The following is a 113,117-nucleotide window of genomic DNA, read 5'->3' as shown; positions in this document are numbered from 1 at the left end:
CGTCCTGACCAAGAGCGTCGCCCTCACCGCCCAGTTCGGCAGGCTGGTCTTCTACGGCTCGGCCAGTGGCGACATCCAGCCCATCCACCCGCTGATGCTCAGCCGGATGAAGACGGTGGCCGGCTTCGCCCTGTACGCCATGCTCTACAACAAGCCCGAGGCCATCGCGGCGGGACAGCGCGATCTGCTCGACATGATCGCCACCGGCAAGGTGCGTCCGGTCGTGCACGAACGGCTCGGACTCGAAGACGCCGTCAAGGCGCACGAACTGATGGAGGCACGAGCACAGCTCGGCAAGGTCGTGCTCGTCCCCTGACGACGGGCCGACGGCCGCCTCCTGACCGACGTGGCCGGTCACGGTCCATCCCCCGTTCGTGACCGGCCACTTCCCGCACACGCGCTCCCGGAGAACGCTCCCGGAGAACACAGCGATCCAGGCAATCCCCTTACGGACACACCGAAGACGACGCCGGCCGACGGCCGGCGGGACGGGGATGGCACCCACTCCCGAAAGGCCATGCCACGTGCCCTCCCAGACCACAGGGGACAGCGGTCCGCTCACTGCCGCCGACCCCGCTCCGCAGCAACCGGAAACCCGGATCAAGCCCGTCATCGCCGCCTGCCTGCTGGCCGTCTTCCTGGCCATGCTGGACTCGCAGATCGTCGCCACCGCGCTGCCGCGCATCGTCGGTGACCTCGGCGGTCTCGACGTCTTCGCCTGGGTGACGACGTCGTACATCATCGCCAGCAGCGTCACCACGCCCGTCTACGGCAAGCTCAGCGACCTCTTCGGCCGGAAGAAGATCTTCATCGTCGCGGTCGTGCTGTTCCTGATCGGCTCCGCGCTCAGCGGCGCCGCCCAGTCGATGGACCAGCTGATCGTGTTCCGCACCGTGCAGGGCATCGGCGCGGGCGGCCTGTTCGTCTCCGTCCTCGCCATCATCGGAGAGCTGTTCAGCCCCCGGGAGGGGGCCAAGTACTTCAACCTCTTCGGCATCGTCTTCGCCCTCGCGGCGCTCGCCGGCCCCGCGGTCGGCGGTGTCCTCACCGACCTGCTGAGCTGGCACTGGGTCTTCCTGGTCAACCTGCCGGTGGGCATCGCGATCCTGGTGCTGGTCGCCACCTGCCTGCACCTGCCCGCGGGCAACCGGACCGCGCACATCGACTACACCGGCTTCGCACTGATCAGCGGCGCGATCGTCGCGCTCTCCCTGGCCGCGAGCTGGGGCGGCGTGAAGTACGACTGGCTCTCCCCGCAGATCCTCGGCCTCGCCGCCGGCGCGCTCCTGCTCGCCGTGCTGTTCGTCGCCGCCGAACGACGGGCCGCCGAACCGGTCATCCCGCTGCACCTCTTCCGCGACTCCACCTTCGCCGTGAGCGTGCTGGTGAGCGTCGCGGCGGGCATCGTGTTCCTCGGCACGGTCAACTTCCTCGCGCTCTACGTCCAGGTGGTGACCGGGGCCAGCCCGACCATGTCGGGTGTGGTGCTGCTGCCCATGATGTTCGGACTCGTCGCCTCCTCCGTGATCAGCGGCAAGGCGATCACGGAGACCGGCCGCTACAAGTGGTACCCGGTGCTCAGCATGGCCCTCGGCATCGTCGGCGCGCTGCTGCTGGCCACCATGGACACGGGCACGTCCCGCGCCGTGGTCATCGGCTACATGCTGGTCTTCGGTCTCGCGGCGGGCCTGAACATGCAGGTCCTCACGATGGCCGCGCAGAACACCGCACCCCGCGACGACATCGGCGCCGTCCACGCCACCGTCGCCTTCTCCCGGCAGCTCGGCAGCACCGTGGGCATCTCCCTGTTCGCCTCGATCTTCTACAACCGGCTCACCGCGGAGATCGCCGACCGGGTGCCCGCCGGCGCGCTGCACGGCATCGACGTCGACGCTCTGTCCTCGCACGAGACGCTGGGGCGGCTCACCGATTCGGTGCGCCACGCCGTCGAGCAGGCCTACGCCGCCGCGCTCACGCCCGTCTTCCTCACGGCGGTGCCGGTCCTCGCCGCGGGGCTGCTGGCCGCGCTGGCGATGAAGAACCTGCCGCTGCGCTCATGGGACGACCAGGGCGCGGACGCCGCCGCCGAGGACGGCGGCCCCCCGGCCCAGGAGCGGTAGCCGGACACCGCTTCCTCTCTTCGAGAGCCGTTCTCCCGTCGCGGGAGGACGGCTCCCGCGCGTGCGGCGGCACCGGCCGGTCGCCCTCATCCTCGCCGCCGTCCTGCACTTCGTCCCGGACGGTGACGACCCGCTCGCCCTTGTCGGGGAGTACACCGGAGGCCTCGTCCCCGGAAGCGCCCTGGTGATCTCGCACGCGGGAGCGGAGGAGGTCCCGCGGGCGGAGCCGGAGGCCGCCGAGCAGTACCGGGGTGCGGTGAGTCAGGTGACCGGGCGCAGCGACCGGGAACTGTCCGCGCTGTTCGAGGGCTTCGACCTGTTGTCGCCCGGCGTGGTCCGGGCCCCGCTGTGGCGGCCCGGGCCGGAGGAGGAACCCGACCCGGGACTCGCGATGCTCGCCGGGGTGGCACTCAAACCGGCCGGGTGACGTACGGCGCCCGTCTGCCGGGCCGGCGGCACGGCCCCGGCGGGGCAGCCCCTGCCCACTGCCCTCCGCGTTGCCGGTTTCCGGCAGCCTTGACTACCCTCACGTTGCCGGACACCGCGCACGGGGCGTGAACGGCAGGGGAGGCGCGGGGTGACGGACCGGCAGACGGACCAGCAGGCGGGCTGGCAGACGGACCAGCAGCCGAATCAGCAGACGGATCAATCGGAGACGTATCTGACCGGGTACGCCGAGATCCTGGCCGGGGCGGCCGGCACGGGGCGCAGGCTGACCCGCGACGAGTTGGAGGACCGGCGGCGCTTCGGCGAGCAGGCCGCGGAGGCGGGGCACAGTCTGCGCAGTCTCGTACGACTGCACCTGGACGCCACGCGCGCCTCCTGGCCCGGCGGCGGTACGGCGGTCGCCGGCTCGGGCGTCACGGACACCGTGCTCGCCGCCGTCGCCCAGGCCGTCGACGCCTTCGCCGAGGGCTACGAACGCGCCCAGCGTCTCGCCGTACGGCAGGAGGAGGCCGCGCGGCGGGAGTTCATCGACGACCTGCTTTACGGGCGCAGCGACCTGGGCCGGCTCGCCGAACGGGCCGAGCGGTTCGGCCTGGTCCTCTCCCACGCCCACGCCGTCGCGGTGGCCGAGGGGCCCGAGGCGTACGACGACACCGCACCGGTCACCCGGCTCGTGGAGACGGCGCTCATCGCCCGCTTCGGCGACCGGCGCATCCTGATCACCACCAAGAACGGGCAGTTGATCTGCATCGCGCCCGGTGACCAGGACGAGGTCCTCGCCTTCTTCGCCAAGCAGGCGTACGCGGCCACGGACGGCAGCCGGGTGGCCATCGGGCGCCCCCAGACCGGCGCGGGCGGCGTGGTGCACAGCTACGAGGAGGCGCTGAGCACCCTCGAACTCGCCGGCCGGCTGGAGCTCGACGAACCCGTGCTGCGCGCCGCCGACCTGCTCGTCTACCCGGTGCTCACCCGCGACCGGCAGGCCATGGCCGACCTCGTGCTGAGCGTGCTGGGTCCGCTGCGCACGGCTCGCGGCGGCGCGGAGCCGTTGCTGCGGACCCTGGAGGTGTACTTCGACGCCGGCTGCACCGCGGCCGAGGCCGCCCGGCGCCTCGCGCTCAGTGTGCGGGCCCTCACCTACCGGCTGGAGCGCATCCACCAGCTCACCGGGGCCAACCCCGCCGACCCGGTGCACCGTTACACCCTGCAGACCGCGGTCATCGGGGCCCGGCTGCTGAGCTGGCCCGCCCAGGAGATCTGAGCGGGCCGGCCCCGGCCGGTGGGGGCGGCCCTCAGCCCGTGATCTCCACCTTGCCGTTGCGCCGCGGGTCGGGCTCCTCCGGCTGCTCCGGCTGCTCCGACCGGCCCGGCCGGTCCGCCGTCTTCGCGTCCTGCCCGGTGAGGTTCTTCAACAGCGCGGGCAGATCGACGCCCGTGGTGGAGCCCAGCAGTTCCATGCCCTGCGCCACGTTGTCGGCGACGGTGCGCGACAGCCGGCTCGCGCCGTCCGTCGAGATGACCGTCATCTTGTCCACGGCCGCCAGCGGCTCCGCCGCCTTGGCCACCACCTGCGGCAGCACCTCGACCAGCATCTGGAGCACGGCGGCGTCGCCGTACCGGTCGAAGGCGTCGGCCTTCTTCTCCATCGCCTCGGCCTCGGCGGCGCCCTTGGCACCGAGCGCGGCGGCCTCCGCCTCGCCCTCCAGCCGGACGGCCTCGGCGATCGCCGCGCGCCGGGAACGCTCGGCCTCACCCTGCTTGAGGCCCTCGATGGCCTCCGCCTCGGCCAGCGCGCCACGCCGCTGCTTCTCGCCCTCACCGGTGAGCCTGGCCCGCTCGGCCTCGGCCTGGGCCGCGGCGATCTCCGCCTCCCGCTCGGCCTCCGCCTGCTTCACCCGCGCCACCCGGCGGGCCTCCGACTCCTGCTCGGCCGCGTACCGCTGGGCGTCGGCGGGCTTGCGCACCTCGGTGTCGAGCTGGCGGTCCTTCAGCGCGGCCTGCCGCTCGGCGACCTTCTCCTGCTCGGCGAGGATGTCCTGCTCCCGGGCCGCCTGCGCGAGGGGGCCCGCCGCGTTGGCACGGGCCGACGCCTGGTCGGTCTCGGCCTTGATCTCGGCCTGCTTCAGGTAGAGGGTCCGCTGCGCGACCGCGATCTCCTCCTCGGCCTTCAGCCGCGCCTGCTCGGCGGCCCGCCGGGCCACGGCCTCGGCGATGTCGGCCTCCTGCTTGGCCCGGGCCGCCTCGGGACGGCCGAGGTCCTCCAGGTAGGAACCCTCGGTGGTGATGTCCTGGATCTGGAAGGCGTCCAGCACCAGGCCCTGCCCGGACAGGCTCGCCTCCGCCTCCTCGGCGACCTGCCCGGCGAACGCGGCCCGGTCCCGGATGACGTCCTCCACGGACATCCGGCCGACGATGGCGCGCAGTGCGCCGGACAGCACCTCCTGGGTGAAGCCGACGATGCCGTCCTGCTGCATCAGGAACCGCTGCGCGGCGGCGCGGATGGCGTCCTCCGTGCCGCCGACCTTGACGATCGCGACGCCTTCCAGGTTGGCCTTCACGCCCCGCAGCGTCACCGCGCCGCGCACGGCGACCGGGATGTGCCGCGAGGAGAGGTCGAGCGTGAAGCGCTGCTGCACGAAGGGCACGACGAACACGCCGCCGCCGACCACGACCTTCTGGCCGCTGTTGTCGGTGAACACACGGCCCGTCTCCGGATCGGTGGACTTCTTGCCGCGCCGCCCGGTGACGATGAACGCCTCGCTCGGCCCGGCCACCTTGTAGCGGCTGACCACTACCAGCGCGAGCAGCACCAGGAGTACGACGACTCCCAGCACCGCGATGACGACAGGACTCATGGCAACGCCCCCGAATCACAGGAAAACACAGGAAAACAAGCAAAGGACAGAACAAGCAAAGGTCGGAACAGGCAGAGGTCGGAACAGGAGGACCGCGGGGAAGCTCAGCGCTCCACCGGGCGCACGACGACCGACGTCCCCGTCGGCACCGCCTCGACCCACACCTCGGCTCCCCGCGCCACCGGCCCCGCGCTGCGCGCCGCGCACTTCAGCGGCTGGCCCGCGAGCCGGAGCAGCACCTCGCCGAAGCCGTCCGCGGGGATGGCGGTCACGACCTTGCCGGACGTGCCCAGCAGGTCGTCCGTGCTCGGTGTGGCGTCGGTCTGATCGCGCATCAGCGCGCGGCTGAAGCGGTACGTCAGCCAGCCGGCCCCCACCCCGGCGACCGCGCCGACCCCGGCGGCGCCCGCGGGCCCGGTCGAGCCGGTGCCGAGGGCGATGGCGCCACCGAAGCCGGTCATCGCCGTGAACCCGGCGACGACCGGCAGCGACAGCCACCCCTCCAGGGCGCCGTCCAGCGCTCCCCCGAAGGCGCTTTCCAGCAGCCCGTCGAAGACCAGCGACAGGGCGAGCAGCACGACCCCCGTGATACCCAGCCCGAGAAACCAGGCCATCGTGCCGTCCCCCTCTCGCCCGTCGCTGAGCTTCGGTGATACGGATCGTCACACGTGGCGGAGGATCACGTCACTTCCGTGTTCCGGCAATCTTTACGCGTCTTTGATGCCGCTCTCCGTCTCTCCTCCGCCCCTCCTCCGTCTCTTCGCACGCACGTGGAACCGCACCCGCCACCGGTACTGTCTTTTCTCAAATGGGCACTCAAACGGGGAGCGTTCCGCATCAGGTTCCGCAAGGTGACGCGTACGCGCACATGGTGGTGTGCGGCGACGACGGTCTGGCGCACCGGCTGGCCGCCGAACTGCGCGGTGTGTACCGCGAACAGGTCACCCTCGTCGTCCCGCCCTCCGGGCGCCGGGTGCGTCAGCCGGTCGTCGGGCGGGCCCGCGCGGCCTCGGCCGCGCTGCTGGACATGGTCAACGCGGCCGTCAACCGCTCGGGCAACGTCGAACCGAACGGCGCCGGGCGCGAACTGGAGGCCGCCGAGCCGACCGACGAGGTGCTGGCGGAGGCGGGCGTGGACCGGGCGGCCGCGCTGGCCCTCGTGTACGACGACGACGAGACCAACATCCGCGCCGCGCTGACCGCCCGTCGGCTCAACCCCCGGCTGCGCCTGGTCCTGCGGCTGTACAACCGCCGCCTCGGCCGGCACATCGAGGACCTCCTCGACCAGAGCGCCGCGTTGGCGACCGGCGGCGATCCACGGGACGCCGGGCTCGACGGCGCCGGTACCTCGACGACCGTACTGTCCGACGCCGACACTGCCGCGCCCGCGCTGGCCGCGACCGCCCTCGTCGGCACCAGCAAGGTCGTCGAGACGGACGGGCTGCTGCTGCGCGCGGTGGAACGGCAGCCGCCCCGGCCCGGCGAGGTGGCCGACCCCGGGCTGTGCACCCTCGCGCTGCTCTCCGCGACGAGCACCGACCCGGCCGGCGCCGACGGTTCGGAGGGCAGCGGAGACCAGGGGCCGCAACTGCTGCCCGACGCGGCGGCGGTGGAGGCGGCCACCGGACGCGCCACCGTCGCCCTGGAGCAGGTGTCCTACGCCGGTCCGCCACTGCCCGCCGCACGCGCCGGCGTGCCCCCGTTCGGTGAGCTGTTCTCGCGGCGGCTGCGCTGGTCGCTGGCCGGTCTGGGCGCCTGCGTGGTCGCGCTCGCGGTGGCGCTGATGGTGGTCACCGGTGACCATCCGCTGCACGCCACGTACGTGACGCTGCTCGATCTGTTCGCCATCAACGAGCCCGCGCACAACGACGACGCGGGACGGCAGGTGCTGCAACTGCTGTCCGGATTCGTCGGGTTGCTGCTGCTGCCGGTGCTGCTGGCCGCCGTACTCGAAGCCCTCGGGACCTTCCGCAACGCCTCCACGGTACGGAAGCCGCCGCGCGGTCTCGGCGGGCATGTCGTCCTGCTCGGTCTCGGCAAGATCGGCACCCGTGTGCTGACCCGGCTGCGGGAGATGGACATCCCCGTGGTGTGCGTGGAGGCCGACCCCGAGGCGCGCGGCATGGCGACCGCACGGCGGCTGCGGGTGCCGGTGGTGCTCGGGGACGTCACCCAGGAGGGCGTCCTGGAGGCCGCCAAGATCCACCGCGCGCACTCGCTGCTCGCCCTGACCAGCGTGGACACGACCAACCTGGAGGCCGTGCTGTACGCCCGCTCCGTACGGTCCCGCCTGCGAGTGGTGCTGCGCCTGTACGACGACGACTTCGCGACCGCCGTGTACCGCACCCTGCGCGCCGCGCACCCGGGCGCGCTCACCCGGAGCCGCAGTGTGACCCACCTGTCCGCGCCCGCGTTCGCCGGGGCGATGATGGGCCGCCAGATCCTGGGGGCGATCCCCGTCGAGCGGCGGGTGCTGCTGTTCGCGGCGGTGAAGGTGGCCGGGCATCCGCAGCTGGAGGGGAAGACGGTCGGCGAGGCGTTTCGGGCGGGGGCGTGGCGGGTGCTGGCCCTGGAGGTCTCCGACGGGGAGGTCGCCGACGGGGAGCGGCCCGCCGGCGCGGGTGCCGACGGCGAGGCGGCTCGGGAGTCCAGGTTGGTGTGGGAGGTGCCCGACACGTATGTCCTGCGGAGCGAGGACCGGGTGGTGCTGGCGGCGACGCGGCGGGGGTTGGCCGAGCTGCTGGGGCGGCGGACGCGGCAGGGGACGGGGCTGTAGGGGCGAAGCCCCCCCCGCGACCCCGCCAAGGGCCCCGCCCCTGGTCCCCCGGCCTGCGCCCCGGCCAGGGCCTGTCGTTTGGATCAGGTCGGCTGAGAGAGACCGCGCCTTTCAGTCCACCCGAGCGGGGCGTGGTGCGTGCGGCCGCAAGGCGCAGGAGGGCGGCAGGGCGGAGCCCTGGCAACCGACGACAACGCCGCGGACGCGCGTGCTACGCCCCGCGTCACCAACCTCTCCGGACAGCACACCTAGCTGCGCGGCAGATACCGTTCCGCGAAGTCCAGTTCCAGCCGGACCTGCTTGATGCGCTCGTCCACGACCAGTGACCCGTGCCCCGCGTCGTAGCGGTACACCTCGTGGGCCGCGCCCCTCGCCTCCAGGCGCTCGACGTAGTTCTCGACCTGGCGGATCGGGCAGCGCGGGTCGTTGACGCCGGCGGAGATGTAGACCGGGGCCTTGACCTGGTCGACGTAGGTCAGTGGCGAGGACGCCTCGAAGCGGTCCGGGACCTCTTCGGGGGTGCCGCCGAGGAGGGTGCGGTCGAGGGCCTTCAGGCCCTCCATCTCGTCGTGGTACGCGGTGACGTAGTCGGCGACCGGGACGGCGGCGATGCCCAGCGTCCACGCCTCGGGCCGGGTGCCGATGCCGAGGAGGGTGAGGTACCCGCCCCAGGAGCCGCCGGTGAGGATCAGCCGCTCGGGGTCCGCGAGGCCGGAGGTGACCGCCCACTCGCGCACCGCCTCGATGTCCTCCAGCTCGATGAGACCGACCCGGTGCTTGAGGGCGTCGGTCCAGGCACGGCCGTACCCGGTGGAGCCGCGGTAGTTGACGCGGACCACCGCGTACCCGTGGTCGACCCAGGCGGCGGGGCCGGCGGCGAAGGCGTCGCTGTCGTGCCAGGTCGGGCCGCCGTGGATGTCGAAGACCGTCGGCAGTGGTCCGGTCGTGCCGGCCGGCTTCTGGACCAGGGCGTGGATGCGGCCGCCCGGGCCGTCCACCCACACGTCCTCCACCGGAACCGAGCCGGGCGACTTCATGCCGGGCGGGTCAAGGACGACCCGCCCGGTGGTGGAGCGCACCGCCGACGGCTCGGCGGCCGACGACCACAGGTACTCCACGCTGCCGTCCGGGCGGGCCGTCGCCCCGGAGACCGTGCCGGCCGGGGTCTCGATCTCGACCAGCTCGCGCTCGGCGAAGTCGTAGCGGAACAGTTCGCTGCGGGCCTCGAAGCCGTGCACGATCAGCAGGGCGCTGCCGTCCGGGTACCACTCGGCGCTGACGTCGCCGGGCAGCTCCAGGGCGAGGTCGGTCTGCTCGCCCGTCGCCACGTCCCACACCAGGGGCTCCCAGCGGCCCCGGCGCTGGTGGCCGATGAGCAGGCGGGTGTCGCCGTCGACCGGCGCGAAGCCGAGGACCTCCAGGCCCAGCTCCTCCTCGCCGCCCTCCGTGTCGTCCAGCTCGGCGACCGTCGAGCCGTCGGGGCGCAGGACGCGCAGCGCCGAGTGCATGGCGTCGCCGTGCTCGGTGTGCTCGATGGCGATCAGCGTGCCGTCGTGGGAGAGGTCGCCGACGCCCGCGGACTCGCGGTGCCGGTAGATCTCCGCCGGGGGTCCGCCCGCGTACGCGAGGTGGATCGTCGTACCGTCCTCGTCGGTCGAGCGGCCGATCACCGCCGTACGCCCGTCCCGGCCGAGGGCGAGGCCCGCCGGGTAGGAGGGGTCGAGTCCCGGCACCGCGAGTTCGTCCTCGCCGCCCGGGAAGGGCTGGCGGCGCCAGACGCCGAACTCGTCGCCGTCCTTGTCGTCGAACCACCAGATCCAGTCGCCGTCCGGCGAGAGCACTCCGTCCGTCGTGCCGTTGGGCCGGTCGGTGACCTGGCGCTGCTCGCCGGTCGACCGGTCCCAGGCGTACAGCTCGTACGTCCCCGTCGCGTTCGACACGAACAGGGAGCGGTCCGGTGCGTCCTCGGCCCAGTCGGGCAGCGACACCCGCGGCGCCCGGAACCGCTTCTCCCAGTCGGGCATCTCCGCGACCTGCCGGTCTTCCCCCGCGCTGCCCTGTCCCCGCCGCTGGTCCGGTGACACGGACCCGTTGCTCTCAGTCATGGCCCCATACTGCCCCGTCCCGGTGACAAAGCGCGGACCGGATCCCCAGCCTGTGGACAACTCCCCCCGGCCCGGCTCTGTCCGACGTTTATCCACAGCCCCGAGAACGGGCCGCGGGGGCGCGCACCGTACCGTGGAGGGCGTGTACCGGTTTCTGCTGACGCCCCGATGGTGGGGGATCAACGTCTTCGTCGTCCTGGCCATCCCCTTCTGCATTTTCATGGGTTCCTGGCAGCTCGGCCGGTTCGAGGACCGGGTGCAGGACCACGAGACCGCCACCACGCAGGACGAGTCGGCCCGCGGGGAGGCGGCCCGCCCGCTGGCGGAGCTGCTGCCCGTGGACAAGGCGACGGTCGGCGACCAGACCACCGTGCGCGGCCGGTACGACGACCAGCTGCTCGTCCCGGAGCGGGAGCTGGACGGCCGGGAGGGCTACTACGTCCTCACCCTGCTGCGCACCGACGCCGGCAAGGCTCTGCCCGTCGTACGCGGCTGGCTGCCCGGCGAGCCCGACCCGGCGAAGGCCCCGGCCCCGCCCACCGGCGAGGTCACCGTCACCGGCGCGCTCCAGGCGGCCGAGTCGGTCGGCGCCAACGGCGTCAGCGGCCGCACCGGATGGCCGGCCGGGCAGACCGGCGCGATCAGCGCGGCGACCCTGCTGAACCTCGTGCCGTACGACGTGTACGACGCGTGGGTCACGCTCAACGAGGGCGACTCCGGGATGCGCGCCGTACCCGTGAGCGCTCCGCAGAACACCGGGCTGGACCTCAAGGCGTTCCAGAACCTCGGCTACACCGCCGAGTGGTTCGCCTTCGTGGGATTCGTGATCTTCATGTGGTTCCGGCTGCTGCGCCGCGAGGTCGAACTCGCCCGTGACGCGGAGCTGGGCCTGGCTTCGGAGGACGAGCCGGAGCCGCACCCCGCCCCGTCCGGCGTCTGACGCCGGACGGTCGGCAGAGCCCGCGGGCGCCCGGGGCGCCCGCCGGCGAGGCTACGTTGTCGCCGCCAGCACACCCGTCCAGTACACCGTCCCCGCGCACGCGTCGGACACCGTGGCCGTCGCCGAACCGGCGCCGCCCTCCGGGGTGTACGTCACCGACACGCTCCCGTCGGCCGGGCCGTCCTCGGTGACCAGCTGGGGCGTGGCGCCGGCGTCGCCGCCGCCGCTCGTGGAGGCGCCGCCCTCGGCGGTCGTGTCCTCGGTGGGCGAGGGGTCCGGCGAGGGTCCGCCGGTGCCGCCCCCCGTGGTGCCGCCGGTGGTGGGGCAGGTCTCCGAGGGCACCCAGGCGAACCGCACCTCGTACGCGGAGCTGGGCGCCAGTGTCAGCGTGGCGGTCTCCAGGGACGGGTCGGGCAGTCCGGCCGCGGCGTCCCCGGCCACGTGCCGTGCCGTGCCGATCTTCGCGGCGTCCGCCGCGCCCTGCGGGGTGGTGACCACGCTGCCGGGGCCGACGACGGTGCAGCCGTCCGAGGAGACGTTGGTGACGCGGAAGGAACCGTAGACCACGCCCGTGGAGTCGGGGGCGGCGCTGCTCGCGACGGCCGGGCCGAGCTGCTTCGCCGTACACGCGGGGATGTCGGCGGTGGTACTGGCGGAGGGGTCGGCGCCCGGGGCCGAGCCCGTCGCGGCGCCGCTCTCCTCGTCCTTGTCGGGCGTCTCCTTCGGACCGGCCTTGTCCTTGCCCTCGTCCGTGCCCGCGGAGCCGGCGATGCCGCTCTGGCCGCCGGCCGGGTCCTTGCCCTGGGAGACACCGCCCTGGGCCTGCGAGGCGTGGCCCGCGACGGACGGGTCGGCCCCCCGGCCGGTGGCATCCGAGACGTGCACGAGGGCCGGGACCGCCGTGCCGAGGAAGAGGGCGGCGGCCGCCACACCGACGGCGGCCTGGCGCTTGCGGGCCCGCCGGGCGGGCACCGCGCGGCGCAGGTGGTCCAGGGTGCCGTCGCCCGGCTCCACGTCCTGGACGGCGCGGTGCAGCATCCTGCGCAGGGCCAGCTCGTCGGAGTCGAGCCCGTCGGGTCCCTGAGCGGGGGGCTCCTGAGCGTCGGGGCCCTGTTCGGCGGGGCCGTGGTTCACAGTTCCGTTCCCAGCGTGCGTGTGCTTCGGCTGCTCTTGCCCGATCAGCCCGGCCGGGCCGGTCGGCTCGGTCGGCGCGTCCCCCACCCGGGGGCGGTGCTCGTCGCGGGCGTCGCGCCGCGCGTCGTTGCCGTCGCTCATGCCGGTGCCTCCATGGCCACCCTGAGCGCCGCGATGCCGCGCGACCCGTACGCCTTGACCGAGCCGAGGGATATGCCGAGCGTCTCGGCGACCTGCGCCTCGGTCATGTCCGCGAAGTAGCGCAGGACCAGGACCTCGCGCTGGCGGCGCTGGAGTCCCTTCATCGCCTTGATCAGGGAGTCGCGCTCCAGCTGGTCGTAGGCGCCCTCCTCCGCGCTCGCCATGTCCGGCATCGGCTTGGAGAGCAGCTTGAGGCCGAGGATGCGGCGGCGCAGCGCCGAACGCGAGAGATTGACGACGGTCTGACGCAGGTACGCCAGGGTCTTCTCCGGGTCGCGGACGCGTTTGCGCGCCGAGTGGACACGGATGAAGGCCTCCTGGACGACGTCCTCGCAGGAGGCGGTGTCGTCGAGGAGGAGGGCGGCGAGGCCGAGCAGCGACCGGTAGTGCGCCCGGTACGTCTCGGTGAGGTGGTCGACGGTGGTACCCGCCGCCACCGCGTCCTCGTCCGCGCCGTCGCGCTGGTTCGATATGCGGGCCGGCCGCGCTGCGGGCATGGGCGCGATCACCGGCATGCCACCGGCCGGACCGGCCACACGGGGACGGACGGACCGGCTGGGCGGGCGCAGAGCCGCGCCCCGCGTTCCTGCGGTGAATTCGAGTACCTCTGCCACGCCAGTTGGACACGCTCACCCCCGTGAGGGTTGTACGTGCCGGGCGTCACGTTCTCGCGGCTGTCGGGCAGCCACCCGGCTGACGGTGCGTCATAGGCCCTCATCGTCCCGCTCTTCCCCTATGTCCCATGTGAACGAGCGTCCCCACGCCCGTCCTCGGCGTCCCCACGCCGACTCACGCGTCCCCGCGCCCTGAATGGGTGACCGCAAAGACGCTCCCCGCCCTTCGCACGGTTGCGGAGGGCGGGGAGGAAATCCTCTGATGCCACAGGTGCCGGGTACAAGTAGTCCGGACCAATTTCCGGATCACATCTCGTTCATGGCTCCTACGAACAAACCCCACAGAGGCCAGGGCTTTTATCCCTCTGATCCCTGTTCAGGCGAACTCGGCCGCCACCAGCTCCGCGATCTGCGCGGTGTTCAGGGCGGCCCCCTTGCGCAGGTTGTCCCCGCAGACGAAGAGTTCGAGCGCCGTCGGGTCGTCCAGGGCCCGCCGCACCCGGCCGACCCAGGTCGGGTCGGTGCCCACCACGTCGGCGGGGGTGGGGAACTCGCCCGCGGCCGGGTTGTCGAAGAGGACGACGCCGGGCGCGGTGGCCAGGATCTCCCGGGCCCTGTCGACGGTGACCTCGCCCTCGAAGCGGGCGTGCACGGTCAGCGAGTGCGTGGTGACCACGGGGACCCGTACGCACGTCACCGCCACCGGCAGCTGCGGCAGCCCGAGGATCTTGCGGGACTCGTCCCGCACCTTCATCTCCTCCGACGACCAGCCGTCGTCCTTCAGCGACCCGGCCCACGGTACGACGTTCAGCGCGACCGGCTCCGGGAACGGCCCGGTGTCGTCGCCGACGGCCCGCCGCACGTCGCCCGGGCTGGTCCCCAGCTCGGTCCCGGCCACCAGGGACAGCTGCCGGCGCAGCGTCTGAACGCCGTCCCGCCCGGCACCGCTCACCGCCTGGTACGAGGAGACGACCAGCTCGCGCAGCCCGAACTCGGCGTGCAGCGCGCCCAGCGCCACGATCATGGACAGCGTCGTGCAGTCGGGGTTGGCGACGATCCCGCGCGGGCGCATCCGCACGGCGTGCGGATTGACCTCGGGCACGACGAGCGGCACGTCCGGGTCCATCCGGAACGCGCCGGAGTTGTCGACCACCACCACACCCTTGGCGGCGGCGACCGGCGCCCACTGGGCGGAGACCTCGTCGGGTACGTCGAACATGGCGACGTCGACCCCGTCGAAGGCCTCCTCGGTGAGCGCCACCACCTCGACCTCCTCACCGCGCACGGCCAGCTTGCGGCCGACCGAGCGCGGCGAGGCGATCAGGCGGATTTCACCCCAGACGTCCGCGTGCTGGGACAGGATCTGGAGCATGACCGCACCGACGGCGCCGGTCGCTCCGACGACGGCCAGGGTCGGCCGCCCGGTGCGCCCGGCACCCGCGATGTCGACCATCAGCGCCCGGTGCCTCCGTAGACGACGGCCTCGTCGCTGTCGGAGTCCAGCCCGAAGGCGGTGTGCACGGCGCGGACGGCCTCGTTCACGTCGTCCTTGCGGGTGACGACCGAGATACGGATCTCGGAGGTCGAGATCAGCTCGATGTTCACCCCGGCGTCGGACAGCGCGGTGAAGAAGTCGGCGGTGACGCCCGGGTTGCTCTTCATCCCCGCGCCGACCAGGGAGATCTTGCCGATCTGGTCGTCATAGCGCAGCGAGTCGAAGCCGATGCCGGCCCGGCTCTTCTCCAGCGCGTCGATGGCCTTGCGGCCCTCGGTCTTCGGCAGGGTGAAGGAGATGTCCGTCAGGCCCGTGGAGGCGGCGGACACGTTCTGCACGACCATGTCGATGTTGACCTGGGCGTCGGCGATCGCGCGGAAGATCGCGGCCGCCTCGCCCGGCTTGTCCGGCACACCGACGACCGTGACCTTGGCCTCCGAGGTGTCGTGCGCGACACCGGAGATGAGGGCCTGCTCCACCTGCTTTTCCCCTTGCTTGATCGGCTCGCTGCTGACCCACGTACCCTGCAGTCCGCTGAAGCTGGACCGGACGTGGATCGGGATGTTGTACCGGCGGGCGTACTCCACACAGCGGTGGAGGAGCACCTTGGAACCGGAGGCCGCGAGCTCCAGCATGTCCTCGAAGGAGATCCAGTCGATCTTCTTCGCCTTCTTCACCACGCGCGGGTCGGCGGTGAACACGCCGTCGACGTCGGTGTAGATCTCACAGACGTCCGCGTCGAGCGCGGCGGCGAGAGCGACGGCCGTGGTGTCGGATCCGCCGCGCCCCAGCGTGGTGATGTCCTTGCTGTCCTGGCTGACGCCCTGGAAGCCGGCCACGATGGCGACGTTGCCCTCGTCCACCGAGGTCTTGATGCGACCCGGCGTCACGTCGATGATCCGGGCCTTGTTGTGGACCGAGTCGGTGATGACTCCGGCCTGGCTGCCGGTGAACGACTGGGCCTCGTGGCCCAGGTTTTTGATCGCCATGGCCAGCAGCGCCATGGAGATACGCTCTCCGGCGGTCAGCAGCATGTCGAGTTCGCGCCCGGCAGGGATCGGGGATACCTGCTCGGCGAGATCGATCAGCTCGTCCGTCGTGTCGCCCATCGCGGAAACGACGGCGACCACCTGGTTGCCGTTCTTCTTCGCTTCCACGATCCGCTTGGCGACGCGCTTGATGCCTTCGGCATCGGCTACGGAGGAGCCTCCGTACTTCTGCACGACAAGGCCCACGTGCGCTCCTCGCTCAATCCGTCTCTTTCCGCACGTACGTATATGTACTGCGGTCGGCTCATTTTACCGAGCGTCCAGGTTTCCCCCCTGCGGTATCGCATGGTGAGACCTGGGTACTCGCTCAGGCTGGCTCATGCCCAGGAGGGCGCGGGTCACTCGGGAAAGTGCCGTGAGTCACACGTTCACAAGGCCTCTCGCCTACAACCTCCGTGAATGACGGTGAGTCTGATCTTCCGCCGCGGCGCGTGGTGCGCCGCGCCCTGGGGAGGATCACCGCCTTGTCTCACGCACGTCCGGCGCGCCGACGGCTCGCCGTCACCGCCACCGCCGTCCTTGCCGCCACCATCGGCGCCACCGCTGTGGCCCTTCCGGCCGTGGCCGCCCCGCCGGTGCGGGGGGCGACACAGCAGGCGGTGTCGGCCGACGCGGCCACAGTCGCCTTCCCGGTCGGCCACAAGATCGTGGCAGTGACCGCGTCCGGCTACCTGACCTGGGACAACACCAAGAACGATCGAGCCTGGGTCCGGGCCTCGGACGGCGCGGTGACCGATCTGGTCGACAGTCTGCCCATGCAGGCCACCGGTTACGGCGACCTCGTGGCCGTACTGCCCCGCCGCGACACGGCGGAACTGCGGGACCTGGCCACCGGACGCAAGGTCTTCGACGTCTTCGCCCAGCCGGCCGCCGGGCTCGACTACGCCGGCGCGGCGGGCCAGGCCCTGTTCATCACGGACAAGAGCGCACCGGCGGGCGCCGACCTGCTCATGCACACCAGGGACGGCGGGCGGGCCCCGGTCACCGGCCTCCCGGCCGACGCGACTCTCCGCAGGGTCTCGGCCGGCACCTCCAAGCACGGCCTGGTCACGTACACCAGCGGCGACAAGAAGTACTGGGGTCTGATCGACCTGGCCACCGGCTCCGTGGCGGAGACCGGCCTGCGGGACGACCCGAGGGGCAACGGCGACATCGCCGTCTCGCCGGAGTACGTGGCGTGGGTCGAGTACGGCACGGAGCGGACCGGCATCGCCGTCCGCACCCGCGCCACGGGCGAGACGCGGCGCATCGCGCTGGCCAGTTCCTACTCCCGGGACGTCGAGGTCGGCCTCCAGGGCGACCTCCTGGTGTACGGCGACCCCGGCGGCCAGTCCTACGACTACGAGGCCACACTGTCCGCCCTGACCGCCCGCGACCTGAAGACCGGGGTGACCACCAAGCTGCTGGACCACCTCACGTCCGCCGCGACCTCCCCCGACGGCGTCCTCCACGTCCGCGGCGGCACCGTCGCCGACGGCGAGGGGCTGTACCGCATCGCCCCCGGCGCCGACGGCATCCCGGCCGCCACCCTGGTCGCGAGCACCGGCGAACCGACCGCGCTCGCCCTCGTCGGCCACAACGTCCCCGCGGTGATCGACCTCGACCGCGACGGCGGCCGGATCAAGCTGCGCTGGACTCTGTCGCGGAACAACGCGGAGCTGTGGGTGACACTGCGCCACAAGCGCACCGGGAAGATCGCGCAGGCCGTCTTCTACGGGCCCGAGCCGACGAACTTCACCTTCGAGTGGAGGGGCGACGTGGACCAGGTCACGGCCAGCGCGCCCAACGGCGACTACACCTGGGAGATCTCGGCCCGCCCGCGCAACGGCATCGGCCCGACCCTGACCTCGTCCGGGACCTTCGAGGTCGTCCGCGAGGCCGCTCCGCACGACTACACGGACAACGGCACCCCGGACCTCCTGGCCCGCGACCCGTCGGGCCGCCTGTGGCGCACCGACTCCCACTTCGACTCGTGGAACAAGAACTTCACCCGGGCACCGGAGCGGAAGCTCGTCGGCGGCGGCTGGAACACCTACGACCGGATCGAGGCGGCCGGCAACCTGGGCGGCGCCGCGCACGGAGACCTGGTCGCCCGCGACAAGGCGGGCGTCCTGTGGCTCTACCTGAGCAAGGGCGACGGCACCTTCGCCACCCGCAGCCGGATCGGCGGCGGCTGGGGCGTCTACGACAAGATCGCCGCGGGCAGTGACCTCACCAACGACGGCAGGGCCGACCTCCTGGCCACCGACAAGAGCGGCGTCCTGTGGCTCTACAAGGGCACCGGCGACTGGCGCGCGCCCTTCGGCAAGCGGACCAGGGTCGGCGGCGGCTGGGGCGTCTACAACGAGCTGACGGCCACGGGCGACATCGGCGGCGCCGCGACCGGCGACCTGGTCGCCCGCGACAAGGCCGGTGTCCTCTGGCTCTACCTCGGCAAGGGCGACGGCACCTTCGCCCCCCGCACGCGGATCGGCGGCGGCTGGAACGCCTACCAGTACACCGTCGGCGTCGGCGACGCCGACCGGGACGGCCGTCCCGACCTGTACGCCTACGGCGCGGACCACACGTACTACTACCCGGGCACCGGCAACTGGCGCGCGCCCTTCGGCGCCCGGAAGGCCGACACCGTCCTCGACACGTACCCGGACCACACGGCGGTCTCCTGACCGGCGGCGGGTTCCCGGCCCGGGGTGGGGGCACCCCGGGCCGGTCTCAGTCCGCCGGCTCCTCGAAATCCTCGACGGACATCTGTGGCCGGTGCTTGGTCCTGCGGGTCATGGCGTCCGCCTCCTGCACGATCGCAGCGGACATCGACTGCACCTCGCGGGCGTGCACTTCGACGCCGTAAGGATCGACGGCATCCGTGGGGAGCTGGTCGCCGAGTGGCTCGTCGAGGCGCCGGACGACGATGCGGGGCCGATCGTGTGCGAGGCGAGTACGTCGACGCGAGGGCGCTGCTCGGTGCCCTTACTTGACCGGGCGCAGGCCCAGTGGGCCCGCGATCTCCTCCACCATGACCCGGCCGGCCTCCGTCTCCAGGGTGTCGTCACCGAGGCCCTGGTCCGTGTCCAGGCCGTCCAGTTCCTCGAGGGGCTGGTTCAGCCTCACGTGCGCCACCACGGACTGCAGCGCCCGCAGCGCCGCCGAGGCCGTGGAGCCCCAGTTGGAGAAGTAGGAGAACTGCCACCACCACAGGGCCTCCGTGGTACGGCCGGCCTTGTAGTGGACCATGCCGTGGCGGAGGTCGGTGATGACATCGGTGAGGTCGTCGGAGATACGGGCCGGGACCGGGGCCTTGCGCGGCTCGTAGGGGTCGAAGACCTCGGAGTAGACGTCGATCGGGTCGAGGAGGCGGGCGAGGTTCTCGCGCAGCTCGTCCACGTCGAGTTCCGGGCCCGGGTCGGGTTCGTAGCGCTCGTCGGGGACGATGTCCTCGTGGGCGCCCAGGCGGCCACCGGCCAGCATGAGCTGGGAGACCTCCAGGAGGAGGAAGGGGACGGCGGAGTCCGGCTCGTCGCCCTTCGCCACCTCGGTGACGGCGACCAGGAAGCTCTCGATCTGGTCGGCGATCTGGACGGCGAAGTCGTCGGGGTTCTGGTTGGTCGCGTGCAGCGTGGCGTCAGACATCTAGGAGTCGTCTCCCCTCGAAGGCGCGGCCGAGGGTCACCTCGTCCGCGTATTCCAGGTCGCCGCCCACCGGGAGGCCGCTGGCCAGGCGGGTGACCTTGAGGCCCATGGGCTTGATCATGCGGGCGAGGTACGTGGCCGTGGCCTCGCCCTCCAGATTCGGGTCCGTGGCCAGGATCAGTTCCGTGACGGTGCCGTCCGCGAGGCGGGCGAGCAGTTCACGGATGCGGAGGTCGTCGGGGCCGACCCCGTCGATCGGGCTGATCGCGCCGCCGAGCACGTGGTAGCGCCCGCGGAACTCGCGGGTGCGCTCGATGGCCACGACGTCCTTCGGTTCCTCCACCACGCAGATGACGGAGGGGTCGCGCCGGGTGTCGCGGCAGATGTTGCACTGCTCCTCCTGCGCGACGTTCCCGCAGGTCGCGCAGAAGCGGACCTTGGCCTTCACTTCCATGAGGGCCTGGGCGAGCCGCCGTACGTCGGTCGGTTCCGCCTGGAGGATGTGGAAGGCGATCCGCTGCGCGCTCTTGGGACCGACGCCGGGCAGCCGCCCGAGTTCGTCGATGAGGTCCTGGACCACGCCTTCGTACAACGGACTGCCGTCCTTCCTGAGGTTCCTGCACTACGTACGGTAGAGGGCTTCGGCCGGTCTGAGAAAGGCGAACTCAGAAAGGCAGGCCGGGGATGCCGGTACCGCCGCCACCCATGCCCTGGGCGAGGGGGCCCAGCTTCTGCTGCTGGAGGGCCTGCGCGTTCTCGTTGGCCGCCTGGACCGCGGCCACGACCAGGTCGGCGAGGGTCTCTGTGTCCTCCGGGTCCACCGCCTTCGGGTCGATCACGAGGCCGCGCAGTTCGCCGGAGCCGGTGACCGTGGCCTTCACCAGGCCGCCGCCCGCCTGGCCGTCGACCTCGGTCCTCGCCAGTTCCTCCTGGGCCTGGGCGAGGTCCTGCTGCATCTTCTGGGCCTGCTGAAGCAGCTGCTGCATGTTGGGCTGGCCACCACCGGGGATCACGTTCAGCTCCTGTCGCCGCTGTCGCCGCGGGGTCGCCGCGGGTTTTTGCCGTTCGGCACGAGCCTACGTGGTCCGGGCGGCCCTCGCTCCAGCACTCTTTCGAGTGACGTCGAGGGAGCCCTATACCTGATCAACACCCACTTCCGGGCGGAAAAGCGGCGGAACCCAGGGCTTCGCCACCCATTGGGCGGTAGGAAGGTGCTGGCGCATGAGGTCTGCGGGTCTTCAGGTCTTCACAGATGGTGAGCAGTAGGGAGTGCCGGGTGGGACAGCCGGAGATGCAGCCCGAGGGGCCGCCGCACGACGGGCGGGGCGGTGAGGGGGCGGCCGGGCCGCGGCCGGGCGACCTCACCGGGCGGGCGTTTCCGCTCGGGGACTGGGCACTGCCCGCGGAGCGGCTGGACGAGCTGTACCGGTGGGTGGAGCGGGGCGCGCTGGACACGTCGGCCTGGTATCTGGCGGACCGGGTGTGGAAGCGGCGGGGCGCCATGATGCTGCGGGGCGGGGCCGCGGTGGGGGCGGTCGCGGGGGCGGCGCTGCCGCTGCTGGACATGTCCGGGGTGGTGGGCGGGGTCGCTCCGTGGGGGTATCTGGCGCTGCTGTTCGGGGTGGCGTGCGTGGCCGGGGACCGGTATTTCGGGGTCACGTCCGGGTGGATGCGGGACGTCGCCACGGCGCAGGCCGTGCAGCGGCGGCTCCAGGTGCTCCAGTTCGACTGGGCGTCGGAGAGCGTGCGGGAGGTGCTGGGGCCGGCGGACGGGACGGCGAGCGAGGCGGCCGAGCGGTGTCTGCTGGTGCTGCGGCGGTTCTCGGAGGACGTGACGGAGCTGGTGCGGACGGAGACGGCGGACTGGATGGTGGATTTCCGGACCGGGTCGGCGCCGCTGGGGTTGCAGGCGGTGTCCGCGGGCGGGGCGCGGCCGGAAGCGGGGGCGGTGGGAGTGCCGGGGCGGTTTTCGGCGCCGGCGAACGGGGCTCGGCCGAACATGCCTCGGCAGCGGCCGCCGGAGCCGCGGTGACCGGTCCGGCGTTTCGCCGCCGCGCTACTGGCGTCGGTACGTCAGCGTTTCGCCGGTGCTTGTGTTGGTGCGTTCCAGGGTGCCGTTCGGCAGGAGGGTGACCTGGGTGGGTTCGCCCGGGGCGCAGGTGGTGGCGGGGCCGACCGTGACCGTGGAGGGGCCGAGGTTCAGGGGGCCGTCGGAGCCCGGGGCATTGCTGAGGTCGGCCTCGAAGACGCAGTGGTAGGTGCCGTTGCCCGCGGGGCCGTCCGCGACGAGCGACATGACCGTGTCGCCCACGTCGCCCTGCTGGATGGTCAGCCGTCTGGGGTGGACGCCGGAGGCGTTGTCGATGGTCGTGGTCCACGTGCCCAGGTACGCCGTCGGGATCGTGCCGTTCTGAGGCTTCGACGACGTGGGCGTGGGCGTGGTCGGCTGGCCGGCCTCGGTCGTCGGAGCCGAGCCGTCCGTACTGGGGCCCGGGTTCTGGGGTGCGCCGGCCGTCGAGTTGTTCGTGTGGTCGTCGCCGACCCGGTTGTCGCCGTCGTCCCCGCTCATCAGGGCGTAGACCGAGCCTCCGGCGCCCAGCGCGACGACCAGGGCGACCACGATCAGCAGGGCGGTGGAGCGGCCTCTTCGGGGCGGTGCCTGCGGCGGGCCGTACGGCGGCGGGGGCCCGTAGGGCGGGGTCGGGCCGAGGCCCCCGCCGTACGGGTGGTACCCGGGGGGCGCGCCGTAGGCCGGGGCGTAGCCGTGAGCGGGGGGCTGGGGCTGTTGAGGGTGGCCGTGGGCGGGCGGGGGCGTCGGCGGGCTCTGGCCCGCGACCAGTGTGGGGAGGTGGTTCAGCGGGGCGCCGCCGCTGCCCGGCTCGCGCGGTGGCGGCGGGCCGTCCGGCGTCGCGGCGGCCGGTTCCCCCTCCGGGGACGGGGACGGGGACGGCGCGTCCGGATTCGGGGCGGTCACCGCGGCGGCCCCGGCCGCTCCCGGCGGCGCCTCCGGGTTCTCCGTGTCCAGCAGCCGTACCGCGTGCCGGCCGAGCTGCGCCACCAGCGCGCTGGGCAGCCAGGGGTCGCGGGAGCGGCCGTCGGCGACCGTGTCCTGCGCGCCCGTACGCTCCAGGACCTCGGCGAGGGCGGGGCGTGCGGCGGGGTCCTTCTTCAGGCAGTCGCGTACGAGGTCGGCGATGCTCTCGGGCACGCCGTCCAGGTCGGGTTCCTCCTGCGCGATGCGGAACATCAGCGCGTGCACGCCGCTGTTGACGGTGCCGAAGGGCAGCTCGCCGGTGGCGGCGTAGGCGACGACGGAACCGAGGCAGAAGACGTCGCAGGCGGGCGTGATGCGGTCGCCGCGCACCTGCTCGGGCGCCATGAAACCGGGCGAGCCGACCAGCGCGCCGGTGCGGGTGAGCCCGCCGTCGGTCATCGTCTGCAGGGCGCGCGCGATGCCGAAGTCGATGACGCGGGGGCCGTCGATGGTGACGAGGACGTTGGACGGCTTGAGGTCGCGGTGGATGATCCCGGCGGCGTGGATGTCCTGGAGCGCGTGGGCGAGACCGGCCGCCAGCGTGCGTACCGAGCGCTCGGGCAGGGCCCCGTGGTCGTGCCCCACGACCTGCTGAAGGCTGGGGCCCGCGACGTACCCGGTGGCGACCCACGGCACGGCGGCCTCGGTGTCGGCGTCCAGCACGGGCGCCGTCCAGTGGCCGCCGACCCGCCGCGCGGACTCCACCTCCTGCCGGAACCGCTCCCGGAACTCCTCCTGCGCGGCCAGTTCCTCGCGCACCACCTTGACGGCGACCGTGCGTCCGCGGTCCGAGCGGGCCAGGTAGACGTGGCCCATACCGCCCGCACCGAGCCGCCCCAGCAGCCGGTAATCGCCGATTCTCCCCCAGTGCTGAACGCCTGGGGGGACCCCCATCGGGTCCCCGCCCCCGAGCTTCTCCATGTCGCGCCGCCTTCCCCCGCACGTGAACCCACGTGAGCAACAGACCGAGGATAGTGCGGGGCGGCCGCGCGGTGAGCCGGTCCGGTTCTACGGTTCCGTAACAGGCGGGTCGTCCGCGTCCGCGACAGGCGGGTCGTCCGCGGTGGACGGTCCGCCGAGCCCGCCCAGCACCTTCGACAGTCGTTCGAGGGCCACCACCGCCTCCGCCAGCTCCGCCTCGGACCCGTACGCCTCCGCCAGCCGGTCGGCGAAGGCGGCGTGGCCGGGGCCGATGCGGGAGAGGGCCGCGAGGCCCGCGTCCGTCGGCGCGAGGAGCTTGGCGCGGCGGTGGGCCGGATTGGGCCGGTATTCGGCGAGGCCGCGCTCCACCAGCAGATCGGCGATGCGCTGCACGCTCTGCCGGGTGATGCCCATCGCCCGCGCGACGCCGGAGACGGGCAGCGGCTCGCGCAGCACCGCGCCGAGCACCTGCCACCGGGCGGCGGTGAGTCCGGCGGGGCGGGCCAGTTCCTCGGCGACCGCGAGGAACTGGCCGTTGAGCCGGAAGACGCCGAGCGCGGCGCCGCTGAGCAGGTCCTGCCGCTCCCGGCCGCTCACGCGGCGCCCGCCTTCTCCAGTACGGCGTACGCCTCCGGGTCGGAGTCGTGGAACAGCCGGTACCAGGCGTCCAGCACCTCGCCCTCGTACACCCCGAGCAGGCCGAGGACCTCGCGGGCGAAGGCGACCGGCTCGGTGGGGCCGGCGGTGATCAGGCCGCGGTCGGTGACCGCGTCGGCCTCCACGTACCGCTCGCCGCCCGCGTAGCCGGTCGCCGCCAGGTAGAAGGAGACGGCGCTGGTGTGCGCGCGGTCGTCGAGCAGTCCCTCGCGGGCCAGTCCGGCGGTGGCGCCGCAGATGGCGGCGACCGGCACGCCGGCGTCCAGGAAGGCGCGGGCGGTGCGGGCGAAGGGGGCCAGGTCGTCGCCCGTGTCCCAGAGGTCGGCGCCCGGGAGGACCAGCAGGGAGCTGTCCTCGGGGCGTACGTCGGCCAGGGCCAGGTCGGGCTGGATACGCAGGCCGCCGATGCTCGTGACGGGTGCGGGGGTGGGGCCGACAGTGCGGACCGGGTACCCGGCGCGGGCCAGGTGGGCCGTCGCGTGGCCGGTCTCCCAGTCGGCCAGAGTGTCGTACACGGCGAGGTGGACGGGCTTGCGGGTGCCGTTCTTGGTGCCGTTCATGACCCCTCCAGCGGTTGCACGGGAACCTTATGACAGAAGACTGTCATGATGACAGTATGCTGTCAATAGAGTTGGGCGCGCGCCGCGTCGACAACCTGTCGTGGAAAGCCCCCGACCGCAGACAGGACGCCGATTCCGTTTCCGCATCGCGGACATCTACCCTCGGCCGCATGACCCCTCAGCCCAATCCCCAGGCCGGCGCCGCCGTGAAGGCCGCGGACCGCGCGCACGTCTTCCACTCCTGGTCCGCGCAGGAGCTCATCGACCCGCTCGCCGTCGCCGGCGCCGAGGGGTCGTACTTCTGGGACTACGAAGGCAAGCGCTACCTCGACCTCGCCAGCGGGCTCGTCTACACCAACATCGGCTACCAGCACCCCAAGGTCGTCGCCGCGATCCAGGAGCAGGCGGCGCGGATGACGACCTTCGCGCCCGCGTTCGCCGTCGAGGCGCGCTCGGAGGCGGCGCGGCTGATCGCCGAGCGGACGCCCGGCGACCTGGACAAGATCTTCTTCACCAACGGCGGCGCGGACGCCGTGGAGCACGCCGTGCGCATGGCGCGGCTGCACACCGGGCGGCCGAAGGTGCTGTCGGCGTACCGCTCGTACCACGGCGGCACCCAGCAGGCGATCAACCTCACCGGCGACCCGCGCCGCTGGGCCTCGGACAGCGGCGCGGCCGGTGTCGTGCACTTCTGGGCACCCTTCCTCTACCGCTCGCGCTTCTACGCCGAGACCGAGGAGCAGGAGTGCGCGCGGGCGCTGGAGCACCTGGAGACGACGATCGCGTTCGAGGGTCCGGGGACCGTCGCCGCGATCATCCTGGAGACGATCCCGGGTACCGCGGGGATCATGATGCCGCCGGCCGGTTACCTGGCCGGGGTCCGCGAGATCTGCGACAAGTACGGGATCGTCTTCGTGCTCGACGAGGTCATGGCCGGGTTCGGGCGGACCGGTACGTGGTTCGCGGCGGACCTGTACGACGTCGTGCCCGACCTGATGACCTTCGCCAAGGGCGTGAACTCGGGCTACGTGCCGCTGGGCGGCGTCGCGATCTCCGCGAGGATCGCCGAGACCTTCGCCGAGCGGCCCTACCCCGGCGGGCTGACCTACTCAGGGCACCCGCTGGCCTGCGCCGCCGCCGTCGCCACGATCAACGTGATGGAGGAGGAGGGCATCGTCGAGCACGCGGCGCGGCTCGGTGCCGAGGTCGTCGAGCCCGCGCTGCGGGAGCTGGCCGAGCGCCACCCGAGCGTGGGCGACGTGCGCGGCGTCGGCATGTTCTGGGCCCTGGAGCTGGTGAGGAACCGGGAGACCCGGGAGCCGCTGGTGCCGTACAACGCGACCGGGCAGGCGGCCACGCCGATGTCCGCCTTCGCCGCCTCCGCCAAGGCCCACGGCGCGTGGCCGTTCGTGAACATGAACCGGACCCACGTCGTGCCGCCGTGCAACGTCTCCGAGACGGAGCTGAAGGAGGGCCTGACGGCCCTGGACACGGCACTGTCCGTGGCGGACGAGTACACCGAGTAAGCCCCGAGCGGGGCCCTGCCCGCATACGGGCAGGAAACGGATCCGAGCGCGTAAGGTGGCGTGCTCGTACACGGTAGACATGTGTACGAGTACGCCCCCTCCCCCGTACGCGACAAGGAGACCGCCCGACCATGCCCGGCCCCAGCGGCACCGGTGCCGTCACGCGCAGCACCCTGCGGCAGCAGATCGCCGACGCGCTCCGCGACGAGGTGCTGGCCGGGCGGCTCCAGCCGGGGCAGGAGTTCACGGTCAAGGAGATCGCCGAGCAGTACGGGGTCTCCGCGACGCCCGTGCGCGAGGCCCTGGTCGACCTGTCCGCGCAGGGGCTCCTCGACGCCGACCACCATCGCGGCTTCCGCGTGCACGAGTACTCGGTCGACGACTTCCGGGGCATGATCGAGGCCCGCAGCCTCGTCACCGACGGGATGTTCCTCGTCCTCGTCGACGACCGCCGGGGCGGCCCGGGCCCCCACGACCCGCGGATCGCCGCCGCCCTCGCCGGGGTCCGCCGACGCGGCGAGGAGGCACAGCGCGCCGCCGCGGCCGGTGACCTGACCATCCTCATCGGCTACGACCTGCGGTACTGGCGCGAACTGGCCGTCCTGTTCGGCAACCCCTACCTCTCCGACTTCCTGCACCGGCTGCGCGTGCAGAGCTGGGTGTGCACGGTGCAGCACCTGCGTCGGCTCAGCGACCTGCGCGGCGCGCTGTGGTCCGGGCACACCGAACTGGTCGACGCCCTCGCCCGCCGCGACGCACCGGGGGCGCGGTCGCTCGTCGAGGCGTACAACGCCCACTCGCTCGCCCTCATCGAGCGGCTCGCCCGGCGATGACCCGGGACGGCCGGGGAGGATGACCAACGTCCCGCGTGTCGTGGTCCGGCGCCAGATGGGTATGGGAACTGCACGCAACACGCACCGACTACGCTTCCTGACCACCGAGCCTGACCATCGTGCCCGACCATCGTGCTTGATCGCCGTGCTGTGTGAGGAGCCCTCTTTTGGCCTGTGACCTGTGGCTGGTACCGCTCGTCGACGTCTTGTGCCACACCCCGGACAACCCCTTCGCCGAGGAACTCGCGCAATACGACAAGGTGCTGGCCGAGGCGGGGCTGCCGCCGGTGCCGGTGTACCAGTACATGCCGGGACTGTCCGGCGAGGTCGCCCCGGTGGCCGGTTTCGACTACGACGCGCTGCACTTCCTGCGCCGGGCGCACCTGCTCCAGGTGTGCGGGCTGCCGGTGACGCCGGTGGACGAACTCGGCGGCGACTACGAGCAGTTGCTGGAGATGTTCGAGGCGACGGCCCAGCAGTCGCACCTGGTCTGGCACTACGACCACGCGGGCGCCTACGTCCCCGTCGACTTCCCGCACCCGCTCTCCAGCGACGAACTCCTCGCGGGTGGCGGCCCGTTGGGCTCCTCGCACACCCTCCTGCGGGAACTGGGGGCCGTCGCCCCGGCCCTGGGCATCGATCCGGCCAACCCCCCGGCGCCCCCGCAGCCGCCGCTCGCCCCGACGGAGCTGGAGGAGCCGGCCGTGCCCGCGCCGTACGACTCCAGCCCCTTCGCCCGCGAGCGCCATGTGTGGCTGGGCCTGCACGCGGCGGCCACGCGGAGCCTGGCGCAGGGGTCGATGATCGTCTTCAGTTGACCCGGTGCCGGTCAGTCGAGTTGGGAGAGTCCCTTCCCCAGGTCCTCGGCGTTCATGATCGGGCAGATGTCGACCTCGGCGTTCATCTTCATGAAGAACGGTTCACCGATCGGGGGCATCTCCGAGCTGTCCTGCATGTCGAAGAACAGCAGGGCCGTCCGCCGACCGCCGACGGTGCCGAAGTAGGCGGCCTCCGGCTTGATGTGGTCGAGGGTCTCCCTCATCACGTCCGCCATCTTGCCGCTGCGGATGAGTTCGTTCGACTTCTCCGTGTCCAGCGTGGCCTTGAGCAGCACGCGCATCGCACTCACCTTCTTCTGCCGACGCGGCGTGTACAGCCTCAGCCTATGCCCGAAATGACGAGATTGTTCAGCTGGTCCGGCTCCGCGATCACATCGATGCCGGTGATGAGACCGTCGTCCGCGAAGGTGAAGCGGAGCACCACGCGCAGCCGGCCGTGCTCGGCCATCGCCAGGCCCACCCGGCCGTCGACCAGGACGACACCGGCGTACCTGGCCCGGCCCATCGAGGCCAGCGCGCCCCTGGCCACCCGCTCCACGCCGGTGACGGCGACGGGCTCGGGCGTCGGAACGACCGCCGCGTCGGCGCGCAGGACGACGTCCGGGTGGAGCAGGGAGACCAGCGCGTCGAAGTCGCCGCCGCGCGTGGCCGCCAGATACGCGTCGACCGCGCGGCGCCTGCGGGGCAGGTCGGCATCGGGCGCGGGTACGCCCCTGACCCGGCGGCGGGCGCGGCTGGCCAGCTGGCGGGTGGCCGCGGACGTCTTGTCGAGCATCGCGGCGATGTCGTCGAAGGGCACGTCGAACATGTCGTGCAGGACGAACGTGAGCCGCTCGGCCGGGCCCAGGGTGTCCAGGACGATCAGCAGCGCGACGCCGACCTCGTCGGCGAGCAGCGCCTCCTCGGCCGGGTCGGCGGCGGGCCCGCCGGACAGCGGGGCGACGGCGGCCGGTCCGCGGTCCGTCCCGTCGTCCAAGGACTCTTCACGGCGCGTGTCCCGGGCGCGGAGCAGGTTGAGGCAGACCCGGGCCACGACCGTGGTGAGCCAGCCGGACGGGTTCTCCACCCCGGAGGTGTCCGCACGGTCGGCGCGCAGCCACGCGTCCTGGAGAGCGTCGTCGGCCTCGCCGAGGGAGCCGAGGATCCGGTAGGCGACCGCCCGCAGCCGGGGGCGGTCCCGCTCGAAGCGCTCCGCCATCGCATCGGATCGTCCAGGCACCGTACGGCTTCCTCCCCCTCTCGGGACCTCGGTCCGGTCCGGCCGAGTCACCCAAGTGAACCACTCCGGTGGACCGCTTCCTCAGCGGATCAGGGAGATCCCCGGTGGCCACAGCACCCCGTCCGCCAACAGCAGGGACGGTCCAAGATGTACGGGGCACACCCGCAGCGGCGCCCGCTGATGCCGGGCGACCTCGAAGCGGGCCGGGTCGCCGCAGTCGACCGGTTCGGTCTCACCGCCGTACGGGCCCCGGCAGGAAGCGGCGCGGTCACGGTCGGTCATGCCCCCGCTCTCACGGTCGGTCATGCCCCGATCCGACACCAGGCTCCGCGCCGACGCCCGGTGAAGGGGGCCGAACGGCTAGCCGAGGACGTCGGCGTCGTCGAGGCCGACGCACTTCCGCTCCTGCGGGATCCACTTCACGGCCGGGTCCAGCGCGGCGAGAACGCCGCCCACCTCCTCGCGCGGACCGGAGTACGTGAGTTCCACGGCCGGTGAGCGGCCGTACGTCCGCAGGACGCTCACGCCGTCGCTCTTGAGCCGCTCCTCGTCCAGGACCCAGTCGACGCCGTCGGCCGTGACGCAGAGGTTGATGTTCGGCGGCAGTTCCTCGGCGCCGCAGCGGAACACCGCCTTCTGGCCGCCCCAGGAGGCGACGCCGTCACCGAGGGCCCAGTCGCGCGAGGCGCCGGGTATGTCGTCCGGGAGGCGGGAGACCACCTTGTCGCACTTGGCGTCGGCGGCGTGCGGGGCGGCGGAGACGCGGTGGCTGTCGACGTAGAGGAGCCCTCCGGCGACGGCCACGACGGCCACGGTCAGCCAGATCCACATCCGGGTGGTGGGCTTCCGCATGTTCCGCTCGCTCCGCGCTGTCCGTTCCGTCCCCTGCTGTCACCGGCCAGCGTATCCGTCCACCGAACGCCGACGGCCGGGGCCCCGGGCGGGGCTCCGGCCGTCGGCGGCGTTCGCCGGCGATTCCAGCGGTCCTACAGGAACGAGTTGATCTCGATCGTCTCGTCCCGGCCCGGACCCACGCCGATCGCGGAGATCGGGGCGCCGGACATCTCCTCCAGCGCCTTGACGTACGCCTGGGCGTTCTTCGGCAGCTCGGAGAAGGACTTCGCCTTGCTGATGTCCTCGCTCCAGCCCGGCAGCATCTCGTAGACCGGCTTCGCGTGGTGGAAGTCGGACTGCGAGTACGGCAGCTCCTCGACGCGCTTGCCGTCGATCTCGTACGCCACGCAGACCGGGATCTGCTCCCAGCCGGTGAGGACGTCGAGCTTGGTGAGGAAGAAGTCGGTGAGGCCGTTGACCCGGGTCGCGTAACGGGCGATCACCGCGTCGAACCAGCCGCAGCGGCGGTCGCGGCCGGTCGTCACACCGCGCTCGCCGCCGATGCGGCGCAGGGCCTCGCCGTCCTCGTCGAACAGCTCGGTCGGGAACGGGCCCGCGCCGACACGGGTCGTGTACGCCTTCAGGATGCCGATGACCCGGCTGATCTTCGTCGGGCCCACGCCGGCGCCGGTGCAGGCGCCGCCCGCGGTCGGGTTCGACGAGGTGACGAAGGGGTACGTGCCGTGGTCGATGTCGAGCAGCGTGCCCTGGCCGCCCTCGAAGAGGACCACCTTGTCGTCGTCGAGGGCCTGGTTCAGGACCAGGACGGTGTCGGCGACGTACGGCGCGAGCTTGTCCGCGTAGCCCAGCAGCTCCTCGACGACCTGGCCCGTGGCGATCGCACGGCGGTTGTAGAGCTTGGTGAGCATCTGGTTCTTGGCGTCGAGCGCCGCCTCGACCTTCTGGGTGAGGATCGACTCGTCGTAGAGGTCCTGGACGCGGATGCCCACACGGTTGATCTTGTCGGCGTAGGTCGGGCCGATGCCGCGCCCGGTGGTGCCGATCTTGCGCTTGCCGAGGAAGCGTTCCGTCACCTTGTCGACGGTCACGTTGTACGGCGTGATGATGTGCGCGTTTCCGCTGATCAGGAGCTTGGACGTGTCGACGCCGCGCTCGTTCAGCCCGCTCAGCTCGGAGAACAGGACCGACGGGTCGACAACGACACCGTTACCGATGACCGGCGTACAGCCGGGAGACAGGATTCCGGAAGGGAGCAGGTGGAGGGCGTACTTCTGATCGCCCACGACTACCGTGTGGCCGGCGTTGTTGCCGCCCTGGTAGCGCACCACATAGTCGACGGAACCACCGAGCAGGTCCGTCGCCTTTCCCTTGCCTTCGTCACCCCACTGAGCACCGAGCAGCACAAGTGCGGGCACGCGCGTACACCCCTTCCGGGCGGGGCATGTCCATGGTCGAGGGCGTACGCGGTGGGTTTCCGCCACGTACACCGCGACCGTCGTTGGCCGCCAACCGTCGGACCGGATGCCCCGGAATAGACGAAGCCCCTGGCGCAATAGCGCAAGGGGCTCTTGCACAAAGATGCTACCCGAGGAAGCGAGGCATGGCCGAGGTGGCGACTTCCGCGAGATCTTCCGCGACGCCCGATCAGCTTCTGGTGGTCATCGATCCGGTCGCCCGGCGAGCGGACGGCGAGTCCGTCCGGATCGCGAAAGACGTGCTCAGCGCGGGTGCGGCGAGCACGAAGGTGTGTCTGCCGGACGGTCCGGAGGAATTCGCCCGGGCGCTGCGGCGAAGGGGATCACGGCGGCCCGTCGTGGTCGGCGACGACCGCGCGCTGCTGCGGGCCGTCGGCCTGCTGCACCGGCAGCGGGAGCTGGCGGGCTGCTCGCTGTCGGTGGTGCCGGTGGGACCGGTACTGGGCCTCACCCGGGCGCTCGGGCTGCCGTCGGGCGCGGTGGCGGCGGCGCGGGCGGTGCTGGACGGGACGGAACGCCGCCTCGACCTGCTCGTCGACGACAGTGACGGGGTGGTGCTGGGGGCGGTGGGGATTCCGCCGGTCGCCGCCCCCGAGGGCACGGACGTGGGGCCGGAGGCGCCGGCCCGTCCCTGGCTGCGGACCTGCCAGTCCCTCGTACGGACGCTGGCGTCCTCGCGGCCGGCCCGGGTCACGGCGGCGCTGGGGGCGGCCGGTCCGGCGCGGCTGCGGGTGGAGGTCGACGGGGTGACGCTGGTGGACCTGGACCAGCCGGTCGAGGGGGTCTCGGTGACGCCGGGCGCCGGCGGAGTGGCCGTGGTGGAGGTGCGGCCGCTGTCGGTGGGCGCGCAGGCGTCGCCGCTGACGGCGAGCGGACGGACGGTGACCGTGTCGGGGGCGCACTTCAGGTACCGGGCCGACGCGGTGGTGTCGGGGCCGGTGGGGACGCGGACGTGGACGGTGCGGGAGGGGGCGTGGGGGCTGACGCTGCCGGCGCGGTGAACGGCGTGCGGTCGGCCGGGCCCGGTGGCTATGCTCCCGGCCGGATCCGACCAGGGGGCGGGCATGAGCCAGTACTTCGACGTGGGCGACGAGACGCTGTGGAATCCGTCCAGCGGGGCGGCGCGGCTGTTCCTGCGGACGCTGCGCGTCTACGAGGAGGAGGTGGGGCTCGCGTCGGGGTTCGGGGCGATGGAGAACGACGAGTGCCAGGTCGACCCGGCCGCCCTGGAGGCCTTCGTCAACGCTCTGCTCGTGTGGCACGACCGGCGGTCGCACCATGTGATCGACGCCCTGTCCTGGGGCTTCACGGCGACTGTGCTGGCGCTGGCCCGCCGGGCCGGGGCCGAGGTGCGGTGGCCCGCGCGCGCTGAGCGGGGGTGGGGGGTCGGGGTGCGCGAATGGGCCGACGAACTGGACGGGCACCTGGTGCGCTGAGCGTCGGCGCCCTCGCGTCAGCGGTGGCGGTGCCCTCGCGTCAGCGGTGCCCGAAGGTCTCCTCCCGGTGCACGCGCCAGCGCTCCATCATGGCGGCGATCTCCCCGTCGACGAACTCGAAGAACGCCAGGGTCTCGGCCATGCGGCGCCCCGCCGGGGACTCGGCGCCGAGGCTGGCGACGCCCTCGCGCAGCGCGCTCTCCCAGCGCTTGAGGACGGCCTCGCGGTTGGTGAGCGCCTCGTACCACTGATTGCTGTGCACCCGGTACCGCTCCCGGCGCGAGCCGGGTTCGCGCTCGCGCGAGACCATGTGCTGTTGCGAGAGGTAGCGCACGGCACCTGAGACGGCGGCCGGGCTGACCTGGAGCCGTTCACCGAGTTCCCCGGAGGTCAGCGACCCCGAGTCGGAGGCCAGCAGCGCGGCGAAGACCCGGGCCGGCATCCGCTGCATCCCGGCCTCGACGAGCTGGGCGGCGAAGCCCTCCACGAACTTCGACACCGCCTCGGGGTCACGATCCCGTTCGGCCGGTTCCGGTTCTTCCCTCATCGTTCGATCATCCCTCACATCCTGACGGTTTCTTAACTTCACAATTTTCTGAAGATAGCGTACTTTCGGAATCATGACGAAGGCAATCAGCGTCTCGGGCCTCCACAAGTCGTTCGGCCGGACGCACGCGCTGGACGGGCTCGACCTGGAGGTCGAGGCCGGCGAGGTCCACGGCTTCCTCGGCCCCAACGGCGCCGGCAAGTCCACCACCATCCGCGTCCTGCTCGGCCTGCTGCGCGCCGACTCGGGCGCCGCGCAGGTGCTCGGCCGTGATCCGTGGGCGGACGCGGTGGAGGCGCACCGCCGGATCGCGTACGTCCCCGGCGACGTGACGCTGTGGCGCAACCTCTCCGGCGGCGAGGTCATCGACCTCTACGGCCGGCTGCGCGGCGGGCTGGACACGAGGCGGCGCGCGGAACTGGTCGAGCGGTTCGAACTGGACCCGACCAAGAAGGGCCGCACGTACTCCAAGGGCAACCGGCAGAAGGTGGCCCTGGTGGCCGCCTTCGCCTCGGACGTCGACCTGCTGATCCTCGACGAGCCGACCTCCGGACTGGACCCGCTGATGGAGGAGGTCTTCCAGAGGTGCGTGGCCGAGGAGCGCGAGCGCGGCCGGACGATCCTGCTCTCCTCCCACATCCTCAGCGAGGTCGAGGAGCTGTGCGACCGGGTCAGCATCATCCGCAAGGGGCGGACCGTCGAGAGCGGCTCGCTCGCCGACCTGCGCCATCTGACGCGGACCAGCGTGAGCGCCGAACTCGCGGGCGTCCCGGGCGGGCTGGCGGGGCTGCCGGGCGTGCACGACCTCGACGTCCAGGGCCACCGGGTCCGGCTCCAGGTCGACACCGACAAGCTGGACGCCGTACTGCGCTGCCTGAGCGAGACGGGCGTGCGGTCGCTGACGTCGACGCCGCCGACGCTGGAGGAGCTGTTCATGCGGCACTACCAGGCCGAGGCCGCCGAGGCGGTGGCGTCGCGATGACCGCCACGGCCACCACCACGGCTCTCGCGGTACGGTCCGGCGGCGCGCGCCAACTCGCCGGTACCGGCACGCTGCTGCGCTTCGCCCTGCGCCGCGACCGGGTGATGATCCCGGTCTGGGTGGCGGTGAACGCGCTCATGGTGCTCTCCATGCCCGGCACCATCAAGGGCCTGTACGCCACCGCCGCCGAACGCGCCGACCTGGTGCGGCAGATGGAGACCAACTCCTCGCTGCGCGCGATGGTCGGCCCGGTCTTCGACGACAGCCTCGGCGCGCTCACGGCCTGGCGCGTCGGTGCGTACGCCGCCGCGCTCGCCGCAGTGATGAGCCTGTTGATCGTCGTACGGCACACCCGCGACGAGGAGGAGAGCGGGCGGCAGGAAGTGGTCGCCTCCGGGATGGTCGGCCGCCGGGCCCCGCTGACCGCCGCCCTGCTCACGGCGGCGGTCGCGAACGGCGTCCTGGCGCTGCTGGTCGTCGCCGGGCTGGCCGGGCAGGGGACGGCGGGCGCGCTGGCCCTCGGGCTCGGGATCGCGGGCGTCGGGATGCTCTTCGCCACGATGGCGGCGATCGTCGCCCAGCTGACGGAGAGCGCGCGGCTGGCCCGGGGACTGACGGCGGCGGTGCTGGGCGGCGCCTTCGTGCTGCGCGCGGCGGGCGACTCGGCGACCGTCGACGGCTCGTCCGTACTGACGTGGCTGTCGCCGCTCGGCTGGCTGGAGAACCTGCGCGCCTTCGCGGCCGAGCGGTGGTGGGTGCTGCTGCTGATCGCCGGCGCGGCGGTGGTGCAGGGCGCGGTGGCCTACGAGCTGGCCGGTCGCCGGGACCTCGGCATGAGCTTCCTGCCGACCCGGCCGGGACCGGCCGCCGGGCGCCTGCGTACGGCCGGTGCGCTGGCCTGGCGGTTGCAGCGGGGCAGCGTGCTCGGCTGGAGCATCGGCTTCTTCCTCGCCGGGGTCGTCTACGGCGGGATGACCGAGGGGGCGGCCGATCTGGTCGGGGACAACGAGCAGGCCCGCGAGATCATCGAGCGGATGGGCGGGCAGGCCGGGCTGACCGACGCGTTCGTGTCGGCGATGGTCGGGATGCTCGGGCTGATCGCCGCGCTGTACGTCGTCGCGTCGGTGCTGCGGCTGAACGGCGAGGAGACCTCCGGACGGGCGGAGCCGGTGCTCGCGGGCGCGGTGGGACGGCTGCGGTGGGCCGCGGGGCACCTGGTGATCGCCTTCGGCGGCGCGGCGCTCATCATGCTGCTCGCCGGGGCCGGTTTCGCGGCCGGGTACGGCCAGGACGCCGGGGCGATCCTGGGCGCGTGTCTGGTGCAGTTGCCGGCGGTGTGGGTGATCGGCGGGGTGGCGGTACTGCTGCACGGGGTGCTGCCCCGGGGCGCGGTGGCCGCGTGGGCAGTCGCCGGTGCGGTGCTGCTGCTCGGGTGGGTCGGGCCGGCGCTGGATGTGCCGCAGCGGGTGCTGGACGTGTCACCGTTCGGGCATCTGCCGAAGCTGCCGGGCGGGGAGATGAGCTGGGCGCCGGTGCTGGTGCTCACATCGATCGCGGTGGTGCTGGTGGGGGTGGGACTGGCCGGGCTGCGGCGGCGGGACATGATGACGTGAGCCAGGGGGTGTCGTTTGGATCAGGCCGGAACCCCGGGAGGCGGCGGGGGCGTCACCTCGGGTATGAGTCGGGACGCGGTGACGTGTGGTGGCTGTGGGGTTTCGGCGGTGGGGGCCGTGGGGGCCGTGTCCGTCTGGGGGACGTCGGACCGTACCCAGCGGCACCTCGGCAACAAGTTCGAGAACAACGGCATGGACCTCGGCGTCCTCTACACCGAACTGCCCTTCGTCCTCCTCGCCGGAGCCGTCGTACCCGCCGTGGTCTGGGCGCTGGGCGCCTGGCTGCTGGGCCGGCGCCGGCGTTCAGACCTCCACTCGTAGCTCCGTCAGCCCCCTCATCACGAAGTTCGGCTTCCGTTCCGGTTCCGTCGCCAGGCGCAGCTCCGGGGCCCGCTCCAGCAGGGACGTCATGGACGCCGCCAGTTCGATGCGGGCCAGTGGGGCGCCGATGCAGTAGTGGATACCGGCGCTGAAGGAGATGTGGGGGTTGTCCCGACGGGTGAGGTCGAGGCGGTCCGGGGCGGTGAAGACCGCCGGGTCGTGGTTGGCCGAGCCGAACAGCATCGCCACCTCCGCGCCGCGCGGGACGGTCGTCCCGTCGATCTCGATCTCGTCCAGTACCCAGCGTTCGAAGAGCTGGAGCGGGGTGTCGTAGCGCATCAGCTCCTCCACGGCGGACGGGACGAGGGAGTGGTCGGCGCGCAGGGCCGCCAACTGGTCCGGATTGCGGAACAGGGCCAGCCAGCCGTTGGTCGTGGCGTTCACCGTGGCCTCGTGGCCCGCGTTCAGGAGCAGGACGCAGGTCGAGATCATCTCCTGCTCGGTGAGCCGGTCGTCGTCCTCGTCGTGGGCCGCGATCAGACCCGAGATCAGGTCGTCGCCCGGTTCCTTGCGGCGAGCCGCGATCAGTCCGCGCAGGTACTCGGAGAACTCGACCGACGCGCGGACCGCCTTCGCCGCCGTCTCCTCGGACGGGTTCAGCTCGTACATCCCGCAGATCTCCGCCGACCAGGGCCGCAGCGGGGCACGGTCGGACTCCGGGATGCCCAGCATCTCGGCGATCACGGCGACCGGGAGCGGCTCGGCCACGTCCCGCAGCAGGTCGCCGCCGCCGGCCGCCACCAGCCGGGCCACCAGGTCGTCCGCCAGCCCGTGCACGTACGGCCTCAGCTGCTCCACCGTGCGCGGCGTGAACGCCTTCGACACCAGACGCCGGATACGGGTGTGGTCCGGCGGCTCCAGGTCCAGCATCCCGTGGTCGTTGAGCGTGTGGAAGGGCTCCTGCTCCGGCGGGGGCGCGGTACGGCCGAAGTCCTCGTGCGTGAAACGGTGCTGGTAGGTCCGGCCCAGCCGACGGTCGCGCAGCAGCGCCGAGACGTCCGCGTGGTGCGGCACCAGCCACTGGTCGCTCGGCTCGTAGTAGAGCACCCGCCCCCGGGCCCGCAGCTCGGCGAAGGCGGGGTACGGGTCGGCGACGAACGCCGGGTCCCAGGGGTCGAAGGCGAGGTCGGATTCAGCCGTCATGGACGGACGCTAACGGGTGGTGCCGACCGGGGGCCAGAGGTCCGGGCACTCTCTCAGCCAGGCGTCACCAGGCGGGCCTCGTAGGCGAAGACCGCCGCCTGGGTGCGGTCTCTGAGGCCCAGCTTCACCAGGATGCGGCTGACGTGCGTCTTGATCGTCGACTCGGCTACCACCAGGCGCTCGGCGATCTCCGAGTTGGACAGGCCCTGTGCGATCAGGACCAGCACCTCCGTCTCCCGCTCGGTCAGGTCGCCGTACGCCGCCTGGGCCGAGGACATCAGGCGCGGGGCGTCGGACAGCTTGGAGAACTCGGTGATCAGGCGCTTGGTGACGGAGGGGGCGAGGAGGGCCTCGCCGGCGGCCACCACCCGGACCCCGTCGGCGAGTTGGCGCGCCGAGGCGTCCTTGAGGAGGAAGCCGGAAGCGCCCGCGCGCAGTGCCTGGTACACGTACTCGTCGAGGTCGAAGGTGGTGAGGACCAGCACCTTCGACGTGCCGTCCGCCGCGGCGATCTCCCTCGTCGCCTCGATGCCGTTCAGCTCGGGCATGCGGATGTCCATCAGGACGACGTCCGGGGCCAGTTCGCGGACCTTCGCCACGGCATCCCGGCCGTTGACCGCCTCACCGGCGACCTCGATGTCCGGCATCGCGTTCAACAGGACGGAGAAGCCCTCGCGCACCATCATCTGGTCGTCGGCGATCAGTACCCGGATCGTGCGGTCGCTCATGCTTCACCTTCGGTCGGTGCCGTGACCGGCAGGAACACCGCCACCTCGTAACCCCCGTCGTCGGTGGGGCCGGCCGTCATCTCGCCGTTCAGCATCGAGACGCGCTCGCGCATGCCGGTGACGCCGTGCCCGGCGCCGGGCGAGGGCTTCACGAGGGTCAGTTCCGGGATCGGGCCATTGACGATGCGCAGGCCCAGCCCGCCCAGGACGTAGGAGACCTCCACGCGGGCGGTCGCGCCGGGTGCGTGCCGCAGGGTGTTGCTCAGCGCCTCCTGCACGATCCGGTACGCCGACAGCTCCACACCGGGCGGCAGCTCACGCACCGCTCCGGTCACCGCCTTCTCCACGCTCAGGCCGGCGTCCCGCACGTTGGCGAGCAGGGCGTCCAGGTCGGCGAGCGTGGGCTGCGGGGCGTCCGGGGCCTCGTAGTCCTCGGCGCGGACGACGCCCAGGACGCGGCGCAGCTCGGTGAGGGCGGCCACCGCGTTCTCCCGGATGGTGGCGAAGGCGCGCTCCAGCTCCGGGGGCGGATTCTCCACCCGGTAGGGGGCCGCCTCCGCCTGGATCGCGACGACCGACATGTGGTGGGCCACCACGTCGTGCAGCTCGCGGGCGATGGTGGTGCGCTCCTCCAGCAGGGTCCGCCGGGACCGCTCGTGCGCGGTGACCGTCTGCTGGGCGGTGACCTCCTGCTGAGCCTCCCGGCGGACGTGCCGGACGGCGACCACCAGGAGGGCGAGGGCGGAGAGGAACAGCATCGGCGCGGAGGTGTTGTACTCCCCGTCGCCGAACAGCGTCTCCACGAGCAGGGCGTAGGCGGCGGTCAGGGTCCACATCCAGGCGGCCGTGCGGGGCCGGGTGCGTATGGCCACGATCACCAGCACCGTCAGATGGCAGATGAACGGACCGGGCGGCCAAGGCCATTCGCCCAATTCGCCGAGAAGCACCGCGACCACCGGGGTCGCCGCCATCGACATCCAGAAGGCGCCGACCGGCCGGACCAGCGTGGCCAGCACCGGGATCGCGCACACCAGTCCGCTCAGCAGGGCCGCCGGCCCTCCCAGGGCACCGCCGGCCACGGAACCGCCGAACAGGGCGATCAGCGCGGCGGCCACCACCACCGCGTGCGGCAAGCGGGTGGCGTACGACCGCATGCGGTCGGGGAGCCGGCGGGTCAGCGGACCCTTCGTCGCCATGAGCGGCAGCGGGCGGTACGCGAAGGCGTCGTGGAACAGGTCCTGGCGCAGGCCCTGCAGTGCGTCCATGGCCAGCCGGAACTCGGGGCTGCGCGGCGCGTCACCCTCACCGGAGGGGGTGGTCCGCATCTGGGTCGTCTCGGTCACGTTCGCAACGGTAGGCGCTGCCGGGTGCACCGTCGTCACCAGTGAGAGGGGTCCTTCGGTATCCGTCTCAGGTACTACGGGGGCCACGGGCGCCGGGCGCGGGTCAGTACCCCGACGGCCGCACCAGCCCCGACTCGTACGCGAACACCGCCGCCTGCGTCCGGTCCCGGAGGCCCAGTTTCACCAGGATCCGGCCCACATGGGTCTTCACCGTCTGCTCGGCGACCACCAATCTCTGGGCGATCTCCGCGTTCGACAGGCCCTGCGCGATCAGGGCCAGCACCTCGGTCTCCCGCTCGGTCAGCTCACCGACGCGGGCCTTCAACGGGCCGCGCGGCCGGTCGTCGAGCCGGGCGAACTCGGCGATCAGCCGCCGGGTGATGCCCGGCGCGAGCAGCGCGTCCCCGTCCGCCACCACCCTGACCGCCTCGGCGAGCTGGTCGGCGGAGGCGTCCTTCAACAGGAACCCGGACGCGCCGGCCCGCAGCGCCTCGTACACGTACTCGTCGAGGTCGAAGGTGGTCAGCACCAGCACCCTGATCGACGCGGTCGCCCCGGTGATGCGGCGGGTGGCCTCGATGCCGCCCAGCTCGGGCATGCGGATGTCCATCAGGACGACGTCCGGTGCCATCTCGGCGACCTTGGCCACGGCGTCCAGGCCGTCCACCGCCTGCCCGATCACCTCGATGTCGGGCTGGGTGTTGAGCAGCACGGTGAAGCCCTGCCGGACCATCTGCTGGTCGTCGGCGATCAGCACGCGGATCACGCGGCCGTTGCTGCTGGTCGTCATGGGGTGTCGTCCTCGGTGGAGTGGTGAGTGGAGGGAGGGGCGGAGGGAGGGGCGGAGGGGCTGAGGGGTCCGTCGGGGCCGTCGGGGCCGTCGGCCGGCAGGAACGCGGCCACCTGGTAGCCGCCGTCCGGCAGTGGCCGCGCCGTCAGGGTGCCGTCGAGCATCGCCACCCGCTCCCGCATGCCGAGCAGTCCGTGTCCCGCCCCCTGGGACGGTGCCGGGTCCCGCTCCGGGCGGGTGTTGGACACGTCCACGCGCAGTCCGATCGGTAGATGCATCAGGTGGACCCGGGCGGTCGCGCCGGGCGCGTGCCGCAGGACATTGCTCAGGGCCTCCTGCACGATCCGGTACGCCGACAGCTCCACACCGGGCGGCAGGGGTACGCGCGTCCCGCTCGTCTCGGTGGTGACGGTCAGCCCGGCGGCCCGGATGTTCTCCACCAGCGCGTCCAGCCGGTCGAGGGTGGGTTGCGGGGCATGTGGGGCGGCGTCGCCCCCGCCGGGGGTCTCCAGCGCGTCGGGGTGCTCGGCGCGCAGCACGCCCAGCACCCGGCGCAGCTCGGTGAGGGCCTCCAGCGCGTTCTGCCGGATGCCCGCGAGGTTCTCCTTCAGCTCGTCCGGCGGGTTCTCGACGAGGAGGGGGGCGACCTGGGCCTGGATGGAGATCACCGACATGTGGTGGGCGACCACGTCGTGCAGCTCGCGTGCGATGCGGCCACGCTCCTCCAGCAGGGTGCGCCGGGCTCTCTCCTCGGCGGTGAGCGAGGTCTGCTGCTTCAGTTCCGCGCGGGCCTCGCGGCGTCCGCGCAGGGCGGTGCCGAGCGCCACGACGACCGCGAACAGGATGACGGCGAGCTGGCCGGTCGGCTGGTAGTTCAGCGCGCCCACCAGGCCCTGCACGACGTAGGTGACGAGCGCGGTCAGGGCCAGCGCCTCCGCGGAGACCCGGGTACGGACCCGCAGGGCGAGCAGCAGCAGGACGAACAGGTGCGCGATGATCCCGGCGGCCGGCCATGGCCAGGTGAACTCGGCGCCGCCCGCGTCCATCTCGGACCGCACGGCGAAGGCCCCCACCAGCATGGCCGCCATCGACAGCCACCACGCCGCGACCGGCCGCCACAGCGCGAGCACCATCGCTCCCGCCTGGGCGAGCGCGATCAGGAAGGCGAACCCGGGTTCGACCCCGCCGTTGTCGCCGAGCTGGGCTGCGTCGCCGAGCAGCACGCCGAGGGCGGCCAGGCAGACGACCCCGTGGGGGAACCAGCGCAGCCACACCGACGGCGGCAGCGGATCCGCCCGCCAGGTCCACAGGTCGTCGTGGAGCACCCGCAGCACACGCCTGACCGGGCCCCCCGTGACCATCCGCCGGCTCCCCCATCGCATCACACGGCCCACCCTAGACATGACGTGCACCCGCCGCCCTCGTCCGGCCCTGCGGGCGGTGCGTCCGGACGACCCGGGAGCGGCGCCGGCCGCCACCGCGCTCGACGGAACGGAAGGCGGCCCAGCATCCGGCCAGGGCGAGCGCGAACGCCGGTAGCCAGACGAGCCGGGCCGCGACCCAGTCCAGCCCGTCGGGGAGCGTGTGCAGGCCGGGCAGACGGCCGACGAGGAGGCCGGTGGCCGTGGTCGCCATCAACGCGGTCTGGTGCCACAGGAAGATCGTCATCGCGGAGAGGTTGACCAGCGCGACCGCCGCCCACGCCACGGGCCGCCGCATCGCACGGCGCAGCCGCTCGCGCAGCAGCAGCGCGAGGCCGCACTGCGCCAGGCCGAAGGTGACGGCGGCCAGCGTCGGCGGGTTGAGGTTCGACACCTCGGCGCCGGGGACGCCGACCATCGACGCCGGATAGCCCGCCCAGGCCACGAGCGCCGCGGTCGCCGCCGTACCGCCGGCGAGCAGGGTCCAGCCGGCGCGGCGGCGGTCCAGCTCGCCGCGGGACCAGGCGGCCCCGAGGGTGTAGGGGACCAGCCAGCCTGCGGCGAGGTTGATCCAGCCGAGCCAGGAGGGGGCGCCGAACCCGAAGCGAAGCAGGTCGACGTGGATGACGACGACCAGCGGCCACAGCGGATGCAGCCGGGTCAGCAGCGGAGTCGCCGCCGTCAACGCGGCGAAGACCAGGAGGAACCACAACGGGGACAGGGCCAGTTTCACCAGGGTGTGGACGGTCACGAACTCCGCGCCCGTCAGGAGCAGCAGCGCCGCCGTCACCGTCCACAGGGTGAGGACGGCCGCGACCGGGCGGAACAGTCGGGACAGCCGGGCGGACAGCCAGCGGCCGTAGGAGGTGCCGCGGGCTCTGGCCGACGCGTAGCCGCGGGTGGCGACATGGCCGCCGACCAGGAAGAACACGGCGAGGGTCTGGAAGACCCAGGAGATCGGGGACAGCCAGGGCATGTCCTGGAGCGGACTGGCCGCGTGCAGGCCGCCGCCGTCGGCGACCAGGGCCGTCACCAGCCAGTGGCCGAGGACCACGCCGAGGATGGCGATGGCACGCAGGGCGTCGACGGCACGGTCCCGCGACGCGGGCGTCGCGGCGTCGATCCGGGCGGCGGTGCGGCGCAGCCCTTGCCGGGTGGCGATGCGGCGCAGCCCTTGCCGGGTGGCGGTACGGCCAAGCCCCTTCCGGGTGTCGGCGCCGGGCCCCCGGTCCGGCGCGGCGTGCGGAGGACTCGGTCGGGTCGCTCGGGTCGCCTCAGTCATGGGTCACCTCCGTGGTCTCGCCCAGGGCGATCCGGGCCAGGTTGGTCAGGGAGACGGAGCCGGTGTCGAAGTAGTCGCTGTGGCCGCCGTCGCCGGCCGCGAAGACCCGGGCGCCGAAGTCCGGGGAGACCGGGTCGGTGCCGAAGCCGACGGTGGAGCCGAAGAGGTCGGCGCTGAGGTGCGGCACGTGCTCCACCCAGTCGTCGGCGCCCCGGGCCGCCCAGACCCTGGCGCTCGTGTGCAGGCCCGCGGCGGAGTCGGCGCCGGTGCCGGGGCTGCCGACCAGGGCGATGTCGGCGACGTCCAGGCCGTCGGCGGCGCGGGCGCAGACCACCGAGCCGTAGGAGTGGCAGAGGAGGGCGAGGCGGGTGCCGGGGCCGGTGATCCCGCGCAGGGTGTCGACCAGGGCGCGAAGCTTCGGGGCGGCCCGGTCGGCGCGGCCGGTGGTGGCGACCGTGGTGCTGACGGTGCCCGGTGTCTCGTAGCCCAGCCAGGCCACGACCGCGACGGAGGTCCTCCCGCTCGACTGAAGCCGAGAGCGGGGGAGCGTGCCCTGGGGCGCTTGCGCGGCGAGCTGTCGGTGCAGGGCGAGGGCGGCGGCACGGAACCGGCCGTACGTGTCGATGCTCGTGTCGGAGCCCGGGACCAGGACGGCGACGCGGTCGGCGTGGGCCAGGTCGCCGAAGACCTCCGTGGCCAGTCCGGCGCCCCGGCCGTCGAAGGCGAGCAGACGCCGGGACGGGTCGGCCATCGAGCGGTCCGCCGCCGCGCGGTGCCGGTCGCCGTGGGCGGCGGCCATCCGGGACGCCTCGGCGGCGTTGGCCCGGTTGGCGGCGTACGCCTCCTCCAGCGTGCCGGCCGTCGGGGCCGCGAGCACGGCGGGAGGCGGAGCGGGGATCTCGGGGCGCGCGGCACCGGAGAGGGGGAGGACCACGGCGCCACAGATGAGCGCGGCGAGGACGGTCCGACGCCATCTGCTCACGCGCCGCCGCCAACGTACCGCCGTCCCGGGCCCCATGGCCTCTCCCCTCCAGCTCGCCCGACCATCGGGCTTGTCTGTAGGGGAAGTTATGAATCGCGCCGGGTAACCCGCGTCCCGCCAGGGAACTCACCTGCGAGGTAGCTCTCAGGTACTACGGGTACGACCGCAAGGGCTCGACCACCCGATCGGTGCTCACCAAGCCAGCTGTGCGATCTCCTCCGCCACCACCGCGCACGCGTCCGCCGCCGGGTCGATCAGCGGGTAGTGGCCGACGTCCTCCAGCAGCGTCACTCCCACCACCTCCCCGGCCTTCGCCGCCGCGTCGGCATACGCCTCGGCGACCGCCTGCGGAACGTCCACGTCGGCACGGCCCTGGACGAGGGTCGTGGCGATGCCGGTGGGCAGCAGCAGGGCCGGGTCCGCGTAGGGTCGGCGCTCGGCGAAGAGTTCCTCCCCGCCCAGGAGTTGCCGCGCCGCACCGCCGCACACGTCGAGCTTGTCGGCGACCTCGAAGTCGGCGATCGGCGCGAGGGCGACCACACCGCGCAGGGGCGCCGGGCGGTCGATGCGCCAGGGGGCGTCGGCGGGCAGCAGGTGCCGGGCGGCCGCCCACAGGGCGAGGTGGCCGCCGGCGGAGTGGCCGGTGAGCACGACACGGCGCGCGTCGGCCTGCGGGAGGTGCTGCCGTACCAGCGCGGGCAGGGCGTCCACCGCGGCGGCCACGTCGTCGAAGGTGTCGGGCCAGCGCCCCGCGACGGGACCCCCCGCGCCCCCGCCCTCCCCACCGACGCCATCCGCGCCACCGACGCCAGTCGTGCCACCGACGCCAGCCCCGCCATCCGCACCGCGCCGGTACTCCACACTGGCCACGGCGAGGCCCCGCCGGGCGAGGAAGCCGGCGAACGGGCTGACATGACGGCGGTCGTACGGAGCCCGCCACGAACCTCCGTGCAGGACGACCACGACGGGAGCGGCACCGCCCGGGCCCGCCGCCCCGCGCGGGACGTAGAAGTCGATCACCTGGTCGGGGTGGTCGCCGTACACAGCGGTGCTGTCGGGGTCGACCGCCGGGTGCGAGAAGGCCGATTTCTCCTCCGCCGCCTCCGCGGCGTCCCTCGCGGCAGCGGTGCCCGGTTCTGCGGCGGCGTCCGGCATGCTCAACCTCTCAGCGGCAAAACGGTGTTGGCGGACCGGGGGAATGAAATCGGCCGTTGGCGGGACGGTATCAGGCCGGTGACGTGCGCGGACATGGGGATGTAACACTCGGTGAGGACCAGACGATCCGCGACCAGACGATCCGCGGCCGGGCGATCCGCGGCCGGGCGATCCTCCCGGTCCTCATCCGCCCGGTCCTCACTCGCCCGGTCCTCACCCGGTCCTCACCCGCCCGTCACCCCAGCGTCTCCGCCAGCACCCGCGCCGCCCGCTCCACGTCCGCGAAGCCGACGTACAGCGGGGTGAAGCCGAAGCGCAGGACGTCCGGGGCGCGGAAGTCCCCCACCACCCCGCGCTCGATCAGGCGCTTCATCACGTCCCCCGCGCCGTCACAGCGCAGTGCGACCTGGCTGCCCCGCTCGGCGTGCGCCGCCGGGGTCACCGACTCCACCAGGCCGTCCGGGACGTACTCCCCGACACAGCGCAGGAAGAAGTCCGTCAGCGCCAGGGACTTGGCCCGCACCGCTTCCACCGACACCCCGTCCCACACCGCCAGCGCCGCCTCGAGGGCGAGCAGGGAGAGGATGTCCGGCGTGCCGACCCGGCCGCGCACCGCGCCGGACGCCGGGGCGTACGCGGGCCGCATGCCGAAGGGCTCGGCGTGTGAGTTCCAGCCCGGCAGCGGGGAGTCGAAACGGTCCTGGAGGTCACGGCGCACATACAGGTACGCGGGCGAACCGGGTCCGCCGTTGAGGTACTTGTAGGTGCAGCCGACCGCCAGGTCGACACCGTGCTCGTCGAGCCCGACCGGCAGCGCGCCCGCGCTGTGGCACAGGTCCCAGACGACGTACGCCCCCGCCGCGTGCACCGCCGCCGTGAGCGCGGGCAGGTCGTGCAACCGGCCCGTGCGGTAGTCGACGTGGTTGAGCAGGACGGCGGCGGTGCGGTCGCCGAGCGCCGACGGCACCTCGGCCGGGGCGACCGGCCGCAGGGTGCGGCCCGTCATCCGGGCCGCCGACTCGGCGATGTACCCGTCCGTGGGGAAGGTGGTGGCGTCGACGAGGATCTCGTCCCGGCCCGCATCCGCCATCCGTACCGCCGCGACGAGCGCCTTGAACACGTTGACGCTGGTCGAGTCGCCCACCACGATCTGCCCGGACGCCGCCCCGACCAGCGGGGCGATCCGGTCGCCGATCCGCTCGGGCGCGGTCCACCAGCCGCTCTCCTCCCAGGACCGGATGCGCAGCTCGCCCCACTGACGGCGTACGACGTCCTCCACGCGCGCGGGGACACCGGCCGGGAGGGCGCCGAGCGAGTTGCCGTCCAGGTAGACGGCGTCGTCCAGGACGAACCGCTCACGCAGTGCCGCCAGTTCGTCGGCGGCGTCCAGCTTCTCGGCCTCAGCAGCCAGTTCGAGGGGTTCAGACATACGACCGCGCCGTCCACAACTCGGGGAACACATTGCCGCGGGCCCGCTTCTCCAGCCAGGCCACTCCGGCGGAGCCGCCCGTGCCGGTCTTGGAGCCCATCGCGCGGCGGGTGGCGACCAGGTGGTCGTTGCGCCAGCGCCACACCAGCTCGGCGACGTCGGTGAGCGCCTCGCCGAGGCGGGCCAGCTCGCCGTTCTGGTCACCGGAGTAGACGGCCGTCCAGGCGGCCTCCACCTCGGGCGCCGCCTCGTACTTCCGGGTGACGTCGCGCTGGAGGACGGCGTCCGGGATGTCGTACCCGCGCCGGGCGAGCAGCCGGACCACCTCGTCGTACAGGCTCGGCTCGTGCAGCGCCTTCTCCAGCTCCGCGTGCACGCGCGGGGCGCCGCGGTGCGGGACGAGCATGGACGCGGACTTGTCGCCGAGCAGGAACTCCAGGCGGCGGTACATCGCCGACTGGAAGCCGGACCCCTCGCCGAGGGCGCTGCGGTACGAGTTGAACTGGGCGGGCGTGAGGCCCGCGAGCGGCGTCCAGGAGGCGTTCAGCGCCTCCAGCTCCCGCACCGAGCGCTTGAGCGCGTCGGTCGCCACCTGGACCCGGTCCTCGCGCAGGGCGCGGGCCGCGGTCTCCCACTCGTGGACGATGACGGTGAACCACAGCTCCATGACCTGGGTCGTGACCAGGAAGACCATCTCTCCGGGATCGTCGGAGAGGGTGTGCTGGAGGTGGGTGAGCACGTCCGCCTTGACATAGTCCTCGTACGGCGTGCTGCCCTCGAAGTCGAGATTCGGGGCTTCGTGGGACATCGCTGTCTCCTGCTGTGCACTACGGGTAGCGGTCCGCCCTGCCGTTACCGACACGGGGCCCCGGTCCCCAACGTCATCCTCCGCAATGGTGGCAGCAAACCGCAAGGCCCGCCTGCGCACGGCAGGCGGGCCAGGACACGTCCGGTCCCCGGTTCAGCCCAGTACCTCGGCCGCCGCCGGCGAGGAGTCCTTCAGGAACTGGCTGCAGCGCTCGTACTCCTCCTTCTCGCCGATCGCCTGGGCGGCGCGGGCGAGGGCGTGCAGGGCGCGCAGGAAGCCGCGGTTCGGCTCGTGCTCCCAGGGCACCGGGCCGTGCCCCTTCCAGCCGCTGCGGCGCAGGGCGTCCAGGCCGCGGTGGTAGCCGGTACGGGCGTACGCGTACGACTCCACGACGCTGCCCCGCTCGAACGCCTCGTCGGCCAGCTGGGCCCAGGCCAGCGAGGACGTCGGGTACTTCGCGGCGACATCGGCGGGCGAGGTCCCGCCCGCCAGCAGCTCGCGCGGCCCGGGGTCGTCGGGGAGGTGGGTCGGGGGCGGTCCCCCGAGGAGGTTCTCGTGAATGGCCATGGGCACAAGTCTGCGCCATGCCGCCGGCATACGTACGAGGGCCCGGCACCGCAGGAGAATCCTGGCGGTGCCGGGCCCGTCGCGGACGACACGGCGCGGCCGGTGGGGACGGCGCGCGCGGTGGCCGTTACTTGATCTTCTGGCCCGCCGAGCGCAGGTGGCCGCAGGCCTCGACGACGCGCGCGGCCATGCCGGCCTCGGCCAGCTTGCCCCAGGTGCGCGGGTCGTAGGTCTTCTTGTTGCCGACCTCGCCGTCGACCTTCAGGACGCCGTCGTAGTTGCTGAACATGTGGTCGGCGACCGGACGCGTGAAGGCGTACTGGGTGTCCGTGTCGATGTTCATCTTGACCACGCCGTTCTCCAGCGCGGTCGCGATCTCCTCGGCGGAGGAGCCGGAGCCGCCGTGGAAGACGAAGTCGAACGGCTTGCTGCCGGCCGGCTGACCGTACTTCGCGGCGATGCCCTCGTTCAGCTCCTTGAGCAGCTCGGGGCGGAGCACGACGTTGCCCGGCTTGTACACGCCGTGCACGTTGCCGAAGGACGCGGCGAGCAGGTAGCGGCCCTTCTCGCCCAGGCCCAGCGCCTCGACGGTGCGGACCGCGTCGTCGACCGTGGTGTAGAGGGAGTCGTTGATCTCGTGGGAGACGCCGTCCTCCTCGCCGCCGGTCGGGGTGATCTCGACCTCAAGGATGATCTTGGCGGCGCGGGCGCGCTCCAGCAGCTCCGTGGCGATGGAGAGGTTGTCGGAGAGCGTCTCCGCGGAGCCGTCCCACATGTGGGACTGGAACAGCGGGTTGCGGCCGGCCTTGACGCGCTCCTCGGAGACCGCCAGCAGCGGACGCACATACGCGTCGAGCTTGTCCTTCGGGCAGTGGTCCGTGTGCAGGGCGACGGTGACGTCGTACTTCTCGGCCACGATGTGCGCGAACTCGGCGAGGGCGACGGCGCCGGTCACCATGTCCTTGTTGTGCTGGCCGCCCAGGAACTCGGCACCGCCGGTGGACATCTGGATGATGCCGTCGCTCTCCGCCTCGGCGAAACCGCGCAGGGCCGCGTGCAGCGTCTGGGAAGAGGTCACGTTGATGGCCGGGTAGGCGAACTTTCCTGCCTTCGCCCGGTCCAGCATCTCGTTGTAGACCTCGGGAGTTGCGATGGGCATCTGTCCGCTCCTTGTATGTGCGGGGGGCGTGAAACGTGCTTACGGCCCTGACCTAGACCTGGGGGGGGCGACGTCATCGTCGGCCCCATCTTTCCAGACGAAGCGGGATACTCCGAGTGGACGTCCGCCGGACGTCCGTCCTGGCTCAGTCCAGGCCCAGCTCGTCCTTGTCGTACGCGTACAGGTACGGCACCCCGGCGCCGTCCTGGATCTTCTCGGCGGCGCCCGTCGCACGGTCGACGATCGTCGCCACGGCCACGACCTCGGCACCGGCCTCGCGCACGGCCTCGACGGCGGTGAGCGGGGAGCCGCCGGTGGTGGAGGTGTCCTCGACGACCAGGACGCGGCGGCCCCTGATGTCCGGGCCCTCGACGCGCCGCTGCAGGCCGTGCGCCTTGGCGGCCTTGCGGACGACGAACGCGTCCAGGCGCTTCCCGCGCGCGGCGGCGGCGTGCAGCATGGCCGCGGCGACCGGGTCGGCGCCCATGGTCAGCCCGCCCACCGCGTCGAAGTCCAGGTCGGCGGTCAGGTCCAGCAGCACCTGCCCGACCAGCGGCGCGGCCTCGCCGTCCAGGGTGATGCGGCGCAGGTCGACGTAGTAGTCGGCCTCCAGCCCCGAGGAGAGGGTCACCTTGCCGTGCACCACGGCCTTGTCCTTGATCTGCTGCAGCAGCACGCCGCGTGTGCCTGGCGGCATTACTTCGTTGACGTCCGTCATGCCGACCAGCTTAGAGCCGGGTCCAGCTCCAGGTCGTCGTGGCCTCCAGCGGTTCCAGGGGCGTGACCAGGCGCGGGAGGGTGTTCAGGCCGTTGGGCGGCCCGGTCTGCGGCTCCACGCAGACGGCGGCCTCCTGCTCGTCGTAGACCACGGCCCACCGCTCCGGGCTGGTCACCCGCAGCTCCAGGCGCTCCGGCCAGGTGAGGGTGACGTCGACGCCGTCCGGCATGCCGAAGCAGTCGTCCCAGGGGCCCGGCTTCGGGTCGACGCGGTTGCCGGTGGGCAGGTGGTCGTCGCCGCGCTCCTCCTGCCAGGCGGGGTCGAAGGCGATCGCGACGCCGGCCCCGTCCGCGCCGTCGAGGGTCCGGTTGAACCAGGGGTGCCAGCCGATCTGCGCCGGGAAGGACGACTCGTACGTCTCCACGGACATCGTCAGCGTCAGCGCGTCCTCGGCGAGGGCGATCACCTGGGTGACGCGGCCGGAGTAGGGCCAGGGGTCGACGAGGTCGTACGTGATGACGGCCTCGTTCCCGGTGACGCGGGCGGTGCGCCAGGCGGCGTCGCGGGCGGTGCCGTGGATGGCGTGCGGCGGGGAATTGAGCGGCATCTGGCGGACGACGGCGCCGTCCCGGAAGCGGCCCTCGCGGATCCGGCCGCACCAGGGGACCATCGGGAAGCAGCCGTAGCGCTCGCCCTGGCGGAGCAGCTCCGTGCCGCCGACGCGCAGCCCGCCGATCCGGCCGCCGTTGCCCGGCAGCACGGTCGCCTCCGCGTCACCCGCGGTCAGCGTGATGGGTTCGTTACTCACGCCACGACCCTACTGGGGCGATCAAGGGCGCCCCACCCGGCCGGCTCGGCAGAGCCCGGCGCCGACCGAGCCGCGGCACGGCTACGACGGCTGAGCGGCGGCACGGCTACGACGGCTGAGCTGCCGCACGGCTACAGCGGCTGAGCTGCCGCACGGCCACGACGGTTCAGCGGCGCCTGCGCAGCGCGCGGCCCACCACGATCGCCGACGCCACGACCAGCGCCGCCGCCGGAGCTGCCCAGCGCAGGGGAGCACCGGCCGCGCTCGCCTGGGGTGCGGGGACGGGAGCGTACCGACCGCGGGGCGGGGCGTGGTCCACCTCCTCGGCACTGCGGCCGATCATCGTGCGGCGCGCGTGCGCGGCCTCGGCGGCGGGCGGCTCGGAAGCTCCGGGGGTGGCGGGGGCTCCGGGGGTGGCGGGGGTGGCGGGCACTACAGGGGCATCCGGCTCGCCCTGCTCACCCGCCTCGCCCGGCCCATCAGCCTCGACCCGCCCCTCCGGCTCGCCCTCGTCCGTGTCCGCGAGGGAGGGCGGGGGCACCTCGGTGTCGAACACGGAGGTGTGCTGCGGCCCAGGCCGCACCTCGGGCCGCTCCGGCTCCGGCTCCCGCTCCGCCGCCGCCGCCGCGCCCAGGTTCCCCGCGAACCGGGTCAGCAGCCGGGCCGTGGCCGACGTCACCGACTCCTCGGGCAGCTCCGTGACGCGCCCGTCCGCGGTGGCCGTCCCGGCGAACGTGAGGGTGGAGCCGCCGTCGGCGTCCGCCACGCGGAGGGTGAGCGCGAGCGTGACCGTGCCGGTGCCGCGCGACTCGGTGGCGTCGCCCTCGACGGCGTACGCACCGTCCTCGCGCGCGGTCAGGCGCAGGGAGCCCCGGTAGGTGATGGAGTGACTGCCGATGCGCACCTTGAGCCGTCCCGCGACGGGCTCGGCACCGGCGTCCTGCTGGAGCCCCGGAACCGCCCGGGCGACCCGGACGGGGTCGGCCAGCACGTCCCTGAGCCGCTCGGCCGGAACCGGAACGAACACCTCATGCTCCATGTCACGCCACCCTACCCAGCGGGCGCCCGACGCACCCCCCGTCGGCACAAAGTCATCCGCCCCCTCCCATGCCGCCCGCGCCTCCCGGCGTCACCAGTCCCGTCTCGTACGCCACCACCACCGCCTGCGCCCTGCTGGTCAGGCCCAGCTTGGTCATCGTGCGGTTGAGGTGGGTCTTCACCGTGGCCTCGCTGATGAACAGGCGGTCGGCCGCGTCGGCGTTGCTCAGGCCGCGGGCCACCAGTTTCAGGACCTCGGCCTCGCGGGTGGTCAGCGCCGCCAGCCCGGGCGGCGGGCCCGCGTCCGACGGGTCCGGTCGGCTCGTGTCCGACATCCGCGTGAACGCCTCCACCAGGCGCCGGGTGACCGCGGGGGCGAACAGCGCGTCGCCGCCGTGCACCGCGGCGACCGCGGCCAGCAGCCGTTCGGGGCCGGCGTCCTTGAGCAGGAAGCCGGAGGCGCCCGCGCGCAGGGCGCCGTACACGTACTCGTCGAGGTCGAAGGTGGTCAGGACCAGGACGCGGGGCGCGGGGTCCACGGCCTCGGCGAGGATCCGCTCGGTGGCCTGGATGCCGGTCATGCCGGGCATGCGGATGTCCATGAGGACGACGTCCGGCCGGGTCCGCGTGGCCAGCGCCACCGCCTCGGCGCCGTCGGCCGCCTCCCCTACGACCTCCATGCCCGGGGCGGCGCGCAGCAGCGCGGCCAGTCCGCTGCGGACGAGGAACTGGTCGTCGACGACGAGCAGCCGGATCGGGGCGTCCGTCGGGTGGTTCGCGTCGGTCATTCCCTGACAGCGTCTCCCCGGCGTGCGGTCCGAACCGGCGTCGGCAGGGTCAGGCGCACGCCGAATCCCCCCTCGCTGCGCGGGCCGACGACGATCGTCCCGCCGTAGAGCTTGGCCCGCTCCCGCATCCCGATCAAGCCATGGCCGCCGCGCGCGGGGATTGTGTCCGGATCCACCCCCTCCCGGCGTCCCTCCGCCCGGCCGGCCCCGTCTCCGTCATCGGTGACCGACACCGTCACCTCGCCCGCGCGGTAAGCGAGTTCGACGGCGGCCTTCGCTCCGGGCGCGTGCTTGAGCGCGTTGGTGAGGGCCTCCTGCGCCACCCGGTAGACGCACAGCTGAACGCCGGGCGGCAGCGGACGCGGCGTGCCCGTGACGCGCAGCTCCACGCCCACGCCGCCGGCACGCACCCGCGTCACCATCTCGTCCAGCTGATCGAGACCGGGAGCGGGGGCGCCCACCGCACCCTGGACGCCGTCGGCACGCAACAGGCCGAGCATGCGCCGCAGTTCGGCGAGGGCCTCGCCGCTCGCGCCCTCGATGGCGTCCAGGGCCCCGCGCGCGGTGCCGGCGTCGGAGTGGAAGACGAAGCGGGCCAGTCCGGCCTGGACGTTGATGACGGCGATGTGGTGGGCGACCACGTCGTGCAGTTCACGGGCGATCCGGACGCGTTCCTCGGCCACCTCGCGCCGGGCCCGGTCCGCTTGTTCGGCACGTAGCTGCCGGGTGAGTTCGCCGGTCCGGCGGGCCACGTACCCGAACCGCCACAGCACCAGCGGGAAGCCCACGGCCTGCCCCACGACCGATGCCATCGCCTCGGCGTTGCTGACCACCCCGGCGTAGATCCAGACACCGGCGAGCAGGGCGGCGCAGGCGGCGGCGGTGCGGGTGGGGCGCAGGGAGGCGACGGTGTAGACGGCGAGCATCGGGCCGAAGGAGCCGACCACGGGCCAGTAGCCGAGGGTGACGTAGGCCGCCCAGCAGGCGTGGACGGCGAGGCAGACGGTGACGGGGGCATGGGTGCGCAGAGCGAGCGGGAGGTTCAGCAGGGCGACGAGCGTCCAGGCGAGCGGGTCGAGCGCCGGCCACCCCTGGGCGACGGCCTCGGTGCCGAGCAGCACGGCCACGGTCGTCAGCGCCGCGGCGATCAGGCCGTCGGCCGCCAGGGGGTGCAGGCGCATTGCGGCAGCTTAGGTCCGCCCGTCCGGCGGCGACGTCATCCTTCCGCCATACCGCGGAAGTTGCAGAAACCGGGCGCCTACCGCGCTGGGTTGGGCCGGGTGTCCACCCACTGCGGGATTCCGGGACGGGCGGGGCGGCCATAGGTTCTCGGTACGAACGATCCGCAGGGGGGGTGTGGCGGCCCGTCCCGTACCCGGGGGAGGGCCGGGCCGCCGCATGAACTCGTTCGTACGAAGGGCGGGGCGCGGGCACCGGGCTCGGGCTCGGGCACGGGGCGCGGGCTCGGCCACGGGGCGCGGGCTCGGGCACGGGCACGGGCTCGGGCACGGGGCGCGGGCTCGGGCACAGGCGCGGGCTCGGGCACAGGCGCGGGCTCAGTACCGCGGATGCACCAGCGTCGACGGCGACAGGCCGTCGATCCGGGCGCGGGACGCGGCGCGGGCGTCCTGGGCCAGGGACCGGGGCGTGAGGGTGCGCGGGCGGGGGCCCGTCGGTTCGAGGCGCAGGGCGGGAGGCTTGCGGGCGGCCAGGAGGAAGCCCCAGTCGCGGGGGGCGTTCGGGGTGGCGGCCGTGCGGTCGGGGCCCGGTGCGAGGCCGCTGTCCCGGGCGGCGACGCGGTAGGGGGCGGTCCGCAGACCGGCCGCGTGGAGCGTCGCGTCCACCGTCCAGAAGGCCCGCGGACGGGCGGAGAGCGGACCGGCGTGCACGACCAGCCGCCCGTCGGGGGCGAGCACCCGCCGGAGCAGGCCGTAGAACTCCTGCGAGTACAGCTTCGTACTGGCCGTGAGGCCCGGGTCGGGAAGGTCCGAGATCACCACGTCGTACGTCGCGGTGGGCGCGGAGCGCAGCCGGTGGAAGGCCTCCGCCGTGGTGACGTGGATGCGCGGATCGCCGTAGGCGTGCTCGTTCAGTGCGGACAGTCCGGGGTCGTGCCGGGCCAGCCGGGCGAGCCCGGGGTCGAGTTCCACGACGTCGACGCGGCGTACGTCCGGGTGGCGCAGCACCTCCCGCGCGGCGAGGCCGTCGCCGCCTCCGAGGATCAGCACGCGCGCGTGCGGGCCGCTCATGACGGGGTGCACCAGGGCCTCGTGGTACCGCCGCTCGCCGCTGCCGCCGACCCGCAGCCGGCCGTCCAGGAACAGGTCGAGCGGCCGGCCGTCGGCGTCGCCGGTGAGGACGACCTCGTGCACGTCGGTCTTCACGGCCACGCGGACGTCCTGGCCGTACACGGCGTGCCGGGCGGCGCGTTCGAAGTCGTCGGCGAGGACGGTCGCCGTGGCGAGCAGGGCGAGTACGACGGCGTTGGCGGTCAGCAGCAGCCAACGGGCCCGGCGGGTCATGTCCCGCCGGAACAGGCCGAGGACCAGGGCCGCGCCGACGAGCGCGTTGACGGTGCCGGTGAGCAGCGCGCCGGTCAGCTGGCCGAGGAAGGGCAGCAGTACGAAGGGGAAGGCGAGGCCGCCGACGAGCGCGCCGACGTAGTCCGCGGCGAACAGGTCGGCGACGGCGCCGCCCGCGTCCTGGCGGCGAACGCGCTGGATCAGCTCCATCAGCAGCGGCACCTCGGCGCCGATCAGCACGCCGATGGTGAGCGAGAAGGCGACCAGGAGGAAGCGCGGGCCGTCGGCCCACAGACCGCCCCAGCCGCCGGTCCAGGCGAAGACGGCGTACAGCACCATCGCGCTGGAGCCGCCGACGAGGGCGAGGACGGCCTCGACCGCGCCGAAGCCGGCCGCCGCGAACCTGCGCAGCCGTTTGGCGGCGAGCGAGCCGAGGCCCATGGCGAAGACCATGACGGACAGGACGACGGACGCCTGGGTGACCGAGTCGCCGATCAGGTACGAGGCGAGGGCGACGAGTTCGAGTTCGTACACGAGCCCGCAGGCCGCGCAGACGAACACGCCGGCCAGCACCAGGAACCGGCCGACGGCCGGCCGGACGGGCAGCCGCGCCGACCCGCCGGGACCGGAGAGGTCACGGGGGCTGGAGAGGTCACCGGGGCTGGAGAGGTCACCGGGACCGAAGGGGTCACCGGGACCAAAGGGGGCGGAGGGACCGGAGGGGGCGGAAGGCGCGGAGGGGCCGGAGGGGGCGGAGAGATCGGAGGCACCGGGCGTACCGGCCGTGGAGCCGGGAGAGCCGCCGGTGCGGTCGGGAGAGCCGCCGGTGCCGCCCCAGGACGGCGGAGAGCCGGGCGGGGCGGACGCGTGCGGTTCGATCACGGGGTGACGTTACGTCACTCCCGCACTGCGCTTCGTCACCCACACGTGTGAAACTGACGTTCTGTTGGGCATCACAGGTTTATCCCGCCCGGACCGCTCGGACCCCGCCCCGCCCCCGCTCACACCCCGGACGGGCTGAGCTGCGACGTCGGCACCCGGACGCCCACCCGGGTCCGGGTCGCCACCAGGTGGCCGTCCTGCGGGTAGGCGTGCCAAGTCCGCCAGTGCACCTGCCCCTCGTGCCGATGGGCCAGCAGCGCGGTGAAGGCGTGCGGGCTGCCGGGGAAGACGCCGGCCAGCCCGTGCGGGTGGTCGGCGACCAGGGCCAGCAGCTCCTGGGCGCGTCCGGCGAAGGAGCCCGGCGTCAGCACCTCCACGCGAGCGGCGAACTCGTACTCCCAGTCGCCCTTCCGCTTGGCGACGCCCAGCGGAAGGGGGGTGCTGCTGCCGGGGATGCACGCCACCGTCTCCGAACAGCTTCCCCGCTCCTCCTCCAGCAGGACTTGATGAGAGGCCCCCAGGAGTCTCAACTGCATTTTCGCGCCCGTCAGTTCGAGATCGAGACTGGCGAGCGCGGGCAGCGGCTCGCGCCCCAGGGCCCAGGCGAGGTCGGCCGCGCGCGTGTCGGTGTAGGCGGTTTTCAGGGTCGTGAGCATGGATCGGCTCCGCAAGCACACAAGGAGAGGAAGGTGTGGGGCCCGCCCATCCCGGTCACTGCCGGAGATGCGGCCCGCTCAGCCCAGTCGGCCGGTCAGGAGGGGGGGTCAACAGGTCGTCCGAGGAGCTGCGTTGGTGATGGAGAGGGAATCATGAACTGTGGCGCCGCCACAGCGTTTTTACCCAACTTCGTGGGGTTTCCATCCCTCAGGGGGCTCCACAGCTCAACTGTTCAACCAGGGCGCACACCCCGCCCGCGCGCCGCGCGCCGGTGCGTGGGAGCGCCCGCCGGGTGTGTTTTCCCGGCGGGCACTCGTGATGGGGCGTGGGACCCGCTCCCAGGTGCGGGCCCCGTGACGGGGATGCGGTTCCCCCTGCAGAGGCTCAGCTGCCCCGTGTCAGCCGCCGCCTCCTCCGCATCCACCGCCGCCCCCTCCTCCCCCGCAGGACGACGACCCGCCTCCGCAGGACGAGCCTCCGCCGCAGGAGGAGCCTGTGTTGTGCCCGCCGGGGGACGAGCCGTCGGCCCACCAGCTGGTCCGGCGGCCGCGGCCGCGGCCGCGGCTGCCTCCGCCGCCGCTCCGCGAGCCTGCCATGAGCCCCCTGACCACCAGGGCGCCGAGCACGATCAGGATGATGCCGGTGACCATGGCGCCACCTTCCTTCCGCTTCCCGGGCTCACGCCCGGAGTTCCCCCGAAGCAGCCCCCGTCGGGCGCCTCACTCTCTGTGTGAAGTTCGTTGTGAAGCTCGTTGCGAAACTCGTTGTGAAGCTCGTTGCGTGAACGGGAGATGCCCCCCGCCGCCACACCCCAAAGCAGAGTTGAGGAATTCCAGAGCTTCGGCGCAGGATGACCGCCATGACCCCCATCAGCTCCAGCGCCCGTCCCTTCCTCAACCGCCGGCTCGCCGAGTTCGGGACGACGATCTTCGCCGAGATGTCCGCCCTGGCCCAGGCGACCGGGGCGATCAACCTGGGCCAGGGCTTCCCGGACACCGACGGTCCCGAGGAGATCCGGGAGGCCGCCGTACGGGCACTGCGCGACGGGCGCGGCAACCAGTACCCGCCCGGACCCGGCGTCCCCGAACTGCGCACCGCCGTCGCCGCCCACCAGCATCACCGCTACGGCCTGTCCTACGATCCGGACACCGAGGTCCTGGTCACCGCCGGCGCCACGGAGGCCATCGCGGCCTCCCTGCTGGCCCTGCTGGAGCCCGGCGACGAGGTCGTCGCCCTGGAGCCGTACTACGACTCGTACGCGGCCTGCATCGCGATGGCGGGCGGCACGCGCGTACCCGTGACCCTGCGCCCCCACGAGGGCACTTTCCGCCTCGACCTCGACGAACTGCGCGACGCGGTCACCGACCGCACCCGCCTGCTGCTGCTGAACACCCCGCACAACCCGACGGGCACCGTCCTGACCCGCGACGAACTGGCGGCCATCGCCGAGCTGGCCGTGGAACGGGACCTGCTGGTGGTGACGGACGAGGTCTACGAGCACCTGGTCTTCGACACGGCCGAGCACATCCCCCTGGCGAGCTTCCCGGGGATGCGCGAGCGCACGGTGACCATCGGGTCGGCCGGCAAGACGTACTCGTTCACGGGCTGGAAGGTCGGCTGGATCACCGCCGCGCCCGCCCTGGTCACGGCGGTCCGCTCGGCCAAGCAGTACCTGACGTACGTGGCCTCCGGGCCCTTCCAGTACGCGGTCGCCGAGGCCCTCGCGCTGCCCGACGCGTACTTCGCCGCCTACCGCAAGGACATGCAGGCCAAGCGGGACCTGCTGTCGGCGGGCCTGATCGAGGCGGGCTTCGGCGTCTACCGCCCCGCCGGGACGTACTTCGTCACCACCGACATCCGCCCCCTCGGCGAGAGCGACGGCTTCGCCTTCTGCCGCGGCCTGCCGGAACGCGCCGGCGTCGTCGCCGTGCCCAACGCGGTCTTCTACGACCACCGGGAGGCGGGTGCCCCCTTCGTCCGCTTCGCGTTCTGCAAGCGGACCTCGGTACTGGAGGAGGCGGTACGGCGGCTGAAGACGCTGGCGGGGTGAACGGTGAGAGCCCGGCCCGGCATCACTGCCGGGCCGGGCTCTCCTCGGACGGGACGGACTATTCGCCGTCCTCGTCCGTCGGCTTCTCCGACTCGTTGACCTCCTGCTCCAGGCCGAGCTGCTCCACGAGCCACCGGTCGAACTCGATGGCGGCGCGGACCCAGCTGACCGTCGAGGAGACGAAGTGCTCCAGGCTGATGCCCATGCCGATCAGCATCTGCGCCTCGCCGATCAGGCGGACCGTGCCGTCGTCGTGGGTGTGGGAGTACACCTTGGGCCACAGGGTGCGCCGGTTCCAGTCGTCGATCGACTCCAGCAGCTGCGGCTTCTCGTCGATCTGGTGGGGCCGGTCGTAGAACGTCCGCACCGAGAAGACCTGCTGGTCACCCTCGCCGCGGAACATGAAGTACGTACGGAACTGCTCCCACGGCGCCGCGAGGTCCCCCTCGTCGTCGACGACATACTTCAGCTCCATCTGTTCGAGGAGCTGCTTCACAAGATCCTGATCCGGGACGACGGGACCCGCCGGTCCTTGGGACTGCGGCTCGGGCTGCTTGCCCCCGAAGTTCGGAATCGAAGACGGATCGATAGACATTCTGGGACACTCCTGCGGTCGTCTGGCTCGTCCGGCCATAGCTGAGACCAGACGTACGGAACACCCTCTCTCGCCCGGGCCGTGCCGGGCAACCTGCCTGGCCGAGAGCCTGCCACGCGGTCGGCCCAGCGCGAGTACCAGCACCCGGCCCCCACCAGCACCCTGGGGCCCGCGACACGGCCACGCGGTCCTGGAGCACCTGCTCCAGGACCGCGATGGGAGAGCCCCTCACGCACTGCCTGGGAGGGCCCCTCACGCACTGCTTGGGAGAGAACCCTTACGCACTACAGCGTCTTGCCGCCCGCCGGACCCACGATCAGGTCGTCACCGAAGCGGTCCACGCGGACCGTGTCGCCGTCCTTGATCTCGCCGGAGAGGATCTCCCGGGCGAGCCGGTCACCGATCGCGGTCTGCACGAGGCGACGCAGCGGGCGCGCGCCGTACGCCGGGTCCATGCCCTCGTCGGCCAGCCAGGTCAGGGCCTCGTCGGTGACCTCCAGGGTGAGGCGGCGCTCGGCGAGCCGCCGGGCGAGGGAGCCGATCTGGAGCCGCGCGATCCGGCTCAGCTCGTCCTTGTTCAGCGCCGAGAAGACCACGAGGTCGTCGAGCCGGTTGAGGAACTCCGGCTTGAAGGACGCCCGGACCACCTCCAGGACCTGCTCCTTCTTCTCGGTCTCGCTGCTGACCGGGTCGACCAGGTACTGGCTGCCCAGGTTGGAGGTGAGGACCAGGATGGTGTTGCGGAAGTCGACGGTGCGGCCCTGCCCGTCGGTGAGGCGCCCGTCGTCCAGCACCTGGAGCAGGATGTCGAAGACCTCGGGGTGCGCCTTCTCGACCTCGTCCAGCAGCACGACGGTGTACGGCCGCCGCCGCACGGCCTCCGTGAGCTGGCCGCCCTCCTCGTACCCGACGTACCCGGGCGGGGCGCCGACCAGCCGCGCGACGCTGTGCTTCTCGCCGTACTCGCTCATGTCGATGCGGACCATCGCCCGCTCGTCGTCGAAGAGGAAGTCGGCGAGCGCCTTGGCCAGCTCGGTCTTGCCTACGCCGGTGGGGCCGAGGAAGAGGAAGGACCCGGTCGGCCGGTCGGGATCGGCGATCCCGGCCCTGCTGCGGCGTACGGCGTCGGAGACGGCCCGCACGGCCTCCCCCTGCCCGATGAGCCGCTTGCCCAGCTCGTCCTCCATCCGCAGCAGCTTCTGCGTCTCGCCCTCCAGCAGCCGCCCGGCGGGGATGCCGGTCCAGGAGGCGACGACGTCCGCGATGTCGTCGGCGCCGACCTCCTCCTTGACCATGGTGTCCCGGGCGACCTCTTCCTCGGCCTCGGAGGCGGCCTCCAGGTCCCGCTCCAGGGTCGGGATCTCGCCGTACAGCAGCTTGCTGGCCGTGTCGAAGTCACCGTCGCGCTGGGCCCGTTCCGCCTGGCCGCGCAGCTCGTCGAGCTTCTCCTTCAGCTCACCGACCCGGTTGAGGGACTGCTTCTCCTTCTCCCAGCGGGCGGTGAGGCCGCGCAGCTCCTCCTCCTTGTCGGCGAGGTCGCGCCGGAGCCGCTCCAGGCGTTCGAGCGAGGCGGCGTCGGTCTCCCTGCCGATCGCCAGCTCCTCCATCTTCAGCCGGTCGACGGCGCGCTGGAGTTCGTCGATCTCGACGGGGGACGAGTCGATCTCCATGCGCAGCCGCGAGGCGGCCTCGTCGACGAGGTCGATGGCCTTGTCGGGCAGGAAGCGGGAGGTGATGTAACGGTCCGACAGCGTCGCGGCGGCCACCAGCGCGCTGTCCGCGATCTGCACCTTGTGGTGCGCCTCGTACCGCCCCTTGAGCCCGCGCAGGATCGCGATGGAGTCCTCGACGGTCGGCTCGGCGACCAGCACCTGCTGGAACCTGCGCTCCAGCGCCGGGTCCTTCTCGATCCGCTCCCGGTACTCGTCCAGCGTCGTGGCGCCCACCATGCGCAGCTCACCGCGCGCCAGCATGGGCTTGAGCATGTTCCCGGCGTCCATGGCGGAGTCACCGCCGGCCCCGGCCCCCACGACGGTGTGCAGCTCATCGATGAAGGTGATGATCTGCCCGTCGGAGTCCTTGATCTCGGCGAGGACGGTCTTCAGCCGCTCCTCGAACTCACCCCGGTACTTCGCCCCGGCGACCATCGCGCCGAGGTCCAGCGCGACCAGCCGCTTGTCCTTGAGCGACTCGGGCACGTCCCCCTTGACGATCCGCTGGGCGAGCCCTTCCACGACGGCGGTCTTGCCGACACCGGGCTCGCCGATGAGGACGGGGTTGTTCTTGGTGCGCCGGCTGAGCACCTGCACCACCCGCCGGATCTCCTGATCCCGCCCAATGACGGGATCGAGCTTGCCCTCCCGGGCGGCCGCGGTGAAGTCGGTGCCGAACTTCTCCAGCGCCTTGTACTGCCCCTCGGGGTCGGCGGTGGTCACGCGGCGCCCTCCCCTGGCCTTGCGGAAGGCCTCTTGCAGCTTCTTCGCACTGGCACCCTGCCCCTCCAGCACCTCACCGGCCGCGCCGCCCTTCGCGGCGATGCCGAGGAGCAGGTGCTCGGTGGAGAGGTACTCGTCCCCGAGATCCTTGGCGCGGGCCTGGGCGTCGGCGACCACGGCGAGCATCTCACGGCTGGGCTGCGGCGGCGCGACCGTGGACCCGGTCACGCTGGGCAGCCCGGCGACGATGCGCTCGGCGCCGGTGCGCACGGCCGCGAGGTCGGCCTCGACGGCGGCGAGCAGGTCGGTGATGTTCTCGTTGTCCTGCCCCTGGAGCAGAGCCAGGAGCAGGTGGGCGGGGGTGAGGTCGGCGTTTCCCTCGGTCACGGCCCGGTTGCTGGCCGCGTTGATCGCGTCCCGGCTCCGGTTGGTCAGCTCGGCGTCCACGTTCTGGCTCTCCTCCTCGCGTCGGCCGTCGGCGGTCCGGCCATGTCTCCCAGTGCTGACTCAGACAACGTACACAAAGTTGAGTCTATTCCACTCAAGGAGAAAACGGGCGCGGGCCCCCGCCGGGCGCAACCAGGGTGCCCGCTTCCCCCGCACGAGAGCCTTTTCCCTTTCCAGCCGGCCCGGGAGCAGGGCCGATACCCCGAAATGTCGCCGAAAACGACAGCGGCGTCACCGTGTTCAGGTCACGGTGACGCCGCTGCCGGGGGGAAGCACCTGAGCGATTTGTAACGACGGGGGAATCGCGTCAGGCGCTGCGGGGGGTGGCCGAGATGGTCCTCACTTCGGGGGTCTCCGGCTGCGCGAGCCGGTGGTCCCTCTGGTCCAGGTTCACAAAGATCATTCCGTATCGGATGGCGCACCGCACGGGCTGCGGCGCCCCCCGAGGCCGCCGCAGACACCGGTACGCCCGCACGTCGCCGTCCTCGTCCAACGTGACGACGACCGGCTCGCCGAAGACGGTCACCATCAGGGAGTCACCGGCGTGGGGGATCGCGGTGACCAGGTCGATGAAGTGCCAGCCGGAGCGGTAGGCGGTGGCCATTTCGCGACGGAAGGAGCGGTCGTCGGGTGGAGTGGTCATGTCGATCAGTCCCACTTGCTGTCCGCCGGGAGACTGACTGCCTCGTCGCCGACCGCGACGGCGGGCGCAATCTCGACCCCAACAACCGCACCGTGCGCGTCACCCTTCGCACCGGAGAGGCCAGCCAGAGCTCCGAAGGCCACAACGGCGGAGACGGCGACGACAAGCACCGAGCGAAGCATTCTTCTACGCATAGTCGGCTTCGTCCTCACTTGAAGATCCCCTCTATCCCCCGTCGGATAAGACGATGGCTCATTCAGGCACGTCATGGCCACACAATCGGTGCATCATGTTCCTGCACGTTCAGGACCCTGGGGGGTGGAGATTTGACAGTAAATGGGACTAACACGACACATCCCCATGCGGTCACCGAGCTCTGTGAGGATGGAAGGCGCCTCTACGCGGATGCTCTGCGAACAGGACGCATACTGCGGACGGAAGCCGAGGCTGCTCCGTGTCTGACGGAGTTCGCGCTGCTTCGTCCCGATCCTGACGACGCAAAATGGTTGCTTCCTGCGCCTCCGGCGATCGCCCTGGCCCAGCGACTCAACCCCATCGAGCGTACGATCACCGAGCATCGGCGGCTGTCGATCGCACTCTCCGAAGTCTTCGAGCCGTTCATGGCTCTCGGCGTCCAGGACACCGCCCCAACCCACTCCATCAGCGTGCTGGAGGGTCTGGACCGCATCAACGCGGCTCTCGACCTGGCCACCTCCCAGTGCCGGACCGAGATGCTCACCGTTCAGCCGAGCAGCAGCGCCCGCAGCGCCGAGAACCGTCTCCTGGAAGCGCTGGAGCGCGACAAGCCGCTGATCGAGCGAGGGGTACGCATCCGAACCCTCTACCAGCACACCGCGCGCTACAACCCCGAACGGCTCGCCTACGTGGACCAGTTCGCGAACGGCAAGGTCGAGTACCGCACCATCGACGAACTCGTCGAGCGCCTCATCGTCTGTGACGAGGCCGTCGCCTTCATCCCCATCCGTGAGGACCGGCAAGTCGCCCTGGAGATCCGTCACCCCGGCCTTGTCCGCTATCTGATCAAGGTGTTCGAGTTCATCTGGAGCCGAGCGGTCCCGCTCACCGCCGGCGCCCCCTACGAGACCGCCCCCGACGGTATAACCGACATCCAGCACTCCATAGCCAAGCTCCTCGTGGAGGGCCACGTAGACGAGGCCATCGCTCGCCGCCTCGGCATGAACGTGCGCACCTGCCGCGCTCACATCGCAAAACTGGCGAGCGCCCTGGGCAGTGGAAGCCGCGCCCAGCTCGGCTATCTCATAGCCCAGTCGGGGATCCTGGAGCAGGAGCACCGGGGGGCCTGAGAGGGGAGAGCCACTCATGACCGACGAGACGCACCAGCATGGAGACGAGGAACTGTGCGAGGCGGGTCTCGATCTGTACGCCCGCGCACTGCGCATGGGTCACGTGACCGGCGCCGCAGCGGCAACGGTGCCTTGCCTGATCGACATCGGTCTCCTGCACCCGGCCGTCGACGATCTGAACCGGCTGGAGCCGGTGGCACCGACCGTCGCCCTGCAACGGCTGCTTCGCGTGTCGGAGGACCGCATCGCCAATGAGCGGCGGCGCGGCCAACGCCTCGCCGATGTCTTTGAGCCCCTCATGCGCCTCGGCGCCCACAATGCGGCGAACGAGGGCACCGCGGCGCTCAGGATTCTGAGCGGCAAAGAGCGTACGAGCCAAGCCATCGCCGAAGCCATGGCCGAGGCCAGGGACGAACTGCTCGCCATCCAACCGTACGATCCAAACCTCACCAGGCGCCCCGACATTTACGAAGCCGCCATGGAACGCGACCAGGTCTTCCTCGACCGCGGTGCCCGCATCCGCGCTCTCTACCAGCACACCGTCCGCCACGCCCCATATGCACGCGCCCGCTACGAGCAACTGACCGGCGACGTGGAGGCCCGCACCCTCGACGAGATCACCGAGCGCCTCATCATCGTGGACCGCACCGTCGCCTTCATCCCCGCCAGCGCCGACCGCACGATGGCCCTCGAAGTCCGCCACCCCGCCCTGATCTCCTACTTCATCAACACCTTCGACCGCCTCTGGCACCTGGCCACCCCCATGCACCCCCAAGCCGTCCGCCAGCCCACTCTCAACGGCATCACCCCCCGCCAACGAGCCATAGCCGCACTCCTCATCGAGGGCCACACCGACACCGACATAGCCGACCGCCTCGGCCTGAACGTCCGCACCGCCCGCGTCCACATCGCCAAACTCGCCGCCACCCTCGGCAGCGAAAGCCGGGCCCAACTCGGCTACCTGATAGCGGAGTCAGGGATGCTCAGGCAAGGAGGTGCCGAGCAGTGACGGTGTCGCATCAGGACCACGGGCCGGAGAGACTCTGCGTCGCGGGCACTCTTGCCTATCAACGCGCCCTACGCGAAGGGTAGTCGCCCTGCCGGACACCGAGGCAGCATCCTGCCTGATCGACTACGGCCTCCTGCATCCGGCGCTTGACGACCCCACCAGACTCGAACCCGTCTCTCCGGTCGCAGCACTGCACCGGCTGCTGCGCACTTCAGGGGACCATATCGCCGACCAACGGCGCCGCGAGGCAGAGTTGATCGACACCTTCAGCATGCTCATACGTGAGGGAACCCATCCCGAGACGGCCGAGGAGACCCCGACCCTGAGGCTGCTCAGCGGCAAGGAACGCATCGGTCGGGCCATCGGTGAGTCAATGACCTCCGCCTCGGAGCAAGTTCTGTCCGTCCAGCCGCACGACGGCCTCGTCAAGCCACCCTTCCACCACCAGGCAGCCGCAATTGAACGGGACCAGGAGTTCCTCGACCGCGGCGGTCGTATACGCGCTCTCTACCAGCACACCGTCCGCAACGCCCCGTACGTCCTCGCCCGCTACGAGCAACTGGCAGGCGACGCGGAGGCTCGCACCCTCGACGAGATCACGGAACGCCTCATCGTCGTGGACCGCACGGTCGCCTTCATCCCCGCCAGCGCCGACCGCTCACTCGCCCTCGAAGTCCGCCACCCCGCCCTTATCTCCCACTTCGCTACAACCTTCGACCGCCTCTGGCACCTGGCCACGCCCATGTATCCCGAACCTGTCCAGCGCCAGTCCCTGGACGGCATCACCCCCCGCCAACGAGCCATAGCCGCCCTCCTCATCGAGGGCCACACCGACAGCGTTATCGCCGACCGCCTCGGCCTGAACGTTCGCACCGCGCGCGTCCACATCGCCAAACTCGCCGCCACTCTCGGCAGCGAGAGCCGTGCGCAACTCGGTTATCTCATCGGGCAGTCGGGGATTCTTGACCAGGAAGGATGACGGAAGCGGAGGCGACACCGTCGTGCGGTGAGCCGACCAGGCCCGCCTGGGCGATCCGCACCCCCAACTGCGTCCGGCTCGCCGCCCCCAGCGTCTCCGACAGACGGGCGATGTGCGCCCGCGCCGTGCGGACGCTTATGCCCAGCCGCTCCGCGATCACCGCGTCCTGATGGCCCTCCGCCAGCAGCGCCGCGATGGACTGCTCGCGGTGGGAGATGCCCTCGATGCCGGTGTCGGGGAGGGGGGCGGTCAGCGGGATCGCGAGGCGCCACAGGCGTTCGAAGACCGTGACCAGGTAGGCGATCAGGCCGGGATGGCGAAGCTCCAGGGCCATCGTGCGGTCGGTGTTGGCCGGGATGAAGGCCACCGTGCGGTCGAAGAGGATGAGGCGGTCGATGACCTCGTCGAGGGTGCGGGCCTCCACCGCGTCGCCCATCAGCTCCAGGTAGTTGAGCAGGCCCTGGCCGTGCCGGGCCACGTGCGTGTACAGGTCCCGCATCCGTACCCCGCGCCCGCGCAGCGCCAGCGCACGGTGCAGTCCCTCCGACAGCTCGTGCTCACGCCGGATGCCGCCGGGCTGGACGGTGAGCACCTCCGTCGTGCACGCCTGCGTCGCCTCGTCCATCGCGGCCTGGATGCGGGCCAGGCCGTCCAGGACGCGGATCGCCGTGCCCTCCGCGCCGGCCGGGCTCTGGAGCTGGCGGCCGAGACCCGCGTACCGCTCGAAGGCCTCCACCGCGGAGCCCACCCGCCGCTGGCTGGCGTTGACCTCGTCGTGGACCCCGCGCAGCAGCCGGGTCATGACCTCCTGCGGCGAGGTCGGCACCAGCCAGTCCATGTCGTCGGGGTCGGGATGCAGCAGGGCCAGTTCCAGGAGGCAGGGAACCGGCTCGGCGTCCCGGCGGGGCACCCGGCCGCGTCGTACGGCCCGGGAGTACACGCGGTCCCCGGCCGCGCACAGCCGGTCGGCACCATGTGGATGCTCATCAGCCCCGTGCCCGGCCATCGCCCATCCCACCCCCGGTTCCGGCTCTTTCCGCAGCGCAACTATGCGCGGCCGGGACCGGCTCCGCAACACGGCTCCTCCCTCACCGGCAGCGGACATGTGCCGGAATCAACCCTTACGCACACCCCCCTCTTCCCCTCGTTGCAACAAGCTGAAGGTGTCGGAGAGATGTACGCAGCGTGCATGCTGGGTGACGGCGGGGGCCTGACCGACTCCGCCTGTCGTACCGGGCCGTCGGCTGTCGTGGTGTCGGCACACGCCAAGGGCGCCGTCACGGCGAGTCGGTAGGCAGTTGGGGGAGGACTGGGATCGTGATACGCGTAGGCATTCTCGGCCGGGAGCCGCTGGAACGGGCTGGAGTCAGGCGGGTCCTGGAAGAAGACAGCAGGGTCCGGATCGTCGGCGAGGCATCGAAGGCGGCGTCACCCACGGTACGTCTGGACGTCCTGGTCAGCAGCCACCACAGTCCGGACGAGGCACTCGACGTCCTACGGCTGCCACGAGCGGCCGCGCCGAAAGCGACAAGCTTCCAGGTCTCCACGCCGGCACACGTCGTACTGGTCGACCACTTGTCGGAACAGGCCACCTGCGCGCTGCTGCGCCATGGAGCCCGCGGGATCCTGCTGCGTCGCAACTCCGTGCGGCACCTGCCATGGGCGGTACGGGCAGCCGCCGCAGGCACGGTCGCGCTCGGGCCCGTTGCCGCCCAGTTCCTGGTCGATCAGTACGTTCGGCCCGGCCGCACAGCCGATGCGGTGGCCACCGCGCGCAGGATGCTGGAGAAGCTCAGCTCTCGGGAGCGGGAGATCGTGCACCTACTGGCGGACGGAGCATCGAACCCTGCCATGGCCGAGACGCTGGGGATCAGCGCCCACACGGTCAAAGACCACATCCGCGGGGCCTACTCCAAGCTCGGTGTCGACAACCGCGTCCAGGCCTCCCGCATCGTTTGGCAGGCGCAGGTGCCCACACAGCCGACGAGCCATCAGTCACGGGGTTCCGTCGCGTGCGGCGGTCCGCAGGTGCCGTGACGCCCCGCGCCACACCGTTCGTGGGTGACCGGCGCGGCGCGGATCACTTCGAACGGAAGCGTCAGTCCTCGTACGGCGGGATGCGCTGTGCGCGACTCTCGGCGATGTTGAGCACATCCGTCAGGCTCTCGATGAGACGGCGGATGATCCAGCGGAGTTCATCTGCCGTGAGGCCCGACGCGGCTCCGACCATGGGTCGCGCCAGCTCCACGATGACGGCAGCCGATTCGATCTGCCGGTTCTCGATTCTGTCAGCCAGTAGAGAGCGGGCCGGGCGTGCCGTCGGTGACCAGGACTGCGCGCTTGCCCTCGGGCCCACTCCAGGGCAGTAGGCGGACGTGGCTGGTGCGGCTCATGTCGTCAGCTCCTCAGTAGCTGGTGCCATTCCCCCGGGCCGGTCGCACGGTTGCGGGGGTCTTGCGAAATCGAGCATACGCGTACTCGCGTATACGCGGTCGCGGGATCACGCAGATACGCGGACGCTGAGAACCATGGACCTTGATCGCTCGGTGCCCGTATGGCCTCAAGTCGCGGATGAGCTACGGCGACGCCTCGAGGCCGGTCAGTACGCGCCCGGGGCGCGCTTCCCTGCCGTGAACGAGCTGGCTGCCGAGCTGGACGTGGCGCCGAGCACGGTGCAGAAGGCCGTGGCCGCTCTCCGGGCTGAGGGACGGCTCTACACCGTTCTCGGACAGGGCTCGTTCGTCGCGGAGAAGTGACAACGGGGTGGTGACAACGGGGTGTGGACCACATGTCCACACCCCTCGGCAGGGCACACGCCTCGCGTCAGTCGTTGCGCGGACGCCACACCAGTCCCGCCGCGGACGCCGTACGCGCACCCCACCAGGCCATCACCGCGGCGCACGCCAGGCCGGCCGCTCCCACCGCCGACAGCGCGGACAGCCGGTCGGCGGAGCCGGCCATCAACGGCGTGGTCACGTACCAGGTCACCGCGACGGCCGCGCACACGGCGAAGGCGGTGGGCGCCAGGAGGGACCAGACGGAGACCGCGTAGTACACGCGGCCGTTGCCGCTCAGCACCGAGACCGGGCCCAGCTCGCGGCCCGTCCGGACGAACTGGGCCACTGATCCGATCCCGGCCACGACCACGATCACCAGCACACCTGCCACGGAGAGCAGCTCCAGCCACCGCTGGGCCGCGATGCCCTCACCGCTGCCGCCGAAGGTGCCGGCCATCGCGAAGACCTGCACGTTCGTCGCCATCGCGACATGCGTGTTGGCGGCTTGGTGAACCCGAGACAGCGACAGCTGCCGTCCGTCCTGCGCCAGTACCGCCAGTGCCGGCTCCTCGGCGGTACGCACGGTCTCGGTGACGTTGCCCGTACGGGCGTACAGGCGTGCCCCGACCGACCGCTCCAACTCCGCCGCCTGGGCCAGACCGGCGTGCCGCGTGCGCAGTTCGACTGGAGCCGCCGACGGGCACTTGACGCCCAGGTCCCGCCATGCCGAGCAGTCCGCGACGAGGTCGGTCCGCCCCGAGCGGGCGTCCCTCGTCACGGCCAGGGCGTGCACGCCCGTCCCCAGGTCGCGTTCGAAGGCCGCCACGTCGGCGGTTGCCGTGGAGAGTGTCGTCGAGACCCGCAATACGCTGGTGCCGAGGTGCTCCTCCACGGCGTGGACCCGGTCGCTCATGTCCGTGAACAGGCTGATCGCGATCTGTCCTTGAGCGGCCAGGCCGACCGCGACGACCACCGCGGCCACCAGCCGCGCGACCGGGCGGGCGCCGACTGCCAGCCGTCGGCCCGCTACCAGCATGCCCACCCGGCCACGCGCGGCACCGAACCTGGCCAGCGCGGGTCCGGCCGCCGACACCACCGCACCGGCCACCCCGGGCAGCAGCGCGATGGTGATCACGCTGCCGGCCGCCAGGACGGGCAGACGCAGGTCGTACGGGGCCAGGTCGGTGCCGCGGACCGTGCCGAAGAGGGCCACGGGAAACAGCCACAGCATCCACTCGCGGCGCCGTTTGGCGGCCACCGGCCGGGTCGAGGCGCCCGGTCGGTACCGCGGCTGGAGCAGCACCACGGCGGCCAGCACGGCGAGCGGTACGCCCAGCAGGGCGCCCACGAGGGCGGGGATCGCGGCGCGGGCGTCGGGGACGTACAGCACGAAGTCGACGACCGGCAGCGGTACGTCGGTGAGGAGTACGGGAGCGACGGCCACGACCGCCGTCGACGCGCCGAGGGTCACGGGCAGGAAGGCCTCGCCCACCGTGAACCAGGCTCGGGCACCTCCTGATGCGCCCAGCGCGGTCAGGATCGCGGTCCGACGGTCCCGGGCCGCGGCGCCGACCCGGGCGGCGATCACTACGAACAGTCCGGCCGGGAGGCCCACCAGCGCCAGGTAGGCCCAGTGGAACTCCTTCGGCCCGAAGTTGTACATGTGCTCCCCGAGCGACGGCGTCCAGGAGACACCGAATCCGGAGGCCTTGGTCATCCCCTCCGGGTCCAGCCGCTCGGCCGTCGGCCGTACGTACGCGAAATACTCGCTCGGCGACTCCAGGCCGTCCGGTGCGATGGTGCCCACGGCCCGCCCGTACTCGCCGCGCACCTGATGTCCGACCGCCTTCAGTGCCGGGGAGAGCACCGCCTGACCGGGCTCCGGCCAGTGCTCCAGGCCGGGCGGCAGGGGTGCGTCGGGGGTGAGGGGCTCGATGTAGACCACGTCGTACTGACGGTCGTCGACGCTCGCCAGCGTCGCCCGCCACAGCATCGTGGCGGAGCTGGTGTCGGCGACCTGCGGCCAACGGGCCTGACTGCGCTCGGTGCGACCGTCGAAGGAGGACGCGGCGAGCAGGAACCCGCAGACGGCGAGGACCGCCACCGTGGTGGCGGCGAACAGCGCGAAGTAGCGGATGCGGCCTGCTTCGGCCGAACGGGACGCGGCTCGTCCCATACGCAGGAGCCGCCGTCGCAGGCCGCCGCCGTTCACCGCACCTCCCGGGCCTGGACCAGGCGTCCTTCGTGCAGGTGCAACCGCACGTCGGCGCGGCCCGCCACCATCGGATCGTGTGTCACCACCACCAGGGCGCACCCGTGTTCCCGCGGGGTACTGAACAGCAGGTCGGCCACGGCTTCCCGTTGCTCGCCGTCCAACGCCCCGGTCGGCTCGTCCGCCAGCAGCAGTTCGGGCATGTTGACCAGGGCGCGAGCCACGGCGACACGCTGCCTCTCTCCGCCCGACAGGTCCCGCGTGGCCGTGGCCTCGGGCACCCCGAGGCGGGTGAGCAGGGACTCGGCCCGGGAGCGGGCCTCGGCGACCGCATCGCCAGCCAGTAGGCTCGCGATCATCACGTTCTCCGCCGGGGTGAGCTCGGGGAGCAGCTCGCCGAACTGGAAGACCATGCCGACGTGCCGCCGCCGGTGGGCGGCGAGGGCCCGCGCGGACAGCCGGGTCACGTCCTGCCCCACGACTTCGACGTTCCCCGATTGTGGGCGGATCAGCCCCATGACGCACATCAGCAGGGTGGACTTGCCGCTGCCGGACGGGCCCATCACGGAGACGGAACTGCCCGCCGGGACGGTGAGATCGGCACCGGCGAGCAGGCTTCGGCCTGACACGCCGTAGACCACCTCACTCAGCCGCAGGACGGGTGGGACGTGGGTTGAGGTCACGCGGAGCTCCCTGGGTCGGGGGGATCACTCGATGTGGACGGCGTGGACAGCGCTGACAACGCATGCCTGACCGAGAGGCCGGTCGGCCTCTCGGTCAGGCTGTGGTCAAGCTGCGCGAGCGAATCTCGTCAGTCGGAGTACCAACTGGTGTGCCAGTCAGGCAGGTTGTTGCGTGCGACCGTGCCGCGGGCCTTGTAGATCTCGGAGTGCTTACCGCTCTCGACGGTGCCCCTGTTGCCGTCGTTGTCGGACGGACCGTTGGGACCGTTCTTGTTCCACAGCGTCAGCTTGGTGCCCGAGTGGGCCACGCGGTAGTACTCCGCCTTCACCCAGTGGCTCGAACCCGTGTCCTTGATGTTCATGATCGAGCGGTTGCCCTCGGTCCAGAAGCGGAGCTCACCGCTGTAGGAGTGCGGACCGATCTCGTACGCGAAGGCGGGCGTCGCCGTACCCAGGGCCAGGGCGGCGATGACCCCGACCCCCAGCCGTCGTGCGATTCTGACGTTCACTGAACTGCGTCCCCTCGTCTGACGGAGTTCCCGGACCGCGGTGGGCGGCCGGAAGGGAACCGCACGGGAGAGAGCGGTGCGGTTCCTGTGACTCCAAGACTGCTCCGGGACGGTCAATCGGAGAATCCACCCGTTGGGGGGTATGCCCGCGTCCCCCGCCCTGTCGGGGGAGGCACAGGGCTACCAAGGCTCATTCGCAATGCGGAGCCGGGCGGTGCTGTCACCGGCGGGGTGAGGTGGGGAACGAGTGTTCCCGGTTACGGCTGGTGTGGCTTGTTCGCACGATCTTCGCATGCAGCTTCGGTACGCGTTTCGGGTGTACCCGGATGCCGGTCAGCGGGTCGCGTTGGCGAGGGCGTTCGGGTGTGCCCGTGTCGTGTTCAACGACGCGGTCCGTGCCCGCGAGGACGCCCGCAAGGCCGGACAGCCGTTCTCGACGGCCGCCGAACTGTCCCGGAAGCTGATCACCGAGGCGAAGCGGACAGCCGAGCGGTCCTGGCTGGGTGAGGTGTCCGCGGTGGTGCTCCAGCAGTCCCTGCGGGACGCCGAGGTGGCGTACCGGAACTTCTTCGCCTCGCTCAAGGGCACCCGCAAGGGAGCGCGGGTGGGTACGCCTCGGTTCAGGTCCCGCAAGGGCACCCGGCAGTCGGTCCGGTTCACCGCCAACGCCTGCTGGAGCATCACCGACGCCGGCCGGTTGAAGCTGCCGAAGATCGGTGCGGTGAAGGTGAAATGGTCCCGCACCCTCCCCTCCACCCCCTCGTCCGTCACCGTCGTCAAGGACGTGGCCGACAGGTATTTCGCCTCCTTCGTCATCGACACCGACCCCGTCGCCGACCGGGCACGCATGCCCGGAACCGTCCACACCGTCGGCATCGATCTCGGCCTCACGCACTTCGCGGTCCTCTCGGACGGCACGAAGGTCGACTCCCCGCGCTTTCTGCGGCGCGCGGAGAAGAAGCTGAAGAAGGCCCAGCGGGAGCTGTCCCGCACGCAGAAGGGATCGAAGAACCGTGACAAGGCCCGCCTGAAGGTCGCCCGCGCCCATGCGAAGGTCGCCGACGCGCGCCGCGAGTTCCACCACCGGCTCTCCACGAAACTGCTCTCCGATAACCAAGGGATCGCCGTGGAAGACCTGTCGGTCAAGGGACTGGCCCGCACGCGGCTGGCCAAGTCGGTGCACGACGCGGGATGGTCCTCGTTCATCGGGATGCTGGAGTACAAGGCTGAGCGGTACGGCCGCACCTTGATCAGGATCGGCCGGTTCGAGCCGACCTCCCAGACCTGCTCCACCTGCGGCACCGTGGACGGATCCAAACCCCTGAACGTCCGGGAATGGACCTGCACCGCCTGCAGCACCCTCCACGACCGGGACCACAACGCCGCGATCAACGTCAAACAGGCCGCCGGACTGGCGGCATCGGCCTGCGGAGCGCCGGTAAGACCAGGAGCAATCCCGGCACAGCGCGAAGAAACAGGAAGCCACGGATTCCCGACCGATGCCCGTGCCGTGTAGCGGCACAGCAACAAGTCGAGAAGGCCAGAATCCTCGGGCTCCAGCCCGAGGAGCAAGTCAATTCAGCCCGATCTCCGCGCAGTCCGCCGCGTACTTGGCCGTGCAGATGTCGGAGACCTTGTAGAAGCCGTCCGCGATGACGGTCTGCTCGATGTTGTCCTGCGTCAGGGCGACGACGGGAACGAGCTGCGCGGGGATGCCCTTGTCGGTGGGGCTGTCGACCTTGTCGCGGGCGAGGGCGTCGAACTGGATGTCCCGGCCCTGGACCCGCGCCACGGCCATCTCCGCGGCGCTCTCGGCCTCCTGCGGGTAGGACTTGTACACGCTCATGTACTGCTCGCCGGTGACGATCCGCTGCACCGCGGAGAGTTCCGCGTCCTGGCCGGTGATCGGCGGCAGGTCGGTGACGCCCGCGTCCTCCAGGGCCTTGATGACGCCGCCCGCCATGCCGTCGTTGGCGGAGTAGACGCCCGCGATGTTGTCCTTGCCGATCTTGTCGATCGCCTCGGCCATGTTCGCCTCGGCGTTCTCCGGCTTCCAGTCCTTGGTGTCGAAGGACTGGGCGATCGTCACCTTGCCGTTCAGCTCGGACGTCGCGCCCGCCTTGAACTGCTTGGCGTTCGGGTCGGTGGGCGAGCCGTTCATCATGACGATCTTGTCGGAGCTGTCCGCGTCGTCGCCGAGCGCCTCGATGAGGGAGCGGCCCTGCACCTCGCCGACCAGCTCGTTGTCGAAGGAGATGTAGGCGTCGATCGGGCCCTCGGCCAGCCGGTCGTAGGCGATGACCGGGATGCCGGCGTCCTTGGCCTTCTGCACGCTGGTGCCGATGGACTTCGCGTCGACCGCGTCCAGGACGATCACGTCGACCTGGTCGTCGACCATCTGCTGCATCTGGTCGGCCTGCTTCGAGGCGTTCGCCTCGGCGTTGGCGTACTTGACGTTGCCCTGGTCGCGCGTGAGGTCGGCGACCTTCGCCTTGAAGTACGGGTAGTCGAACTGCTCGTAGCGGGTGTTCGCCTTCTCCGGGAGGAGGAGGCCCACCGTGATGTCGTTGCCCTTGGTCGGACTCGCCTCGTCGCTGCTCTCGGACGCGCCCAGCACACCACAGGAGGCCAGCGAGACGGTCATCATGGACGCGGCCAGGGATATGGCGATACGACGGGCACGGCTGTTCACTGCGCTTACCTTCCGACACACGGGCGTTGTGGTGACCCAGGTGAGGGAAGCCAACGCTGTCTTCACGAAATCGTCAAGAAGTACTAGACCAATGAGACAGCAACGTTGCGAACCGGCCCGGAGGGTCGGATGGATCCGGTGGAACCTCCGGGCCGGTCGTCGCCGTTCTGCCTTGTGCGGACCGTCAGTCCGAGGACTGACCGTGCCGCTTGGGCCGCCACACCACCAGGGCGCTGGTCTGCTGTACCTCCTGGTACGGGACCAGGTCGCGGCGGTACGAGGCGTGTACCGCCGCCTCGCGCTGGCGCATCGCCGTGGCGGCGCCGTCGAGGGCGTCCTGCAGCTCCGCCATGCGGGCCTGGAGCGCGGCGACCTGGTTCTCCAGTTCGATGATGCGCTTGATTCCGGCCAGGTTGATGCCCTCGTCCTGCGACAACTGCTGCACCGTGCGGAGCAGTTCGATGTCGCGGGCCGAGTAGCGCCGGCCGCGGCCGGCCGTGCGGTCCGGGGAGACCAGGCCGAGGCGGTCGTACTGGCGCAGGGTCTGCGGGTGCAGGCCGGAGAGCTGGGCCGCCACCGAGATGACGTAGACCGGAGTGTCCTCGGTCAGTTCATACGGATTGCGTCGACGACCGTCCATCTCCGTCAAGCTCCCTTCGCGGCCTGGAACAGCTCCGCCCGCGGATCCTCGTCCGCGGTCGCCTCGCGATACGCCTCCAGCGCATCACGAGCCTTCCCCGTCAGGTCCTTCGGAACACTCACCTCGACGGTGACCAGAAGGTCGCCGCGGGTGCCGTCCTTGCGGACCGCGCCCTTGCCCCTGGCGCGCATGGTCCTGCCGCCCGGGGTGCCCGCCGGCAACTTCAGCGTGACCGGCGGCCCGCCCAGCGTCGGGACCCGGACCTCGCCGCCGAGGGCTGCCTCGGCGTAGGTGACCGGGACCGTGACGGTGAGGTTGTCGCCCTTGCGGCCGAACACGGGGTGCTCCTTGACGTGCACGACCACGTACAGGTCGCCCGCCGGACCGCCCCGCTCGCCCGGCGTGCCCTTGCCGCGCAGCCGGATGCGCTGCCCGTCCGACACCCCGGCCGGGATGCGGACCTGCATCGTCCGGGAGGACTTGGCCCGTCCGGAGCCCTTGCAGATGTCGCAGGGGTCCTCCGCGATCAGACCGCGGCCCTTGCAGTCCGGGCACGGGTCGGTGAGCGAGAAGCCGCCGCCCGAGCCCCGGGCGACCTGCCCGGTGCCGACGCAGGTCGGGCACACGCGCGGCGTGCCGTTCTTGTCGCCGGTGCCCGAACAGGCCTTGCAGGGTGCCTGCGAGGACATCCGCAGCGGGACCGTCGCGCCCTCGATGGCCTCCGTGAAGCTCAGGGTGACCTCGGACTCGATGTCCTGGCCGCGCCGCGGCTGGGTCCGCGTGCCGGTGCCGGGGCCGCCGGCGCCGGTGCGGTTGAACAGGCCCCCGAAGACGTCGCCGAGCCCGCCGCCGAAACCTCCGGCCCCTCCCTGGCCTCCGCCCTGGGCGCCGCCTCCGAAGAGGTCGCCCAGGTCGAAGTTGAAGGTGCCGCCGCCGCCCGCGCCCGGCCCCGGACGGAAACCGCCGTTGCCGAAGAGGCTGCGGGCCTCGTCGTACTCCTTGCGCTTCTTGGGGTCACCGAGGATGTCGTTGGCCTCGGAGATCTCCTTGAAGCGCTCCTCCGCCTTGACGTTTCCCTTGTTGGCGTCCGGGTGGTACTCGCGGGCGAGCTTCCGGTACGCCTTCTTGATCTCGGCCTCGGTGGCGTCCTTGGGGACGCCGAGGACCTTGTAGTAGTCCTTCTCGATGAAGTCCTTGGTGCTCATCCCCGACGTCCCTCCTCTCTCGTCACGTCAAGCTCAGCCCTCGTCCGGGCCACCGCTCTCCTTGTTTCCGGCGTTTCCGGTGTTTCCGGCGTTCCCGTCGCTCTCCGCCGGGTCGGCCGGTGCCTCGGTGCTCTCCTCGGCCGGCTTGGCCGCCTGCGCACCCGGCTGCGGCTCGGCCACCGCCACCCGCGCGGGGCGGATGGTGCGCTCGCCGATCCGGTACCCGGGCTGCAGAATCGCCACGCACGTCGTCTCGGTGACGTCCGGCGCGTACGAGTGCATCAGTGCCTCGTGGATCGTCGGGTCGAAGGGCTCGCCCTCCTTGCCGAACTGCTGGAGGCCCATCTTGGCGATGACCGTCTCCAGCGACTCCGCGACGGACTTGAAGCCGCCGACGAGTTCGCCGTGCTCCCGGGCGCGGCCGATGTCGTCGACCACGGGAAGCAGCTCGGACAGGAGGTTCGCGACGGCGACCTCCTTGACCGCGACGCGGTCCCGCTCGACGCGGCGGCGGTAGTTCTGGTACTCGGCCTGGAGTCGCTGGAGGTCCGCCGTGCGCTCGTTCAGCGCCGTGCGCACCTGGTCCAGCTGGGCCACCAGGCCCGCGTTCTCACTTGCGTCCCCGGCCGGGGCCGCGCCCTCCTCCGAAGAGGGAGCGGCGGCCTTCGGCTCGGCGTCGTCGGGGGTGGCGCCGGAGGGGACGTCGGGCTTCTCGTCAAAACCCGGGGTCTCCTCCGTCACGCGGCACCGTCCTTGCGCTCGTCGTCCACGATCTCGGCGTCGACGACGTCGTCGTCGGCCGCCTTGTCACCGGCACCGGCACCGGCGCCCGGAGCCTCGCCACCGGCGGCCTGCGCGCCCTGGGCGTCGGCGTACATGGCCTGGCCCAGCTTCTGCGAGACGGCGGCGACCTTCTCCGTGGCGGTGCGGATCTCGGCGGTGTCCTCGCCCTTAAGCTTCTCCTTCAGCTCGGCGACGGCCTCCTCGACCTCGGTCTTGACCTCGCCCGGGACCTTGTCCTCGTTGTCCTTGAGGAACTTCTCCGTCTGGTAGACGAGCTGCTCGCCCTGGTTGCGGGATTCGGCGGCCTCGCGGCGGGCGTGGTCCTCCTCCGCGTACTTCTCGGCCTCCTGGCGCATCCGGTCGACCTCGTCCTTCGGCAGCGAGGAGCCGCCGGTGACGGTCATCTTCTGCTCCTTGCCGGTGCCGAGGTCCTTCGCCGTGACGTGCATGATGCCGTTGGCGTCGATGTCGAAGGCGACCTCGATCTGCGGGACGCCGCGGGGCGCCGGGGGCAGACCGGTCAGCTCGAACATACCGAGCTTCTTGTTGTACGCCGCGATCTCGCGCTCGCCCTGGTAGACCTGGATCTGCACGGAGGGCTGGTTGTCCTCGGCGGTGGTGAAGATCTCCGAACGCTTCGTCGGGATCGTCGTGTTCCGCTCGATCAGCTTGGTCATGATGCCGCCCTTGGTCTCGATACCGAGGGACAGCGGGGTGACGTCGAGGAGCAGGACGTCCTTGACCTCGCCCTTGAGGACACCGGCCTGCAGGGCGGCGCCGATGGCGACGACCTCGTCCGGGTTGACGCCCTTGTTGGCGTCCTTGCCGCCGGTCAGCTCCTTGACCAGCTCGGCGACGGCGGGCATACGGGTGGAGCCACCGACGAGAACGACGTGGTCGATCTCGGACAGCTGGATGCCGGCGTCCTTGATGACGTTGTGGAACGGCGTCTTGCAGCGCTCCAGCAGGTCGGACGTCAGCTGCTGGAACTGGGCCCGGGTGAGCTTCTCGTCCAGGTGCAGCGGGCCCTCGGCGGAGGCCGTGATGTAGGGGAGGTTGATCGAGGTCTCGGTGGACGAGGACAGCTCGATCTTGGCCTTCTCGGCGGCCTCGCGGAGACGCTGGAGGGCCATCTTGTCCTTGCCCAGGTCCACGCCGTGGCCGGACTGGAACTGCTTGACCAGGTAGTCGACGACGCGCTGGTCCCAGTCGTCACCACCGAGGTGGTTGTCACCGTTGGTGGCCTTCACCTCGACGACGCCGTCGCCGATCTCCAGCAGCGAGACGTCGAACGTACCGCCACCGAGGTCGAAGACGAGGATGATCTGCTCGTCCTTGTCGAGGCCGTACGCCAGCGCGGCGGCCGTCGGCTCGTTGACGATGCGCAGGACGTTGAGGCCCGCGATCTCACCGGCCTCCTTGGTGGCCTGGCGCTCGGCGTCGTTGAAGTACGCCGGGACGGTGATGACCGCGTCGGTCACCTTCTCGCCCAGGTAGGACTCGGCGTCCCGCTTCAGCTTCTGCAGCACGAAGGCGCTGATCTGCTGCGGGTTGAAGTCCTTGCCGTCCAGGTTGATCTTCCAGTCGGTGCCCATGTGGCGCTTGACCGACCGGATGGTCCTGTCGACGTTCGTGACCGCCTGGCGCTTGGCCACCTCGCCGACCAGCACCTCGCCGTTCTTGGCGAAGGCGACGACGGACGGCGTGGTCCTGGCGCCCTCGGCGTTGGTGATGACGGTGGGCTCGCCGCCCTCCAGAACGCTGACGACGGAGTTAGTCGTGCCCAGGTCGATGCCGACCGCACGTGCCATGGTGAATAACCTCCAGCTGACTTGAGTGGAACAGGCTCAAGTGTGCATGACGCCGATCGCTGGGTCAACAGACGTGAGTCGGGCGGACTCAACTCTTATCCGTTCCTTACGCGCAACGGTGCGCTGACCTGGGGTTCCTCACCACGCCTGCCCTGACGAACCGGAAAAATCGCCGCCCGGGAGGACGCACGGGGCGGGGCGACCGTTGCCTCGGGGGACTCCTGGGGCCGCCCACGCGGTTCCGCGCGAGGCCCGTGAAGTGACGCACGGGTCCGGGGATCCGTCCCCGCCCGCCGGGGCTCGTACACCCGTACCCGTAGCAGCCCCAGCACTCCGGCCGCCGCCCCGCCCGCCAACCACAGCACCGCCGTCTCCCCCGCCCACCCGGTGTGCACGAGCGCGCCCACGAGTACCCCGCAGAACGAGGCCACACCGAGGACCACCACCGCGCCCTGCGGAGTGAGCCCGAGCCGCCGCAGCCGGTGGGCGAGGTGGTCGGGCCCGCCGCGCAGCAGGGGCCGTCCGGCCAGCCGGCGCGAGAGGAGTACGAGTACGGCGTCGACGCTCGCGAGGGCCGTCAGCGCGAACAGCACCCCCACACCGGCCCCGGGCTCGTGCCCCGCCCGGGTGAACACCGCCGCCCCGGCGAGCAGGAAGCCCGCGAAGAGCGACCCGCACGCCCCGAGCGCGATCCGCGCGGGATGCCAGTTGTGCAGCAGGAACCCGGTCAGCGCGGCGGCCAGCGCGCTGAGCAGCACCGCCAGCGCGTCCATCAGCTCGGCGGCGGCACAGGCACCGACACCGAAGGCGGTGACCACACCCACCGTGCCGGCCACCCCGTCGGCGTGGTCGAGCCCCCGGAAGGCGACGGCGACCACCGCGATCCAGCCCACGGCGAGCGCCCCGGCCACCGGCCCGGTCACCTCGTACGGCACCACGCACGCCGCCGCGACGGCCGTACCGGCGAGCAGCCACCGCCTCCGCAGCCGCCACACGTCGGCGGCCAGGCCGAGCGCGCCGACGGCGGTCCCGGCCACCAGCAGCCGGCCGACCAACGACCCCAGCGGCACGACACCGGTCCAGTCCCCGGCCCACGCGACCAACCCGGTGACGAGGACGACGGCCACACCGCCGAGCAGGGGGACGGGCCGCTGCCGTCGGCGGTCGACGAGGGCGAGGCGCAGGGCGGGCGCCCTCAGCAGCGCGGCGAGGAGGGCGGCGAGGAGAAAGGAGGCGGTGGCGGCGATGATCCCGTAGAGCACGGGCATAATCTATGCCCGAAACAAGCCGAATATCATGATTTGCGACGAATGGCGCGCCCAGGCACGTCCAAGTGCTTCCAAACACGTCAAAGCGCGCCCAAACACGTCCAAGCGCGTCCAAGCGCGTCCAAGCGCGTCCAAGCGCGTCCAAGCGCGTCCAAGCGCGTCCGACTCAGCGACACACCCGCCCCGGCGGCCGGGCCCGCCGGTCAGGGTTGCCTCAGCGACGCAGATCACCGCACGTCCGGCTACAGTGCGGCGGAGGATGGGGGTAGTCTCAGACGAACTACCTAAGTTACCGCTTAGTAATACCGCCCCCTCGCAACCTCGCAGGCCCGAGGAGCCCCCAAATGCAACTCGCCGCGATCATCGTGTCGCTGGTCCTGATCGTGGTCGGCGTCGCACTGTTCGGCCGCGCCGTCCTGCAGATCTACAACTCCATGCGGCTCGGCCAGCCGGTACCGGCCGGCACGCGGACCAACGAACCCGCACAGCGCACCATCACCGTGGTCAGGGAATTCCTCGGCCACACCCGGATGAACCGCTGGGGCATCGTCGGGGTGGCGCACTGGTTCGTGGCGGTGGGCTTCTTCTCCCTGCTGCTGACGATCGTCAACGCGATCGGCCAGTTGTTCGAGGCCGACTGGATCCTGCCGGTCATCGGCGACTGGGCGCCGTACAACGTCTTCGTCGAGTTCATCGGCACCATGACGGTGCTCGGCATCCTGGTCCTGATCGGGATCCGCCAGCTGAGCAAGCCGAACAAGCCGGGCCGCAAGTCCCGCTTCGCCGGCTCCAACTTCGGCCAGGCGTACTTCGTCGAGGCCGTCATCCTCATCGTCGGCGTCTGCATCTTCATGCTGCACGCCCTGGAGGGCGCCCTCCACCACGTGGACGGCTACGAGGCGTCGTTCTTCATCTCGTACCCGGTCGTCTCCGCGCTCCAGGACCTGGACGTCTCCACGCTCCAGAACCTCGTCTACCTCTTCGCCGGACTGAAGATCGCGACCTCCTTCATCTGGATGATCACGGTCGCCCTGAAGACCGACATGGGCGTGGCCTGGCACCGCTTCCTCGCCTTCCCGAACATCTGGTTCAAGCGCGACGCGAAGGGCGGCACCGCGCTGGGCGAGCTGCTGCCGATGACGTCCGGCGGGAAGCCGATCGACTTCACCGACCCGGGCGACGACGACGTCTTCGGCGTCTCCCAGGTCGAGCACTTCTCCTGGAAGGGCCTGCTCGACTTCTCCACCTGCACCGAGTGCGGCCGCTGCCAGTCGCAGTGCCCCGCCTGGAACACGGGCAAGCCGCTCTCCCCCAAGCTCCTGATCATGTCCCTGCGCGACCACGCGCACGCCAAGGCCCCCTACCTGCTGGCCGGCGGCGGCAAGACGATGGAGGGCGAGGAGAAGGCGTCCGAGGAGCAGCTGGCGGGCGTCCCCGCGGCGGCCCTCGCCGAGGCCGAGCGCCCGCTGATCGGCACCCTCGAAGAGAACGGCGTCATCGACCCGGACGTCCTGTGGTCCTGCACCACCTGCGGCGCCTGCGTCGAGCAGTGCCCCGTCGACATCGAGCACGTCGACCACATCGTCGACATGCGCCGCTACCAGGTGATGATCGAGTCCGCGTTCCCGTCCGAGGCGGGCACGATGCTCAAGAACCTGGAGAAGAAGGGCAACCCCTGGGGCCTGGCGAAGAAGCAGCGCCTGGAGTGGCTCAAGGAGCTGGACTTCGAGGTCCCGGTCGTCGGCAAGGACATCGAGGACCTCACCGAGGTCGAGTACCTCTACTGGGTCGGCTGCGCCGGCGCCCTGGAGGACCGCGCCAAGAAGACCACCAAGGCCTTCGCCGAACTCCTCCACATCGCGGGCGTCAAGTTCGCGATCATGGGCGGCGACGAGAAGTGCACCGGCGACTCCGCCCGCCGCCTCGGCAACGAGCCCCTGTTCCAGGAGCTCGGCATGGAGAACGTCATGTCCCTCAACGCCGCCTTCGGCGAGGAGATGGACGAGGACGGCAAGGTGGTGCCCGAGTCGGCGAAGCCGAAGTCGGCGAAGAAGATCGTCGCCACCTGCCCGCACTGCCTCAACACCCTCGGCAACGAGTACCCGCAGCTCGGCGGCGACTACGAGGTCATCCACCACACCCAGCTGCTCCAGCACCTGGTGGACGAGGGCAAGCTGCTCCCGGTCACCCCGGTCGAGGGCATCATCACGTACCACGACCCGTGCTACCTGGGCCGCCACAACAAGATCTACACGCCCCCGCGCGAGATCATCGCCAGCGTCCCGGGCATCCGCAACGAGGAGATGCACCGCCACAAGGAACGCGGCTTCTGCTGCGGCGCCGGCGGCGCGCGGATGTGGATGGAGGAGCGGATCGGCAAGCGCATCAACAACGAGCGCGTCGACGAGGCCCTCTCGGTCAACCCGGACATCGTCTCCACCGCCTGCCCGTTCTGCCTCGTCATGCTCACGGACTCCGTGAACGGCAAGAAGAACGACGGCAAGGCCAAGGAGTCCATCCAGGTCGTCGACGTCGCCCAGCTCCTGCTCGACTCCGTCAAGACCCCGGCCGACCCGGCGGGCGAGCCGGAGACGGAGAGCGAGCCGACGCCGGAGCCGGTGAAGTAACCGGCCCCGCCCGGCCCGGCAGTCCGAGTTACGGCGGCCCCTGACCCCGAGCGGGTCGGGGGCCGCCGCCGTTCCCGGCAGGCCGGGGGCGCCAAGGTCTGGCCCGACCCCGTACGCCCCCTAGGGGACGGCCCGGTCAACCCCCGTAAGGGATGTCACAGCTCGGCAGCAAAGGGGCCCCCGAAAGGCCGGGCCACGCACGTCACTCTCCGGGACCAGGTACGTTCGAAGGCGTGGCTGGATTCAGGATCGGACGCGGCCGGAACAACGGCGCTCCCAATGCGCGACCGCAACACCCTCCGTACGGACAGCAGGCGCCCCAGGGACCGTCGTACGGCGGTCCCGCGACGCCTCGGCAGCCGTACCCGCAGCAGCCGTACGGGGGTGGCGGCCCCGGCGCCGGTGGCTCACCGTGGCCGCAGCCGCACGGCGGAGGGCACGGTGAGCCGGAGTACTTCGGCGACGGCGGCTACCCCCAGGGCGGCCCGCACGGGGGCCAGGCCCCGCACGACCCGTACGCGGCCAACAACCCCGGTCACACCCAGGCGTTCACGGTCGGCGACGACCCTTACAACCAGGGCGAGACCTACCGAGCCGGCTCCGCCCCGCCGCCCGGCCCGGTCGGCCCCCGCCTGCACTGGAAGGCCCTGCTGAGGGGCGTCGTCGTCGCCCCCAACCAGACCTTCCTCCAGATGCGGGACTACGCGATGTGGGCCCCGGCGCTCATCGTGACCTTCCTCTACGGCCTGCTGGCGGTCTTCGGCTTCGACGGCGCGCGCGAGGAGGCGATCAACGCCACCCTCTCGAACGCGGTCCCGATCGTCCTGACCACGGCCGTGGCGATGGTGCTGAGCGCGTTCGTCCTGGGTGTCGTCACCCACACCCTGGCCCGCCAGCTCGGCGGCGACGGCGCGTGGCAGCCCACGGTCGGCCTCTCCATGCTGATCATGTCGCTCACGGACGCCCCGCGTCTGATCGTCGCCATGTTCGCCGGCGGCGACGCGCCCTTCGTCCAGATCCTCGGCTGGGCAACCTGGGTCGCGGCCGGCGTCCTGCTGACCCTGATGGTCGGCCGCTCCCACGACCTGCCCTGGCCGAAGGCGCTCGGCGCGTCGGCGATCCAGCTGATCGCGCTGCTGTCGATCGTGAAGCTGGGCACGTTCTGACGACGCCCTGACCGGCAAGGGAAGGGCCCCCGGCATCGCGCCGGGGGCCCTTCCCTTTTCGTCCGCATCCGTCCTATCCGTCCGTCGCCGCGGATCAGGCGTCGAGCACCTGCCCCTCCCGCCGCACGACGGGAGGCTGAACGCTCCACGGGAAGTTGATCCACTCATCGGTCCGCTTCCACACGTACTCGCACTGGACGAGCGAGTGGGACTTCTCATAGATCACGGCGCTGCGGACCTCGGCGACGGTGTCCAGGCAGAAGTCCCGCACCAGCTTGAGCGTCTTGCCGGTGTCGGCGACGTCGTCGGTGATGAGGACCTTCTTCCGGGAGAAGTCGATGACGTTGGGCACGGGCGCGAGCATGACCGGCATCTCGAGCGTGGTCCCGACCCCGGTGTAGAACTCGACGTTCACCAGGTGGATGTTCTTGCAGTCGAGCGCGTACGCCAGCCCGCCGGCCACGAAGACCCCGCCACGGGCGATGGAGAGCACTATGTCCGGCTCGTACCCGTCGTCGGCGACGGCCTGCGCGAGTTCGCGCACGGCGACGCCGAACTGCTCGTAGGTCAGATTCTCCCGAACGTCACTCATACTCGCGTCCCGCCTGCGTTCTCGCTGCTCATACCCGGCTCATACCTGGGTCCGATGGAAGTTGATGAAGGACCGGGAGGCGGTCGGCCCCCGCTGCCCCTGGTAACGGGACCCGTACCGCTCGCTCCCGTAGGGGTGCTCGGCCGGCGAAGTGAGCCGGAACATGCACAGCTGCCCGATCTTCATCCCGGGCCACAGCTTGATGGGCAGGGTCGCGAGATTGCTGAGCTCGAGCGTCACGTGCCCCGAGAACCCGGGGTCGATGAACCCGGCGGTGGAGTGCGTGACCAGCCCGAGCCGCCCGAGCGAACTCTTCCCCTCCAACCGCGAGGCGAGATCGTCGGGCAGCGAGACGACCTCGTACGTACTGGCCAGCACGAACTCACCAGGATGCAGGATGAACGGCTCGTCCCCCTCCGGCTCCACGAGCCGGGTCAGGTCCGCCTGCTCGACGGAGGGGTCGATGTGCGGGTACCGGTGATTCTCGAACACCCGGAAGTAGCGGTCGAGGCGCACGTCGATGCTCGACGGCTGCACCATGGAGTCGTCGAAGGGTTCGATGCGGACCCGCCCGGAATCGATCTCGGCCCGGATGTCCTTGTCTGAGAGAAGCACGCACCGAGGATACGCAAGGCGCGCGGAGCAGCGACAATCGCCGCCACCCCGCGCGCCCGGCCCTACTGACTCCCACTGACTACTACTGGGTCCTGTGAGGTCTCCCCGGCGGGGAGGCCGGCTACCGCTTCTCCGACCCCACCGGCACGGCACTCCGCAGCCGCGCACACCGCGGACATCGGACGAGCCGACCGGGGCCGAGTCGCTCGGCCTGCTGCATCGGGAACGAGGCGGCGGTGAACACGTGCCCATCGGCACAGCGGAGGACGGTGCGATCCATCAAGTCCTTCAAGTCCCTTCCCCAAGAGCCGCGTCTGGCTTACTACCCTGACGACAAAAGCCACAGTACGGGATCAAAGAGACGACTCTCCAGGCGGCACTCCGGCCCCTCCGGGACCCTCGCCCACGCGCCCACCGTACGCCCCAACTCCGGCCCTCCGCAGCCGCATCACACCCGCCGAAACGCCCGCCGGCCCCACGGCGCGAACACCGGGGGCCAGCGATGAGGTAGAGTGAGCGAGCGTCCAGGCACCGACGTGGTCGGCGTCTTACGCGGGTGTAGTTTAATGGTAGAACATCAGCTTCCCAAGCTGAGAGCGCGAGTTCGATTCTCGTCACCCGCTCCACTCTGAGCCCCCAGGTCATCAGCCCGGGGGTTTCTTGTTGTCTAGTCCAATCGCAGGCTGGCGTGCCCTCCGCATGCCCTAAGTGCAGGTGGGTGGTGCCCAGGTGGGTTCCGACACGCCGTCCAGCCCACTCGGCTCCAGAGCGTCTCGAATCGCGAGACGCATCTCATGTGACCTGCGCCACTCTCTCCGCTGTCGGATGGGAAGTAGCTTCCGCAAAGCAGCAGTTCGCGCCGTAAGGCGGCACGACGTCACTGCGCGATCGTGGCCACCGGAAGGACTACGGCGCGACTGAATGCCATGGCGCGTCAGCGCGTGTGGGCAGTGCGCCGGCGGTCAGCCAGCAGGGCGTAGGTGGGCTGCTCGGTCCCGGGCACGGGGCCGAGGTAGATGTGGCCGGTCATGTGACACCAGGCGGACAGGTCGAGCGGGGCTGGTCCCGTCGCCGCCCTAGTCATCGCCGCCGTCAAGGAAGGCCGCGACGCGTGGCACGGCATGGGCTGTTGCGGGCCCGCGTCCGCCGCAGCAGTCCCGCCCGTGGCGGCCGCAGCAGACGCTTGCGGCTGCCGAGTCGACGGTGACTGCTGCAGCTGAACCCGCAGTGCGAAGTGGGCCACGGCGTGGTGCCGGGCCCGCTTCGCGTTGAGAATCATGGCCTTGCCGTTGGTGGCTGTTCCGTCGTGCCCCGAAGCCGCGACAGGCGCCGCGGAGCTGGCCCTCGTCGACTCACCGGACGACGGACAGGTGGGACCGGTCGGTCTTGCCGGTGCGCTGCCGCCCCTCACCCTCCTGCGTGGTGACGACGAGGCCGAAGACGAGGTCACTGAGGTCGGCAGGCTGGAGATGCAGCTCACGGACGATGTCAGTGAGCCTCGTGCCCTCACTTCGCAGAGTCGCGAACACCTTGCCCAGAATTTGGGACGTTTCGCGGACCACGCCACTGCGCGGCTCGGACTTGCGGTAGCCGAGGCGGCCGAGTTCCACGCAGTGAGTTCGGTACTGCCACTCGGTCGTCAGGCCCAGCTCGTGCAGCCGGTGGGCCAGCGCCATGGCAGCGACCTTCCAGCGGCGCTTGGCCTGAAGGATCCAGTTGGTGCTCGCACCGCGCGGGGCGCGGGCGAGGACGTCCGCTCGTGGCATCAGAAGCGCGGCTGCGAACCGATGGGCCTCGGCTTCGGCTTGCGGACCGTGCGGCATCTGCTCCTCACCATGGAGGACGAGGTGTCCGAGTTCGTGGGCCGCGTCGAAGCGTCCGCGCTCCGCGGTCTTCTCGGTACTCAACAGCACGAACGGAATCCCACGGTCCCAGAAGGAGAACGCGTCGACCTCTGGGCAGTCCCGGGACAGCGAGAAGACGCGCACTCCGTGCGCCTCCAGCAGGTGCACGGCATTCGGGATCGGTGCGTTGCCAAGACCCCGGCGGGCCCGCACCAGCGCGGCAGCTTCCTCGGCCGGCACGTCTGTGCCCGCGTCCTCCCCCGGGTGAGGGACTCGGTCTTCGTCCGAGCCGAGGCGGCTGAAGGATGTGAGCGTCGGGATGTCGGGAGAGGGCAAGCGGAAGCGCGCGCCGATCCAGTCCTGAAGGACCCGAGCCAACCGTCCGGAGCTGAGGTCCAGGCGCACACCACGTCACCGACGTCCAGCAACAGGCCCCGGACCTGTCGGAGCAGAATGCGCAGGAGCACCACACCCGCGACACACTTCCGAGCCCAATCGCGATCCACCCCATCGGCCACCTGACAGTGGCACTGGCCGCACCCTGACGCCCGGCTGCTCATCGGGCGGCACGGCGTTGTCAGTGGTGTGCGGCACGATGGCCTCATGGGCATCGACATCCCGTGGGCTCGCGCCGAGTTGGCTCAGTTTCTCAAGCTGACCGATTTGTGCGTACTGCCGGACCCGCCGGGCGTAATCACGTTCAGCAGCTACATGGAGAATCGGGGCTCAGAGGCCGACATTGTGGCCAGCGCTCACGTGGTCGAGCAGATCCTCGACCGGCTACTGCCGCGATGGCGCACAGAAGTGCCCAACGACAAGAACAAGACCGTCAACCGCTGGTACCAGCACCGCGAGGCGGCCCAGCGTGCAGACGCGGCACTGCAGCGCGACGTCGATGTCCGCGCCCGCCTCGATGACGTCTCCCCGCAGCTGACCGCGGGGACCATGCACCCGTGGGTCTGGGAGGGAGCCCGCGCCCTGTGGCAGAGCGGACACTTGCGAGAAGCGGTCACCGCTGCAGCCCGCAAGGTCAACGCCGAGACGCAGAACAAGGTCGGCCGCCGGAATCCGAGCGAGACCAAGCTCTTCCAGAACGTCTTCTCGCTGAGCGCGCCCAAGGCCGACGAACCCCGCCTGCGTCTTATGGACGACGACGGCAGCGGCACCTTCCACAGCGTCCACCGCGGCGCCATGGCCTTCGCCGAGGGCTGCTACGCCGGCATCCGCAACCCCAACAGCCACGAGGACGGCCTTCCCGAGCTGCCCGAACAGCACATCTAGCTCCTGTGTGGCTGCGTGATCTACCCGATTGAGGGCTGGCCAGCCGCCGCGGCCGCACAAGCGCGTGACTGCGGCCAGGCCCTGGACATGGTCTCCGAAGCCCGGAACGCGGAACATTGGCTCCCTGCATCGCCACCGCAGACAGGCTGTTTCGCATCTCGCCACCAGAGTCCGACCTCTACGCGGTAGGAGTGCGCGGCCCTGGGTGACGCTGGCGCGGCACTCGAAGTCGTGCGAGGACTGCGAGCGGACCTCTTCGCCACCGCCGAGCACAAGAGCCGGATGCACACCGCCCGCGGCCCGTGCCTGGTCGCAGCGCGGCAAGCCCGAACAGACAGCCCAGGAGCTACTGGCAGCGCTACCGGGCAGCAGCCCCGGAGAGGTTCGCGACCGGCCCGCCACCAGAGGTGGTGTGCCCGCCTTGGGCTTGCAGCACCCACGCACATCCGGTGCCCGAGACTTGACGCAGGCTGTGGCCTACTGACCCGGTCGAGCGCGAATGACCGTAGCGCATTGCTGCCATGCCGGACGAGTGGTTGACCGGCCTCTGACTGCGTGTCCCCTTTCGGGACGGGCGTCGTGTCCCGAGTCGGGACAACCCTCCTGTCCCTTCTCGGGACAGGCTTTCTATCCCATGGTCGCCGAGCCCCGGCATTGGGCCGAAAGCTACCTAGTACGCTCCCCCCTGACAACCGGGGCAGGCTTCGGAGAGAGCCTCATCGACCGCACCGAGTCGACCCTGGGCCCGCACGAGACGATGCTCGCCGAACACCAGACCGGCTCCCGTCGCCCCAGGAATCGCAGTTCTGGTTGCATTCACCCCCGTCCAGCTCCGTCCACGTGCCCGCATGTCAACTGCTCCACGAGGTCAGAACGCCCCTGATCCCTCCTGAACCCCCAGACGAACATTTGGAAGCGTGTTGGGGGCAACCCCTCACAAGTTCGAATCTCGGATCCTCCGCAGCCGCTGAGCAGCGGAAACGAGGGCCCGACCAAATCCTGGTCGGGCCCTCGTCGTGCAGTGGTCTCAGTTGCGGTGATCGGATGGGCACGCACCTGGGTGGACAGCCTGCATCAGCCACACGCCCACACGTCGAGGTACCGGGCGTTGGCCCGGATCGCCTTCCATAGCCTCGGTACGGCTTATGAGGCCCGACCTCCCTGACCATTGGCAACCGTAAGCGCCCGACATGATGGGGTGGTCAGAGGCACAGCCAACGCTTCCCCGTGGTGGAAGCGCTCAAGATCGTTGCTTAGCACTCACGACTGTTGTACCCGCCCGAGCCGAACCGAAGGAGAAGCCGGTGACGCCGCCCGTCCCTGAGCGCCTCTCGCCGCTACGGTGGCGCTGGATTCTGCTGACCACCCGGCACCGGGAGGTGCGGTTCCTGTACTGGCCCCCTGGTCGTCCAACCGGATACCGGAACCTCCGGATGTTCGACCGTGACGGGTACAACATCGGCCGACTGGTGTGGGTGGTGTGTGACCCATGCCGCATCGGCAGCATTAACAAGATCTCCATAGACCCCGACCACCATCGCCAGGGCCTTGGACGGCGCCTGATCCGCAGGGCGCTCGCCGACGGCCCTGGGTACGCCTGGCAGACCACCGGCCAGTCCCCACAGGCCAAACAGTTCTTCCCGGCGCTAGAGAAGGAGTTAGGTGTCGCGCTCCCCGAGTACGGCGGGGTCTGCGATCACCTCGCCTCACCGCCCGCCTTTCGGCTGCCCCACCCAGAGCGGCGCTCGCATCCGCTCCTGGAGCGCAACGTCTGAGTGGACGTTAAGTCCGTTTCTGGCAGCGGCTTCGCCCGGGTTGGGTGAGGAAGCCTTGGCGGAGGAGGCGTGCGAGGCGGCTCCGGGTGATGTTGACGGAGGCTTCGTCGGTGGGCATGGCGAGGAGTTCGTGCAGTTCACGGGCCCGGAATGCCTGGCCGGGATGCTGGTTGAAGGCGTTCACGATGGCTTGGTAGGCGGTGCTCGTCTCGGTCTGCGGCGGGTCGGGATCAGTTGCTGACGGGGCGGTTTCCGCGATGAATTTCCGGGCGATGACCAGTTCCGTGGGTCGGGTCTCGGCCTCGGCCAGGGCGGCGGTGAGGTGGTCGATCTGCTCCTGGATCTCCCGGGGCCCGGATGGTGGCTGCCTCGTGCTGGGCCTGGAGGCCGGCGAGGAGTTCGGTGACGTTCACGCTGCCAGCCCGAGATCGCCACGCCAGGCGGGGCTCGGCGTGGTCAGGCGGCGGGCCATGTTCGCGGTGGAGGCCCAGTAGACGCGGGAGACCGAGGTGTCGGGCCGGTGGTCGTACTGGCGGGCCAGCCGCCTGTGCAGGAGCAGGGTCCCGTTGACCTGTTCCACGATCCACCGCTTGGGCTGCGGAATGAAGCCTTTGCCCTGGTCGTCGGGGTTGCGGCGGACGACCTCGACGTCGATGTCGTTCAGCACTCCGTGAATGACGACATCATTCTTGAACAGGCCGTCCTGGCGCCACAGTGTGAAGTAGTAGAACACCGCCGACCAGGACGGCAGGTCATGCGGCAGATAGCGCCACTGACAGCCGGTCCGGTTCTGATAGAAGATCGCATTCACGACCTCCCGGAGATCACAGGAACCCGGGTCGCCGGTCGCCGAGCGTGCCACCCGGTCCCGCTTCCAGCCCGTGATCATCGGCTCCAGCAAGGCCCACTGCTCGTCCGATAAGTCACTCGGATACGGCTCTCTGTCCATGGCCCACATCTCAGCATGTCCATGCCGAGTGTCTGGTCCGTGCAGCGATCAGTCACACGATCGAGCGATCACCAAGCGAGGAAGATCGGACTTAACGTCCCCTGAAGCCCTGCGGACACTCTGTTGGCACGATGCTGCATGTCACCCGATTGCTTCTCTTTTTACGCCTCCACGTCTCGAAGGGTGGTGACGTTGACCGGACAGACCTTTGAGACATGAGCGAATGAGGAAGTGGCATGGTTCAGGGCTTCTCCAAAGAACCGGGCACCCATGGACCGCTCATCGAGGTCTCCCGCGAGGGGCAGCGGAAGATCACCCGCTGGGCGGCTGCGATCGCTTTGGGCGGCTTTCTCTTCGGCTTCGACACGGGTGTCGTGTCGGGTGCCCTGCTCTATATCAAACAGGACTTCGACCTGAACTCCTTCGAGCAGGGAAGCGTGGTCAGCGTGCTGCTCATCGGCGCGGTGATCGGCGCCACTTCGGCGGGCAGGCTGTCCGAGAGGTTGGGCCGGCGCAGGGCGCTGGGGGCGATCGGCGTGGTCTTCATCGTCGGTACGGCGATCGCGAGCGCGGCGAACGGCTATCCGGTGCTCATGGCGGGCCGTGTCATTCTCGGCCTCGCGGTCGGCGCGGCCTCGGCGACGGTGCCGGTCTATCTGTCCGAGATCTCGCCGACGAAGATCCGCGGGCGGCTGCTCACGATGAACCAGCTGATGATCACGCTCGGCATCCTGATCGCCTACCTGGTCAATCTCGCCTTCTCGAGCAACGAGATGTGGCGGGCCATGTTCGCCGTCGGAGCGATTCCGGCCGCCCTCATGGTGGCCGCCACCCTGTGGGTTCTTCCCGAATCCCCGCAGTGGCTCATCTCCCACGACAAGGCCGACACGGCGCGCGAGTCAATCGCCTCGGTCACCGACGAGGCCACGGCGGACCGCCTGATCGCGCGCGCCCGGCGCCGGATCGCCGAGGAGCGCGAGAAGCAGGCGCGGAACTCCGGAGAGACCGGCCGGGGGGCCAAGAAGCTCCTCACGCCCGATGTACGACCGGCCCTCGTGGTGGGGCTCGCCCTCGCCGCGGTGCAGCAGTTCGGCGGTATCAACACGATCATCTACTACGCGCCGACCATCATTCAGCAGACCGGCCTGAACGCGTCGAACTCCATCTTCTACTCCGTGTTCATCGGCGTGATCAACCTCGTCATGACGCTGGTGGCGATCCGCCTGGTCGACCGGGCGGGCCGCCGTGTCCTGGTCCTCGTCTCGCTGGCCCTCATGGCCGTCTCGATCTTCCTGCTGGGTCTCGCCTTCGTGGTCGGCATGAATTCGGTGCTGACGCTGCTGTTCATGGTCATCTACATCGCCGCGTACGCGGGCGGCCTCGGACCGGTGTTCTGGACGCTGCTCGGCGAGATCTTCCCGCCGTCCGTGCGGGCCGAGGGGTCGAGTGTGGCCACGGCGGTCAACTGGGTGTCCAACTTCGTCGTGAGCCTCGCCTTCCTGCCCCTGGCCTCCGCGATCGGCCAGGGCGAGACTTTCTGGATCTTCGCCGGGATCTGTGTGCTGGCGTTCTTCTTCGTCAGCCGCTACCTGCCCGAGACCCGCAACCGCGACGCCGAACAGATCCAGGCAGCCCTGTACTCCCGCTTCGGACACAAGCCCGACGCGTCGGCACCGGCTGCGGACACCCACTGACGGTGACTCCCGAGAAAGGACGCTCGCGATGAGCGGCACCCTCCTCAGCCCTCCCGACATGGAACGCTCCGACGCCCTGGTGATCTTCGGCATCACCGGCGACCTCGCCAAGAAGATGCTGCTCCCCGCCCTGTACCGGCTCACCGAGTCCGGCAAGTTGACCGTGCCCGTCATCGGGGTGGCGGCCGGCGACTGGGACGACGACGCGCTGCGGAGGCACGCGCGGGAGGCAGTCGTCGCCGCGGGCACGGACATCGACGAGGCGGTCTTCGACCGGTTCGCGGCGGGCTTGTCCATCATCACCGGAGACTTCGCCGACGACACCACCTTCGCCCGGTTGCGCGACGCCGTGGCCGGGTTCGGGTTCGTGACGCACTACCTGGCGATCCCGCCGTCACTGTTCACCACGGTCGCCGCCGCGCTGGCCGCGGCGGGCCTGAACCGCAACGCCCGCCTGGTGGTGGAGAAGCCGTTCGGACACGACCTCGACTCCGCGCGGAAGCTGCAGGACGAGCTGAGCACCCACTTCGACGACGACCACCTGCTGCGCGTCGACCACTTCCTGGGCAACCGCGCGGTCGAGAGCCTGATGATCTCCCGGTTCGCCAACACGCTGCTGGCGCCGATCTGGCACCGCGCCTACGTGGACAACGTCCAGATCACCCTCGCCGAGGACTTCGACGTCGCCGACCGGGGCTCCTTCTACGACGAGGTGGGCTGCCTGCGCGACGTGGTCCAGAACCACATGCTGCAGGTCCTGGCCTTCCTGACCATGGACCCACCGAGCGCCGGCAACGCCCGGGCCCAGGGGCTGGAGAAGTGGCGGGTCCTGCACGCCACCCGCACGATGGACCCCGCCGACACCGTCCGCGGCCAGTACGACGGCTACCGGAACGTCGAGGGCGTCCAGCCGGACTCCACCACCGAGACGTACTTCGCGACCCGCCTGTTCATCGACAACTGGCGCTGGTCGGGAGTGCCCTTCTACCTCCGCAGCGGCAAGGCGCTGGCCCTCACCGCCACCGAGGTCGTGGTCGAGCTGCGCAGGCCGCCCCTGGAACTCTTCGCCGGCGAGAACACGCGGACGCCTCCGAACCTCATCCGCTTCCGCATCGACGGCGACACCGGTATCAGAGCGGACCTGACGGTGAGCAAGCCCGAGAAGGGCACCGGGCCGATGACCGTCCCCATCGGGGTGGATTACGCGCAGGTACTGGGACGCCAGGAGTTGCCGTACGAGAACATCCTGCACGGGGCCGTGGAAGGCGATCCCGAGTACTTCGCCTTCTTCCCCGCCATCCTGGAATGCTGGCGCATCGTGGAACCGGTGCTCGACCCGGCGGACCCCCCTGTGCCGTACGCGCGGGAAAGCTGGGGGCCCCACACGGCAGGCCGGCTCCCCGGCCTGCGGAACTGGCACGAGCTCGGACCTCACCTGTTCGACGACGGCCACGTGCACTGATCACGAGCGTGGAGCGTGATGTACGAGGCGTGGGGGCGCGTCAGGGACAACCTGTGGCCTGTGCTCCAGCAGGCCACGGCCGCCGCGCTCTCCTGGTGGATCGCCCGGAGCGTCTTCGACCATCACGTCCCGCTCTTCGCCCCGATCGCCACCCTCGTCGCGCTCAACACGCCCGTCGGAGGGCGGGGCACCAACGCCGTACGGGCCCTGTCCGGGGTCGTCGCGGGGGTCGTCGTCGGGCAACTGGCCTTCCGCTTCCTCGGCCACGACGCCCCGTCCGTCGGCGTGGCCGTCCTGTGCGCACTGCTCGTCGCGCTGCTCATCGACGGGGAGCGCATCACCATGGCCCAGGCCGCCGTGGGGGCGGTGATCTCCGTAGCGTCCGGACAGCAGGCGGGCATCGACCGGGTACTGGACGCCCTGCTCGGCGCCGGGGTGGCGCTCGTGTTCAGCCAGCTGCTCTTCCCGCCGCACCCGCTGGCCCTGCTGAGACGCGCCGAGGCCGCCACACTGGAAGGGCTGGGCCGCGCTCTGGCCCTGACGGCGCGGGCGCTGGACGAGCCGGAGGAGGAACGCCACACCCGGTTGTGGGAGGAGCTGCGTCCCGTCTACACACTGCTGAACGATCTCGGCGGAACACGGAACGACGCCATCGCCGTTGCCCGGCGCACCCTGCTGTGGCGGGGCCGGCGCGAGCCCGTCGTCCAGGAGATCGCGACCACGCGATACCTGGACCTGATCGGCAACAGCTGTCTCACCCTGATCCGGGGCGCCTCGGCCCTCGACACGAGACACCGGCAGACCTTCGCCCACACGGTACGGAGACTGGCTGATGTCCTGACGGTGCTGGCCACCGCCCCCGCGAGCCACGCCGCACGGTTGCACGCGGCCCGACGGACCCTCGACATCGTCCGGAGCGCTCCGAACGTGGAGGGAGGTCCGGCTCTCCCGGTCGCCGTGTGGGAGAGCGTCCGGCTGGTGGCCGGGGACATTCTGGTCTTCGCGGGCGCCGACGTGGAAGAGGCCGAACGCGCCCTGCACGAGGGAGCCACCGATGTCCCCGTCAGCGTTCCGCCGAGACTGCGGGGGGCGCCCCGGCTGCGACGCCGACGACGGCCATGAGGCTGAAGTACGGGTCACCGGAAAGGCGGCATCCGTTCTTGGTGCGAGCACTCCGGGGCGCCGTCGGACGCGTCGCGAGGGCGAGCAAGGGCCTCCATCGTCCGCTGCCAAGGCACCGAGGGCACACGGATCACGGGCAGCCGACTGACCGGGCCGGCCGCAAGGCAGCGGCGTCATGAGCGGGACCTGCACACGGGGGCGATCTCCAACGGTGCGGTCTTCGATCCGGGCATGCTCACATCAGACGCGGTTACTCCGGGTGTCATGGTAGGGACATCAGGAGAGGACCAGGGCAGGGCGCGCGGCACAGCAGGTCGTGAGGCGGCGCTGCCGGAACCGCGGGTGGGCCCCGACGCGGAGGTGGAGCGGCGAGCGCCGGACGAGCCCACAGAGTTGGGGAAGCGGTCGTGGTGGGCGGTGCTCAAGGGAACGGTGAAGGAGTTCCAGGATGACGAGCTTACCGACCGGGCGGCGGCGCTGACCTATTACGGGGTGCTGTCGATGTTTCCGGCGTTGCTGGTGCTGGTGTCGTTGCTGGGCCTGGCGGGGAAGTCGGCGGCCGACCAGGTCCTGGAGAACTTGCGGAAGCTGGCGCCGGGTTCGGCCAGGGACATCATCAGTGACGCGGTGACGCAGTTGCAGGGTCGTGGCGGGGTCGGGTCGTTGATGGCCGTGGTCGGCCTTGTGCTGGCGGTGTGGTCGGCTTCCGGGTATGTCGGGGCGTTCATCCGTTCCGCGAACGCCGTCTACGACATGCCGGAGGGGCGTCCGGTGTGGAAGGTCCTTCCGGTGCGTGTCGGGGTGACGGTCGTCCTGCTGGTCCTGGCCGTGGTCAGCGCGCTGATCGTGGTCTTCACCGGCGGCATCGCCGAGCAGGCGGGGTCCGTACTGGGTATCGGGGACAGCGTGCTGACGGTGTGGTCGGTCGCGAAGTGGCCGGTGCTGGTGGTCCTGGTCGTTCTCATGATCGCGATCCTGTTCTGGGCGGCCCCGAACGTGAAGGGCCGCGGCTTCAGGTGGGTCAGCCCGGGCAGCGTGGTCGCGCTGGTGATCTGGATGCTCGCGTCGGCCGGATTCGCGTTCTACGTGGCCAACTTCTCCTCCTACAACAAGACCTACGGCACGCTGGCCGGGGTGATCATCTTCCTGGTGTGGCTGTGGGTCAGCAACATCGCGATCCTGCTGGGCCTCGAGTTCGACGCGGAGATGGCCCGCCAGCGCGCGATCGCCGGCGGCATGGACCCCCGCGAGGAGCCCTACGTACCGCCGCGCGACACCCGCGCCTGGGACGAGCAGGACCGCCGCGACGCCCAACAATGACGATGCCGACGTCGTGCCTCACGGATTGATCCGGCCTGCACGGGTGACTTGGCTGGTCATGAACGTGGAAGCGGAGTTGTGCCGGGTGGAGCGGGGCCCCTTGCAGAGGGTGGCCGGATGGCGGCCCGGGTGGGTGCGCAGGTGCGTGCCGGTGGTGGAGGAAGCGGCGGAGCGGACCAAGCTGTGGTGGGGCGCCGCGCTGGCCATGTCAGCGGTGGGCGGGATGCGGGGCAAGCGGGCCGCGCTGGCGGGGCTGTCCGCGATGGCGGTCTCCGAGATCCTGTCGAACGCGGTGGTCAAGCCGCTGTGGGAGCGGCGGCGTCCGCCCAAGGAGTTCATTCCGCACGATGATGTCGACGACCGCCCCGACTCCTCGTCGTTTCCGTCCGGGCATACCGCGGCCGCGTTCGGGTTCACCGCAGCGGTCGCGGTGGTATGGCCGGCGGCCGGCACAGTGTGCGCGCTGCCGGCCGCGGCGGTGGCGGTGCAACGGGTGCACTCGGGCGCGCACTATCCCAGCGACGTCGCCGCCGGAGCCGCCATCGGCGGCGCCGGGGCGTGGGCGGTGCACCGGCTGCCGCGCCTGCTGCGCAGGGTGATCTTGTGAACGGGTTGTGTCAGTGCTGCCAGGCAGGTGTTCCTGCGGCCGGCAGTGGGACTCGGGTGTCACTACCGCAGGAGGGTGATGACGATGGCTGACACGAGCCGTCCCGCCTCCGGCAGCCACACCGAGCGTTCTTCCTCGGGTGGCGAGCCGGTGGGGGAGCTGGTACAGCGCGCCTCGCAGCAGCTCACGGAGCTGGTGCGGGCGGAGATGCGGCTGGCGCAGGCGGAGATGAAAGAGAAGGGCAAACGCTACGGCAAGGGCGGCGGCCTGTTCGGCGGGGCCGGCCTGGCCGGGTTCTTCACCCTTCAGGCACTGATCGCCACGGCGATCGCCGCCCTCGCGGTACCGCTGCCGGTCTGGGCCGCCGCCCTGATCGTCACCGGCGTCCTCGGCGTGATCACTGGTGTGCTGGCGCTGACGGGCAAGAAGGAAGTCACCCGGGCCGCCCCGCCGGCCCCCGAGCAGACCATCGACAGCGTGAAGGCCGACGTGGCCGAGATCAAGGAGAGTGCCAAGCGATGACCCAGCCGCCCCACGACGAGCCCACCGCCGCCAGCCCGGACGAGCTGCGTGAGCAGGTCGAACAGACCCGCCACGAACTCGGGGACACGGCCGAAGCCCTGGCCGACAAGACCGACGTCAAAGCACGCGCCCAGGAGAAGGCAGCGCAGGCCAAGGAGCAGGCGTCCACGAAGGCGGCCGAGTTGACCGGGCAGGTCAAGGCCAAGGCCGCCGAGGCCGCGCACCTGGTGCAGGAGAAGCTCCCTGACCCGGTCAAGGACAAAGCCGCCGCCGCCGCGGAACAGGCGAAGGCCAAGGCCGGGCAGGCCCAGCAGATGTGGCACGACCAGGCGCCCGAACCGGTACGCAACAACCGCACGCCGCTGATCGCCGCCGGAGCAGCCCTAGCCGTCGCCTGTCTGCTGCTGCGCCGCAAGAAGAGGAAGTAGACGCAAGGAAGCGGCGATGAAGGCGTCGAAGGTGGTGTACAAGCCGGTCGGGCTGGCGCTCGGGGCTCTGAGTGGAGGTAGGTTCCACCTCCGCTGGTGAGGCGCGCGATTGGGAGACATCCGGCCCATCCAGGCCGCGGCGCCGTCACCCGCCAGAAGCCATCCGGGCAATAGCTCCCACACGCGACACACACGGGCCCGGCCAGCAACGATGACTGCTGAACTCCTCCGTGTGCTCCTGCAAGGGCACCTTTCCAACCTGGGCTCGTCTCCGGAAGCCAGCTTCCAATCAGTCCTGAGAAGTGCTCCCCGCCCCTCCTGGCCGACGGCGTGCCCATAGCGTGCCCATAAGACCGGTAGACCACGGTCAACAGCGGTGCGATCCTGCACCCTCGGACGTCACGTCACAGTACATACCCCCAGTTCAGAAGCTATCCGCCTCCCCAAGCGCCGTCGCTTCCCAAGCTGAGAGCGCGAGTTCGATTCTCGTCACCCGCTCCAGAACTGAGGCCCAGGTCAAAGACCTGGGCCTCAGTCGTTTCTGGGCGGCGCCATGCCAGGCCACGCAGCAGGAGCCCTACGCCCCGTCCGTTCTGGCCCCGTGCGTTCCTCGTCGTAGCCCTCCTGACCGGGCGACAGCACAGGCCCCTCACAACGGGCGGCCCCCTCGGTTCCGCGCTGCGCGAGGTGATGGCCGCGCTGCCCGCCCCGCACCGCCCCGCGGCCGAGCTGACCAGCCGCCGCATCCTGGTCGACCCGGAGCGCCGGCCTGCCGCGCCGCGCTCCGACACGGACCTGGAGGCGCTGTACGCCGCGGTCCTCAGTCACCGTCGGCCGCGCGTCCGCTACCGCCACAGCGGCCGGACCGCCCTGCGCCGCTACACCGTCGTCCCGTACTGCCTGGTGGCGAAAGCCGGCACGTGGTACTTGGTCGCCGACCACCGGGGCAGGCCCCGACTCTTCCGCACCGACCGGCTGTCGCGGGTCTCGGTCGTCGAGGCCACGGCGCACCGCCGGCCCGGTGTGGAGCCGGCGCAGGTCTGGCACGGCCTGCGCCGCGAGGTGGAGGTCCGCACAACCGGCGTCCGGATCATCGTGCGGCTGCGCCGGGAGCGGCTGGAGATGGTGACCCGTATCGCCGGCAGCTACTTCAGCGGGCCACCCACCCCCGGAGGGGGCACCGTCGAGTGGTTGTGGGTGGAGGTCGTCTGTCCCGTGGTGGAAGCGGTCCGCCACCTGCCGCAGTTCGGCACCGACGTCCAGGTCGTCGAACCTCCCGAGGCACGCGCGGAGGTGGCCCGTGCGGTCGCCGAGTTGGCCGGGCTCTACGGCGATCGGGGACGGCGAAGGGCGCCTCGCCGACCGGTGAGGCGCCCTTGTGGTGCCGGTGCGGATCAGCCGCAGTTCCACACGGCCGGGAACCGCGGGTAGGTGGTGCCCGCGGTTGCCTTCGCGCCCGACAGCGTGCCGTCGTCGCCGAGCGCGTGGACCATGCCGTCGCTCGGAGCGGCCCCCACGCTGCTGGTCAGCTGCCAGAGGCTGGGGACCAGCTTCTTGTTGGTGCCGAGGATCAGGCCCTGGCTGTTGATGGCCCTGGCGCCCTGGCCGTTGGGCAGGGCCGTCGCCTTGCCCGTCTTGTCCCACAGGACGGCGGACCGGGCGAAGTCGGAGGTCAGGGCGTCACCGATGACGTAGCCGTTCGAGATGCCGGTGACCTGGGCGTGCGCCGCGCCGGCCGGGATCGGCAGCGCCTTCGCGACACCGTCCTTCCACAGGTACGGCCGCCAGGTGCCCTTGGGGTTGTCCACGGCCGTGACCGCCACCGTGCCGTCGGTGTCGACGCCCTCGACGTTGCTGCCGCGCGGGAAGCCGGGCAGCTTGACCACGGTGCCGGGCTGGTCCGCCGGCCACTTGTAGACCTCGGTGTAGTTCGGGTCGGCGCCATGGCCCTCGCCGTAGATGTCCCCGTTCTCCGTGATCACACGGGTCTGCACGTCATACGTGCCGGGGAGCACCGGGAGCCGCTCCAGCTTGCCGTTGCGGGAGACGACGGGGAACCACGACCAGGACGGGAAGCCGTCGGTCACGCCGGTGATCTTGGCACCGTGCCCCACGACGGTGCCCTTGCCGTTCACGTCGCTGATATAGAGGTCGAAGTCGGCACCGGCCGCGGGCCCCAGGTCCGTGAGCCGACCGTCCTGCCAGAGGACGGCATGCTGCAGCGAGTCCTCCTCGGGGAACTCGATCTCCCCCGCGTACACCCCGTCCCCGCCCGTCGCCCTCACGGCTCCGGCCTCGATGCCCGCCGGCACCGGCAGGTGGGCGGCCTTGTACGTGCACGCCTGGGGGGCGGCCGGGGCGGCCTGGGCGGACGGTGCGACGCCGGTCACCGCGGAGGCGGCGAGAAGGGCAGTGGTCAGTAACATGACGTTGCGTCTTTTCGGGTTCATGTCATCCCATCGAAGCGGTGAATGCCTGCTCGCCCAGACTTCACACCGCGCCTATGTTCCCCCTATGCCACCCAGGGAGCACGGAGCGGGAAATGACCACCGCTGCCGCCGAGTTGTCCGCGAACTCCTCCGGGATTGTCCGTGATCGGTAACGGACGCATCCCATGGCCCCTTTCCCTCGTCCTGCCAGGTGGTCCCAAGGTGGCCGAGGGGCGACGAGGAACTGCGTGGAAGCGGGGCGGACATGGCACGGCACAGCGGCGGACGAGGCTGGTACGGCAAGGTGGTCGGGGCGGCACTCGGGGTGACGGTGCTCGCCGTCGGTGCCTCGGTGTGGACCGCGCAGGCCGACGCCGTGGGTGGCTCGTCGCCGAAGGCGACCGCGTCGCCCACGCCGGGCAGTGACGTCGAGCGGGTCGCGGAGACCATCGCGCACGCTTCGGACAAGGGGGCCCGCGGCGTCAACATCACCATCGACGACGGCCCCGATCCCGCGTGGACCCCTCAAGTGCTCGACCTGCTGCGCGAATACGGAGTGAAGGCCACGTTCTGCGTGACGGGGACGCAGGCGCAGGCCCACCCCGACCTCGTGAAGGAGGTGGTCGCGGCCGGGCACCGGCTATGCGACCACACGGTGTCGCACGACACCGCCATGGACAAGAAGTCCGAGGCCTACCAGTCCCAGGAGATCCTCGACGCCGAGCGCATGATCACCAAGGCGTCCGGGGGCGTGCGACCGATGTACTACCGGGCACCCGGCGGGGCCTTCACCCCCTACAGCCGCAAGCTGGCCGCCTCCCGGGGCATGCGCCCGCTGGGCTGGAACGTGGACACCAAGGACTTCGAGCGGCCGGGCACGGACGCCATCGTCGAGACCGTGCGGCGGGAGCTGCCCAACGGGCCGACGATCCTCTTCCACGACGCGGGAGGAGACCGCTCCCAGACGGTCGAAGCCCTGCGCCGCGTCCTCCCCTGGCTCCAGGAGCAGGGCTACTCCTTCGGCTTTCCGGTGCGTTGAGCCCGCGTGAGCGCGTGCTCGCGTGAGCGCGCGCTCGGTCCTCGGCGCTCGTCAGGCCAGTTCGAGTCGGGGTTCCAGTTGCTGTGCCGGTGCTGCGGTCGTCGGTTCCCACCGTTTGGTGGTCCGCACGTAGCCGTAGACGACCGAGACCATCGCCAGAATGAGAAGTGGCCCGAAAATCCACGGGCGTTCGGCCATTTCCATCGGCAGGTAGCGAGTCGCCACCAGGAGGGCAGTGAAGACCAGGGCCCCGTATACGACCAACTGGATTCCCGGCCGGTCCCAGCCGCGGTCGAGCGAGCGCAGCGCCGCCTCGATCGTGACCGCGAACACCACACCGGCGACGAGATCAATGCCGTAGTGGTAGCCGAATCCCAGCGTCGCGGTGAGGGTGGCGATAAGCCAAAACGTTCCTGCGAATCGCAGGAAACGGGGGGCCTTGCGGGAATGGATGAATATCACGGTGGCCCATGCCGTGTGCAGGCTGGGCATGCAGTTGCGGGGCGTGATCTCGTCGTACGTCCACGGGTGCGGGGTGCTGATCGGGCTCGGCGTGTCCGGCCACAGGTTGGCCATCGCCCATTGCTCGCCGCCGGTGCCGAACGCGCCGGTGCCGTAGGTGAAGACCGGTCCGACCACGGGGAAGACCATGTAGACGGCCGGTCCGAGGAGGCCGATCACCAGGAACGTGCGGACCAGGTGATGACCCGGGAAGCGGCGCTCGGCCGCCACGTGGCGCAGCTGGTACAGCGCGACGACGACCGCGGCCACCGCGAGCTGGGCGTAGACCCAGTCGAGAACATGGGCGCCGACCGGGCCGGTGGCCTCGACGGCCCGTCCCACCAGCCACGACGGGTTGCCCAGGGCGTGATCGGCGACCGCCACGTACGGGTCGAGCACGTCCGGGCGGGTCTTCGACGTGATCAGCAGCCAGGTGTCGCCGGTCTTGCGGCCGGCCACCAGGAGCAGGCCCAGCCCGACGCCCTTCAGCAGCAGGACGCGTTCCTGGCCGGTGCGGCGCGTGACGGCGATGACCGCGAAGCCCAGGATCACCCACAGCGCGCCGTTGCCGAAGGAGTGGCCCTCGGTCACCCCGGCGTCGGCCGCCCACCGCACCAGTGCGATGGTGACGTCGATGCCGACCGCGACACCCGCCGCGATGAAGCGTTGGCGCCAGGTGAGCACCACCATCGTCAAAGCCATACTGGCGTACAGCAGCGGCCCCGACGCGGGGGCGAATACCAACTCCTGGGCCTGATGGGTCATCGGGCCGGGCAGGCCGTAGCGGCGCGCGGCGATCTCCAGCGTGATGAGGAATCCGAGGGCCACCGCACCCGCCACGGCCCAGAGTCTCGCCCGTGGCCGGCGCAACACGGAGAATGCGCTTCTGCTACCTATTCGTGAAAACACCCGCAATGCCTTCTTTATCAATTTTTAGTCGATTTGCCGCTTTCCTGTCACGAGGAGCAGCCCGTCGGCAGAGAAAGACGGAAAGATTACCTCCCGGGTTCCGGCTCTGTTTCCAGCGGGTCCTTCTTCCCGTGCCGGGAGGGTCCCAGCACCGCGCGGACCACCTCGGCGGACGAAGCCATGACGTCGGCCACGAAACGACGGCGGCCGGTACCGAGCCGGCGCAGGGCCCGGCCGTGGTCGGCGGCGACGACGAGGGCGGCCCCGAGCAGGAGGAGCCGCCACAGGGTCGTCACCGGGCGGCGCGCGAGGCGGGGCAGTTCCGCCAGGGAGGCGTGCAGCCGCTCGCAGTGGAAGGGGACGTGGCGCTGCTCGTCGGACAGGATCCGTCCCGCCACCTCCGAGGTGAGCGCGTCGTCGGTGCCGTCGCGCAGGGCCCGGTAGTAGCGCAGTGCCACGACCTCCGCGATCATCAGCACCAGCAGTTCGAGGCGCAGGCCCATCAGGCGCCGCAACCGTACGAAGACGGTGTCGCTCCAGTGACTTGTCAGCGTCGGCATGCCGCCCGCGGCCAGCAGTCGGGCCAGGAGCCGGGCGTGGTTCTGCTCCTCGGCGACGAAGAGGCGCACCGCGCGCGCGTAGTCGGGGTCGCCGGCCCGGTCCGCCTTGCCGACGAGGTTCGCCCCGTCGCCGTCCTCGCCGACCTGGAAGCGCTGGATGCCGGCCCACACCGCCTCGGGCAGCGTCGCCCCCCGGTCCCAGTCCGGGTCGTCCTGCGCCTGTCTGCGCTCCCGCTCGTCCTCGAACCGCCGCGTCCACTCGGCGAACCCGCCCGTACGCACCCCGCGCCCCTCTCCGGGACACGGCCGCCGCGCCCTGGAAGGGGACGACGCGGGCGGGCGCCGAACCGTTCCCCTCCCACCCCCCGGGGAGGGCGTGTCCTTTGTCTCGCTACACGCCCCTCGCGCCTTTTGTCGCTTTCACCGCATTCGACGGCGCCGAGGCGGCGCGGACCCTCATCATGGGAGGTCATGGCGCTGGGGGCGGCGGCCCGGACGGCGAGGCTACGGCCCGCAGGGAGCAATATCTATCGCCATGACAGGAGAAATCGGCCGGACGCCCCGGGAATATTCCTCTGTCGGCCAGTCGGAGCAAGATTATCGCCAGCCCCCCGGCGATCACGGCGTGCTACTGTCGATGCCAGTTGCAGTTGTGGTTGCCTGAAGGTTTTTTCCGACGGGGTGATCATCACGGCGACCGGAGATCACACAGGGTGAACTCCGAGCACCGTACCGAAGGAGAAAAACATGGCTTCCGGCACCGTTAAGTGGTTCAACGCGGAAAAGGGCTTCGGCTTCATCGAGCAGGACGGCGGCGGCCCCGACGTCTTCGCCCACTACTCGAACATCAACGCCCAGGGCTTCCGCGAGCTGCTCGAGGGTCAGAAGGTGACGTTCGACATCGCGCAGGGCCAGAAGGGCCCGACGGCCGAGAACATCGTTCCCGCCTGACGCTCACGCGTACTTCGCAGCTGGGGCCCGCACCTTCGGGTGCGGGCCCCAGCTCGCCGCGTTTCCGGGCGCAGAGCGCCCTGCGGGGGGCCGCATTTCCCCCCGCGCATTCAGTTTTCCCGGTTTCATCAATTCTCCCGGTCCACACGGCTGCATCAGCCGGAACCGACCGGGGCCGGCTCGTTCTTGCGATTCCCTGCGCCGTTCCCTTGCTGCGGGTCTCCCTTGATACGTGCCATATCAAGGAAGGTTCCCCATGAACCGCGTACGCACCAACGACCGACGACGCTCCGGCGGCGGCCCCCGCCGCTCCCAGACCTCCGGACGCCGACCGGCCGCCCCCCAGGGCGAGTTCGCGCTGCCGAAGACGGTCACCCCGGCGCTGCCCGCCGTCGAGTCGTTCGCCGAACTCGACATGCCGGCGCGCCTGCTGACCGCCCTCGCCGGCGAGGGCGTGACCGTGCCGTTCCCGATCCAGGCGGCGACCCTGCCGAACTCCCTGGCCGGCCGCGACGTACTCGGCCGCGGCCGCACGGGCTCGGGCAAGACGCTCGCCTTCGGTCTCGCCCTGCTGGCCCGCACGGCCGGCCGGCGCGCCGAGCCGCGACGTCCGCTCGGCCTCGTCCTCGTACCCACCCGTGAGCTGGCCCAGCAGGTCACCGACGCGCTGACCCCGTACGCCCGCGCCGTGGGCCTGCGGTCGGCCACCGTGGTCGGCGGCATGTCGATCGGCAGGCAGGCCGGCGCGCTGCGGTCCGGCGCCGAGGTCGTCGTAGCGACGCCCGGGCGGCTCAAGGACCTCATCGACCGGGGCGACTGCCACCTCGGCGACGTCACCATCACCGTCCTCGACGAGGCCGACCAGATGACCGACATGGGCTTCATGCCCCAGGTCACCGCCCTGCTCGACCAGGTCGCTCCGGACGGGCAGCGGATGCTGTTCTCGGCCACCCTGGACCGCAACGTCGACCGGCTGGTCCGCCGCTACCTGACGGACCCGGTGGTCCACTCCGTCGACCCGTCGGCCGGCGCCGTCACCACGATGGAGCACCACGTCCTGCACGTGCACGACACGGACAAGCACCGCGCGACCACCGAGATCGCGGCGCGCGACGGCCGGGTGATCATGTTCCTGGACACCAAGCACGCCGTGGACCGGCTGGTGAAGCACCTGCTGAACAACGGCGTCCGCGCCGCGGGCCTGCACGGCGGCAAGTCCCAGCCGCAGCGCACCCGGACCCTCGCCCAGTTCAAGGACGGGCACGTGACGGCCCTGGTGGCGACCAACGTCGCGGCCCGCGGCATCCACGTCGACAACCTCGACCTGGTCGTCAACGTCGACCCGCCCAGCGACCACAAGGACTACCTGCACCGGGGCGGCCGTACGGCCCGCGCCGGCGAGTCCGGCAGCGTCGTCACCCTGGTGACCCCGGGCCAGCGACGCGACATGACCCGGCTGATGGCCTCGGCCGGAATCACCCCGCAGGTCACGCCGGTCCGTTCGGGCGAGGCGGAGCTGACCCGCATCACCGGGGCGCAGGCCCCGTCCGGTGTCCCGGTCGTCATCGCCGTACCGGTCGTGGAGCGCCCGCGTCGCGCCGGGTCCGGCGGGGGTTCCTCGTCCCGTGGCCGCCGCGGCCGCACCGCACAGGGCCGCACCGGCCAGGGATCCTCCACCCAGCAGAGCCGCACCGGCCAGGGCCGCGGCACCCAGGGCCGGCCCGCCGGCGAAGCCCCGCGCCGCAGGCCGCGGCGACAGTCCGCCGGTGGCTCGGCGGCGTAACACCGCCCGGACCGTCGCGAACGGCAAACCCACCCGCCCCATCTCCCCCTTGTGGAGGCATCATGCGCTGTGTCATCGCCCGGTACCCGTTCGACCTCACCAAGGGTGGGGTGCTGGATTCGATGAAGGGTGTCACGCCCGAAACGATCACGGGTGAGTCCGTGACCATCGGCCGCCGCCGCTACCCCGTCAAGCAGGTGGGCGAGGTCATCACCCGGCAGGACCGTCGCGACTTCTCCAGCGGCGAGGTCACCCGGGCCATGGCCCGCCTCGGCTTCACCTGCCACCCGGACCCCGAGCTCGCGCCCGCTCCGGAGCCCGCCGCCACGCCGGTGCAGACCGCGTCGGCGCTGCTCGGCGGCACCCCTCCACCGGTCGCGTGACGCAGGGGGTGTCGTCCGCCCCCTGCCACGTCAGGACAGTCCCGTAGCCCGGCCCCCGTCGTCCCACCGGACCTCCAGCACGCGCTGGACGGCCGCGCGGTCGAGGGGGCCGAGCACGTGCGGGAACAGCGGGCCCTCGGCGGTCCCGGGACAGCACACCTAGGGCCTGTCGTTTGGGTCTTGCCGGCGTCACGGGGCGGCTGGAAGGCGCGGTCTCTCTCAGCCGACCTGATCCAAACGACAGGCCCGGCGCACGTGGTAGATCATCGTCCGGTTGTAGCAGCCGCGCCGGCGTACTCCGAGGGCATGGGCGCGGTACTCGGCTGTGCCGACGGCTCGGCTCCCGGTGCGCTCGACGGCGCCTGGCCGGCGGCGGGCGGCGTGCTCGGCACGGCCGACGGCGTGGAGCGCGACACCGAGCCCGGCGCGGAGCGCGACGCCGAGTCCGCGGAGGGCTCGGACGGCTCGGGGGACGGCCCCAGCGAGGGATCGCGGGGCGGGGCCGGGCTCGGTGAGGTCAGCTGCGTGGGGCCGACGGGAGCCGGGGCCAGTGGAGCCGTCGGACGCGTGGGCGACGCGGGGGCGGCCCAGTGCAACGGCAGCGCGATCAGGGCGGCGGCGGCAGCGGTCGCGGCGGCGCCGGCCGCGGCACGGAACAGGCGCCGGCGCGACGCCGCCCGGCGGACCGCCTCGTAGCGGCCGGGGGGCGGGCCCAGAAAGTCGCCGCCCGGACGCAGCACGACCAGCAGCGGATCGTCGTCGTCCCGCTCGAACCCCGGATCCTCCTGGCCGTCCTCAAGGCGTGTGGTCAAGGCTTCTCCTCAGATGGACGCGGAGCAGTTCGCGGGCCGCGTGGAGGTCGGCCTTGACGGTTCCTTCCTTGCGCCCGGTCAGCACGGACACCTCCCGGATCGGCATGTCAGCGTAGTAGTGCAGAAGGATCGGCACGCGCAGTCGCTCCGGCAGGGACTGCACGAGCAGGCGCACCGAGGGGTCGGCCTGCTCGGGGTGCGGGCGCACGGCGACCTCCGCGGTGACCCGGCGCACCGCCCTGCGCTCGCGCTCCAGCTTGCGCCAGTGGTCGCGGACGAGGTTGGCGGCGGTGACGTAGAGGAAGCCGCGGGGCTCCTCCACGGACGTCCAGCGGGCCCAGAGCCGGGTGAACGCCTCCGAGGCGATCTCGTGGGCCGTCTCGTCGTCGTCGACGAGCCGGCGGCACCAGCCGGCGAGGCGCGGATACAGGGCGGCGAACAGCTCGGACGCCGCCCTGTCACGGGACCGTTTCAACGCTCTCCATGGTCGTGAGGGGATGCGGTACGCGCGGCCGGTCGGTCCGGTCGGTCGGTCCGGTCGGTCAGTCCAGTCGGTCGGTCCGGTCAGGCGGGCGCGGGGCTCGTCGAGTCGAGCTCCGCGAAGGCGATCACGTTGTCCCGGTACTCCTCGCCGACCCGCGGGCCGCCGCAGGTGATGAGCCGCAACTCCGGGCGGTCCACGTCCCCGTAGACGTCGTCGGTCGGGAAGTCGGCCTTCGCCACCGTCCGTACGGCGGTGACCCTGAACTCCGCCGCCGTGCCGTTCTCCAGTCGCGCCTCGATCCGGTCGCCGCGGTGCAGCCGCGCGAGGTGCCGGAAGACCCCGTCCCCGTGGGTGCCGACCGTGACGTGGCCGAGGACGACCGACGGCCCGACCTGCCCCGGGGTCGGCGAGTGCCGGTACCAGCCGGCGCGGTCGTCGTCCGTGACGGGCGGGACCTCCACCGTGCCGTCCGACGCCAGCCCCAGCCGCATCACCGGGGTGTCGACCCCGATGGCCGGGATGCGCAGGCCGACCGGAACCGAACGCTCCAGGGGCGGCACCGACTTCGCGGAGGCGTGCGACGGCGGTGCCGTGGCCGCGGGGCGTGTGGTCCCCCTCGCGTCGTCCCCTTGGCCGCCGCCGCAGCCCATGAGGAGCGCGGCCAGCGCGGTGGTGGCGAGGGCGCGCCTGGAAAGCGAGGTCACGCCCCGGTCGCCGCCCGCCGGCGGCGTACGACGAGGAGGACCGCGCCACCCGCGACGAGCACGGCACCGGCGCCCGCGCCGATGAGCCCTTCGTCGGTCCCGGAGGACGCCGGCGCCGCGACTCCGGTGTCGGGCGCGCCCTCGGGCACGGTGGAGACCTGGCCGTCGGCCGGCGCCCGGGACGGCTCGGCCGCCGGAGCCGGTGAGCTGACGGAGGGCGACGGCGCCTCGCTCGGCTCGGTGCCGGGGCTCGGGGCGCTCGCGGCCGGTGGGGTGGAGGGGACCGGGGACGGGTCGTCGGCGAACGCGGGTGCGGTGCCCGCCAGTACGGCGGTGCACGCCAGGGCCACGGCGCTGAGGATGGTACGGCGCATCGGGTCGCTCTCTCTCGTCGGTCGGCGCGTGTGTCGCGTGGGGTGTGGACGTGGATCGGTCGGAGAGACGAGGCAGCGGCGGGGCGGGTTGTAAAGGGATGGCAAAGTCGCCGTCGGCCGCGCCCCTGCCCGCTTCTTACGGACTCATGACGTGCCGGGCGGGGCACCCGGCCCGTCGCCCCCGCCGTCCTAGCGTGGCCGTATGCGCGTACTGGTCACCGGCGGTGCCGGGTTCATCGGGTCCCATGTCGTGGAGGCGCTGCGGGCGCACGGGCACGAACCCGTCGGCTACGACGTCCGCGAGGACCCCGGCGCGGACGTGCGCGACCCGGCGGCCGTCGCCCGGGCGCTGGCCGGGGTCGACGCCGTGTGCCACCAGGCGGCGATGGTCGGGCTCGGCAACGGGTTCGCCGACGCGGCGGAGTACGTCTCGCGCAACGACCTCGGCACCGCCGTCCTGCTCACCGCAATGGCGGACGCGGGCGTGCGGCGGCTCGTGCTCGCCGGGTCGATGGTCGTGTACGGGGAGGGGCGGTACACGTGCCGCCGGCACGGAGTCGTGCGGCCGGGGCCGCGCGCCGCCGCCGACCTGGACGCGGGCCGGTTCGAGCCCGCGTGCCCGGTGTGCGGCACGGACGTGTCCCCCGGGCTGGTCGGCGAGGACGCCCCGGCCGACCCGCGCAACGTGTACGCCACCACCAAGCTGGCCCAGGAGCACCTGGCCGCCGCCTGGGCCCGGGCGACCGGCGCGACGGCGGTGTCGCTGCGCTACCACAACGTGTACGGACCCCGGATGCCGCGCGACACCCCGTACGCCGGTGTCGCCTCCTTCTTCCGCTCCGCGCTGGCTCGCGGCGAGGCCCCGCGCGTCTTCGAGGACGGCCGCCAGCGCCGGGACTTCGTGCACGTACGGGACGTGGCCGCGGCGAACGTCGCGGCGCTGGAGGCCGGGCCGCCGGCCGGGACGCTCACGGCGTACAACACCGGTAGCGGTGAGCCGCACACGGTGGGCGAGATGGCCACCGCCCTGGCCGCCGCGTACGGCGGTCCCGAGCCCGTCGTCACCGGCGAGTACCGCCTCGGCGACGTCCGCCACATCACCGCCGACTCCTCTCGGCTGCGGGCCGGGCTGGGGTGGCGGCCACGGGTCGGCTTCGCGGAGGGAATGCGGGAGTTCGCACGGGCGGGGCTGCGCGGGGAGTGAACACGGCACGTGGTTCGCAGTCCGCGGCACGCGATTCGCGGTCCGCGGTCCGTGCCGTGCGGGCCCGCCGGTTCAGCCCTCCGGTGCCGGCAGGGTCACCTCGAAGCGGCAGCCGCCCGGGATGTTGCGTACGGTGGCCCGGCCGCGGTGGGCCTCCACGATGCCCCGGACGATGGCGAGGCCGAGCCCCGCGCCGGCGGGCGGGGTACGGGCGTGGGTGCCGCGCCAGCCGGTGTCGAAGACGCGCGGCAGGTCCTCCTCGGGGATGCCGCCGCAGCCGTCGGTCACGGAGACCACCACGCCCTCGGGCGAGCGCTCGGCGGCGACCGCGACCGTGCCGTCGGCGGGGGTCCGGCGGATCGCGTTGACCAGCAGGTTGCCCAGGACCCGGCTCATCTCCTTGCCGTCCACCTCGACCGGCACGGCCGCCACGGCGTCGCCGACCAGCCGTACGCCGTGCTCCCGCGCGAGCGGGTCCGCGCCCGCGAGGGCGTCGCCGACCAGGTCGTAGAGGGAGATCCGGGCCGGGGCGAGGGGAAGCGTGCCGGCGTGGATGCGGGACAGTTCGAAAAGGTCGCCGACCATGTCGTTGAGGCGTTCCACCTCGGTGCGGATCTGGCGGAGGTAGCGGTCGGGGTCCGCGGCGACGCCGTCCTCCAGGGCTTCGGACATGGCGCGCAGGCCGGCCAGCGGGGTACGCAGGTCGTGCGAGATCCAGGCGACCAGTTCGCGCCGGGAGGTCTCCAGGGCGCGTTCCCGCTCCCTGGATTCGGTGAGTCGGGCGCTGGTGGCGGCCAACTCACGGCTGAGCGCGTCCAGTTCGGCGGTCGCGCCGGCCGTGGGGGCCGCGTAGTCGCCGTCCTCGCCGAACGAGCGGGCCGCGGCGGTCAGTTCGCGGCTGCGGGCGACGACCCAGCGGCCCAGCAGCAGCGCGGTGGCCAGGGAGACGACGGCCGCCATCGCCACGACGGTCGTGACGACGGACAGGTCGTGCGGGGACAGGAACATCGCCCAGGCGACCGCAAGGGTGCCCGCGAGCATCGCGAGGACGGCGACCGCCGCCACCACAGCGAGCGACGCGGTCAGTGAGCGGCGCCGGATCAGCCGCAGTACGCCGGCCCCCACCAGGCCGGTGGCGGCGGCGCCGGCGAAGGCGTAGAGGGCGATGAGAAGGGTGTCGGACACGTCAGACCGCCTCCCGCCCGGCCGGGTCGAAGCGGTAGCCCACGCCCCACACGGTCTGGATCAGCCGGGGCCGGGCCGGGTCGTCCTCGACCTTTCCGCGCAGCCGCCGGACGTGGACGGTGACGGTGGACAGGTCGCCGAAGTCCCAGCCCCACACCCGGTGCATCAGCTCCTCCCGGGCGAACGCCCTTCCCGGGTGCCGCAGGAGGAAGGCGAGAAGATCGAACTCGCGCAGTGTGAGGGCGAGTTCGGCGCCGTTCTTGGTGGCCCGCCGGGCGACCGGGTCGACGGTCAGACCGGCCGAGCCCAGGGGCCGCTCCACCGCTGCGGGCCGGGTGCGGCGCAGTACGGACTCCACCCGCAGCACCAGCTCGCGCGGGCTGAACGGCTTGGTCACGTAGTCGTCGGCGCCGACCTCCAGGCCCAGGATGCGGTCGTCCTCGTCGCCGCGGGCGGTGAGCATGATGACCGGCACGGGCCCCTGGCCGCGCATCCGCCGGCACACCTCCAGGCCGTCCATGCCGGGCAGCATCAGGTCCAGCACCACCAGGTCCGGCCAGTGCGCGGCGGCCCGGGCCAGCGCGGCCGGGCCGTCGTCGGCGCGGTCGACGACGTAACCGGCGCGGTCCAGATAGCCGGCGACGACCTCCGCGACCGTGGGGTCGTCATCGACGACCAGGACCCGGGCGGTCCCGGACGGGGATCCGTTCGGTGAGCCGCTCAGTGAGCCGTTCGGTGAAACGCTCGGTGAGCCGCTCAGTGAAACGCTCGGTGAACCGTTCGCAGGCTCGTCCGGGGAGCCGTTCCGGGGCTCGTCCAGGGATCCGCTCGGGAGCGCGCCCGGGGATCCGCTCGGGAACGTGACCCGCGGCGCTTCCGGAGACCCGACCGAAGACCCGGGCCGGGCCCCACCCGGGGGCCCGCCCGGAAGCGCGGCCGGGAACACGTCCGGGAGCGCGTCCCGCGGCGCATCCGAAGACGCGGCCGATGACCCAGGCCGGGCCCCACCCGGAGACGCACCCGGAAGCGCGGCCGGGAACACGTCCGGGAGCGCGTCCCGCGGCGCATCCGAAGACCCAGGCCGGGCCCCACCCGGAGACGCACCCGGAAGCGCGGCCGGGAACACGTCCGGGAGCGCGTCCCACGGCGCATCCGAAGACGCGGCCGATGACCCAGGCCGGGCCCCACCCGGAGACGCACCCGGAAGCGCGGCCGGGAACACGTCCGGGAGCGCGTCCCACGGCGCATCCGAAGACCCGACCGAAGACCCT

At 71.5% G+C, this 113,117-nt stretch carries 105 protein-coding genes, 1 tRNA gene and 1 pseudogene (1 of these 107 running past the window's edge); 41 read left to right on the top strand and 66 right to left on the bottom strand.

Annotated elements, in window-relative coordinates; all coding sequences use genetic code 11:
* From ACFW48_RS15645 to ACFW48_RS15630, 4 genes are all read left to right on the top strand, one after another.
* Window positions 1-316: the end of a zinc-binding alcohol dehydrogenase family protein gene (locus tag ACFW48_RS15645; RefSeq protein ID WP_386314799.1), read on the top strand. The gene continues 662 nt to the left of window position 1, outside the view; the window shows 316 of its 978 coding nt (coding positions 663-978); the start codon falls outside the window, past its left edge; the stop codon is at window positions 314-316.
* 208 nt (window positions 317-524) lie between these two features.
* Window positions 525-2,120, top strand: coding sequence for an MDR family MFS transporter (locus tag ACFW48_RS15640; RefSeq protein ID WP_386314797.1), 1,596 nt, complete (start codon window positions 525-527; stop codon window positions 2,118-2,120).
* A 61-nt stretch (window positions 2,121-2,181) separates the two neighbouring features.
* Window positions 2,182-2,547, top strand: coding sequence for an SAM-dependent methyltransferase (locus tag ACFW48_RS15635; RefSeq protein WP_386314795.1), 366 nt, complete (start codon window positions 2,182-2,184; stop codon window positions 2,545-2,547).
* Window positions 2,548-2,781: 234 nt separating this feature from the next.
* Window positions 2,782-3,828, top strand: coding sequence for a PucR family transcriptional regulator (locus ACFW48_RS15630; protein WP_386314918.1), 1,047 nt, complete (start codon window positions 2,782-2,784; stop codon window positions 3,826-3,828).
* A gap of 31 nt (window positions 3,829-3,859) precedes the next feature.
* Here ACFW48_RS15630 and ACFW48_RS15625 read toward each other — a convergent pair whose 3' ends face one another.
* Together ACFW48_RS15625 and ACFW48_RS15620 are read right to left on the bottom strand one after the other, a co-directional pair.
* Window positions 3,860-5,422, bottom strand: coding sequence for an SPFH domain-containing protein (locus ACFW48_RS15625; RefSeq protein WP_386314792.1), 1,563 nt, complete (start codon window positions 5,420-5,422; stop codon window positions 3,860-3,862).
* A 104-nt stretch (window positions 5,423-5,526) separates the two neighbouring features.
* On the bottom strand, window positions 5,527-6,036 hold the full coding sequence (locus ACFW48_RS15620) for a hypothetical protein (RefSeq protein ID WP_386314789.1): 510 nt from the start codon (window positions 6,034-6,036) through the stop codon (window positions 5,527-5,529).
* 254 nt (window positions 6,037-6,290) lie between these two features.
* Here ACFW48_RS15620 and ACFW48_RS15615 point away from each other — a divergent pair, with 254 nt between their 5' ends.
* Window positions 6,291-8,198 carry an NAD-binding protein gene (locus tag ACFW48_RS15615; protein WP_386314916.1) on the top strand — a complete coding sequence of 636 codons (1,908 nt, stop codon included), beginning with the start codon at window positions 6,291-6,293 and terminating at the stop codon, window positions 8,196-8,198.
* Window positions 8,199-8,446: 248 nt separating this feature from the next.
* On the opposite strand, the gene ACFW48_RS15610 is transcribed toward ACFW48_RS15615, so the two are convergent.
* Window positions 8,447-10,303: a S9 family peptidase gene (locus ACFW48_RS15610; protein ID WP_386314786.1), complete on the bottom strand. Its 1,857-nt coding sequence runs from the start codon at window positions 10,301-10,303 to the stop codon at window positions 8,447-8,449.
* A 133-nt stretch (window positions 10,304-10,436) separates the two neighbouring features.
* Between ACFW48_RS15610 and ACFW48_RS15605 the strand changes: the two genes are divergently transcribed.
* The gene (locus tag ACFW48_RS15605) at window positions 10,437-11,243 is read left to right on the top strand and encodes an SURF1 family protein (protein ID WP_386314784.1); all 807 of its coding nucleotides are present in this window, start codon (window positions 10,437-10,439) and stop codon (window positions 11,241-11,243) included.
* 51 nt (window positions 11,244-11,294) lie between these two features.
* Here the strand turns inward: ACFW48_RS15605 and ACFW48_RS15600 are convergent, their stop codons facing one another.
* The 4 genes from ACFW48_RS15600 to ACFW48_RS15585 form a co-directional block, all read right to left on the bottom strand.
* Window positions 11,295-12,518: a hypothetical protein gene (locus ACFW48_RS15600; protein ID WP_386314781.1), complete on the bottom strand. Its 1,224-nt coding sequence runs from the start codon at window positions 12,516-12,518 to the stop codon at window positions 11,295-11,297.
* Window positions 12,515-13,093 carry a SigE family RNA polymerase sigma factor gene (locus ACFW48_RS15595; RefSeq protein WP_121748213.1) on the bottom strand — a complete coding sequence of 193 codons (579 nt, stop codon included), beginning with the start codon at window positions 13,091-13,093 and terminating at the stop codon, window positions 12,515-12,517. Before ACFW48_RS15595 ends, ACFW48_RS15600 begins: the two co-directional genes overlap by 4 nt.
* Before the next feature lie 475 nt (window positions 13,094-13,568).
* The gene (locus ACFW48_RS15590; RefSeq protein ID WP_386314778.1) at window positions 13,569-14,645 is read right to left on the bottom strand and encodes an aspartate-semialdehyde dehydrogenase; all 1,077 of its coding nucleotides are present in this window, start codon (window positions 14,643-14,645) and stop codon (window positions 13,569-13,571) included.
* Window positions 14,645-15,922 (bottom strand): aspartate kinase, encoded by a 1,278-nt coding sequence (locus ACFW48_RS15585; RefSeq protein WP_121748211.1) that lies wholly within the window; start codon window positions 15,920-15,922, stop codon window positions 14,645-14,647. Before ACFW48_RS15585 ends, ACFW48_RS15590 begins: the two co-directional genes overlap by 1 nt.
* Before the next feature lie 278 nt (window positions 15,923-16,200).
* Here ACFW48_RS15585 and ACFW48_RS15580 point away from each other — a divergent pair, with 278 nt between their 5' ends.
* Window positions 16,201-18,402 (top strand): FG-GAP-like repeat-containing protein, encoded by a 2,202-nt coding sequence (locus tag ACFW48_RS15580; RefSeq protein WP_386314774.1) that lies wholly within the window; start codon window positions 16,201-16,203, stop codon window positions 18,400-18,402.
* Window positions 18,403-18,703: 301 nt separating this feature from the next.
* Here ACFW48_RS15580 and ACFW48_RS15575 read toward each other — a convergent pair whose 3' ends face one another.
* The 3 genes from ACFW48_RS15575 to ACFW48_RS15565 all read right to left on the bottom strand — a co-directional run bounded on the left by ACFW48_RS15575 (window position 18,704) and on the right by ACFW48_RS15565 (window position 20,376).
* The gene (locus ACFW48_RS15575) at window positions 18,704-19,363 is read right to left on the bottom strand and encodes a DUF5063 domain-containing protein (protein WP_386314771.1); all 660 of its coding nucleotides are present in this window, start codon (window positions 19,361-19,363) and stop codon (window positions 18,704-18,706) included.
* Window positions 19,356-19,955 (bottom strand): recombination mediator RecR, encoded by a 600-nt coding sequence (gene recR, locus ACFW48_RS15570; RefSeq protein WP_007451877.1) that lies wholly within the window; start codon window positions 19,953-19,955, stop codon window positions 19,356-19,358. Before recR ends, ACFW48_RS15575 begins: the two co-directional genes overlap by 8 nt.
* Before the next feature lie 73 nt (window positions 19,956-20,028).
* Window positions 20,029-20,376, bottom strand: coding sequence for a YbaB/EbfC family nucleoid-associated protein (locus tag ACFW48_RS15565; protein ID WP_079160280.1), 348 nt, complete (start codon window positions 20,374-20,376; stop codon window positions 20,029-20,031).
* Between the two features lie 263 nt (window positions 20,377-20,639).
* Here ACFW48_RS15565 and ACFW48_RS15560 point away from each other — a divergent pair, with 263 nt between their 5' ends.
* Window positions 20,640-21,395, top strand: coding sequence for an SLATT domain-containing protein (locus ACFW48_RS15560; protein WP_386314767.1), 756 nt, complete (start codon window positions 20,640-20,642; stop codon window positions 21,393-21,395).
* Window positions 21,396-21,419: 24 nt separating this feature from the next.
* Here the strand turns inward: ACFW48_RS15560 and ACFW48_RS15555 are convergent, their stop codons facing one another.
* From ACFW48_RS15555 to ACFW48_RS15545, 3 genes are all read right to left on the bottom strand, one after another.
* Entirely contained in the window at window positions 21,420-23,318 is a 1,899-nt protein-coding gene (locus ACFW48_RS15555; protein ID WP_386314764.1) for a serine/threonine-protein kinase, read from the bottom strand.
* An 87-nt stretch (window positions 23,319-23,405) separates the two neighbouring features.
* Entirely contained in the window at window positions 23,406-23,915 is a 510-nt protein-coding gene (locus ACFW48_RS15550; RefSeq protein WP_386314761.1) for a MarR family winged helix-turn-helix transcriptional regulator, read from the bottom strand.
* Complete coding sequence (locus ACFW48_RS15545) at window positions 23,912-24,535, bottom strand: type 1 glutamine amidotransferase family protein (protein WP_386314758.1); 624 nt, start codon at window positions 24,533-24,535, stop codon at window positions 23,912-23,914. Before ACFW48_RS15545 ends, ACFW48_RS15550 begins: the two co-directional genes overlap by 4 nt.
* Before the next feature lie 170 nt (window positions 24,536-24,705).
* On the opposite strand from ACFW48_RS15545, the gene ACFW48_RS15540 reads away from it, so the two are divergent.
* The 3 genes from ACFW48_RS15540 to ACFW48_RS15530 all read left to right on the top strand — a co-directional run bounded on the left by ACFW48_RS15540 (window position 24,706) and on the right by ACFW48_RS15530 (window position 27,712).
* Complete coding sequence (locus ACFW48_RS15540) at window positions 24,706-26,061, top strand: aspartate aminotransferase family protein (RefSeq protein ID WP_386314755.1); 1,356 nt, start codon at window positions 24,706-24,708, stop codon at window positions 26,059-26,061.
* A gap of 131 nt (window positions 26,062-26,192) precedes the next feature.
* Window positions 26,193-26,894 carry a GntR family transcriptional regulator gene (locus ACFW48_RS15535; RefSeq protein ID WP_386314752.1) on the top strand — a complete coding sequence of 234 codons (702 nt, stop codon included), beginning with the start codon at window positions 26,193-26,195 and terminating at the stop codon, window positions 26,892-26,894.
* 167 nt (window positions 26,895-27,061) lie between these two features.
* The gene (locus ACFW48_RS15530) at window positions 27,062-27,712 is read left to right on the top strand and encodes a hypothetical protein (protein WP_386314749.1); all 651 of its coding nucleotides are present in this window, start codon (window positions 27,062-27,064) and stop codon (window positions 27,710-27,712) included.
* 11 nt (window positions 27,713-27,723) lie between these two features.
* Here the strand turns inward: ACFW48_RS15530 and ACFW48_RS15525 are convergent, their stop codons facing one another.
* The 5 genes from ACFW48_RS15525 to ACFW48_RS15505 all read right to left on the bottom strand — a co-directional run bounded on the left by ACFW48_RS15525 (window position 27,724) and on the right by ACFW48_RS15505 (window position 31,222).
* Entirely contained in the window at window positions 27,724-28,014 is a 291-nt protein-coding gene (locus ACFW48_RS15525) for a hypothetical protein (RefSeq protein WP_386314746.1), read from the bottom strand.
* Between the two features lie 38 nt (window positions 28,015-28,052).
* Window positions 28,053-28,952: a sigma-70 family RNA polymerase sigma factor gene (locus ACFW48_RS15520; RefSeq protein ID WP_386314744.1), complete on the bottom strand. Its 900-nt coding sequence runs from the start codon at window positions 28,950-28,952 to the stop codon at window positions 28,053-28,055.
* 81 nt (window positions 28,953-29,033) lie between these two features.
* Window positions 29,034-29,258: a hypothetical protein gene (locus ACFW48_RS15515; protein WP_386314741.1), complete on the bottom strand. Its 225-nt coding sequence runs from the start codon at window positions 29,256-29,258 to the stop codon at window positions 29,034-29,036.
* Between the two features lie 54 nt (window positions 29,259-29,312).
* A complete protein-coding gene (locus ACFW48_RS15510) occupies window positions 29,313-29,804 on the bottom strand; it encodes a DUF3515 family protein (protein WP_386314738.1) in 492 nt (163 codons plus the stop codon).
* A 134-nt stretch (window positions 29,805-29,938) separates the two neighbouring features.
* Window positions 29,939-31,222, bottom strand: coding sequence for an adenylosuccinate synthase (locus tag ACFW48_RS15505; protein ID WP_210963171.1), 1,284 nt, complete (start codon window positions 31,220-31,222; stop codon window positions 29,939-29,941).
* A 185-nt stretch (window positions 31,223-31,407) separates the two neighbouring features.
* On the opposite strand from ACFW48_RS15505, the gene ACFW48_RS15500 reads away from it, so the two are divergent.
* Complete coding sequence (locus ACFW48_RS15500; RefSeq protein WP_386314735.1) at window positions 31,408-32,283, top strand: diacylglycerol kinase; 876 nt, start codon at window positions 31,408-31,410, stop codon at window positions 32,281-32,283.
* Between the two features lie 63 nt (window positions 32,284-32,346).
* Window positions 32,347-32,718 carry a DUF6086 family protein gene (locus ACFW48_RS15495; RefSeq protein ID WP_386314733.1) on the top strand — a complete coding sequence of 124 codons (372 nt, stop codon included), beginning with the start codon at window positions 32,347-32,349 and terminating at the stop codon, window positions 32,716-32,718.
* Between the two features lie 40 nt (window positions 32,719-32,758).
* On the opposite strand, the gene ACFW48_RS15490 is transcribed toward ACFW48_RS15495, so the two are convergent.
* A complete protein-coding gene (locus tag ACFW48_RS15490) occupies window positions 32,759-33,265 on the bottom strand; it encodes a GbsR/MarR family transcriptional regulator (RefSeq protein ID WP_386314730.1) in 507 nt (168 codons plus the stop codon).
* 73 nt (window positions 33,266-33,338) lie between these two features.
* Here ACFW48_RS15490 and ACFW48_RS15485 point away from each other — a divergent pair, with 73 nt between their 5' ends.
* From ACFW48_RS15485 to ACFW48_RS15475, 3 genes are all read left to right on the top strand, one after another.
* Window positions 33,339-34,247 carry an ATP-binding cassette domain-containing protein gene (locus tag ACFW48_RS15485; protein WP_386314728.1) on the top strand — a complete coding sequence of 303 codons (909 nt, stop codon included), beginning with the start codon at window positions 33,339-33,341 and terminating at the stop codon, window positions 34,245-34,247.
* Window positions 34,244-35,860 (top strand): ABC transporter permease, encoded by a 1,617-nt coding sequence (locus tag ACFW48_RS15480; RefSeq protein ID WP_386314725.1) that lies wholly within the window; start codon window positions 34,244-34,246, stop codon window positions 35,858-35,860. The genes ACFW48_RS15485 and ACFW48_RS15480 overlap by 4 nt, the downstream gene beginning before the upstream one ends.
* Before the next feature lie 117 nt (window positions 35,861-35,977).
* Window positions 35,978-36,181 carry a hypothetical protein gene (locus ACFW48_RS15475; protein WP_386314722.1) on the top strand — a complete coding sequence of 68 codons (204 nt, stop codon included), beginning with the start codon at window positions 35,978-35,980 and terminating at the stop codon, window positions 36,179-36,181.
* Here ACFW48_RS15475 and ACFW48_RS15470 read toward each other — a convergent pair.
* The 19 genes from ACFW48_RS15470 to ACFW48_RS15380 all read right to left on the bottom strand — a co-directional run bounded on the left by ACFW48_RS15470 (window position 36,164) and on the right by ACFW48_RS15380 (window position 56,460).
* On the bottom strand, window positions 36,164-37,384 hold the full coding sequence (locus tag ACFW48_RS15470; protein ID WP_386314719.1) for a cytochrome P450: 1,221 nt from the start codon (window positions 37,382-37,384) through the stop codon (window positions 36,164-36,166). The genes ACFW48_RS15475 and ACFW48_RS15470 overlap by 18 nt on opposite strands.
* A gap of 53 nt (window positions 37,385-37,437) precedes the next feature.
* Window positions 37,438-38,112 (bottom strand): response regulator, encoded by a 675-nt coding sequence (locus ACFW48_RS15465; RefSeq protein ID WP_386314717.1) that lies wholly within the window; start codon window positions 38,110-38,112, stop codon window positions 37,438-37,440.
* The gene (locus tag ACFW48_RS15460; RefSeq protein ID WP_386314714.1) at window positions 38,109-39,542 is read right to left on the bottom strand and encodes a sensor histidine kinase; all 1,434 of its coding nucleotides are present in this window, start codon (window positions 39,540-39,542) and stop codon (window positions 38,109-38,111) included. The genes ACFW48_RS15465 and ACFW48_RS15460 overlap by 4 nt, the downstream gene beginning before the upstream one ends.
* Window positions 39,543-39,558: 16 nt before the next feature.
* Window positions 39,559-40,245 (bottom strand): response regulator, encoded by a 687-nt coding sequence (locus ACFW48_RS15455; protein ID WP_386314712.1) that lies wholly within the window; start codon window positions 40,243-40,245, stop codon window positions 39,559-39,561.
* Complete coding sequence (locus ACFW48_RS15450) at window positions 40,242-41,648, bottom strand: sensor histidine kinase (protein ID WP_386314709.1); 1,407 nt, start codon at window positions 41,646-41,648, stop codon at window positions 40,242-40,244. Before ACFW48_RS15450 ends, ACFW48_RS15455 begins: the two co-directional genes overlap by 4 nt.
* The gene (locus ACFW48_RS15445) at window positions 41,641-42,948 is read right to left on the bottom strand and encodes an acyltransferase (protein ID WP_386314706.1); all 1,308 of its coding nucleotides are present in this window, start codon (window positions 42,946-42,948) and stop codon (window positions 41,641-41,643) included. The genes ACFW48_RS15450 and ACFW48_RS15445 overlap by 8 nt, the downstream gene beginning before the upstream one ends.
* Window positions 42,941-43,966, bottom strand: a complete 1,026-nt coding sequence (locus ACFW48_RS15440) for an alpha/beta hydrolase (protein ID WP_386314703.1) — start codon at window positions 43,964-43,966, stop codon at window positions 42,941-42,943. Before ACFW48_RS15440 ends, ACFW48_RS15445 begins: the two co-directional genes overlap by 8 nt.
* A 156-nt stretch (window positions 43,967-44,122) precedes the next feature.
* Entirely contained in the window at window positions 44,123-45,085 is a 963-nt protein-coding gene (locus tag ACFW48_RS15435) for an alpha/beta hydrolase (RefSeq protein WP_386314700.1), read from the bottom strand.
* Window positions 45,086-45,320: 235 nt separating this feature from the next.
* Window positions 45,321-46,514, bottom strand: a complete 1,194-nt coding sequence (kynU, locus tag ACFW48_RS15430; protein WP_386314698.1) for a kynureninase — start codon at window positions 46,512-46,514, stop codon at window positions 45,321-45,323.
* The gene (locus ACFW48_RS15425) at window positions 46,507-47,322 is read right to left on the bottom strand and encodes a tryptophan 2,3-dioxygenase (RefSeq protein WP_386314695.1); all 816 of its coding nucleotides are present in this window, start codon (window positions 47,320-47,322) and stop codon (window positions 46,507-46,509) included. Before ACFW48_RS15425 ends, kynU begins: the two co-directional genes overlap by 8 nt.
* Window positions 47,323-47,475: 153 nt before the next feature.
* On the bottom strand, window positions 47,476-47,889 hold the full coding sequence (locus ACFW48_RS15420) for a DUF3151 domain-containing protein (protein WP_121748183.1): 414 nt from the start codon (window positions 47,887-47,889) through the stop codon (window positions 47,476-47,478).
* A 127-nt stretch (window positions 47,890-48,016) separates the two neighbouring features.
* A complete protein-coding gene (gene fbaA, locus ACFW48_RS15415) occupies window positions 48,017-49,048 on the bottom strand; it encodes a class II fructose-bisphosphate aldolase (RefSeq protein WP_386314691.1) in 1,032 nt (343 codons plus the stop codon).
* 145 nt (window positions 49,049-49,193) lie between these two features.
* The gene (gene pyrE / locus ACFW48_RS15410) at window positions 49,194-49,766 is read right to left on the bottom strand and encodes an orotate phosphoribosyltransferase (protein WP_386314688.1); all 573 of its coding nucleotides are present in this window, start codon (window positions 49,764-49,766) and stop codon (window positions 49,194-49,196) included.
* A 10-nt stretch (window positions 49,767-49,776) separates the two neighbouring features.
* A complete protein-coding gene (locus ACFW48_RS15405) occupies window positions 49,777-50,574 on the bottom strand; it encodes an aldose 1-epimerase (protein ID WP_386314685.1) in 798 nt (265 codons plus the stop codon).
* A gap of 166 nt (window positions 50,575-50,740) precedes the next feature.
* Complete coding sequence (locus ACFW48_RS15400) at window positions 50,741-51,613, bottom strand: SRPBCC domain-containing protein (protein ID WP_386314682.1); 873 nt, start codon at window positions 51,611-51,613, stop codon at window positions 50,741-50,743.
* 52 nt (window positions 51,614-51,665) lie between these two features.
* Window positions 51,666-52,400, bottom strand: a complete 735-nt coding sequence (locus ACFW48_RS15395; protein ID WP_386314679.1) for a response regulator — start codon at window positions 52,398-52,400, stop codon at window positions 51,666-51,668.
* Window positions 52,397-53,581: a sensor histidine kinase gene (locus tag ACFW48_RS15390; RefSeq protein ID WP_386314676.1), complete on the bottom strand. Its 1,185-nt coding sequence runs from the start codon at window positions 53,579-53,581 to the stop codon at window positions 52,397-52,399. Before ACFW48_RS15390 ends, ACFW48_RS15395 begins: the two co-directional genes overlap by 4 nt.
* 375 nt (window positions 53,582-53,956) lie before the next feature.
* Entirely contained in the window at window positions 53,957-55,528 is a 1,572-nt protein-coding gene (locus ACFW48_RS15385) for a polyamine aminopropyltransferase (RefSeq protein WP_386314913.1), read from the bottom strand.
* 395 nt (window positions 55,529-55,923) lie between these two features.
* Window positions 55,924-56,460 carry a DUF2617 family protein gene (locus ACFW48_RS15380; RefSeq protein WP_375922103.1) on the bottom strand — a complete coding sequence of 179 codons (537 nt, stop codon included), beginning with the start codon at window positions 56,458-56,460 and terminating at the stop codon, window positions 55,924-55,926.
* Between the two features lie 860 nt (window positions 56,461-57,320).
* Between ACFW48_RS15380 and ACFW48_RS15375 the strand changes: the two genes are divergently transcribed.
* Window positions 57,321-58,511 carry a pyridoxal phosphate-dependent aminotransferase gene (locus tag ACFW48_RS15375; protein WP_386314673.1) on the top strand — a complete coding sequence of 397 codons (1,191 nt, stop codon included), beginning with the start codon at window positions 57,321-57,323 and terminating at the stop codon, window positions 58,509-58,511.
* A 58-nt stretch (window positions 58,512-58,569) separates the two neighbouring features.
* Here ACFW48_RS15375 and ACFW48_RS15370 read toward each other — a convergent pair whose 3' ends face one another.
* From ACFW48_RS15370 to ACFW48_RS15355, 4 genes are all read right to left on the bottom strand, one after another.
* Window positions 58,570-59,106, bottom strand: a complete 537-nt coding sequence (locus tag ACFW48_RS15370; RefSeq protein ID WP_386314670.1) for a YbjN domain-containing protein — start codon at window positions 59,104-59,106, stop codon at window positions 58,570-58,572.
* 284 nt (window positions 59,107-59,390) lie between these two features.
* Window positions 59,391-61,988, bottom strand: coding sequence for an ATP-dependent chaperone ClpB (gene clpB, locus ACFW48_RS15365; protein WP_386314667.1), 2,598 nt, complete (start codon window positions 61,986-61,988; stop codon window positions 59,391-59,393).
* Window positions 61,989-62,295: 307 nt separating this feature from the next.
* Window positions 62,296-62,631 carry a hypothetical protein gene (locus ACFW48_RS15360; RefSeq protein WP_386314664.1) on the bottom strand — a complete coding sequence of 112 codons (336 nt, stop codon included), beginning with the start codon at window positions 62,629-62,631 and terminating at the stop codon, window positions 62,296-62,298.
* 5 nt (window positions 62,632-62,636) lie between these two features.
* Window positions 62,637-62,843, bottom strand: coding sequence for a hypothetical protein (locus ACFW48_RS15355; protein ID WP_386314661.1), 207 nt, complete (start codon window positions 62,841-62,843; stop codon window positions 62,637-62,639).
* A gap of 114 nt (window positions 62,844-62,957) precedes the next feature.
* Between ACFW48_RS15355 and ACFW48_RS15350 the strand changes: the two genes are divergently transcribed.
* From ACFW48_RS15350 to ACFW48_RS15340, 3 genes and pseudogenes are all read left to right on the top strand, one after another.
* Window positions 62,958-63,956 carry a helix-turn-helix transcriptional regulator gene (locus ACFW48_RS15350; protein ID WP_386314658.1) on the top strand — a complete coding sequence of 333 codons (999 nt, stop codon included), beginning with the start codon at window positions 62,958-62,960 and terminating at the stop codon, window positions 63,954-63,956.
* A gap of 16 nt (window positions 63,957-63,972) precedes the next feature.
* Window positions 63,973-64,965, top strand: a complete 993-nt coding sequence (locus ACFW48_RS15345; protein ID WP_386314655.1) for a LuxR C-terminal-related transcriptional regulator — start codon at window positions 63,973-63,975, stop codon at window positions 64,963-64,965.
* A pseudogene (locus ACFW48_RS15340) lies at window positions 64,962-65,944 on the top strand (LuxR C-terminal-related transcriptional regulator). Before ACFW48_RS15345 ends, ACFW48_RS15340 begins: the two are co-directional and overlap by 4 nt.
* On the opposite strand, the gene ACFW48_RS15335 reads toward ACFW48_RS15340, so the two are convergent.
* Window positions 65,907-66,950, bottom strand: coding sequence for a LuxR C-terminal-related transcriptional regulator (locus ACFW48_RS15335; RefSeq protein ID WP_386314653.1), 1,044 nt, complete (start codon window positions 66,948-66,950; stop codon window positions 65,907-65,909). The pseudogene ACFW48_RS15340 and the gene ACFW48_RS15335 overlap by 38 nt on opposite strands.
* A gap of 311 nt (window positions 66,951-67,261) precedes the next feature.
* Between ACFW48_RS15335 and ACFW48_RS15330 the strand changes: the two genes are divergently transcribed.
* Window positions 67,262-67,981 carry a LuxR C-terminal-related transcriptional regulator gene (locus ACFW48_RS15330; RefSeq protein ID WP_386314649.1) on the top strand — a complete coding sequence of 240 codons (720 nt, stop codon included), beginning with the start codon at window positions 67,262-67,264 and terminating at the stop codon, window positions 67,979-67,981.
* Window positions 67,982-68,042: 61 nt separating this feature from the next.
* Here ACFW48_RS15330 and ACFW48_RS15325 read toward each other — a convergent pair whose 3' ends face one another.
* Window positions 68,043-68,174: a hypothetical protein gene (locus ACFW48_RS15325; RefSeq protein ID WP_386314646.1), complete on the bottom strand. Its 132-nt coding sequence runs from the start codon at window positions 68,172-68,174 to the stop codon at window positions 68,043-68,045.
* 298 nt (window positions 68,175-68,472) lie between these two features.
* On the opposite strand from ACFW48_RS15325, the gene ACFW48_RS15320 reads away from it, so the two are divergent.
* A complete protein-coding gene (locus tag ACFW48_RS15320; RefSeq protein WP_375911053.1) occupies window positions 68,473-68,700 on the top strand; it encodes a GntR family transcriptional regulator in 228 nt (75 codons plus the stop codon).
* A 67-nt stretch (window positions 68,701-68,767) separates the two neighbouring features.
* On the opposite strand, the gene ACFW48_RS15315 is transcribed toward ACFW48_RS15320, so the two are convergent.
* From ACFW48_RS15315 to ACFW48_RS15305, 3 genes are all read right to left on the bottom strand, one after another.
* A complete protein-coding gene (locus ACFW48_RS15315) occupies window positions 68,768-70,897 on the bottom strand; it encodes a hypothetical protein (RefSeq protein ID WP_386314643.1) in 2,130 nt (709 codons plus the stop codon).
* 32 nt (window positions 70,898-70,929) lie between these two features.
* Window positions 70,930-71,616 (bottom strand): ABC transporter ATP-binding protein, encoded by a 687-nt coding sequence (locus ACFW48_RS15310; RefSeq protein ID WP_386314641.1) that lies wholly within the window; start codon window positions 71,614-71,616, stop codon window positions 70,930-70,932.
* Window positions 71,617-71,744: 128 nt separating this feature from the next.
* The gene (locus tag ACFW48_RS15305; RefSeq protein WP_386314638.1) at window positions 71,745-72,125 is read right to left on the bottom strand and encodes a hypothetical protein; all 381 of its coding nucleotides are present in this window, start codon (window positions 72,123-72,125) and stop codon (window positions 71,745-71,747) included.
* Between the two features lie 292 nt (window positions 72,126-72,417).
* Here ACFW48_RS15305 and ACFW48_RS15300 point away from each other — a divergent pair, with 292 nt between their 5' ends.
* Window positions 72,418-73,641 (top strand): RNA-guided endonuclease InsQ/TnpB family protein, encoded by a 1,224-nt coding sequence (locus tag ACFW48_RS15300; protein ID WP_386314636.1) that lies wholly within the window; start codon window positions 72,418-72,420, stop codon window positions 73,639-73,641.
* Window positions 73,642-73,698: 57 nt separating this feature from the next.
* On the opposite strand, the gene ACFW48_RS15295 is transcribed toward ACFW48_RS15300, so the two are convergent.
* The 6 genes from ACFW48_RS15295 to ACFW48_RS15270 form a co-directional block, all read right to left on the bottom strand.
* Entirely contained in the window at window positions 73,699-74,817 is a 1,119-nt protein-coding gene (locus ACFW48_RS15295; protein WP_386314633.1) for a sugar ABC transporter substrate-binding protein, read from the bottom strand.
* A gap of 184 nt (window positions 74,818-75,001) precedes the next feature.
* Window positions 75,002-75,457: a heat shock protein transcriptional repressor HspR gene (locus ACFW48_RS15290; RefSeq protein ID WP_121748168.1), complete on the bottom strand. Its 456-nt coding sequence runs from the start codon at window positions 75,455-75,457 to the stop codon at window positions 75,002-75,004.
* Between the two features lie 5 nt (window positions 75,458-75,462).
* On the bottom strand, window positions 75,463-76,662 hold the full coding sequence (gene dnaJ / locus ACFW48_RS15285; RefSeq protein WP_310872190.1) for a molecular chaperone DnaJ: 1,200 nt from the start codon (window positions 76,660-76,662) through the stop codon (window positions 75,463-75,465).
* A 33-nt stretch (window positions 76,663-76,695) separates the two neighbouring features.
* A complete protein-coding gene (gene grpE, locus ACFW48_RS15280) occupies window positions 76,696-77,403 on the bottom strand; it encodes a nucleotide exchange factor GrpE (RefSeq protein WP_386314630.1) in 708 nt (235 codons plus the stop codon).
* On the bottom strand, window positions 77,400-79,256 hold the full coding sequence (gene dnaK, locus ACFW48_RS15275; protein WP_386314627.1) for a molecular chaperone DnaK: 1,857 nt from the start codon (window positions 79,254-79,256) through the stop codon (window positions 77,400-77,402). Before dnaK ends, grpE begins: the two co-directional genes overlap by 4 nt.
* 95 nt (window positions 79,257-79,351) lie before the next feature.
* Complete coding sequence (locus ACFW48_RS15270; RefSeq protein WP_386314624.1) at window positions 79,352-80,518, bottom strand: MraY family glycosyltransferase; 1,167 nt, start codon at window positions 80,516-80,518, stop codon at window positions 79,352-79,354.
* 350 nt (window positions 80,519-80,868) lie between these two features.
* Here ACFW48_RS15270 and ACFW48_RS15265 point away from each other — a divergent pair, with 350 nt between their 5' ends.
* The gene (locus ACFW48_RS15265; RefSeq protein WP_386314621.1) at window positions 80,869-83,151 is read left to right on the top strand and encodes a (Fe-S)-binding protein; all 2,283 of its coding nucleotides are present in this window, start codon (window positions 80,869-80,871) and stop codon (window positions 83,149-83,151) included.
* A 152-nt stretch (window positions 83,152-83,303) separates the two neighbouring features.
* Window positions 83,304-84,317: a YIP1 family protein gene (locus ACFW48_RS15260; RefSeq protein ID WP_386314618.1), complete on the top strand. Its 1,014-nt coding sequence runs from the start codon at window positions 83,304-83,306 to the stop codon at window positions 84,315-84,317.
* A 94-nt stretch (window positions 84,318-84,411) separates the two neighbouring features.
* Here the strand turns inward: ACFW48_RS15260 and ACFW48_RS15255 are convergent, their stop codons facing one another.
* Both ACFW48_RS15255 and dcd read right to left on the bottom strand, forming a co-directional pair.
* Window positions 84,412-84,909: a phosphoribosyltransferase gene (locus ACFW48_RS15255; protein ID WP_386314615.1), complete on the bottom strand. Its 498-nt coding sequence runs from the start codon at window positions 84,907-84,909 to the stop codon at window positions 84,412-84,414.
* A gap of 39 nt (window positions 84,910-84,948) precedes the next feature.
* A complete protein-coding gene (gene dcd / locus ACFW48_RS15250; protein ID WP_310872197.1) occupies window positions 84,949-85,524 on the bottom strand; it encodes a dCTP deaminase in 576 nt (191 codons plus the stop codon).
* A gap of 552 nt (window positions 85,525-86,076) precedes the next feature.
* Here dcd and ACFW48_RS15245 point away from each other — a divergent pair.
* Window positions 86,077-86,150 (top strand) — tRNA-Gly (locus ACFW48_RS15245).
* A 726-nt stretch (window positions 86,151-86,876) separates the two neighbouring features.
* Here the strand turns inward: ACFW48_RS15245 and ACFW48_RS15240 are convergent.
* Window positions 86,877-87,608 (bottom strand): ImmA/IrrE family metallo-endopeptidase, encoded by a 732-nt coding sequence (locus ACFW48_RS15240; protein WP_386314612.1) that lies wholly within the window; start codon window positions 87,606-87,608, stop codon window positions 86,877-86,879.
* A gap of 363 nt (window positions 87,609-87,971) precedes the next feature.
* Here ACFW48_RS15240 and ACFW48_RS15235 point away from each other — a divergent pair, with 363 nt between their 5' ends.
* Together ACFW48_RS15235 and ACFW48_RS15230 are read left to right on the top strand one after the other, a co-directional pair.
* Entirely contained in the window at window positions 87,972-88,649 is a 678-nt protein-coding gene (locus tag ACFW48_RS15235) for a TIGR02391 family protein (RefSeq protein WP_386314610.1), read from the top strand.
* A gap of 1,304 nt (window positions 88,650-89,953) precedes the next feature.
* The gene (locus ACFW48_RS15230; protein ID WP_386314607.1) at window positions 89,954-90,424 is read left to right on the top strand and encodes a GNAT family N-acetyltransferase; all 471 of its coding nucleotides are present in this window, start codon (window positions 89,954-89,956) and stop codon (window positions 90,422-90,424) included.
* Window positions 90,425-90,833: 409 nt separating this feature from the next.
* Here the strand turns inward: ACFW48_RS15230 and ACFW48_RS15225 are convergent, their stop codons facing one another.
* On the bottom strand, window positions 90,834-91,373 hold the full coding sequence (locus ACFW48_RS15225; protein WP_386314604.1) for a transposase: 540 nt from the start codon (window positions 91,371-91,373) through the stop codon (window positions 90,834-90,836).
* Between the two features lie 236 nt (window positions 91,374-91,609).
* Between ACFW48_RS15225 and ACFW48_RS15220 the strand changes: the two genes are divergently transcribed.
* From ACFW48_RS15220 to ACFW48_RS15185, 8 genes are all read left to right on the top strand, one after another.
* Window positions 91,610-93,067: a sugar porter family MFS transporter gene (locus ACFW48_RS15220; RefSeq protein ID WP_386314601.1), complete on the top strand. Its 1,458-nt coding sequence runs from the start codon at window positions 91,610-91,612 to the stop codon at window positions 93,065-93,067.
* A gap of 28 nt (window positions 93,068-93,095) precedes the next feature.
* Window positions 93,096-94,529, top strand: a complete 1,434-nt coding sequence (gene zwf / locus ACFW48_RS15215; RefSeq protein ID WP_386314599.1) for a glucose-6-phosphate dehydrogenase — start codon at window positions 93,096-93,098, stop codon at window positions 94,527-94,529.
* Between the two features lie 60 nt (window positions 94,530-94,589).
* Window positions 94,590-95,651, top strand: a complete 1,062-nt coding sequence (locus ACFW48_RS15210; protein WP_386314596.1) for an aromatic acid exporter family protein — start codon at window positions 94,590-94,592, stop codon at window positions 95,649-95,651.
* Window positions 95,652-95,915: 264 nt separating this feature from the next.
* Window positions 95,916-96,971 carry a YihY/virulence factor BrkB family protein gene (locus tag ACFW48_RS15205; RefSeq protein WP_386314594.1) on the top strand — a complete coding sequence of 352 codons (1,056 nt, stop codon included), beginning with the start codon at window positions 95,916-95,918 and terminating at the stop codon, window positions 96,969-96,971.
* A gap of 151 nt (window positions 96,972-97,122) precedes the next feature.
* A complete protein-coding gene (locus ACFW48_RS15200; protein WP_386314591.1) occupies window positions 97,123-97,578 on the top strand; it encodes a phosphatase PAP2 family protein in 456 nt (151 codons plus the stop codon).
* A gap of 84 nt (window positions 97,579-97,662) precedes the next feature.
* A complete protein-coding gene (locus tag ACFW48_RS15195) occupies window positions 97,663-98,100 on the top strand; it encodes a phage holin family protein (RefSeq protein WP_386314588.1) in 438 nt (145 codons plus the stop codon).
* A complete protein-coding gene (locus tag ACFW48_RS15190; protein ID WP_386314586.1) occupies window positions 98,097-98,528 on the top strand; it encodes a DUF3618 domain-containing protein in 432 nt (143 codons plus the stop codon). The genes ACFW48_RS15195 and ACFW48_RS15190 overlap by 4 nt, the downstream gene beginning before the upstream one ends.
* Window positions 98,529-99,218: 690 nt before the next feature.
* Window positions 99,219-99,959: a helix-turn-helix transcriptional regulator gene (locus ACFW48_RS15185; RefSeq protein ID WP_386314584.1), complete on the top strand. Its 741-nt coding sequence runs from the start codon at window positions 99,219-99,221 to the stop codon at window positions 99,957-99,959.
* Here the strand turns inward: ACFW48_RS15185 and ACFW48_RS15180 are convergent.
* The gene (locus ACFW48_RS15180) at window positions 99,923-100,954 is read right to left on the bottom strand and encodes a hypothetical protein (protein ID WP_386314582.1); all 1,032 of its coding nucleotides are present in this window, start codon (window positions 100,952-100,954) and stop codon (window positions 99,923-99,925) included. The two genes, ACFW48_RS15185 and ACFW48_RS15180, sit on opposite strands and share 37 nt — an antisense overlap.
* A 268-nt stretch (window positions 100,955-101,222) precedes the next feature.
* Between ACFW48_RS15180 and ACFW48_RS15175 the strand changes: the two genes are divergently transcribed.
* Complete coding sequence (locus tag ACFW48_RS15175) at window positions 101,223-101,996, top strand: polysaccharide deacetylase family protein (RefSeq protein ID WP_386314580.1); 774 nt, start codon at window positions 101,223-101,225, stop codon at window positions 101,994-101,996.
* A 51-nt stretch (window positions 101,997-102,047) separates the two neighbouring features.
* Here the strand turns inward: ACFW48_RS15175 and ACFW48_RS15170 are convergent, their stop codons facing one another.
* Window positions 102,048-103,337 carry a phosphatase PAP2 family protein gene (locus ACFW48_RS15170; protein WP_386314578.1) on the bottom strand — a complete coding sequence of 430 codons (1,290 nt, stop codon included), beginning with the start codon at window positions 103,335-103,337 and terminating at the stop codon, window positions 102,048-102,050.
* A 155-nt stretch (window positions 103,338-103,492) separates the two neighbouring features.
* Window positions 103,493-104,248 (bottom strand): ferritin-like domain-containing protein, encoded by a 756-nt coding sequence (locus tag ACFW48_RS15165; RefSeq protein WP_386314575.1) that lies wholly within the window; start codon window positions 104,246-104,248, stop codon window positions 103,493-103,495.
* 465 nt (window positions 104,249-104,713) lie between these two features.
* Here ACFW48_RS15165 and ACFW48_RS15160 point away from each other — a divergent pair, with 465 nt between their 5' ends.
* From ACFW48_RS15160 to ACFW48_RS15150, 3 genes are all read left to right on the top strand, one after another.
* Window positions 104,714-104,917, top strand: coding sequence for a cold-shock protein (locus ACFW48_RS15160; protein ID WP_055418803.1), 204 nt, complete (start codon window positions 104,714-104,716; stop codon window positions 104,915-104,917).
* 256 nt (window positions 104,918-105,173) lie between these two features.
* Window positions 105,174-106,700, top strand: a complete 1,527-nt coding sequence (locus ACFW48_RS15155; protein ID WP_386314571.1) for a DEAD/DEAH box helicase — start codon at window positions 105,174-105,176, stop codon at window positions 106,698-106,700.
* Window positions 106,701-106,762: 62 nt separating this feature from the next.
* Window positions 106,763-107,083, top strand: a complete 321-nt coding sequence (locus ACFW48_RS15150) for an SCO5918 family protein (protein ID WP_386314569.1) — start codon at window positions 106,763-106,765, stop codon at window positions 107,081-107,083.
* 263 nt (window positions 107,084-107,346) lie between these two features.
* Here ACFW48_RS15150 and ACFW48_RS15145 read toward each other — a convergent pair whose 3' ends face one another.
* The 4 genes from ACFW48_RS15145 to ACFW48_RS15130 all read right to left on the bottom strand — a co-directional run bounded on the left by ACFW48_RS15145 (window position 107,347) and on the right by ACFW48_RS15130 (window position 109,457).
* Window positions 107,347-107,895, bottom strand: coding sequence for a hypothetical protein (locus tag ACFW48_RS15145; RefSeq protein ID WP_386314567.1), 549 nt, complete (start codon window positions 107,893-107,895; stop codon window positions 107,347-107,349).
* Window positions 107,879-108,370, bottom strand: coding sequence for an RNA polymerase sigma factor (locus tag ACFW48_RS15140; RefSeq protein ID WP_003975205.1), 492 nt, complete (start codon window positions 108,368-108,370; stop codon window positions 107,879-107,881). Before ACFW48_RS15140 ends, ACFW48_RS15145 begins: the two co-directional genes overlap by 17 nt.
* A gap of 89 nt (window positions 108,371-108,459) precedes the next feature.
* Window positions 108,460-109,083, bottom strand: coding sequence for a class F sortase (locus ACFW48_RS15135; protein ID WP_386314565.1), 624 nt, complete (start codon window positions 109,081-109,083; stop codon window positions 108,460-108,462).
* On the bottom strand, window positions 109,080-109,457 hold the full coding sequence (locus ACFW48_RS15130; RefSeq protein ID WP_386314562.1) for a sortase-dependent protein: 378 nt from the start codon (window positions 109,455-109,457) through the stop codon (window positions 109,080-109,082). The genes ACFW48_RS15135 and ACFW48_RS15130 overlap by 4 nt, the downstream gene beginning before the upstream one ends.
* 202 nt (window positions 109,458-109,659) lie before the next feature.
* Here ACFW48_RS15130 and ACFW48_RS15125 point away from each other — a divergent pair, with 202 nt between their 5' ends.
* On the top strand, window positions 109,660-110,661 hold the full coding sequence (locus ACFW48_RS15125; protein WP_386314560.1) for an NAD-dependent epimerase/dehydratase family protein: 1,002 nt from the start codon (window positions 109,660-109,662) through the stop codon (window positions 110,659-110,661).
* 72 nt (window positions 110,662-110,733) lie between these two features.
* On the opposite strand, the gene ACFW48_RS15120 is transcribed toward ACFW48_RS15125, so the two are convergent.
* Both ACFW48_RS15120 and ACFW48_RS15115 read right to left on the bottom strand, forming a co-directional pair.
* Window positions 110,734-111,846 carry a sensor histidine kinase gene (locus ACFW48_RS15120; protein ID WP_386314557.1) on the bottom strand — a complete coding sequence of 371 codons (1,113 nt, stop codon included), beginning with the start codon at window positions 111,844-111,846 and terminating at the stop codon, window positions 110,734-110,736.
* A 1-nt stretch (window position 111,847) separates the two neighbouring features.
* Window positions 111,848-112,570, bottom strand: coding sequence for a response regulator (locus ACFW48_RS15115; RefSeq protein ID WP_386314911.1), 723 nt, complete (start codon window positions 112,568-112,570; stop codon window positions 111,848-111,850).
* Window positions 112,571-113,117: the final 547 nt, after the last annotated feature.

Source organism: Streptomyces sp. NPDC058812 (assembly GCF_042744565.1).
In the GTDB taxonomy this organism is placed as follows: domain Bacteria; phylum Actinomycetota; class Actinomycetes; order Streptomycetales; family Streptomycetaceae; genus Streptomyces; species Streptomyces thinghirensis.
This window is presented reverse-complemented; position numbering and strand designations above follow the sequence as displayed.

Bases quoted from the DNA above. Each gene is read 5' to 3' on its own strand.
- ACFW48_RS15495 (WP_386314733.1), top strand. From the start codon at position 32,347: ATGAGCCAGTACTTCGACGTGGGCGACGAGACGCTGTGGAATCCGTCC.
- ACFW48_RS15615 (WP_386314916.1), top strand. From the start codon at position 6,291: ATGGTGGTGTGCGGCGACGACGGTCTGGCGCACCGGCTGGCCGCCGAA.
- zwf (WP_386314599.1), top strand. From the start codon at position 93,096: ATGAGCGGCACCCTCCTCAGCCCTCCCGACATGGAACGCTCCGACGCC.
- ACFW48_RS15130 (WP_386314562.1), bottom strand. From the start codon at position 109,457: ATGCGCCGTACCATCCTCAGCGCCGTGGCCCTGGCGTGCACCGCCGTA.
- ACFW48_RS15320 (WP_375911053.1), top strand. From the start codon at position 68,473: ATGGACCTTGATCGCTCGGTGCCCGTATGGCCTCAAGTCGCGGATGAG.
- ACFW48_RS15195 (WP_386314588.1), top strand. From the start codon at position 97,663: ATGGCTGACACGAGCCGTCCCGCCTCCGGCAGCCACACCGAGCGTTCT.
- ACFW48_RS15595 (WP_121748213.1), bottom strand. From the start codon at position 13,093: ATGCCGGTGATCGCGCCCATGCCCGCAGCGCGGCCGGCCCGCATATCG.
- ACFW48_RS15150 (WP_386314569.1), top strand. From the start codon at position 106,763: ATGCGCTGTGTCATCGCCCGGTACCCGTTCGACCTCACCAAGGGTGGG.
- ACFW48_RS15590 (WP_386314778.1), bottom strand. From the start codon at position 14,645: ATGGTCGACATCGCGGGTGCCGGGCGCACCGGGCGGCCGACCCTGGCC.
- ACFW48_RS15535 (WP_386314752.1), top strand. From the start codon at position 26,193: ATGCCCGGCCCCAGCGGCACCGGTGCCGTCACGCGCAGCACCCTGCGG.
- ACFW48_RS15445 (WP_386314706.1), bottom strand. From the start codon at position 42,948: ATGACTGAGGCGACCCGAGCGACCCGACCGAGTCCTCCGCACGCCGCG.
- ACFW48_RS15375 (WP_386314673.1), top strand. From the start codon at position 57,321: ATGACCCCCATCAGCTCCAGCGCCCGTCCCTTCCTCAACCGCCGGCTC.
- ACFW48_RS15545 (WP_386314758.1), bottom strand. From the start codon at position 24,535: ATGAACGGCACCAAGAACGGCACCCGCAAGCCCGTCCACCTCGCCGTG.
- ACFW48_RS15500 (WP_386314735.1), top strand. From the start codon at position 31,408: ATGGCCGAGGTGGCGACTTCCGCGAGATCTTCCGCGACGCCCGATCAG.
- ACFW48_RS15575 (WP_386314771.1), bottom strand. From the start codon at position 19,363: ATGTCTGACGCCACGCTGCACGCGACCAACCAGAACCCCGACGACTTC.
- ACFW48_RS15395 (WP_386314679.1), bottom strand. From the start codon at position 52,400: ATGACCGACGCGAACCACCCGACGGACGCCCCGATCCGGCTGCTCGTC.
- ACFW48_RS15510 (WP_386314738.1), bottom strand. From the start codon at position 29,804: ATGCGGAAGCCCACCACCCGGATGTGGATCTGGCTGACCGTGGCCGTC.
- ACFW48_RS15335 (WP_386314653.1), bottom strand. From the start codon at position 66,950: ATGGCCGGGCACGGGGCTGATGAGCATCCACATGGTGCCGACCGGCTG.
- ACFW48_RS15175 (WP_386314580.1), top strand. From the start codon at position 101,223: ATGGCACGGCACAGCGGCGGACGAGGCTGGTACGGCAAGGTGGTCGGG.
- ACFW48_RS15325 (WP_386314646.1), bottom strand. From the start codon at position 68,174: ATGGTCGGAGCCGCGTCGGGCCTCACGGCAGATGAACTCCGCTGGATC.
- ACFW48_RS15540 (WP_386314755.1), top strand. From the start codon at position 24,706: ATGACCCCTCAGCCCAATCCCCAGGCCGGCGCCGCCGTGAAGGCCGCG.
- ACFW48_RS15485 (WP_386314728.1), top strand. From the start codon at position 33,339: ATGACGAAGGCAATCAGCGTCTCGGGCCTCCACAAGTCGTTCGGCCGG.
- kynU (WP_386314698.1), bottom strand. From the start codon at position 46,514: ATGTCTGAACCCCTCGAACTGGCTGCTGAGGCCGAGAAGCTGGACGCC.
- ACFW48_RS15610 (WP_386314786.1), bottom strand. From the start codon at position 10,303: ATGACTGAGAGCAACGGGTCCGTGTCACCGGACCAGCGGCGGGGACAG.
- ACFW48_RS15255 (WP_386314615.1), bottom strand. From the start codon at position 84,909: ATGAGTGACGTTCGGGAGAATCTGACCTACGAGCAGTTCGGCGTCGCC.
- ACFW48_RS15345 (WP_386314655.1), top strand. From the start codon at position 63,973: ATGACCGACGAGACGCACCAGCATGGAGACGAGGAACTGTGCGAGGCG.
- dnaJ (WP_310872190.1), bottom strand. From the start codon at position 76,662: ATGAGCACCAAGGACTTCATCGAGAAGGACTACTACAAGGTCCTCGGC.
- ACFW48_RS15380 (WP_375922103.1), bottom strand. From the start codon at position 56,460: ATGCTCACGACCCTGAAAACCGCCTACACCGACACGCGCGCGGCCGAC.
- ACFW48_RS15480 (WP_386314725.1), top strand. From the start codon at position 34,244: ATGACCGCCACGGCCACCACCACGGCTCTCGCGGTACGGTCCGGCGGC.
- ACFW48_RS15360 (WP_386314664.1), bottom strand. From the start codon at position 62,631: ATGACCACTCCACCCGACGACCGCTCCTTCCGTCGCGAAATGGCCACC.
- ACFW48_RS15235 (WP_386314610.1), top strand. From the start codon at position 87,972: ATGGGCATCGACATCCCGTGGGCTCGCGCCGAGTTGGCTCAGTTTCTC.
- ACFW48_RS15450 (WP_386314709.1), bottom strand. From the start codon at position 41,648: ATGTCTAGGGTGGGCCGTGTGATGCGATGGGGGAGCCGGCGGATGGTC.
- ACFW48_RS15180 (WP_386314582.1), bottom strand. From the start codon at position 100,954: ATGTTACTGACCACTGCCCTTCTCGCCGCCTCCGCGGTGACCGGCGTC.
- ACFW48_RS15440 (WP_386314703.1), bottom strand. From the start codon at position 43,966: ATGGGGCCCGGGACGGCGGTACGTTGGCGGCGGCGCGTGAGCAGATGG.
- ACFW48_RS15470 (WP_386314719.1), bottom strand. From the start codon at position 37,384: ATGACGGCTGAATCCGACCTCGCCTTCGACCCCTGGGACCCGGCGTTC.
- ACFW48_RS15620 (WP_386314789.1), bottom strand. From the start codon at position 6,036: ATGGCCTGGTTTCTCGGGCTGGGTATCACGGGGGTCGTGCTGCTCGCC.
- ACFW48_RS15490 (WP_386314730.1), bottom strand. From the start codon at position 33,265: ATGAGGGAAGAACCGGAACCGGCCGAACGGGATCGTGACCCCGAGGCG.
- ACFW48_RS15300 (WP_386314636.1), top strand. From the start codon at position 72,418: ATGCAGCTTCGGTACGCGTTTCGGGTGTACCCGGATGCCGGTCAGCGG.
- ACFW48_RS15260 (WP_386314618.1), top strand. From the start codon at position 83,304: ATGTCACAGCTCGGCAGCAAAGGGGCCCCCGAAAGGCCGGGCCACGCA.
- ACFW48_RS15400 (WP_386314682.1), bottom strand. From the start codon at position 51,613: ATGGAGCATGAGGTGTTCGTTCCGGTTCCGGCCGAGCGGCTCAGGGAC.
- ACFW48_RS15525 (WP_386314746.1), bottom strand. From the start codon at position 28,014: ATGCGCGTGCTGCTCAAGGCCACGCTGGACACGGAGAAGTCGAACGAA.
- ACFW48_RS15125 (WP_386314560.1), top strand. From the start codon at position 109,660: ATGCGCGTACTGGTCACCGGCGGTGCCGGGTTCATCGGGTCCCATGTC.
- ACFW48_RS15515 (WP_386314741.1), bottom strand. From the start codon at position 29,258: ATGACCGACCGTGAGAGCGGGGGCATGACCGACCGTGACCGCGCCGCT.
- ACFW48_RS15205 (WP_386314594.1), top strand. From the start codon at position 95,916: ATGGTAGGGACATCAGGAGAGGACCAGGGCAGGGCGCGCGGCACAGCA.
- ACFW48_RS15160 (WP_055418803.1), top strand. From the start codon at position 104,714: ATGGCTTCCGGCACCGTTAAGTGGTTCAACGCGGAAAAGGGCTTCGGC.
- ACFW48_RS15625 (WP_386314792.1), bottom strand. From the start codon at position 5,422: ATGAGTCCTGTCGTCATCGCGGTGCTGGGAGTCGTCGTACTCCTGGTG.
- ACFW48_RS15370 (WP_386314670.1), bottom strand. From the start codon at position 59,106: ATGTCTATCGATCCGTCTTCGATTCCGAACTTCGGGGGCAAGCAGCCC.
- ACFW48_RS15315 (WP_386314643.1), bottom strand. From the start codon at position 70,897: ATGGGACGAGCCGCGTCCCGTTCGGCCGAAGCAGGCCGCATCCGCTAC.
- ACFW48_RS15290 (WP_121748168.1), bottom strand. From the start codon at position 75,457: ATGGACGGTCGTCGACGCAATCCGTATGAACTGACCGAGGACACTCCG.
- pyrE (WP_386314688.1), bottom strand. From the start codon at position 49,766: ATGACGGACGTCAACGAAGTAATGCCGCCAGGCACACGCGGCGTGCTG.
- ACFW48_RS15465 (WP_386314717.1), bottom strand. From the start codon at position 38,112: ATGAGCGACCGCACGATCCGGGTACTGATCGCCGACGACCAGATGATG.
- ACFW48_RS15455 (WP_386314712.1), bottom strand. From the start codon at position 40,245: ATGACGACCAGCAGCAACGGCCGCGTGATCCGCGTGCTGATCGCCGAC.
- ACFW48_RS15435 (WP_386314700.1), bottom strand. From the start codon at position 45,085: ATGCCGGACGCCGCCGCAGAACCGGGCACCGCTGCCGCGAGGGACGCC.
- ACFW48_RS15155 (WP_386314571.1), top strand. From the start codon at position 105,174: ATGAACCGCGTACGCACCAACGACCGACGACGCTCCGGCGGCGGCCCC.
- ACFW48_RS15600 (WP_386314781.1), bottom strand. From the start codon at position 12,518: ATGAGCGACGGCAACGACGCGCGGCGCGACGCCCGCGACGAGCACCGC.
- fbaA (WP_386314691.1), bottom strand. From the start codon at position 49,048: ATGCCCATCGCAACTCCCGAGGTCTACAACGAGATGCTGGACCGGGCG.
- ACFW48_RS15420 (WP_121748183.1), bottom strand. From the start codon at position 47,889: ATGGCCATTCACGAGAACCTCCTCGGGGGACCGCCCCCGACCCACCTC.
- ACFW48_RS15220 (WP_386314601.1), top strand. From the start codon at position 91,610: ATGGTTCAGGGCTTCTCCAAAGAACCGGGCACCCATGGACCGCTCATC.
- ACFW48_RS15190 (WP_386314586.1), top strand. From the start codon at position 98,097: ATGACCCAGCCGCCCCACGACGAGCCCACCGCCGCCAGCCCGGACGAG.
- ACFW48_RS15425 (WP_386314695.1), bottom strand. From the start codon at position 47,322: ATGTCCCACGAAGCCCCGAATCTCGACTTCGAGGGCAGCACGCCGTAC.
- ACFW48_RS15185 (WP_386314584.1), top strand. From the start codon at position 99,219: ATGGCCGCGCTGCCCGCCCCGCACCGCCCCGCGGCCGAGCTGACCAGC.
- dnaK (WP_386314627.1), bottom strand. From the start codon at position 79,256: ATGGCACGTGCGGTCGGCATCGACCTGGGCACGACTAACTCCGTCGTC.
- ACFW48_RS15265 (WP_386314621.1), top strand. From the start codon at position 80,869: ATGCAACTCGCCGCGATCATCGTGTCGCTGGTCCTGATCGTGGTCGGC.
- ACFW48_RS15390 (WP_386314676.1), bottom strand. From the start codon at position 53,581: ATGCGCCTGCACCCCCTGGCGGCCGACGGCCTGATCGCCGCGGCGCTG.
- ACFW48_RS15555 (WP_386314764.1), bottom strand. From the start codon at position 23,318: ATGGAGAAGCTCGGGGGCGGGGACCCGATGGGGGTCCCCCCAGGCGTT.
- ACFW48_RS15225 (WP_386314604.1), bottom strand. From the start codon at position 91,373: ATGGACAGAGAGCCGTATCCGAGTGACTTATCGGACGAGCAGTGGGCC.